This is a genomic window from Hymenobacter sp. UV11 (assembly GCF_004684095.1).
GTDB lineage: Bacteria > Bacteroidota > Bacteroidia > Cytophagales > Hymenobacteraceae > Hymenobacter.
This window is the reverse complement of the sequence record NZ_SRII01000001.1, coordinates 115,343-230,685: the sequence shown is the minus strand read 5'-3', so window position 1 is coordinate 230,685 and position 115,343 is coordinate 115,343. Positions and strand designations below refer to the sequence as shown.

84 protein-coding genes, 1 tRNA gene and 1 pseudogene (2 of these 86 running past the window's edge) are annotated in these 115,343 nt (G+C 61.5%); 36 read left to right on the top strand and 50 right to left on the bottom strand.

Annotated features, from left to right (window positions below):
• Positions 1 to 303: the 3' end of a class I SAM-dependent methyltransferase gene (locus E4631_RS00880; RefSeq protein WP_240734575.1), read on the top strand. Its footprint begins 489 nt before the window's first position; only the last 303 of its 792 coding nucleotides appear in the window; its start codon lies beyond the left edge, outside the window; it ends in the stop codon at positions 301 to 303.
• 140 nt (positions 304 to 443) lie between these two features.
• On the opposite strand, the gene E4631_RS00875 is transcribed toward E4631_RS00880, so the two are convergent.
• Positions 444 to 1,733, bottom strand: a complete 1,290-nt coding sequence (locus E4631_RS00875; protein ID WP_133658216.1) for an aminopeptidase P N-terminal domain-containing protein — start codon at positions 1,731 to 1,733, stop codon at positions 444 to 446.
• A gap of 123 nt (positions 1,734 to 1,856) precedes the next feature.
• Here E4631_RS00875 and E4631_RS00870 point away from each other — a divergent pair, with 123 nt between their 5' ends.
• A complete protein-coding gene (locus E4631_RS00870; protein ID WP_133658215.1) occupies positions 1,857 to 2,546 on the top strand; it encodes a phosphatase PAP2 family protein in 690 nt (229 codons plus the stop codon).
• A 53-nt stretch (positions 2,547 to 2,599) separates the two neighbouring features.
• Here the strand turns inward: E4631_RS00870 and E4631_RS00865 are convergent, their stop codons facing one another.
• Together E4631_RS00865 and E4631_RS00860 are read right to left on the bottom strand one after the other, a co-directional pair.
• Complete coding sequence (locus E4631_RS00865; RefSeq protein WP_133658214.1) at positions 2,600 to 3,667, bottom strand: fatty acid desaturase; 1,068 nt, start codon at positions 3,665 to 3,667, stop codon at positions 2,600 to 2,602.
• 315 nt (positions 3,668 to 3,982) lie between these two features.
• Positions 3,983 to 7,423, bottom strand: coding sequence for an Ig-like domain-containing protein (locus tag E4631_RS00860; protein WP_166648133.1), 3,441 nt, complete (start codon positions 7,421 to 7,423; stop codon positions 3,983 to 3,985).
• 638 nt (positions 7,424 to 8,061) lie between these two features.
• On the opposite strand from E4631_RS00860, the gene dnaE reads away from it, so the two are divergent.
• From dnaE to E4631_RS00845, 3 genes are all read left to right on the top strand, one after another.
• Positions 8,062 to 11,748: a DNA polymerase III subunit alpha gene (gene dnaE / locus E4631_RS00855; protein WP_133658212.1), complete on the top strand. Its 3,687-nt coding sequence runs from the start codon at positions 8,062 to 8,064 to the stop codon at positions 11,746 to 11,748.
• Between the two features lie 175 nt (positions 11,749 to 11,923).
• Positions 11,924 to 12,253, top strand: coding sequence for a thioredoxin (trxA, locus tag E4631_RS00850; RefSeq protein ID WP_068341183.1), 330 nt, complete (start codon positions 11,924 to 11,926; stop codon positions 12,251 to 12,253).
• 566 nt (positions 12,254 to 12,819) lie between these two features.
• Complete coding sequence (locus E4631_RS00845) at positions 12,820 to 13,137, top strand: hypothetical protein (protein ID WP_133658211.1); 318 nt, start codon at positions 12,820 to 12,822, stop codon at positions 13,135 to 13,137.
• Positions 13,138 to 13,240: 103 nt separating this feature from the next.
• Here E4631_RS00845 and E4631_RS00840 read toward each other — a convergent pair whose 3' ends face one another.
• Positions 13,241 to 13,735: an Lrp/AsnC family transcriptional regulator gene (locus E4631_RS00840; RefSeq protein WP_133658210.1), complete on the bottom strand. Its 495-nt coding sequence runs from the start codon at positions 13,733 to 13,735 to the stop codon at positions 13,241 to 13,243.
• A gap of 466 nt (positions 13,736 to 14,201) precedes the next feature.
• Between E4631_RS00840 and E4631_RS00835 the strand changes: the two genes are divergently transcribed.
• Positions 14,202 to 15,527, top strand: coding sequence for a hemolysin family protein (locus tag E4631_RS00835; RefSeq protein ID WP_133658209.1), 1,326 nt, complete (start codon positions 14,202 to 14,204; stop codon positions 15,525 to 15,527).
• A gap of 78 nt (positions 15,528 to 15,605) precedes the next feature.
• On the opposite strand, the gene E4631_RS26195 is transcribed toward E4631_RS00835, so the two are convergent.
• The 8 genes from E4631_RS26195 to accD all read right to left on the bottom strand — a co-directional run bounded on the left by E4631_RS26195 (position 15,606) and on the right by accD (position 22,102).
• Positions 15,606 to 16,205, bottom strand: a complete 600-nt coding sequence (locus E4631_RS26195) for a TM2 domain-containing protein (protein WP_205704183.1) — start codon at positions 16,203 to 16,205, stop codon at positions 15,606 to 15,608.
• Positions 16,206 to 16,355: 150 nt separating this feature from the next.
• Positions 16,356 to 16,865, bottom strand: coding sequence for a gamma carbonic anhydrase family protein (locus E4631_RS00825; RefSeq protein WP_133658208.1), 510 nt, complete (start codon positions 16,863 to 16,865; stop codon positions 16,356 to 16,358).
• Positions 16,866 to 16,931: 66 nt separating this feature from the next.
• A complete protein-coding gene (locus E4631_RS00820; protein ID WP_133658207.1) occupies positions 16,932 to 17,915 on the bottom strand; it encodes a radical SAM protein in 984 nt (327 codons plus the stop codon).
• Between the two features lie 124 nt (positions 17,916 to 18,039).
• A complete protein-coding gene (gene nth, locus E4631_RS00815) occupies positions 18,040 to 18,804 on the bottom strand; it encodes an endonuclease III (protein ID WP_133658206.1) in 765 nt (254 codons plus the stop codon).
• Between the two features lie 206 nt (positions 18,805 to 19,010).
• A complete protein-coding gene (locus E4631_RS00810; RefSeq protein ID WP_133658205.1) occupies positions 19,011 to 19,727 on the bottom strand; it encodes an OmpA family protein in 717 nt (238 codons plus the stop codon).
• Between the two features lie 208 nt (positions 19,728 to 19,935).
• Positions 19,936 to 20,211, bottom strand: coding sequence for a YMGG-like glycine zipper-containing protein (locus E4631_RS00805; RefSeq protein ID WP_133658204.1), 276 nt, complete (start codon positions 20,209 to 20,211; stop codon positions 19,936 to 19,938).
• Between the two features lie 149 nt (positions 20,212 to 20,360).
• The gene (locus E4631_RS00800; RefSeq protein WP_240734573.1) at positions 20,361 to 21,098 is read right to left on the bottom strand and encodes an OmpA family protein; all 738 of its coding nucleotides are present in this window, start codon (positions 21,096 to 21,098) and stop codon (positions 20,361 to 20,363) included.
• Positions 21,099 to 21,253: 155 nt separating this feature from the next.
• Positions 21,254 to 22,102, bottom strand: coding sequence for an acetyl-CoA carboxylase, carboxyltransferase subunit beta (accD, locus tag E4631_RS00795; protein WP_133658203.1), 849 nt, complete (start codon positions 22,100 to 22,102; stop codon positions 21,254 to 21,256).
• Positions 22,103 to 22,369: 267 nt separating this feature from the next.
• Between accD and E4631_RS00790 the strand changes: the two genes are divergently transcribed.
• Positions 22,370 to 23,377: an OmpA family protein gene (locus E4631_RS00790; RefSeq protein WP_240734571.1), complete on the top strand. Its 1,008-nt coding sequence runs from the start codon at positions 22,370 to 22,372 to the stop codon at positions 23,375 to 23,377.
• An 89-nt stretch (positions 23,378 to 23,466) separates the two neighbouring features.
• A complete protein-coding gene (locus E4631_RS00785; RefSeq protein ID WP_133658202.1) occupies positions 23,467 to 24,915 on the top strand; it encodes a hypothetical protein in 1,449 nt (482 codons plus the stop codon).
• A 69-nt stretch (positions 24,916 to 24,984) separates the two neighbouring features.
• Here the strand turns inward: E4631_RS00785 and E4631_RS00780 are convergent, their stop codons facing one another.
• A complete protein-coding gene (locus tag E4631_RS00780) occupies positions 24,985 to 27,801 on the bottom strand; it encodes a TonB-dependent receptor (protein WP_166648132.1) in 2,817 nt (938 codons plus the stop codon).
• A 1,009-nt stretch (positions 27,802 to 28,810) separates the two neighbouring features.
• Between E4631_RS00780 and E4631_RS00775 the strand changes: the two genes are divergently transcribed.
• From E4631_RS00775 to E4631_RS00765, 3 genes are read left to right on the top strand one after another with little or no spacing between them, the layout of a single operon-like run.
• The gene (locus E4631_RS00775) at positions 28,811 to 29,893 is read left to right on the top strand and encodes an efflux RND transporter periplasmic adaptor subunit (protein WP_133658200.1); all 1,083 of its coding nucleotides are present in this window, start codon (positions 28,811 to 28,813) and stop codon (positions 29,891 to 29,893) included.
• 42 nt (positions 29,894 to 29,935) lie between these two features.
• Positions 29,936 to 33,130, top strand: coding sequence for an efflux RND transporter permease subunit (locus tag E4631_RS00770; RefSeq protein ID WP_133658199.1), 3,195 nt, complete (start codon positions 29,936 to 29,938; stop codon positions 33,128 to 33,130).
• Complete coding sequence (locus tag E4631_RS00765) at positions 33,123 to 34,559, top strand: TolC family protein (protein WP_133658198.1); 1,437 nt, start codon at positions 33,123 to 33,125, stop codon at positions 34,557 to 34,559. The genes E4631_RS00770 and E4631_RS00765 overlap by 8 nt, the downstream gene beginning before the upstream one ends.
• 68 nt (positions 34,560 to 34,627) lie before the next feature.
• Here E4631_RS00765 and E4631_RS00760 read toward each other — a convergent pair whose 3' ends face one another.
• From E4631_RS00760 to E4631_RS00750, 3 genes and pseudogenes are all read right to left on the bottom strand, one after another.
• Positions 34,628 to 35,620, bottom strand: a complete 993-nt coding sequence (locus E4631_RS00760) for an MBL fold metallo-hydrolase (RefSeq protein ID WP_133658197.1) — start codon at positions 35,618 to 35,620, stop codon at positions 34,628 to 34,630.
• Between the two features lie 43 nt (positions 35,621 to 35,663).
• A complete protein-coding gene (locus E4631_RS00755) occupies positions 35,664 to 36,293 on the bottom strand; it encodes an SGNH/GDSL hydrolase family protein (protein WP_240734569.1) in 630 nt (209 codons plus the stop codon).
• Between the two features lie 154 nt (positions 36,294 to 36,447).
• A pseudogene (locus tag E4631_RS00750) lies at positions 36,448 to 37,590 on the bottom strand (cystathionine gamma-synthase); the annotation flags it as partial.
• Positions 37,591 to 37,740: 150 nt separating this feature from the next.
• On the opposite strand from E4631_RS00750, the gene E4631_RS00745 reads away from it, so the two are divergent.
• From E4631_RS00745 to E4631_RS00735, 3 genes are all read left to right on the top strand, one after another.
• Complete coding sequence (locus E4631_RS00745; protein WP_240734567.1) at positions 37,741 to 38,463, top strand: TVP38/TMEM64 family protein; 723 nt, start codon at positions 37,741 to 37,743, stop codon at positions 38,461 to 38,463.
• 122 nt (positions 38,464 to 38,585) lie between these two features.
• A tRNA-Arg gene (locus E4631_RS00740) sits at positions 38,586 to 38,659 on the top strand.
• 217 nt (positions 38,660 to 38,876) lie between these two features.
• Entirely contained in the window at positions 38,877 to 39,596 is a 720-nt protein-coding gene (locus tag E4631_RS00735) for a GAF domain-containing protein (RefSeq protein WP_133658194.1), read from the top strand.
• Positions 39,597 to 39,679: 83 nt separating this feature from the next.
• Here E4631_RS00735 and E4631_RS00730 read toward each other — a convergent pair whose 3' ends face one another.
• The gene (locus tag E4631_RS00730; protein ID WP_133658193.1) at positions 39,680 to 40,567 is read right to left on the bottom strand and encodes a DNA/RNA non-specific endonuclease; all 888 of its coding nucleotides are present in this window, start codon (positions 40,565 to 40,567) and stop codon (positions 39,680 to 39,682) included.
• Positions 40,568 to 40,780: 213 nt separating this feature from the next.
• Between E4631_RS00730 and E4631_RS00725 the strand changes: the two genes are divergently transcribed.
• The 3 genes from E4631_RS00725 to E4631_RS00715 all read left to right on the top strand — a co-directional run bounded on the left by E4631_RS00725 (position 40,781) and on the right by E4631_RS00715 (position 43,948).
• Positions 40,781 to 41,797 carry an NAD(P)/FAD-dependent oxidoreductase gene (locus tag E4631_RS00725; protein ID WP_133658192.1) on the top strand — a complete coding sequence of 339 codons (1,017 nt, stop codon included), beginning with the start codon at positions 40,781 to 40,783 and terminating at the stop codon, positions 41,795 to 41,797.
• Positions 41,798 to 41,873: 76 nt separating this feature from the next.
• On the top strand, positions 41,874 to 42,194 hold the full coding sequence (locus tag E4631_RS00720; protein WP_133658191.1) for a 2Fe-2S iron-sulfur cluster-binding protein: 321 nt from the start codon (positions 41,874 to 41,876) through the stop codon (positions 42,192 to 42,194).
• Positions 42,195 to 42,466: 272 nt separating this feature from the next.
• Positions 42,467 to 43,948 carry a glycoside hydrolase family 28 protein gene (locus E4631_RS00715; protein ID WP_133658190.1) on the top strand — a complete coding sequence of 494 codons (1,482 nt, stop codon included), beginning with the start codon at positions 42,467 to 42,469 and terminating at the stop codon, positions 43,946 to 43,948.
• Between the two features lie 236 nt (positions 43,949 to 44,184).
• On the opposite strand, the gene E4631_RS00710 is transcribed toward E4631_RS00715, so the two are convergent.
• Together E4631_RS00710 and E4631_RS00705 are read right to left on the bottom strand one after the other, a co-directional pair.
• Positions 44,185 to 44,850, bottom strand: a complete 666-nt coding sequence (locus E4631_RS00710) for a hypothetical protein (RefSeq protein WP_133658189.1) — start codon at positions 44,848 to 44,850, stop codon at positions 44,185 to 44,187.
• A gap of 184 nt (positions 44,851 to 45,034) precedes the next feature.
• The gene (locus E4631_RS00705) at positions 45,035 to 51,229 is read right to left on the bottom strand and encodes an alpha-2-macroglobulin (RefSeq protein WP_166648131.1); all 6,195 of its coding nucleotides are present in this window, start codon (positions 51,227 to 51,229) and stop codon (positions 45,035 to 45,037) included.
• Between the two features lie 232 nt (positions 51,230 to 51,461).
• Between E4631_RS00705 and E4631_RS00700 the strand changes: the two genes are divergently transcribed.
• A complete protein-coding gene (locus tag E4631_RS00700) occupies positions 51,462 to 51,968 on the top strand; it encodes a GNAT family N-acetyltransferase (protein WP_133658187.1) in 507 nt (168 codons plus the stop codon).
• 95 nt (positions 51,969 to 52,063) lie between these two features.
• Here the strand turns inward: E4631_RS00700 and E4631_RS00695 are convergent, their stop codons facing one another.
• From E4631_RS00695 to purH, 5 genes are all read right to left on the bottom strand, one after another.
• Entirely contained in the window at positions 52,064 to 52,591 is a 528-nt protein-coding gene (locus E4631_RS00695; RefSeq protein WP_240734565.1) for a hypothetical protein, read from the bottom strand.
• A complete protein-coding gene (gene mreC, locus E4631_RS00690) occupies positions 52,588 to 53,625 on the bottom strand; it encodes a rod shape-determining protein MreC (protein ID WP_240734563.1) in 1,038 nt (345 codons plus the stop codon). The genes E4631_RS00695 and mreC overlap by 4 nt, the downstream gene beginning before the upstream one ends.
• Before the next feature lie 108 nt (positions 53,626 to 53,733).
• Positions 53,734 to 54,759, bottom strand: coding sequence for a rod shape-determining protein (locus E4631_RS00685; protein WP_133658186.1), 1,026 nt, complete (start codon positions 54,757 to 54,759; stop codon positions 53,734 to 53,736).
• A gap of 136 nt (positions 54,760 to 54,895) precedes the next feature.
• A complete protein-coding gene (locus E4631_RS00680; RefSeq protein WP_133658185.1) occupies positions 54,896 to 56,491 on the bottom strand; it encodes a Na+/H+ antiporter in 1,596 nt (531 codons plus the stop codon).
• A 167-nt stretch (positions 56,492 to 56,658) separates the two neighbouring features.
• A complete protein-coding gene (gene purH / locus E4631_RS00675) occupies positions 56,659 to 58,224 on the bottom strand; it encodes a bifunctional phosphoribosylaminoimidazolecarboxamide formyltransferase/IMP cyclohydrolase (protein ID WP_133658184.1) in 1,566 nt (521 codons plus the stop codon).
• Positions 58,225 to 58,458: 234 nt separating this feature from the next.
• Between purH and E4631_RS00670 the strand changes: the two genes are divergently transcribed.
• The 3 genes from E4631_RS00670 to E4631_RS00660 all read left to right on the top strand — a co-directional run bounded on the left by E4631_RS00670 (position 58,459) and on the right by E4631_RS00660 (position 61,141).
• Entirely contained in the window at positions 58,459 to 59,748 is a 1,290-nt protein-coding gene (locus E4631_RS00670) for an acyl-CoA dehydrogenase family protein (RefSeq protein WP_133658183.1), read from the top strand.
• 62 nt (positions 59,749 to 59,810) lie between these two features.
• Positions 59,811 to 60,554, top strand: a complete 744-nt coding sequence (locus E4631_RS00665; protein WP_133658182.1) for a PIG-L deacetylase family protein — start codon at positions 59,811 to 59,813, stop codon at positions 60,552 to 60,554.
• Positions 60,551 to 61,141 (top strand): class I SAM-dependent methyltransferase, encoded by a 591-nt coding sequence (locus tag E4631_RS00660; protein ID WP_133658181.1) that lies wholly within the window; start codon positions 60,551 to 60,553, stop codon positions 61,139 to 61,141. The genes E4631_RS00665 and E4631_RS00660 overlap by 4 nt, the downstream gene beginning before the upstream one ends.
• Positions 61,142 to 61,239: 98 nt before the next feature.
• On the opposite strand, the gene E4631_RS00655 is transcribed toward E4631_RS00660, so the two are convergent.
• The 8 genes from E4631_RS00655 to E4631_RS00620 form a co-directional block, all read right to left on the bottom strand.
• Positions 61,240 to 62,478 (bottom strand): glycosyltransferase family 2 protein, encoded by a 1,239-nt coding sequence (locus E4631_RS00655; protein WP_133658180.1) that lies wholly within the window; start codon positions 62,476 to 62,478, stop codon positions 61,240 to 61,242.
• A 228-nt stretch (positions 62,479 to 62,706) separates the two neighbouring features.
• Positions 62,707 to 63,912 carry a BamA/TamA family outer membrane protein gene (locus E4631_RS00650; RefSeq protein WP_166648130.1) on the bottom strand — a complete coding sequence of 402 codons (1,206 nt, stop codon included), beginning with the start codon at positions 63,910 to 63,912 and terminating at the stop codon, positions 62,707 to 62,709.
• Between the two features lie 127 nt (positions 63,913 to 64,039).
• Complete coding sequence (locus E4631_RS00645; RefSeq protein WP_133658178.1) at positions 64,040 to 66,505, bottom strand: outer membrane beta-barrel family protein; 2,466 nt, start codon at positions 66,503 to 66,505, stop codon at positions 64,040 to 64,042.
• 229 nt (positions 66,506 to 66,734) lie between these two features.
• A complete protein-coding gene (locus E4631_RS00640) occupies positions 66,735 to 67,676 on the bottom strand; it encodes a geranylgeranylglycerol-phosphate geranylgeranyltransferase (RefSeq protein WP_166648129.1) in 942 nt (313 codons plus the stop codon).
• 136 nt (positions 67,677 to 67,812) lie between these two features.
• The gene (locus E4631_RS00635; RefSeq protein WP_068341057.1) at positions 67,813 to 68,007 is read right to left on the bottom strand and encodes a cold-shock protein; all 195 of its coding nucleotides are present in this window, start codon (positions 68,005 to 68,007) and stop codon (positions 67,813 to 67,815) included.
• Positions 68,008 to 68,114: 107 nt separating this feature from the next.
• Positions 68,115 to 68,351, bottom strand: coding sequence for a Fe-S cluster assembly protein IscX (gene iscX / locus E4631_RS00630; protein WP_133658176.1), 237 nt, complete (start codon positions 68,349 to 68,351; stop codon positions 68,115 to 68,117).
• Between the two features lie 108 nt (positions 68,352 to 68,459).
• Complete coding sequence (locus tag E4631_RS00625; protein ID WP_240734561.1) at positions 68,460 to 68,792, bottom strand: 2Fe-2S iron-sulfur cluster-binding protein; 333 nt, start codon at positions 68,790 to 68,792, stop codon at positions 68,460 to 68,462.
• A gap of 58 nt (positions 68,793 to 68,850) precedes the next feature.
• Positions 68,851 to 69,669, bottom strand: coding sequence for a DUF2520 domain-containing protein (locus tag E4631_RS00620; protein ID WP_133658174.1), 819 nt, complete (start codon positions 69,667 to 69,669; stop codon positions 68,851 to 68,853).
• Positions 69,670 to 69,888: 219 nt separating this feature from the next.
• Here E4631_RS00620 and E4631_RS00615 point away from each other — a divergent pair, with 219 nt between their 5' ends.
• Entirely contained in the window at positions 69,889 to 72,648 is a 2,760-nt protein-coding gene (locus E4631_RS00615) for a T9SS type A sorting domain-containing protein (protein WP_133658173.1), read from the top strand.
• Positions 72,649 to 72,773: 125 nt separating this feature from the next.
• Here E4631_RS00615 and ccsA read toward each other — a convergent pair whose 3' ends face one another.
• Positions 72,774 to 75,368, bottom strand: a complete 2,595-nt coding sequence (gene ccsA, locus E4631_RS00610; protein WP_133658172.1) for a cytochrome c biogenesis protein CcsA — start codon at positions 75,366 to 75,368, stop codon at positions 72,774 to 72,776.
• Positions 75,369 to 75,493: 125 nt separating this feature from the next.
• Between ccsA and E4631_RS00605 the strand changes: the two genes are divergently transcribed.
• Positions 75,494 to 78,271 (top strand): ATP-binding protein, encoded by a 2,778-nt coding sequence (locus E4631_RS00605; RefSeq protein ID WP_133658171.1) that lies wholly within the window; start codon positions 75,494 to 75,496, stop codon positions 78,269 to 78,271.
• Positions 78,272 to 78,294: 23 nt separating this feature from the next.
• On the opposite strand, the gene E4631_RS00600 is transcribed toward E4631_RS00605, so the two are convergent.
• The 9 genes from E4631_RS00600 to E4631_RS00560 all read right to left on the bottom strand — a co-directional run bounded on the left by E4631_RS00600 (position 78,295) and on the right by E4631_RS00560 (position 88,030).
• Positions 78,295 to 79,059 (bottom strand): LytTR family DNA-binding domain-containing protein, encoded by a 765-nt coding sequence (locus E4631_RS00600; RefSeq protein WP_133658170.1) that lies wholly within the window; start codon positions 79,057 to 79,059, stop codon positions 78,295 to 78,297.
• A gap of 206 nt (positions 79,060 to 79,265) precedes the next feature.
• Complete coding sequence (locus E4631_RS00595) at positions 79,266 to 80,318, bottom strand: hypothetical protein (RefSeq protein ID WP_133658169.1); 1,053 nt, start codon at positions 80,316 to 80,318, stop codon at positions 79,266 to 79,268.
• 134 nt (positions 80,319 to 80,452) lie between these two features.
• A complete protein-coding gene (locus E4631_RS00590) occupies positions 80,453 to 80,893 on the bottom strand; it encodes a cytochrome c maturation protein CcmE (protein WP_133658168.1) in 441 nt (146 codons plus the stop codon).
• 19 nt (positions 80,894 to 80,912) lie between these two features.
• Entirely contained in the window at positions 80,913 to 81,149 is a 237-nt protein-coding gene (locus E4631_RS00585; protein WP_240734559.1) for a CcmD family protein, read from the bottom strand.
• Positions 81,130 to 81,819 (bottom strand): cytochrome c biogenesis protein, encoded by a 690-nt coding sequence (locus E4631_RS00580; RefSeq protein ID WP_133658167.1) that lies wholly within the window; start codon positions 81,817 to 81,819, stop codon positions 81,130 to 81,132. The genes E4631_RS00585 and E4631_RS00580 overlap by 20 nt, the downstream gene beginning before the upstream one ends.
• A 20-nt stretch (positions 81,820 to 81,839) precedes the next feature.
• Positions 81,840 to 82,463, bottom strand: a complete 624-nt coding sequence (locus E4631_RS00575) for a methyltransferase domain-containing protein (RefSeq protein ID WP_133658166.1) — start codon at positions 82,461 to 82,463, stop codon at positions 81,840 to 81,842.
• Between the two features lie 105 nt (positions 82,464 to 82,568).
• A complete protein-coding gene (locus E4631_RS00570) occupies positions 82,569 to 83,246 on the bottom strand; it encodes a heme exporter protein CcmB (RefSeq protein WP_240734557.1) in 678 nt (225 codons plus the stop codon).
• 177 nt (positions 83,247 to 83,423) lie between these two features.
• The gene (locus E4631_RS00565) at positions 83,424 to 86,819 is read right to left on the bottom strand and encodes a PD40 domain-containing protein (RefSeq protein WP_133658164.1); all 3,396 of its coding nucleotides are present in this window, start codon (positions 86,817 to 86,819) and stop codon (positions 83,424 to 83,426) included.
• Between the two features lie 134 nt (positions 86,820 to 86,953).
• Entirely contained in the window at positions 86,954 to 88,030 is a 1,077-nt protein-coding gene (locus E4631_RS00560; protein ID WP_133658163.1) for an FAD-binding oxidoreductase, read from the bottom strand.
• 171 nt (positions 88,031 to 88,201) lie between these two features.
• Between E4631_RS00560 and E4631_RS00555 the strand changes: the two genes are divergently transcribed.
• From E4631_RS00555 to E4631_RS00530, 6 genes are all read left to right on the top strand, one after another.
• The gene (locus tag E4631_RS00555; protein WP_133658162.1) at positions 88,202 to 88,846 is read left to right on the top strand and encodes an MBL fold metallo-hydrolase; all 645 of its coding nucleotides are present in this window, start codon (positions 88,202 to 88,204) and stop codon (positions 88,844 to 88,846) included.
• A gap of 21 nt (positions 88,847 to 88,867) precedes the next feature.
• A complete protein-coding gene (locus tag E4631_RS00550) occupies positions 88,868 to 90,061 on the top strand; it encodes a carboxypeptidase-like regulatory domain-containing protein (RefSeq protein WP_133658161.1) in 1,194 nt (397 codons plus the stop codon).
• Between the two features lie 19 nt (positions 90,062 to 90,080).
• A complete protein-coding gene (locus E4631_RS00545; protein WP_133658160.1) occupies positions 90,081 to 90,845 on the top strand; it encodes a phosphatidylcholine/phosphatidylserine synthase in 765 nt (254 codons plus the stop codon).
• 80 nt (positions 90,846 to 90,925) lie between these two features.
• Positions 90,926 to 95,026, top strand: a complete 4,101-nt coding sequence (gene porU / locus E4631_RS00540) for a type IX secretion system sortase PorU (protein ID WP_133658159.1) — start codon at positions 90,926 to 90,928, stop codon at positions 95,024 to 95,026.
• Positions 95,027 to 95,146: 120 nt separating this feature from the next.
• The gene (gene porV / locus E4631_RS00535) at positions 95,147 to 96,364 is read left to right on the top strand and encodes a type IX secretion system outer membrane channel protein PorV (protein WP_133658158.1); all 1,218 of its coding nucleotides are present in this window, start codon (positions 95,147 to 95,149) and stop codon (positions 96,362 to 96,364) included.
• Between the two features lie 368 nt (positions 96,365 to 96,732).
• Positions 96,733 to 98,025 carry a pitrilysin family protein gene (locus E4631_RS00530; protein ID WP_133658157.1) on the top strand — a complete coding sequence of 431 codons (1,293 nt, stop codon included), beginning with the start codon at positions 96,733 to 96,735 and terminating at the stop codon, positions 98,023 to 98,025.
• 167 nt (positions 98,026 to 98,192) lie between these two features.
• Here the strand turns inward: E4631_RS00530 and E4631_RS00525 are convergent, their stop codons facing one another.
• Complete coding sequence (locus tag E4631_RS00525; protein ID WP_133658156.1) at positions 98,193 to 99,116, bottom strand: hypothetical protein; 924 nt, start codon at positions 99,114 to 99,116, stop codon at positions 98,193 to 98,195.
• Positions 99,117 to 99,478: 362 nt separating this feature from the next.
• On the opposite strand from E4631_RS00525, the gene E4631_RS00520 reads away from it, so the two are divergent.
• From E4631_RS00520 to E4631_RS00500, 5 genes are all read left to right on the top strand, one after another.
• Positions 99,479 to 100,543 (top strand): glycosyltransferase family protein, encoded by a 1,065-nt coding sequence (locus E4631_RS00520; protein ID WP_133658155.1) that lies wholly within the window; start codon positions 99,479 to 99,481, stop codon positions 100,541 to 100,543.
• Between the two features lie 90 nt (positions 100,544 to 100,633).
• On the top strand, positions 100,634 to 101,905 hold the full coding sequence (gene eno / locus E4631_RS00515) for a phosphopyruvate hydratase (RefSeq protein WP_133658154.1): 1,272 nt from the start codon (positions 100,634 to 100,636) through the stop codon (positions 101,903 to 101,905).
• A 73-nt stretch (positions 101,906 to 101,978) separates the two neighbouring features.
• On the top strand, positions 101,979 to 102,284 hold the full coding sequence (locus E4631_RS00510) for a septum formation initiator family protein (RefSeq protein WP_133658153.1): 306 nt from the start codon (positions 101,979 to 101,981) through the stop codon (positions 102,282 to 102,284).
• Positions 102,285 to 102,412: 128 nt separating this feature from the next.
• Positions 102,413 to 103,282: a CARDB domain-containing protein gene (locus E4631_RS00505; protein WP_166648127.1), complete on the top strand. Its 870-nt coding sequence runs from the start codon at positions 102,413 to 102,415 to the stop codon at positions 103,280 to 103,282.
• A gap of 70 nt (positions 103,283 to 103,352) precedes the next feature.
• Entirely contained in the window at positions 103,353 to 103,808 is a 456-nt protein-coding gene (locus E4631_RS00500) for a hypothetical protein (RefSeq protein ID WP_133658151.1), read from the top strand.
• Between the two features lie 6 nt (positions 103,809 to 103,814).
• Here the strand turns inward: E4631_RS00500 and E4631_RS00495 are convergent, their stop codons facing one another.
• The 7 genes from E4631_RS00495 to E4631_RS00465 form a co-directional block, all read right to left on the bottom strand.
• Positions 103,815 to 104,618, bottom strand: a complete 804-nt coding sequence (locus tag E4631_RS00495; RefSeq protein ID WP_133658150.1) for a DUF2490 domain-containing protein — start codon at positions 104,616 to 104,618, stop codon at positions 103,815 to 103,817.
• Between the two features lie 30 nt (positions 104,619 to 104,648).
• Entirely contained in the window at positions 104,649 to 105,809 is a 1,161-nt protein-coding gene (locus E4631_RS00490) for an anhydro-N-acetylmuramic acid kinase (protein ID WP_240734555.1), read from the bottom strand.
• Between the two features lie 49 nt (positions 105,810 to 105,858).
• Positions 105,859 to 106,200: a nucleotide pyrophosphohydrolase gene (locus E4631_RS00485; protein WP_133658149.1), complete on the bottom strand. Its 342-nt coding sequence runs from the start codon at positions 106,198 to 106,200 to the stop codon at positions 105,859 to 105,861.
• Positions 106,201 to 106,207: 7 nt separating this feature from the next.
• Positions 106,208 to 106,660: a D-aminoacyl-tRNA deacylase gene (gene dtd / locus E4631_RS00480; RefSeq protein WP_133658148.1), complete on the bottom strand. Its 453-nt coding sequence runs from the start codon at positions 106,658 to 106,660 to the stop codon at positions 106,208 to 106,210.
• A gap of 196 nt (positions 106,661 to 106,856) precedes the next feature.
• Positions 106,857 to 107,960, bottom strand: a complete 1,104-nt coding sequence (mltG, locus tag E4631_RS00475; RefSeq protein ID WP_133658147.1) for an endolytic transglycosylase MltG — start codon at positions 107,958 to 107,960, stop codon at positions 106,857 to 106,859.
• 63 nt (positions 107,961 to 108,023) lie between these two features.
• Positions 108,024 to 110,093: a carboxypeptidase-like regulatory domain-containing protein gene (locus tag E4631_RS00470; protein WP_133658146.1), complete on the bottom strand. Its 2,070-nt coding sequence runs from the start codon at positions 110,091 to 110,093 to the stop codon at positions 108,024 to 108,026.
• 30 nt (positions 110,094 to 110,123) lie between these two features.
• Positions 110,124 to 111,305 carry an HRDC domain-containing protein gene (locus E4631_RS00465; protein ID WP_166648126.1) on the bottom strand — a complete coding sequence of 394 codons (1,182 nt, stop codon included), beginning with the start codon at positions 111,303 to 111,305 and terminating at the stop codon, positions 110,124 to 110,126.
• Between the two features lie 290 nt (positions 111,306 to 111,595).
• On the opposite strand from E4631_RS00465, the gene E4631_RS00460 reads away from it, so the two are divergent.
• Together E4631_RS00460 and E4631_RS00455 are read left to right on the top strand one after the other, a co-directional pair.
• Positions 111,596 to 114,664 (top strand): TonB-dependent receptor, encoded by a 3,069-nt coding sequence (locus E4631_RS00460; protein ID WP_133658144.1) that lies wholly within the window; start codon positions 111,596 to 111,598, stop codon positions 114,662 to 114,664.
• A gap of 41 nt (positions 114,665 to 114,705) precedes the next feature.
• Positions 114,706 to 115,343: the 5' end (the start) of a RagB/SusD family nutrient uptake outer membrane protein gene (locus E4631_RS00455; RefSeq protein ID WP_133658143.1), read on the top strand. Its footprint extends 778 nt past the window's final position; only the first 638 of its 1,416 coding nucleotides appear in the window; it begins with the start codon at positions 114,706 to 114,708; its stop codon lies beyond the right edge, outside the window.

The following is a 115,343-nucleotide window of genomic DNA, read 5'->3' as shown; positions in this document are numbered from 1 at the left end:
ACCACCAGCAACCCGCACCTGCCCGACGGGGTCGTTGATGTTGTGCTCATCGTGGATGCTTACCACGAGTTTGATAAGCCCCGCGAGATGGGCCTGGCCATTCGCAAGGCGCTGCGGCCCGGCACCGGCCGCCTGGCCCTGGTAGAATACCGCGCCGAGGACCCTAACGTACCCATTAAGGCGATTCATAAAATGACGGTGGCGCAGGCCCGCAAGGAAATGTCCGCCATCGGGCTGGAGTTTGTGGAGGTACGCGAAACCCTACCCCAGCAGCATTTGCTATTGTTTCGCCGGGCAAAGTAACAGGCCCATTTGTCATTGCGAGCGCAACGAAGTGGAGCGCGGCAATCTTTCTTGGTTGTTCGCATCATTAGGTTAGTAATCCTAATGGCAAGGAAAGATTGCCGCGCTCCACTTCGTTGCGCTCGCAATGACAAACGGCCCTACCCCTTCATTAAGCGCTCAATGTCAGCCAGCTCCAGCGGGATATTGGCCATCAGGTCCTCGTTGCCGGTGGGCGTGAGGAGGATGTCGTTTTCGAGGCGGATGCCCAGCTTTTCCTCGCGGATATAGATGCCCGGCTCGTTGGTGTACACCATGCCGGCCTCGAACTTGCGGTACTTGTAGCCCACGTCGTGCACGTCGAGGCCCAGGTAGTGGCTGGTGCCGTGCGGGAAATACTGCTTGTAGAGCGGCGCGTCGGGGTCCTGGTTCTTCACGTCATCAGCTTTCAGCAGGTCCAGCTTAATCAGCTCCTGCTCCATCGTGGCGCCCACGGCTTTGTGGTACGCCTCAATTTCATTGCCAACTACGAGCTGGGTTTTGGCAAATTTGAAAACCCGCAGCACGGCCTCGTACACCTGGCGCTGGCGCGGCGAGAAGGTGCCGTTGACCGGAATGCTGCGCGAAAGGTCGGCGGCGTAATTAGCGTACTCAGCGCCGAAGTCCATTAGCAGCACGTCGCCGTCCTGGCACTGGCGGTCGTTGCTGATGTAGTGCAGAATGGTGGCGCTTTCGCCGCTGCCGATAATGCTAGTATAGGCCGGCCCGCGCGAGCCACTTTTCACGAACTCGTGCAGAATCTCGGCCTCAATCTCGTATTCCCACACGCCGGGCTTCACGAAGCCCAGCAGGCGCCGGAAGGCGTTGCCGGTAATCTCGCAGGCGCGGCGCATCAGCCGGATTTCCTCGGGGCTCTTGATGGCGCGCAGCTGGTGCGTGAGCTTGGCGGCGCGGCGGTACTGGTGCAGGGGGTAGCGCCGCTGCAAGTCCTTGATAAAGCGGGCGTCGCGGGTTTCGACTTCCACCACCGAGCGAATGTGCTCGTTCGAGTTGAGGTACACGTACTCGGCCTCGTTCATGAGCGCCGCCAGCACGGCCGGAAACTGCTCCAGCCACATGATGGTGGGCACGCCCGACACGGCCTTGGCCTCGTCCTTGGTCAGCTTATAGCCTTCCCACACCAAGATGTGCTCGGAAGTCTCCTTGAGAAATAATATCTCGCGGTGCTTTTCGAGCGCCGCGTCGGGGCAGATGACGAGGATGCTTTCCTCCTGGTCTACCCCGCTCAGGTAGAATATATCGGTATTCTGCTTGAGGGCCAGCGTGCCGTCGGCGTTGGTGGGCAGAATGTCGTTGGCGTTGAAAATGGCCAGCGACTGCGGCGGCAGCAGCTGGCGGAAGCGGCGGCGATTTTCGATAAACAGCTCGGGGGCGATGGGACCGTAGCGCATACTGAGGCGGGAAAAAACGGGTTAGATGATGCAAGTTACGGCCCTCTCCAAACGCCGCCCGGCCAGACGGCGGTAATTTTGCCCCGCCCCTACCCCCTCCGGCGCGGCCAGCCCGTCCTTCTTATGCTCCACCTGCTCCGGCAAACCCGCACCTTCCTTATTCCCTACGCCGTGTTGCTGCTGCTGCTCGGCACCGTGCTACTATCTACGCCCAAGCACCTAGCATTTTTCTTCGTCAACGGCCACAACACGCCGTTTTTTGACCAGTTTTTCCGGCCTTTTACCAACGTGGGCGACGGGCTGTTTTACGTCCTCGTCATACTCGGGCTGCTGTTTGTGCGCTTCCGCTGGGCCTTCGTGAGCCTCGTGTGTTTTGCCGTGACCTCGCTGGCCGCCCAAATTGGCAAGCAGCTCATTTTCACGGGTCACCCGCGGCCGTTCCGCTACTTCAGCGAAAACCCCGGCTTCCCGCATTTGCACGTAGTGGAGGGGGTAGTGATGGGCACGCTCAAGAGTTTCCCGTCGGGGCATTCCACGTCGGCCTTTTCGGTGTTTCTGCTGCTCACGCTGCTGGTGAAAGACAAGCGCTGGGGCTACGCTTTTGTGACGCTGGCGGCCCTCACGGCCTACTCGCGGGTGTACCTGACCCAGCACTTCGTGGAGGATGTGTACGCCGGCTCGGTGCTAGGTACCGGGCTTACCCTGGCAACGCTGCACTGGCTCCTACCCTACCTCGACGGCCACCCTCAGCCCTGGCACAGCTGGCGCCTGCGCCGGCCGGGCACCAAAGCAAGAAGGAGGAAGGAGGACTGAAGAATCTGGCACCAGATGCTTTAGTCCTCCTTCCTCCTTCTTATTTCCTATCCTTATGCCAGCTGCGGCACAAGCACCGAGCGGCTGATGCGCTGGGTGCGGCTGCGCAGCAAGTCCGTTACCTGGGTTTCGGTGCGCTGCGTGCCGTCGAGCAGCACAAAGTGGCGGGCCAGCAGGTCGTAGCGCTTGGCCATGAGGTAGAAGAAGATGTGCAGGAAGTGGATACCATCGAACACAATGGCCTCATTTTCGGCGTATTGCGCCAGGTTCTGGCGAAAGTGGTGCGGGTGGTCGGTCCAGTGCAGGGCCGGCTTGAGGTGGTGGCTGATGTGGTAGCCATCGTTCCAGCACTTGTGGTTGTAGTTGGTATTGATGCACGTCACGCTGTTGCGGTAGCAATTTTCGGGCGTTTCGGCATCAATAAACGCGTGCTGAGCCCAGTTGCCGAGCATCATAATGACCCGCGAGAGCAAAAGCGGCACCACGAACACAGCCAGCGTAGCCGGCAGGTTCACGAAGGCCAGCGCCACCGTCAGGCCCAGGTACAGGATTTCGCCGCGTAGCAGGCGGTAGCGCAGGGTAGGCTTGTTGCGAGCCTTGAAGTAGCCCGCCAGGTTAGCCACGCCCATAACCAAAAAGTCGCCGAGGTAGCGCAGAAACCCGCCCAGCGAATCGCGCTGGTAAAACATGGTGGAGCTTTGGTCGTCGGGCAGGTTGTTTTCGGGGTGGTGCATGCCCATGTGGTGCACGAAGTATGACTCCGGCGTTTGGCCAAACAGCGGCCCCAACACCCACGGAATATAGTTGTTCAGCCAGCCGTACTTCTTCTTAAACAGCATGCGATGGCTGGTGCAGTGCAGCATCAGCCCAAATGGCCCCTTGAAGCGGGCATTGCTGAAGAAGAACAACAACCCGAACGTAGCCCACCACCACGCCCCGCGCAACGCCGGCACAAACAGCAGCACCGCCAACGGCAGCATAGTGGCCGTTATTTTCAGCATGAGATACACGAAGGGGAGGTCGCGCTCGTCTTGCAGGTAGCGGCCCAGCCACTTAGCCAAGCTAGAGGGGGTAGCCGGCCGGCTGTATACCGGGTCGGTAGTGGCAGTCAGTACTTTCATAGAGGGGGGAAAAGGGGTGCAACATCCTCCCGACTGGTGGCTGCCACATCTGCCGGGGCAAACCAGGTACGCACGAGTAAATGAGGCCGGTTAGCTAAAAAAGCCAGGCACAAATGATTTTATACTGTTGAGTTATTTTTAAAACGCAGCCGTTCGCAAGAGGTTCCTATCTACCGCAAAATATGTAATAATCAACCACAAGCTAGCTGGTAAAGGTAGGGGGTTTGCTACCCTTCTCCCCGCAAGCTCGCCCAAGTAAAACGCCCCCGGCCGCAAGCAGCCGGGGGCGTTAATTAGAGCGCTGCCATGGGCTGCTTAGTGGCTCAGCACCAGGCGTTGCACCAGTACCGTGCTATCGGTGCGCAGCTTCACCAGGTAAATGCCGTTGGCCAGCCCGGCCGTGGGCACAGCCAGCGTAAGAGCCTGGCCGGCGGCGGCGCGGCCGGTGCCCAGGGTAGCCACGCGGGCACCCCGCAGGTCATAGAGCGCGGCCTCGTAGCCCGTGGCCTGCGCTGGGGTAAAGGCGAGTACCGCCTCGCCGACCAGCAGCGGGTTGGGGTAGAGGCTGGCGGCAGCGGCCGCCGCCGGGGCCACCGTGGCCGTTGTTATGCCGCCGCAGCTCGTGCCCACGGTGTAGGTATGCGGGGCATCGGCCGAATTTCTTTCGGGGCCACCCGCGCCTACCTGGTAGGTGAAGTACACGCTCGTGACGATGCCGCTGGCAATGGCCTTGGTGAAGGTGAAGTCACCGGCCGCGTTCTTCACCATCGGGTAGCCGGGGTAGGCGCCCGCATTTCCTTCGCGAATAAAAATGAGCGCCAGGTTGCCGCCCGCCGTGGCTCCCAGGGGGTGGAAGGTGAAGGTCACGTCGGTGCCTGTAGTCACGGCCCGGAAGCTATAGTCGGCCGTAACGGCGCACGAGCCGTCGGTGCTGCGCACCAGCACCGTTACGGAGGCCGAGGTAGTGGTGGCGCCGCTGTTGTCGGTGGCCACGGCCGTGAGGACGTAGGAGCCGGTCACAACGCCCGTCCAGGCGTAGGTGTAGGGCGCGGTGGTATCCTCGCCCAGCTTGGTGGTGCCCTGGTAAAACTCCACTTTCGTTACCGTGCCATCCGCATCGGCGGCCGTGGCGGCCAGGTTGATGGTAGCAGGCGTGGTAAACGTAGCCGACGCCAGCGGCGCCGTGAGGCTGACGGTAGGCGGCGTGTTGTTGGTGCTGCTGCCGGTGCACACGGTGCCCACGGTATAGCTGTGTGGGGCGTCGGCCGTGTTGTGCTCGGCCCCGCCCGACCCCACCTGGTAGGTAAAGTAGAAGCTCGTGACGGTACCGCTGGCAATGGCCTTGGTAAAGGTGAAATCACCGGCCGCGTTCTTTACCATCGGGTAGCCGGGGTAGGCGCCGGCGCTACCCTCCCTGATAAAAATGAGCGCCAGGTTGCCGCCCGCCGTGGCTCCCAGCGGGTGGAAGGTGAACGACACGTCGGTGCCGCTGGTGTACACCTCGTAGCGGTACTCTCCGTTCGGGGCCGTGTTGGAGCAGGCGGGGGCTTTCACTTCCAGCGTTACCGGGTCCGAAATGGTAGTGTTGCCGTCGTTGTCGGTGGCTTTGGCCGTGAGCGAATACGAGCCGGCGGCCACGTTGGCCCAGGCGTAGGTGTAGGGCGCGGTGAGGTCCTCGCCCAACTTGGTAGCGCCTTGGTAAAATTCCACCTTCGTAATCGTGCCGTTGGCATCGGCCGCCGTGGCCGCGATGGTGAGCGTGGCCGGGGCCGGCAGGCTGGTGCCGCTAACCGGCGCCGTAATGCTGACGGTAGGCACGATAGGGTCAGCCACGGTAATGTTGACCACGGCCGAGGTCGTAACGAGGCCGCCCGTATCGGTCGCCTTGGCCGTAAGCGCGTAGCTGCCGGCTTTGGCGCCTACCCAGGCGTAGGTATAAGGGCTAGTGGTGCTGGTGCCCAGCAGGGTAGTGCCCTGGTAAAAGTCAACCTTATAAATGCCGCCATTGGCATCGGCCGCGTTGGCCGTGAGCGTGATAGTGGCCGGCGTGAGGAAGCTGGCACTAGCGGCGGGCGCGGTGAGGCTTACCGTGGGCGCCGTATTGCCGGCGGCCGATACAAATACCGTCACCGGGCTGGAAATTGTGGTAGCGCCCTCGTTATCAGTGGCCTTGGCCGTGAGTGTGTACACGCCGGCCGGGGCGGCCCAGATGTAGCTGTAAGGGCTGGCGGTGCTGGTGCCCAACAGCGTGGCACCTTGATAAAACTCCACTTTGGCTACTGTGCCATTGTCGTCGGTGGCCGTGGCTGTGAGGGTTACGCTGGCCGGCAGCGTCACAATGGCGTTGTTGGCCGGAGCCGTGAGAGCCACCGTGGGCGGCGGGTTGGCCGCTACCCCCCCGGTCAGGCGGATGTCATCGAAATAGAAATCGGCCGCGCCGCTGGCCGGGTCGCCGGCAAACATAAACAGGCTGGTCATCGACACCAGGTCGATGTGCATGCCCAGGTTGGGCTGGTCGAAAGTGCTGAGCGGAATGGTCACCTCGTGCCAATTGCCGTCGCGCACCAGGCCGTACTGCGCCGCGCCGCCCGCCGGAAAGTTTATCCAGCTCTCGCCGTGGCCGCTTTTTACGCCCACCTTAAACTGGCCGGCGTAAGTGGTTTTAAACTGAAACTTCAGCGAGCCATTGGCAAAATTGCCCATGTTTTTGGCCACGTTATCCACGCCCATCCCAAACCAGTTGCCGCCGTTGGCGTGCACCGCCAGCACCTGCTGGCCTTCAAAGGGCACTGGCACAGGGGTAGTGATATTGGTGAGGTTGTTCCAATAGTAGAGGTTAGCATCCTGCCCATCATACACAAGCTTGTTGACGATGGTGGTGCGCTCGGAATACACCCCGAAGTCGCCGGCAAAGGCATGGTCCTTACCCAGATACAGCTCGTCGCCAGGGTTTTGGTAGAGCTTCAGGTAGTCTACCAGCATGGCGGCAGGCAGCGGGGCCGTAATGTCGGCCGGGTTGGGCTTGCCCGTGTAGTTGCCGCCCACGGCCAGGTTCAGCAGCACATACTGTGGCTTGTGAAACTCCTCCATGTCGCTATCCGCTTTCGAGATATCGATGCTGAAAAACTGCACGTTATCGATAAACACCTTAATGACGCTGGCATCCCATTGCAGCTTGTACACGTGGTAGTCGTCGGTGAGCGGCGTAGCGCTCTTAAACACCTGGTCGAAGTCGGCCTGGCTGCCTTTATAATCCCAATGCACGGCGGCGCCCACCCATTTGTTGGCATTGTCGGGGTAAGACGCCTTGGAGCCCATCTCCATCAGGTCGATTTCGCCACTGGCGGGCCAGTTGCCGGTGGTGCCCAGCATCCAGAAGGCCGGCCACAGGCCATTTTGCAGGTTGGGCACTTTGATGCGCGCCTCCAGCGTGCCGTACTTAAAGTGCATCCGGCCAAAGGTTTTGAGACGGGCTGAGGTAAATTCTTTACCCAGAAAAGACTCTTTGCGGGCCTCAATGCGCAGGTTGCCGTTTTCGATGCGGGCGTTTTCGGGGCGGCTGGTATAATACTCCAACTCCTGGTTGCCCCAGCCGCAGATGCCGCGCTCGCAGCCGTCGCCAAAGTCAAACGTCCAGGTATCGGGGTTGATGGTGGTACCATCGAAGTTCTCCTGCCAGACCAGCGTTTGGGCCGAAGCCGCGAACACACTCAGGCACAGCAGAATCAGTAGTAGCCAGCTTGCACGTGGCAGCAAGCCTAAGGGGTAGCGAAATTTTCTCATCTGAAAATGGGGTGGGAAAAGGATTGGAAAAAAAGTTGGGGTAACCGTTAAAAAAGCTCGTCTTTAGTCAGAAAACACTGGTCGGGCCAGGTACTTGAAGGCAGGATTCAGCCAGTTGGTCGCTTTATAATTATTTCCATTCGTTGCGTCTATACCGTACAGAATGGGTTGTCATAATCGGTTTCAAACGTCACCAAATCTTCGAGGTGATAACTGCATAAAGCAGGTTTCTCACCTTGTTTTCATGTGTGTAGTAAGCGTAAAGCAATCTAGCTTTTTGTATTATTCCACTCGAAACTCTCTTCCTAAGATAGACTGCCGGGTGCTAAAAACCAGTTACTTAACTCCGCAAAACCGGCGTTGGGTGCGGTGATACCCTACCACGGAGCCAGCTGCCGGGAAGTCAACGCACGCGCTTCGGCTGCCGGCGCCGGCCGTTCCCTACCCCCAGCTTTTTTGTCGGGCTGACCCTCAGCACCCTACCTGATTGCCCTTGCCCTACCCCGGTGCCTGGCGTAACTTTAGGCAACGAACCCGTGCTGGGCAGGCAGCCATTTGGCGGCTCCGTCCGGCACGGGAGATTTTTGCCTGCCCGCCAACTCCTTGTCTTTATGCCCGTTTTCTCGCACCTGCACTCCCACACGCAATACTCGCTGCTCGATGGCCAGTCGAGCATCGCGGGCCTCATGAAGAAGGCGCAGGCCGATGGCATGCCCGCCGTGGCCCTCACCGACCACGGCAACATGTTTGGGGCGTTCAACTTCGTGGCCGAGGCTAATAAGTACAATGTCAAGCCGATAATCGGCTCCGAGTTTTACATGGTGGCCGACCGCCACAAGAAAACCTTTCTGCGCGAAAAGGGCGAAAAGGACAACCGCTACCATCAGCTGCTGCTGGCCAAAGACCAGGCCGGCTACCACAACTTGGCCAAGCTCAGCTCGATGAGCTTTATCGAGGGCGTGTACTCCAAGTTTCCGCGCATCGATAAGGAGTTGATTCTTAAATACCACGAGGGCCTGATTGCCACCAGCTGCTGCATCGGGGCCGAGATTCCGCAGGCTATTCTGTTTGAGGGCGAGAAGAAGGCCGAGGAGCTGCTGAAATGGTGGCTCGACGTATTTGGCGACGACTACTACATCGAGATTCAGCGGCACGGGCTGATGAACTTCGACGGCACCGGCAAAAGCCAGGAAGACGTGAACCAGGTGCTGTTTGGCCTAGCTAAGAAGCACAACGTCAAGGTTATCTGCACCAACGACTCGCACTACGTAAACCAGGACGACTACGCGCCCCACGACCTGCTACTGTGCGTGAACACGGCCGAAGAGCGCGCCATCCCGGTCGGCGATTTTGAGACGAACTACTACACGATTCTCACCGCCGACCAGCGCGTGCACTACGGCCTGCTGGAGGATTTGCGCAAGGAGCACAGCTACGACGACAATGCCCGCCGCATGCTTTCGCGCATTGATGAGGAGCTGCAAAAGCCGCCCAAGCAGCGCCGCCGCCGCTTCGGCTTCGCCAACGACCAGTTCTTTTTCAAGACCCAGGCGCAGATGAACGAGTTGTTCAGCGACGTGCCGGAAAGTGTGGATAACACCAACGAAATTGTGGATAAAGTGACGCCGCCCAAGCTGGCGCGCGATATCCTGCTTCCTAACTTCCCCCTACCCCCCCAGTTTGCCACGGCCGACGATTTCCTGCGCGACCTCACGTTTAAGGGAGCTTTTGGGGGTGACCGGCCGCGCTACTCCGAGCGCACACCCGAGGTAGAGGAGCGCCTGAACTACGAGCTGCGCATTATCCAGACGATGGGTTTTGCAGGCTATTTTCTTATCACCCAGGATTTTATCAACCACGGGCGCTCGGTGGGCGTGGCCGTGGGGCCGGGCCGGGGCTCGGCGGCGGGCTCGGCGGTGGCCTACTGCGTGGGCATCACCAACATCGACCCCATCAAGTACTCGCTGCTGTTTGAGCGCTTTCTGAACCCCGAGCGCGTGTCGATGCCCGATATAGACATCGACTTTGACGACGTGAACCGCCAGAAAGTCATCGACTACGTGGTGCAGAAGTACGGCAAAACGCAGGTGGCCCAGATTATCACCTTCGGCACGATGGCCGCCAAGTCGAGCATCAAGGACGTGGCGCGGGCCATGGAGCTACCCCTACCCGCCGCCAACGAGATAGCCAAGCTCGTGCCCGAAAAGCCCGGCACCACCCTGGCCGGCGCCTTCCGCGACGTGCCCGAGCTGCAAGCCCTGCGCGCTGACAAAACCGACCTAAAAGGCCAGATTTTGGCTCTGGCCGAGCTGCTCGAAGGTTCGGTACGCAACACCGGCATCCACGCGGCGGGCGTCATTATCGCGCCCGACGACATCACGAAGTACATCCCGGTGTCGACTTCCAAGGACTCGGACCTGCTCGTGACGCAGTTCGACGGCAAGGTGATTGAGAGCGCGGGCATGCTCAAGATGGACTTTCTGGGCCTCAAAACCCTGACCATCATCGTAGATGCCATGAACCTGATTGAGCGCAACCACGGCGTGAAAATCGACATCGACAACATTCCGCTCGACGACCCCAAGACCTACGCCCTCTACCAGCGCGGCGACACTATCGGCACGTTCCAGTTCGAGTCGGAGGGTATGCGCATGTACCTCAAGGACTTGAAGCCCACCAACATTGAGGACCTGATTGCGATGAACGCCCTGTACCGGCCCGGCCCGATGCAGTTTATTCCCGACTTTATCAATCGCAAGCACGGCCGCGAGCCCGTGGAGTATCCGCACGAGCTGCTCAAGCCCATCCTGGAGTACAGCCAGGGCATCATGGTGTACCAGGAGCAGATTATGCAAACGGCCCAGATTCTGGCCGGCTACTCGCTCGGTGGGGCCGACCTGCTGCGCCGCGCCATGGGTAAGAAGGACATGAAAAAGATGGCCCTGGAGCGCGAGAAGTTCATCAAGGGCGCGGCCGAGCTGCACAAGATTCCGGCAAAGAAAGCCAACGAAGTCTTCGACGTGATGGAGAAGTTTGCCGAGTACGGCTTCAACCGCTCGCACTCGGCCGCTTATTCGGTGGTGGCGTATCAGACTGGCTACCTGAAGGCTAACTACCCCGCCGAGTACATGGCCGCCGTGCTTACCAACAACATGGGCGACATCAAGAAGGTGACCTTCTTTATCGAAGAAGCCCGCAAACAGGGGGTAGCCGTGCTTGGCCCCGACGTGAACGAATCGGAGCAAAAATTCAACGTGCCCCGCGAAAACCAGATTCGCTTTGGGCTAGCCGCCGTGAAGGGCGCTGGCGAAGCCGCCGTGCTCGAACTAGTGGAAGAGCGCCAGAAAAACGGCCATTTTTCTGACGTATTTGACTTTGCCAAGCGCGTAAACCTGCGCTCGGTGAACAAGAAAACCTGGGAAAGCCTGGCCCAGGCCGGCGCTTTTGATGGCTTCGAGCGCTACAACCGCCGGCAGTTTATGGACGCCCCGGCCGGCGACCAGAGCCTCATCGAGAAGGCCATGAAGCTGGGCCAGCAGCACCAGGCCGCCAAAGAATCGGCGCAGCACAGCCTTTTCGGGGCCGGGGCTTTTGGCGCGGTGTCGGCGCCCCTACCCAAGATAAACGACTTGGAGGAGTGGAGCGCCCCCGAAAAGCTGCGCCGCGAAAAGGAGGTAGTGGGCTTCTACCTGTCGGGCCACCCGCTCGACACTTACCGCATGGAAATTGACGCCTATTGCACCTGCCCGCTCGAAAAGCTGGAGCTGCAAAAAGGCAAGGATGTGAACATTGCGGGCCTGCTGTCGGGGGTAGTATTTCGCACCACCAAAAGCGGCCAGCCCATGGCCTCGTTTAACGTGGAAGACTACGATTCAAGCATCAACCTGGCGTTGTTCCGCGACGACTACACGCGCTTCAGCGCGCTCATCAACCCCAAAAACTATCCGCAGGAGCAGGTGCCGCCCATGTTCATCCGGGGCAAGATGGAGCTGCGCTATGGCACCCAGGACCAGTGGGAGCTGAAAATTAAAACAATGGAGCCGCTGGCGCAGGTAGCCGAAAAGCTCAGCAAAGGCGTGCGCGTGAAGCTCGACCTACGCACCGTGACGGGCCCCATGATTGACCGCTTGCAAGAAGCTATTGAGCACGCTAAGGGCTCGAAGCGGCTCGAAATTCAGTTTGTGGAGCCCCACGAGCGGCTGGCGGTAGATATGTTTTCGCGCCGCTTTCAAATTGAGCCCAAGACCTTTATCGATAAGATGAAGGAGTTTGAGCTGGACGTGTGCTCATTGCTATAATTTTAACTATCACGCTCATCTGACGTTCGCCGGCGAAGCATAGCACATTCACAGCAGGGGTAGGCCAGCCACTGAACTTTCCCCTACCCCAGTTGTTTTACTCCAACTCCGCTACCTTGCAGCCGCGTTGGCCGTACACGCCGGACGTTTTTTCACCTACAAAATCCTTAGCGTCATGGCGCATAAAGCAATTGAAATAACCGATGCCAACTTCGAGGAAATCATCAACTCGGATAAGCCAGTACTAGTAGACTTCTGGGCCGAATGGTGTGGCCCCTGCCGCATGGTAGGCCCGGTAGTAGAAGAGCTGGCCGGCGAATACGAAGGCAAAGTCATCGTAGGCAAGGTAGATGTTGACGCTAACCCGCAGACTTCCATGAAGTTCGGTATTCGCAGCATTCCTACCCTGCTGGTTTTTAAAAACGGCCAGATTGTAGACAAGCAAGTGGGTGCCGTGCCCAAGCACGTGCTAGCCCAGAAGCTGGAAGCCCAAGTAACTGCCTAGCGAACAGCTAGTTCTTTTTTATTGAAAAAAGCCCCGCATCTTAATTGGTGCGGGGCTTTTTGTTGGCCAATCTGCAGTTGGCTTCTTACCGGTTGCGATTTTTACGGGCGCGTGTCTGAGCTTGGCGATGCAGTCGGCGCATGGTACGTTGCAGGCGGTTGGGGTTGGCTCTGGTGACCGTAGCCGGCAGTAGGGAGGGAGCGGCCTGAAGCTCGGCGGTGCCGCATAGGCTCAGGAAAAATAAACTTAGGAGTAGGTGTTTCTTCATAGCGCTGGAGAAAAGTTGTGTGGCAAAGAAAGGACTGATTCTCTTGCGTTTGTATGATGTCTTATATTTTTCCCACTAATACTTCTACTTAGTGCGCGCTGTAGCTGGCTAAATACGCATGATACCTGAATTAGTGAACAGCTGCCGGTGCACACTATAGTATTCATAATGAATTAGTTACTTTACTCTTGGTCACCTCGGCTGACCAGGATGTTTATGTGGGTAAACCCCCTATATTTCGGCACATTTTCTGCCTACTACGGCAGAGCTTTCTTCCACCCTTTCCCCCTCTAGTTCCATGAAACGTTTTCTCGGTTTTTTTACTGCGCTGCTGGTAGCAGGCAGCTTTGCGGCCCAGGCTCAAACGGCGCCCGCCACCACCACCATGAGTAGCAGCTCAACCAGGATGACGACGACCAAAACGTCGCCCGCGCCAGCTACCCGCACCACGACCACTACCTCGACCAAAATGAAGGCCGATGGCACGCCCGATATGCGTTATAAGGCCAATAAAACGACGACTGTTCATACTGGTCCTATGAAGGCCGATGGCACACTCGACAAGCGCTATAAGACCAATAAGGTAAAAACTACCACGACCAGGTCCGTTATGTAGCGGGCACCAGGAGGCCAGCAAAAAGCCCTTCTCAGTTAGTCTGAGAGGGGCTTTTTGCTGGCCTCCTGGTGCGTTGATTTGCGCTGTCACCTAACTCTTATTGCTAACCCTGCTTCGTTACATCTGGCGAGACTTCCTCAAATTGTACCGAACGGCTGAATACCTCTTCGAGCGAGATAAGTGTTTCGGTGCGTTCTACCCCCTCTATCTGCTGCACCAGGTCGTGCAGCACATTGCGCAGGTGCTGGGTATCGCGGCAGGCCAACCGGGCAAACAAGTTGTAGCTGCCTGTAGTGAAATGCACATTTATCACTTCCGGAATGCCACGTAGCTGTGCAATCACGGCATCGCAATAAGAGCTTTTTAGCAGAAATATTCCTAGGAAGGCCTGAATTCCAAAACCTACTTTCGGCAGGTCGAGGTCGAGCGTGGCACCACGCACAATGCCCTGCTCCTCCAGGCGCGTCATGCGGCTATGAATAGTGCCTCCCGATACTCCTAGCTGGCGCGCTATCTCGGAATAGGGTAGCTTGGCATCCTGCACTAATAGGCTAAGGATGCGACGGTCAATATCATCGAGTTCGTAGGAACGAGACATGTAAAAGGATTTTTGAAAAAGTGAAATTACCCCAGATTAGTGAATATTGCCAAAATTCAGGTCGTTTTCTGAATTTTGAATAATAATTCGTTATTTTTTTGATAAAATTTGCAATTATGTTTTTTCGTTCCTTACCTTTGACATATCAAAACGCAAACGGCGTGGCGACACAAACCTTGTAGTGTGGTGAAACTGGCAGACACACCCTCCTATCTCGGGGGTGAAGATTCGGGGATAAAGCAGGTGCTTTTCGGAGCCACTGCCTAACTTCTTCATGGAGGTTCAAGTCCTTCCGCTACAGCTTTTTTGAAAGAGGCGCTTTCCTGGGCAGGAAAGCGCCTCTATTCATTTACGCGCTACCAAATGGCTGAATTATAGTGCCCGGCGCCAACCCACCCTTGTAACGTGCGTACTTTTGTGGTATGAAGGCTGCCCCGACCGTGTGTGTTGCTGGCAAGCCGAGCACATGGGCTTAAAAATACTCCTTACTCTCTTCCTGGTTTTAATAAACGGCTTTTTCGTCGCGGCAGAGTTTTCCCTCATTCGGGTCCGGTTCTCGCAGCTCGAAATCAAAGCGAAAGAAGGCAGCCGCCTGGCTGGGCAGGCGCTGAGCGTGGTGCGGCGGCTCTACGATTACCTGTCGGCCACGCAGCTGGGCGTTACCATTGCCTCGCTGCTGCTGGGTGCCGTGGGCGAAGAGCTGTTCACCGAGCTGATTCTGGGGCTCCTACCCCACCTCGGCCTGGCCATCAACCCAATTACGGCTCACAGCATTTCGGTAGCGGTAGGCCTGATTATCCTGACGTTTCTGCACGTACTCTTCGGCGAGCTGTTTCCGAAGGCACTGGCCATTCAGCGGCCCGAGGCCGTGAGCCTGGCGCTGGTGCTGCCATTGCGCGCCTTTTACCTGGCCACCATCCCGCTAACCTGGTTTTTGTCGAAGGCCAGCAACCTGCTGCTCGGCGCTTTTGGCATTAGCAACGTGCACGGCAACGAGGCGCACACCTCCGACGAGCTGCGCCTGCTCATTGACCAGAGCAAAGAGAGCGGCGAAATCCAGGACTCGGAGCACGAGCTGATTGAGAATGTCTTTCAGTTCAACGACCGGATGGTGAAGCAAATCATGGTGCCCCGCACCAAGCTGGCCGCGCTGGAAGTGAATATGTCGGAAGAGCAGCTGCTCGAAACGGTGTTTAGCGAGGGCTACTCGCGCCTGCCGGTATACGAAGGCAATATTGACAATATTGTGGGCGTGCTCTATGTCAAGGACTTGCTACCCCTCATTCGGCAGCAGCAGCCGGTAGAGCTGGCCCGCATTATGCGCCCGGCCTACTTTGTGCCCGAGACCAAAAAAATTAACCGGCTGCTGCGCCAGTTTCAGCGCAAGCATTTGGTGATGGCCATCGTGAGCGACGAGTTTGGCGGCGTGTCGGGCATTGTCACTATTGAGGATATTATGGAAGAGCTGGTGGGCGAAATCCAGGATGAGTATGACAACGAGGTGCCGGTAGTGGAGAAAATATCCGAAACCGAGTACCGGGTGAATACCTCCACGGCCATTTCCGACGCCAACGAATACCTGCCCTACCCCCTCCCCGAGGGCGATGACTACGAAACCGTGGGTGGCTTGCTCAACGTGCTCTACGGCAACATTCCCGAAGTAGGCGACGTAGCCGTGCTCGAGCCCTACGAGTTTCGGGTGTTGAGCCGCGCCCGCCGCGTGGTAGAACTGGTGCAGCTGCGGGTAATCAGTACGGATACGTCAGCTGGTACTGACCCGCTTGAAAGCTAGTAAGAACTAGCAGCAATCCATAAAAAAACGCCTTCCTGCCACAGGAAGGCGTTTTTTATTTGCTTTATCGAAGGCTTCTTAAAGCTTAGTGCCCCAGTCACCATCCTTCGGCTTCAGGCTGCCCGTTAGCAGGCGGATAAAGTCGATGATTACGAGAATGAAACCAACGATAAGGAGAGTCAGAATAATCTGAATTATACCTTTACCTACATATCCCATGTAAAAGTCGTGGATACCAAGCCCACCCAAGAAAAAGCATAGTAACACAGCTACTAGCTGGCTTTTTCCTTCGGCCGATATGTCTTTAGGAGCCGCAGCCAATTGGCGCTTCAACTCGTGCTTGAAAGCTTTGCGGTCAAACTTAGCTACTGCAGACGGTTGGCTGGTAACGCTGGCCGTAGCGGCCGTAGCATGAGCTAGCGGAGCCATAGCTGCTCGATGAGCGCGGGCAACATGAACTACTGGAGTTGCCAAAGTGGCAGGTAGTTGGGCTTCGGTTGCCAAGGCAGCAACTTCCTTTTCAACACTTTTTGGAGCAGCCGACGCTACTACATGCGCCGGCTCTGAGCCCAGATAGGCCGGGGCACCATTATTGAAAGAATAAGTAGAGCGGCTGCACGAAGACAGCGAGGTAGCTGCAACCAATAGGGCTAGCAGCAAACGGTAAGTTTTTCTCATAGTGAGAAGCAGTAAGAAAAAAGGTGAAAAGAAGTAAACTCAGCGGCAAAGCTATTGCCAGACATTCGTTATTTCCTACACCAAAGTATCACAACATGCATCTATTTTTTTAAAAAACATTTTATACATTAACTATCCTATTTGTTTCGGCTAAAACCAGCTGGCGTAGCGCTGGTAGTTAGCTGCCGTGCGGCGCAAGCCCTCGGCCTGCGCTTCGCTCACGGGCTTAATTTTTTTGGCGGGCACGCCGGCGTAGAGGTAACCGGGCTCGCAGACGGTGTTTTCGAGGACCACGGCCCCGGCCGCGATGAGGCAGCCCGCGCCCACTACGGCATGGTCCATCACGATGGCGCCCATGCCGATGAGCACGTCATCGTGCACGGTGCAGCCATGCACCAGCGCGCGGTGGCCGATGCTCACGCGTGAGCCGATGGTAAGCGCCGCTTTTTCGAAGGTGCAGTGCAGCACGGCGCCATCCTGCACGTTGGTTTCGTCGCCGATGCGGATGCTGTTCACATCACCCCGAATCACGGCCGTAAACCACACGGTGCAGGCCCTACCCAGCACCACATCGCCCACGATGGTAGCATTGTCGGCAATAAAACAATCGGGGCCAATGGCAGGCATAATACCGTGCACGGGGAGGATGAGAGCGGGCATAGAAGTAGGGTAAGCTTTAGCGTGCCGCATCACCGATTGATGCGGTATTTCACGGCAAGCTAAAGATTACCGCACGAGCAGGCGCTTCCAGGTGCCTTTTTCCCAGTTGTATTTCAGCGTACTGGGCAAAGCCTGCCAGAAATACTTGCTGGTTTCGACCGCGAAGCTGGGCTGCATGTAGCAGTTGATGGTGCAGCCTTCGCAGGGGGGTAGGCGGCCTTCGAGGGCGGCAAGGCGCTGCGTTTCGGGAGCCTGATACAGGTCGAACAGCCGGCCGTTGATGGGAAATTTTTGCTGGCCGAGGTGGTAACAGGGCAGCACCAGTTCGTTGCTGGGCGAGATGACGAGCGTGGTGCTGGCGGCCCGGCACACGGGCGTGGCCACGTGGTTGCCGCCGTCGCGGCGTAGCGCAATAAACCCTTCGTTGAGGTACACGCCCTTACGCTTGCCAAAGGCCGAGAGAAAGTCCAGTTCGGCTTCAGTCAGCTGCTCACCGGTTTCAACCTCGCCGTACTCGAAAGCAGGGTTCAGGATGAGCACCAGGCCGTTGGGCTGGGTTATTTCTCGGTACACTGCCTCCAGGTCGGCCAGGTTGTGGCGAAATACGGTGAAGAGGATATCGGGCCGCTCGCCCAGCTCTTTGGCCACCCGAATGCTTTCGAGCACGAAATCGTAGCACGCTACCCCCCGGCCGCGGTCGTGAGTAGCGCGGTCGATGCTATCGAGTGAAAAATGCAGCATATCGACCAGCCCGCGCAGCTTTTCGGCATTTTTGGGGTAGAGCAGGCCGTTGGTGGTGACGGTAGTGATAAACCCCAGCTGCCGGGCCAAGGCCAGAAACTCGGGTAGCTGGCGGTGCAGCAGCGGCTCGCCACCGGTGAAGTCAATGACGTTGACGCCCAGCCGCTTGAGGTCACGTAGGTTGGCTTCTACGTCGGCCAGCGTGATGTAGGGCGATGGTTTTTCCCAGATATCACAGAATGAGCACTTTGCATTGCAGCGGTACGTGACGTAGTAGTTGCAGAGGACGGGGTGCTTAACTAAGCGCATGGATAAAGGTAACCCGCATGTAGGGTAAGCTTTAGCTTGCCTTTGCCACGCCCAGTGAGTTGCGGGGTAAACGTTAGCTCGCCAGGTGTGGCAAAAGGCAAGCTAAAGCTTACCCTACACTGAGCTAATGCGGCAGCTTGCCCCAGGCGGCGGCATCCCAGTGCGCGGGCGTTTCGGCCAGCGCGGCGGGGGTAGGCGCGCCCACATGTTCCTGGTAGTAGTCACAAAAGCCCTTGAGCGGGCAACGTGAGCAGTTCGGCTTCTGAAAAAAGCAGATTTGCTGCCCGTGCCAGTAGTTGTGCTTGTGAAAGTTGAACAGTCCTTCGGGGTCGAGGCGAGGCTTTAGTAGGTCGAGCAGCACGCTGTGCGCCTTTTCTACCGACACCTTGGGGCCGAGTACGCCCAAGCGCTGCATCACGCGGTGCACGTGAGCATCGACGGGCAGCACGGGCTTGCGAAAGTTGAAGAGCAGCACCAGTGAGGCCGTTTTCAGCCCGATGCCGGGCATATCGGTGAGCCACTGCATGGCGCGTTCGGTGGGCCAGTCGGCCAAGAAATCGAGGGAGAAGCTACCACCCGTTTCGGCTTTGATGCGCCCCAGAATATCCTGGATGCGCGGAGCCTGCGTAGCTGGCCAGCGCGTAGTACGAATGGCGTGAATGAGGCCATCGAGCGGCGCGTGCAGCACGCCCTCCCAGTCACCAAAGGCTTCGAGCATGCGGTCGTAGGCCAGCTCTTCGTCGGCGTGAGTAGTGCGGTGCGAGAGCAGGGTAGAAATTAGCTCGCGCATGGGCGTGCGGCGCGGGGCGGGTGGCACCCGGCCGTAAAACTCATCCAGGATGGTATGGTCGGCCAGGGCTTTCTCGACCGAAGATTCTAACTGATTCATCGGATATAACGGATACATAGCTGCGCTACTGGCTACGCGGTGGAAGGATGACTACTTGCTCGCGACTAGTTTTTTGGAAGCAACCAGGCTGCGGAAATCCTGCTACGAAAAAAGGCCGCCCAAGGGCGGCCTTCCAACTCTCCAACAACAGCCAGGGGCGCAGCCCCGTATCCGCCTAATCAGTTAAATCCGTTGAATCTGCGGTCTTATAGTTGGCCACGCTTGGCGGCTTTCTGCATCTTCTCGTTGGCGAAGATGGCTACTTCTACGCGGCGGTTGGCGGCTTTGCCGGCGGCGGTAGCGTTGTCGCCCACGGGCTGCGACGAGCCATAGCCGGTAGCCGTGATACGGCTGGTTTCTACGCCCTTGCTCGTCAGCTCGTTGGCCACGGCCTGCGCGCGGCGCTGGCTCAGGGGCTGGTTGATGGCATCGCTGCCCGACGAGTCGGTGTGGCCGTCAATGGTTACATTGGTATCGGCGTATTTCTGGAGGGTAGTAGCCAGTTCGTCGATGTTGCCGGCGGCGGCCGAAGTCAGGCTCGAAGAGTTGCTGCCAAACAGGATGCCCGAAGCAAACGTGATTTTGATGCCTTCGCCCACGCGCTCAACAGTAGCGCCGTCGAGGTCGCGACGCAGTTCGGCGGCCTGCTTATCCATGCGGCGGCCGATGAGGGCCCCGCCCGCGCCGCCCACGGCCGCGCCCAGAATAGCACCTTTAGCCGTGCCCGACTTACCGCCAATTACGCGGCCCAGAATGGCGCCGCCCGCCGCGCCGCCCAGGCCGCCAATAATGCCGCCCTTCAGCGTTTTGCTCATGCCCGCGGGCTTGGCAGTGGTAACGGTAGTTGACTGTGCCTGCGCAAAATGGCCGAGCAGGAGCAGCACAGCCAGCATGTAGGAAAACGAGAGTTTGAGGGATTTCATGAACTGAAAAAAATAAAAATAGATAAACGACTGCGCCAGGCGCTAGGGCAACGCGGCGGCAAGTTCGGTATTTACAACCACCTTGCCAAACTCCCGCTCTTGCTATCCCTACCCCCTTTTGCGGGCTCGATGGCCGCAAAAAAGCCCGGCGTGCGGCCGGGCTCTTGCTAAGCTGCCTGGGGCGGCTAAAGGCCTCCCCCCGGTTTTACTACTTATTGCGGTACCGGTTGTAGCGGGCCGGGTCCTTCTTTTTATCCTGGTTGCGACCAACGAGGCCGCCACCTACTACGCCAGCTGCGGCGCCCACTAGGGCACCTTTACCGCCGCCCAGCAGGCCGCCCACTACAGCACCGCCGCCACCGCCGATGGCGGCACCTTTGGCCTTACGGCTCCAGCCTTTGGGTTTGTCCTGGGCCTGGGTAACTGTGCCAATCAGCACGAATAAGGCCAGGGTTATCGCGAAAAATTTTGGGAAGAGTTTCATATAAATGCGCTTGTTAAAACAATGGAAAGCGGCGGCTGGGCCGCGCCGATTTTTACGCAAAAGCTCTTGCTCAGGTTATTTCTAATGTGCAAAAAAAGCCCGAAGCAATTACGCTTCGGGCTTGCAATAACACACGCTAACCCCTTGGCTTAGAGGGAGCCGTTTTCGGCAGCCTTCTTCATCTTCTCGTTGGCGAAGATGGCAATTTCTACCCGGCGGTTGGCCTGCTTGCCGGCCTCAGTCGAGTTGTCGGCCACGGGCTGCGACGAGCCATACCCTTTGGTGTTAATGCGAGTGCCCGCCACGCCGTTTGCGGTAAGGGCGCTGGATACCGACTGCGCGCGATTTTCGCTCAGCGGCTGGTTGATAGCGTCGGTACCCGTGTTGTCGGTGTGGCCTTCAACCAGAATATTGGTATCGGGATACTCCTTGAGGGTAGTGGCGAGCTTGCTGATATCGGTGGTAGAAGCGGCGCGTAGCGCTGCTGAGTTGGTATCGAACAGAATACCCGAGTCGAAGGTGATTTTGATGCCTTCGCCCACGCGCTCTACTTTGGCACCAGCCATATTACGCTGCAATTCAGCAGCTTGCTTGTCCATCTTGCGGCCAATGAGCGCGCCGGTAGTGCCGCCCGCAGCTGCCCCCAGAATAGCGCCAATGGCCGTGCCCTTGCCCCCACCCAGGATGCCGCCCAGCAGCGCACCGGCGGCGGCGCCGCCACCAGCGCCCAGCAGGCCACCTTTGGTGGTCTTGTTCATACCGTCTTTGCGCACGCCGGTACCGTTGTTATCAGATAGGGAACCGTTGGCCGGCTTCGAGGTAGCGCAGGAGCCAAGCAGCATAACAAATGCCAGCAGCACAGCTAAGAAAGACTTAGTAGTAGTCATGATTCTGAGTTTTAAATGAAAGTTTGGTGATAACACCTAGGGTCTATACGCAAAAACCCGCACTTGTTATCGGTGCGGGTTTGTTTATTTTTCGTATCGGCGCGGTAACAGTAGCAGCGGCTCGGCGCCCATGGCTGCCGAGCTTAGCCCCTACCCTACGCTTTTCCGACCATGCCCAGCAGGTCGGCCAGGCGTTGCTTGAGCTCGCGGCGGTCCACAATAAAGTCCAGAAAGCCATGCTCTAGCACGAATTCGGCGCTCTGGAAGCCCTTAGGCAAATCTTTGCCAATGGTTTCCTTGATAACGCGCGGGCCGGCAAAGCCGATGAGCGCGCCTGGCTCAGCAATGTTAAAATCGCCGAGCATGGCAAACGAAGCCGTGACGCCGCCCGTGGTGGGGTCGGTGAGCAGGCTGATGTAGGGCACTTTGGCCTCTGACAGCAACGCCAGCTTGGCCGAGGTTTTGGCCATTTGCATGAGCGAGTAGCCGGCCTCCATCATGCGGGCGCCGCCCGAGCGCGAAATCATGAGAAACGGCACCCGATTTTGGCGGGCGTAGTCGATGGCGCGGGCAATTTTTTCGCCCACCACCGAGCCCATCGAGCCGCCAATAAAGCGGAAGTCCATGGCTGCAATCACCAGTGGCTGGCCGGCGCTGAGGCCGTGGGCCGTGCGCACGGCGTCTTTGAGGCCGGTATTTTTTTCGGTTGCCTGCACCCGCTGGGGGTAGGCTTTGGTATCGACGAAGTTGAGCGGGTCACCGGAGGTCAGGTTGGCATCCAGCTCCGTGAACTCGCCGCCGTCGAAGAGCAGCTCAAAATAGGCGCTCGCGTCGATGCGGTCGTGGTAGCTGCAGTTGGCGCACACGTAGTGCAGGCGCTTGTGCTCGGCCATCGAGGCCACGGTTTTGCACTCGGGGCACTTATACCACAAGCCGTCGGGCGTTTCTTTTTTTTGCTCGGTAGGGGTGATAATGCCCTTTTCCTGGCGCTTGAACCAAGCCATACTGGTGGGTACTAGAGAGATGACAAATAAGAGGGGCGGCAGATGCTACTGACCAGCAACTACGCTAATCTTTTCCTTAAGCCTGCTGCGGACGGGCAAAATTAAGCGATAGTTACCATCGGGCCCCGCCTGGCAGGGTAGGGCGGCGCTGGCGCTGCTCATCGGGCCGGCCCTACCCCCTGCCAATGGCCCCACGCCGGGCAAGGGCAGCGCGGCCGTAACTTAGCCCATCCATCACTCAGCCGGCCTCTTGCGGCTTTTTTCTGCTTGAAAAATTTTCTTTCCTACCCCCTCTTCAGCCTGGCCTTGCTGGCGGGCGGCGCTACTTCGCTCAGCAGCTGCGTCACGGCCAAGCGCTACCAGGACCTCGAAGCCCGCCAGCAGAGCGATGCCCAGTCGCTGACCACCACCCAGGGCCAGCTGCGCCAAACCAAGGCCGACCTGCAAAAAGCCACCGACGCCATTGCCGAGCTACGCCTCGACCAGAAGCGCCTGGTGGCCGACTCGACCCAGACCGGCAACGCCCTGCGCCGCACCCGCACGCTCTACTCTCAGCTTACCGATAGCTACGACAAGCTGCTCAAAAACAGCGACCGCGCCCTGGCCGACCGCAACGCCGACTACGGCAAGCTGGCTAAAGACCTCGCTACCCGCGAAAACGAGCTGGGCCAGCTCGACGTGAGCCTGCAAAAAGCCAAGGCCGACCTTGCCGCCCGCGAAGCCAAGCTGGCCGACCTCACCCAAAAGCTGGCCGATAAGGACAAGGCCGTGAACGACCTGAAGGCCCGCGTGAGCAACGCCCTGCTCAGCTTCAACTCCAAGGACCTGGCCGTGAATGTTAAAAACGGCAAGGTGTACGTGTCGCTGTCCGAGCAATTGCTCTTCAAATCGGGCGCTACCAAGGTAGACCCCAAGGGCCAGGAAGCGTTAAAACAGCTGGCCACCGTGCTGCAAGAGCAAAAAGACGTGAACGTGGTGGTGGAAGGCCACACCGACGACGTGCCCGTGCGCGGCGTAGTAAACGGCGCCAAGGACAACTGGGACCTGAGCGCCCTGCGCGCTACCGACATTGCGCGCTTGCTCACGGCGGCCGGCGTCGAGCCCAGCCGCATCACGGCCTCGGGCCGCTCGCAGTACGTGCCCGTGGCCGCCAATGACACGCCGCAGGACAAGGCCCTGAACCGCCGCACCGAAATTATTCTCACCCCCAAGCTCGACGCCCTGTTTCAAATTCTGGACGGCAATAGTGCGGCCGGCGCGCCGGCGGGCAAATAACTGAGCCCTACCCCCTTTGCAACTTGGTGATTAGTAGCCGATATTTGGGTAATTCGGTTTACTGATTTTCATCCTTTAACGGCTTGGGTATGTTCACTTGGTTTCGCTTACGCTGGCTACTGGCGTTGCTGATGGGGGTAGGCGGGCTGCGGGCCGCGCACGCCACACACATTTTGGGCGGGGATATTGCCTACGCGCCGGTGGCCAGCACCACGGCCGGCGTGCCGCGCTACCACGTCACGGTGCGCTTGTTTAAGGACGCCACGAATGCCGTGCAGCAAGATATGGTAGACCTCACGTGCAACCGTGGCGGCTGCAACGCGGCCGCAGCCGACTATTTCACCGTGACGATACCCCGCAACCAGTCGGCGCCGCTCATAACCCTCGGCTGCGCGCCGGCTACCCCCATTCGGACATACAGTATCCTTCTTTTCGAAACGGACGTGAATTTACCCCGCGGCCAGTGGACATTGAGCGTGCGTATCGATAACCGCGCGGCTAATATTGTGAATATAGTTAATTCTATTAACCAAGCAGTGCACATCAGTTCGTTTCTAGATAATGCGGTGGTGGTGCAAAACAACTCGCCCCGGTTCGAAAGCAACCTGCTGCCCTACATCTGCGGCAACGCGGCGCAGCGTTACAGCTTCACCACATTTGATATCGACGGTGATTCGCTGGTGTATAGCCTAGCCACGCCACAGTCGTCGATGCAGCCGCTCAGCTTGTGCAGCACGGATGTGGTAGCTTTCATACCAGGACAATTTCAGCTGAATGCAGCCACCGGGGCCCTCACGGCACCCGCTGGGTCGGTGCGGCAAGGCGTTTACGCCATGGCGGCCCGCGTGGATGAGTACCGGCGCATCAATGGCACTTGGCAGCCCATTGGCTACGTCACACGCGATATCTCGTACTTAGTCTACAGCACCACCAATATCCCGCCGATGTTCACGGGTTTCACGCTGGCCACTGGCGCGGCTCAGTTACCCAGCCAAGTTATCTCGGTGCGGGCGGGCCAAGCGGTGAGCCTCATGCTCAGTGCCGCCGACCCGGACGCGGGCCAGTCGTTGCGTTTCAGCAGCGACGCGACTGGCGTAGTGCCGGGCCTCAGCCTTACTACATTGGGAGCTACGCAGGCGCGTCTTACTTGGCAGGTACCGGCCACGCTGCCGCCGGGCCGCTACACGGCCACCGTGGCCGTGCTCGACGATGGCTGCCCGCTCAATGCCAGCGAGGAGCAGACGTTCTCGTTCCTGGTGTCGGCCCCAAATACCCCGCTGGCCGACCGCCCGGCCCTACCCCCCATCAGTGGGGCGGCCTTCCCCATGCCGTTTCGCGAGCAGGTGCAGTTTCAGGCGGCGGCCGGGGGCCAGGCCGTTACTGTGGTCGATGAGCTGGGGCGCGTGGTGGCGCGGCTTCAGGCCGGGGCCGATGGCCGCGTGCAGTGGCAGCCTACCCCTACCCTACCGGCCGGCCTCTACGTGGCGCGCGGCGCCGATGGCCGGCCGATGGCCCGCCTGCTACGCGCTGGCAATTAAGCCTTACCGAACGCAAAAAGAGCCCGCGCTGCATAGGCAGCGCGGGCTCTTTTGTGTCTGGAGCTATCCTTACAGCGAGATGTTCACGCGGGCGAAGTAGTAGGCGCCGTTGAAGCCAAACTGGTTGGCGTTGTAGAGGAAGCGGCCGCGGTTGGAGTTGTCCAGCGATGAGTTATAGCTCAGGTTGGGGTCGGCCGAGAAGTTGTTAGGGTCGTTGCGGGGGTTCACATAAATCTTGTCGGGATACACGTTGAACAGGTTGTTGACGCCGATTATGAGGCCAACTTGCTTGGTCACCTGGGCGCTGAGCGTGAGGTCGGTAATCCACTTGGCCGAGTAGGTCTGGTCGAGGTTGGCGCGGGCCGGGTCAGCATCGGCCGTTTTTACTTCGCCAAAGCGCACCGAGCGGGCCTCAATGCCAAATTTGCCCACGGTGTAGGCTGCCGACAAATTGATTTTGCTGCGCGGGTTGCCACTTTCGAGGCGCGTACGCTGGGCGCGGTCGAAGAGCGTGTTTTGCAGGTTGCTGGTGCCGGCAGTCTGGTCGCTGTTGATGGTCGACGAGGAGCTGTTGAAGCTGGTCACCTCCGTTTTGTTGAAGTTGGCGGCGGCCGTTAGCAGCAGGCGGCTGTTGTCGCCGATGGGCAGGCGCTCATTGGCCACAATATCAATACCTTGCGTGCGGGTGTTCACGGCGTTGGCGAAGAACTGCACCCGGCTCACGGGCAATGTACCCAGAATGGCCGCCACCGTGGGGTTGGTGCGCGTGAACTGCGACGAGAGCACGATACGGTCCTTAATATCAATCTGGTACGCATCTACCGTCAGGGTAAAGCCGTGGCCATCGCGGGCGGTGAGACCCACGCTGTAGTTGGTCGATTTTTCCTGCTTCAGCGACTCTACCCCGAAGCCCTGCTGGCCGGTGCCGCCGGCCGTGTAGCCGTTGCGCACAATGGGGTTATCGTTGTTCACGGTGAGCACCTGGTTGGCTACCCCGCTCACAAACTGCGTGCTGGTGTTGGTGAAATAGCGCTGCTGCAGCGACGGCGCCCGAAAGCCGTTGCCGATGGAGCCACGCAGGGCAATGGCGTCAATCAGGCTGTAGCGCACGGCGGCCTGGCCGCTCACGTTGCCGCCAAAATCGCTGTAGTTTTCGGCGCGGCCGGCCAGGTGCACCAGCAGCTTTTCGGTGATGTCACTTTCGAGGTCCACGTAGCCGGCCAGATTGGTGCGCGATTTATTCACCTCATCCTGCGGCTGGTAGCCCGGAAACACCTGCGAGCCCGACGCCGCCGGGCCGCCATTCACAAGGCGGCCGCCGTTGATGTAGGAAGCATATTCGCCCCGGCCAATCTGAAAATTATCAATCCGAAACTCGCCGCCAAAGGCCAGGTTGAGAGTAGCCAGCGGCCCCACTTCGGTGTAGCGGCGCGAGAAGCCCAGGTTGGTGGTGTTTTGCAGAAACGCTAGCTTGCCGGCGTAGAAGCTGGTTGGATTCAGACCTACCAGAGTCGGGCTCTGGGGTAGGGAGGCGTTCACGGAGCCATCCACGTTGTAGTCCAGCTCGTTGCGCCCGAAGGTATTGCTCAGGTCGGCCGCGAAGCCACCGAAGTCCTTGCGCAGGCCCAGAATGGCCGACTGGTCGTAGATGGTGGTGTTAATGAAGGGTAGGAAGCCGTTGGGGAAGAGGTTGAGGTCGCTCTGCGTGGGCTGGCTGGGCAGGCGGTTGAAGCCCGGCCCGCGGCCCGTGCGGTACGACGCGCCGCCCGACAGGTACACCGTGTAGCCGCCACCCAGGCGATACTCGCCGTTGAGAAAGCCGCCAAAGTTGCGCGACGACGACTGCCCCACGCGCAAATCGACGCGGTTGAAACCGTTGGAGGCAACCAAGGCATCGTCCTGCGCCTTTAGGTCGCGGCGCGACTGCTCGGTGGTGGCCGAGGCGGGGTAGTTGCCGCCGTTGTTGCCGAGGTACACGAGGGGGGTAGTGTCGCTGAACGCGCGGTTGGTATAGCCTCGGTTCAGAAACTGCCCGCTCACGTCCAGAAAGCCATGCCCGCGCAGCCCAATGCCCACGTTGAAGTCGGCCTGCTCAGTCTTACCATCGCTCTGGGTGGTTTGGCCGTAGAGGCCGCTGGCCTGCACACCGGTCGAGTCGTCCTTGAGCTGAATGTTGATAACGCCCGCAATAGCGTCGGAGCCGTAGAGCGCCGCCGCGCCATCGCGCAGCACCTCAATGCGCTTGATGCTGGCCGTCGGAATCACGTTCAGGTCGGTACCCACCGAGCCCCTACCCACCGTGCCGTTGATGTTGACCAGGGCCGAGTTGTGGCGGCGCTTGCCGTTCACCAGCACCAGCACCTGGTCGGGGCCGAGGCCGCGCAGGCTGGCCGGGTCTACGAAGTCGGTACCATCCGAAATGGACTGGCGCGACGACTGGAACGACGGCGCTGCGTAGGTCAGCACCTGGCTCACATCGGTCTGGGCGAAGGCCTTGATTTCGCGGGCCGAAATCACGTCTACCGGCGCGGTAGTCAGCACATTGGAGCGGCCTTCGCTAGCGCGCGAACCCGTAATTACCACATCGCCCAGGTCGGTGGCCGAGGCCACCAAGCGCACATCCAGGCTGGTGCGACCATTCACGGCCACCTGCTGCGTAGCAAAGCCAATGGCCGAAACAGTGAGGGTAGCGGCAGGCGAAACCGACAGCGAAAACTCGCCGCTGGCATTGGCCGCCGTGCCGTTGGTGGTGCCGCGCTCCAGCACCGTGGCGCCCGGCTGGGCCTCGCCAGAGGCACTGAGGACGCGGCCCGTTACGGTTATTTTTTGGGCGTGGGCGGCCAGTGCGGCCACCACAAACAAGGGAGTAAGTAGGCGTTTTCTCATGCAAAAAGCAGTAATAAAGATTGCTTGTTTAAAATTTATCGTAGGCAAATTACACAAGCTTTTCATCCAGGCAACTTTTATACAAAATATTCTAGCTGTTGTTATACTCGCTTTTGTGTACAGGCTCAGCAGCAAGCAGCCGGATTAGCTACTGGGGGCAGCTACTGCGTGCCCGGCAAGGCTGGGGCAGTATCAGGCTGTTCAGCTACAGGCCTATGCAGGCCGCACTTTCGTGCGGATTGGGTGTGCAACTGTGCCCGGCCACCCGTCCGCATTGCCCAACCCAGGCGGCGCGGCGCTCCCCTACCGGGGCGACACTAAGGGGGTAGGGACCTGAGAGACTCGCTACTTCTGCCGAGGCTCAGGCAAACTCGGCAACCTGGACTGTTGCGTGACGCCGGGTCACCATCCGAAATATAGCCTCATTGTGGATGGCGGCTTGAAGCGCTGGATTAGAAAATTCTAATTTCTTTCCAATACCATGTTAATACCGCCGCCGCAATTTTGCTTCATCAATTCTTGGCTAGTGGGCTGGCGCGCCTACCCTACCGATTGCCAGCCCTGGAGCCAGCCCAGCCACTTAGTGCGCAATTTCTTCATGTGTTCTTCCTTGTTTCTTCATGTCTTCTTAATAGCTACCTGCTGACTTTTGTACTACCCAGCACTCGGCACTAGCAACGCAGCGTCGGCGTATTCCCACCATTCTACTCTCAACAATTGAATTGGGGCCAGCATGCTGCTGGCGTTCAGTGGCCTTTTGCTTTCTGAACATAGCTGATGGAGAACTATGTAAATCACCTATTTGACAGGACCATCTACCAGATGGATTCCTTTTTGGCCACGATGTCTTTCGGACTCCTGATGAGCCAAGCCAACATGAAGACGGGCTGACTTTAGAGCGCCGGCTACCAACGCACTGTTGGGGCTGGCAGCTGGCATTTACCGCGCTTTCTCACAACACTATTTTTTCTGGATAACCAATCGCTTAGTTATGATTTCTGATGCTTTTATGAAAAGAATGTCCCTGTTCCTTAGCCTGTTTGCTGTGTGTTGCGTTGCTAGCTGCACCGAGAAAAAAGAGGAAAAGGAAGAGCAAATCAAGCTTCTGGTTAGCACCCCTTTGCTCACGGACACTACCGTTACCAAAGAGTATGTGGCCCAGATTCACGCCTACCAGCACATCGAGTTGCGAGCGCTGGAAAAAGGCTACCTGCAAAAGATATTCGTGGACGAAGGCCAGACGGTGAAAAAGGGTCAGCCCATGTTCCAGATTATGCCGCCTATCTACCAGGCCGACCTGCAAAAATCGCAGGCCGAAGCCAATTACGTAGGCATGGAATACAAGAACACGAAGAGCCTGGCCGACAGCAACATCGTATCGAAGAATGAGTTAGCTCTGTCGCGGGCCAAGTTCGACAAGGCCAACGCCGATGTATCGCTGGCTAGAACCCACCTCCAGTTCACGTCCATTAAAGCGCCGTTTGCGGGCATTATGGACCACTTCCAGGGCCGGCTGGGCAGCCTGGTTAATGAAGGCGACCTGCTGACAACGCTCTCCGACAACAGCAAAATGTGGGTGTATTACAATGTACCGGAAGCTGAGTACCTGGCCTACAAGGAGCACCTAAAAGGCGACAGCACGATGAAAGTAAAGCTAATGATGGCCAATAATGAGGTGTTTAAATACCCCGGCATTGTACAAACCATTGAGGCAGACTTCAACAACGAAACCGGCAACATTGCCTTCCGGGCCACTTTCCCGAACCCCGACCGGCTGCTGCGCAACGGCGAAACCGGTAGCGTGCTGATGACGGTGCCCCTCAACCACGTGCTGCTCATCCCGCAAAAGGCGACATTGGAAGTGTTGGAAAAGAAGTACGTCTACGTGGTGGACAAAAACAACGTGGTGCACCAGCGGGAAGTCACTATTGGGGCCGAAATGCCTGACTTGTTCATCATTACGGGTGGCCTGACCAGCAAGGACAAATTTCTGCTGGAAGGCATTCGCAAAGTGAAGGATGGCGATAAGATAAGCTATACCTACGAAACTCCGCAAAAGGCCATCTCCCAATTGAAGGTGCATTCGGAATAGCTTTCGCCTCAGGCTTTTAAAAACATATTATTATAGTGTATTATGTTCAGTAAATTCATTCGGAGGCCAGTATTTGCCATCGTTATCTCGGTGGTAATTGTGTTCATGGGCGTGCTGGCCATCAAAACCCTACCCACCTCGCAGTTTCCCGAGATTTCGCCGCCCCAGGTAATGGTAGCCGTGGCGTATCCGGGTGCCAGTGCCAAAGTGCTCACCGAGTCGGTGCTGATTCCGCTGGAACAGGCCGTGAACGGGGTGCCAGGCATGAAGTACATGACCTCCGACGCAGTAAGCGCCGGCGAGGCCAACATTCAGATTATCTTCAACCTCGGCACCGACCCCGACCAGGCGGTGGTAAACGTGAATACCCGCATTGCGCAGGTAATCAACCGCTTGCCAGTGCTGGTGCAGCGCGAGGGCGTTATCGTGAACCGGGTAGTGCCGAACATGCTGATGTACGTGAACTTGTACAGCAAGGACAAGAACACGGACATGAAGTACCTGTTCAACTACGCCGGGGTGAACATGATACCGGAGATTCAGCGTATTACCGGCATTGGGCGGGCTTCCATCCTGGGTAGCCGGCAGTACGCCATGCGCATCTGGCTGAAGCCTGACCGCATGCGTGCCTACAACATCTCAGCCGACGACGTGATGAAATCGCTGGGCGACCAGAGTGTGATTGGTTCGCCGGGTCGTATTGGCCGGAGCGACGGCGGCCAGGCCCAGGCATTGGAGTACGTACTCACGTACCAAGGCCGCTTCAGCGACGTGGAGCAGTACAAGAACGTTATCCTTAAGGCCAACGCCAACGGGGAGATTCTGCACCTGAAGGACGTGGCCGACGTGTCGCTGGGTAGTGAGTTTTACGACATCTACTCCAACCTCGACGGCTACCCCTCGGCGGCTATCGTGCTGAAACAGACCTATGGCAGCAATGCCAGCGAAGTAATTGAGAACGTGAAAGCCAAGCTGGAGGAGTTGAAAAAAACCTTCCCGCCGGGCATGGACTACAAAATCAGCTACGACGTGTCGAGCTTCCTCGACGCCTCGACCGAGAACGTAATCCACACCCTGCGCGACGCCTTTATTCTGGTGGCCATCGTGGTGTTCATCTTCCTCGGCGACTGGCGCTCGACCCTCATTCCAATTCTGGCCGTGCCGGTGTCGCTGATTGGGGCGTTCACGGCCATGCAGGCATTCGGGTTGACTATCAACATGATTACGCTCTTTGCCCTGGTACTGGCTATCGGTATCGTGGTCGACGATGCCATTGTGGTGGTGGAAGCCGTGCACGCCAAGATGGAGGAAAAACACCTCTCGCCCTTCGGCGCGGTGAAGGAAGTAATCGGGGAAATCAGTGGGGCCATCATTGCCATCACTATCCTGATGACGGCCGTGTTTGTGCCGGTAGCTTTCATGAGCGGCCCGGTAGGCATTTTCTACCGGCAGTTCTCCATTACCATGGCCACAGCTATTGTGATTTCGGGGGTAGTGGCCCTGACGCTGACGCCGGTGCTGTGCGCCATGATATTGAAAAACACCCACGGCCAGCCCAAGAAGAAAACGCCGATTACCTGGTTTATCGACTGGTTTAACCGCGGGTTTGAGAAGCTGACCGGCCGCTATACCAACCTCCTGGAAAAGGTCGTGGACCGGCGCGTGTTCACCTTCGGCGTCCTCATAATCTTCGCGCTGGGCATTGCCGGTATTTCGGCCAAGCTGCCTACCGGCTTCATCCCGAGCGAAGACCAGGGTATGCTCTACGCCATTATTCAGACGCCGCCCGGCTCGACGCTGGAGCGTACTTACGCTATCTCGGAGCGCCTGCAGGAGTTGGCCAAAGACGTGCCCGGCATCCAAAGCATTTCGACACTGGCGGGCTACGAAGTGCTGACCGAAGGCCGCGGCTCGAACGCCGGCACCTGTTTGATTAACCTCAAGCCGTGGTCGGACCGCAAAGAATCTATCCACGACGTGATAGAATCGCTGGAGAAGAAGGCCAAGGAGATTCCGGGTGCGACGATTGAATTCTTCGAGCCACCGGCAGTACCGGGCTACGGTGCGGCGGGCGGCTTCCAGCTGCAGCTGCTGGACAAAACCAACACCGGCGACTACAAGGCGCTGGAGCAGGTAAATAACGACTTTATGACGGCACTGCGCAAGCGCCCGGAGCTGGCTGGCTTGTTCACGTTCTACAGCGCTAACTACCCGCAGTACGAAATTCAGATAGACAACCAGCTGGCGATGCAGAAAGGCGTGAGCATTGGCAACGCCATGAACACGCTCTCCATTATGGTAGGTAGTACCTACGAGTTGGGCTTTATCAAATATCAGCGCTTCTTCAAGGTGTACGTGCAGGCCGAGCCGCAGTATCGGCGGCTGCCCCAGGACATCATGAATATGTGGGTGAAGAACGACAAGGGCGATATGGTGCCGTTTTCGGCCTTCATGAAGCTGGTGAAAACCCAGGGGGCCAACGAAATCAACCGCTACAACATGTATACCACCGCCTCCATCCGGGGCGATGCGGCCCAGGGCTATAGTAGCGGCGAGGCCATTAAGGCCGTGCAGGAAGTGGCGGCCCAATCCCTACCTCGCGGCTACGGCATCGACTGGGGCGGCTTGTCGAAAGACGAGGTAGGCCGCGGCAACGAGGCCGTTATCATCTTCTGCATCGTGCTGGCCTTCGTGTACTTGGTATTGGCCGCGCAGTACGAAAGCTTCCTGCTGCCCCTAGCAGTGGTGCTGTCGCTGCCGGCGGGCATCTTCGGAGCCTTCCTATTTATTAAGGTGCTAGGCCTGGCCAACAACATTTATGCCCAGGTGGGCCTCGTGATGCTGGTGGGCCTGCTGGGTAAGAACGCGGTGCTGATTGTGGAGTTTGCCGTGCAGGAGCACGAGCACGGCTCGTCGGTGCGCGCCTCGGCCATCGCGGGAGCGAAGGCCCGTTTCCGCCCGATTCTGATGACCTCCTTCGCCTTCATCGCCGGCCTGATTCCGCTGGTGCTGGCCACCGGCGCGGGGGCCATCGGCAACCGTACCATTGGCACGGCGGCGCTGGGCGGCATGCTGTTCGGTACGGTGTTCGGGGTAATTCTCGTGCCGGGCTTGTACTACATTTTCGGCACTATGGCCGAAGGCCGCCAGCTGATTCAGGATGAGAACGAGTATCCGATTAGCGAAGGATTTGAGCCTCGGGTTTTAGTGTCAGAAGAAATTGAAACTCATGTTTAAGAGACGCATTTATCAGGGCCTGAGCGCGGCCGTACTGGCGCTGGCCGTGGCCGGCTGCAAACTACCCACGCTGGTGCAGCGCAACGTGAGCCGCAGCGTGCCAGCCACTTACAACAACAGCACCCAGGATACGCTGAGCACGGCCAAGGTGCGGTGGAAAGAATTTTTCACCGACCCCAACCTGGCCGCCCTCATCGACACGGCCCTGCAGCATAACCAGGAGCTGAACATTACGCTCCAGGAAATCCAGATTGCTCGCAACGAAATTCAGGTTCGCAAGGGCGATTACCTGCCTTTCCTGTCGCTGGGGGCGCGGGCGGAAGGCGAAAAGCCGGGCCGCTACACGCTGCAAGGCGCCACGGAAGAGGCTATCAATATTCAGCCCGACCGCCGCACGCCTACCCCCCTGGCCAACTACCAGTTGGGCGCGTTTGCGAGCTGGGAGGTCGATATCTGGCACAAGCTGCGCAATGCGCGCAAGTCGGCGGCTACCCGCTACCTGGCTTCCGTGGAGGGCAAAAACTTTATGGTGACCAACCTGATTTCCGAGATTGCCAACTCGTACTACGAGCTGCTGGCCCTCGATAATCAGCTGCTTATTCTGAAGCAGGGCATTGGGATTCAGGAGAATGCCCTGCGCATTGTGCGGCAGGAAATGGATGCAGCCCGCACAACGGAGCTGGCAGTGAAACGCTTTGAGGCCCAGGTTCAGAACTCTATAAGCCTGCAATACAAGACGCAGCAGCGCATTGTGGAGACCGAGAACAAGATTAATTTCCTGCTGGGTCGGTTTCCGCAGCCGATTACCCGCGACGACCAGGCATTTGCTGGCTTAGTACCAACGAGTATTCAGGCCGGCGTGCCCGCGCAGCTGCTCAGCAACCGCCCCGATATCCGGCAGGCCGAGCAGCAGCTGGTAGCCGCCAAGCTGGACGTGCAGATAGCCCGCGCCAACTTCTATCCGTCGTTGGGCATTTCTGGGGGGGTAGGGTTTGAGGCCTTCAAGCCCGGCCTGCTGTTCACTACGCCCGAGTCGATGCTGTATAACCTGGCTGGTGATTTATCAGCGCCCTTGATTAACCGTAATGGCATTAAAGCCCTGTATGTCACGGCTAATGCCTTGCAGCTACAGGCAGTGTACAACTACGAGCGCATCGTGCTGAATGCCTACATCGAGGTAGCCAATCAGCTGTCGAACATCAACAACCTACAGGGCAGCTACGATGCCAAGCTGAAGGAAGTGCAGGCCCTCAACCAGTCCATCCGCATCTCCAACAGCCTCTTCAAAGCCGTACGGGCCGACTATACTGAGGTGCTCTTTACGCAGCGCGACGCGCTAACCTCGAAGTTTGACCTGACCGAAACCAAGATGCAGCAGCTCAATGCCACGGTGAACATCTACCGGGCTTTAGGCGGCGGCTGGAACTAGCGCCGGGCGCTGAAGCACGAAAAGGGGGGTAGGCGCCGGGTGGCGCCTACCCCCCTTTTCGTGCTTTGTCAAGCCAGCCACCAAAACGAGCTGACGGCCCCGCCGGCCACGTCTACGCGCTGGCCCGGCGCGGGCAGCAGCAGCGGCACTGCCAGGTCGGCGGCCGCAATGAGGCGCTGCATGGGCTGCCGCCAGGCATGCAACGCCAGGTTGAATGTGCCCCAGTGCAGCGGCAGCAGCGGCCCACCGCCCAGCAGCCGGTGCGCGGCCAGGGCATTGTCGGGGCCCAGGTGAATGTCGGCCCACTCGGGGTCGGAGGCGCCAATCTCCAGCATCACTAAATCAAACGGCCCGTACGCCGCCCCAATCTGTTGAAACGCCTCATCGAACGGCCCCGAGTCGCCGCCAAAAAACACGCGATGCTGCGGTCCTTTCAGCACCCACGAAGCCCAGAGGGTGCTGTCGCGGTTGAGCAGCCCGCGACCCGAGAAATGGCGGGCCGGCGTGGCAATCAACTCAAAACCAATGGGTAGGGCAACAACATCCCACCAGGTAGCTTCCGTAATGCGGTCGGCGGCCACGCCCCAGCGGCGCAGGTGCGCCCCTACCCCCCTTGGGCAGTAGAAGTGCTCGCCGCGCGGCGCCAGCGCCCGAATGGCCGCTTCGTCAAGGTGGTCGTAGTGGTCGTGCGAGAGAATGATGCCATCGAGCGGCGGCAGCTGGGCCAGCGGCAGCGGCGGCGCAAAAAACCGCTTGGGCCCCACCAGCTGCGAGGGCGAGGCGCGCGCAGCCCATACCGGGTCGGTGAGGAAGCGACGGCCATCGACTTCAATAAGTACCGTGCTGTGGCCCAGCCAGGTTACGCGCAGCGCATCGGCGGGCACGGGCGCGGCCAGTGCCGCCGCATCGGCCCGAAAGGGCCCGAGCGGCTGGCGCGGCTCGCGGTCGTTTTTCTCGAATAAAAAGCGCCGCAGCAGGTGGCCGTAGCCCGAGGGCGGGCTCACGCTGGTGGGCAGCACGTTGAGGTATTTGTTGCCGAGGTGGCGGGGCTGAAGCTGCATACTAAAAAGGGGCTATGGCCCCGCAGACGCAGCCGGTTGCCTTTTATTGCAACAAGCCCCGCACTACGGGCAGCGCCCGCATGGCCCAGCGCGCCATGTGCGGGCCAGAATAGTGCAGGCCATCCAGGACAAACTGGCTGGCATCGCCGACGGCGGAGCGTGTGAGGTCGGTGATGGGCACGAAAGCCACGCCCAGGCGCTGGCACTCGGCCTGGGCCACAGAATTATACGCGTCGATTTCAAGGCCAATCTGGTTCTGGTCGCGGCCGTTGGCGAAGGGCGTCTGGCCCCAATCGGGGATGCTGAGCATGACTACCCGCCCGCTGGACCCGCCCGCGTAGGCAATGGCCGTGGCCAGCAATTGCCGCAGTTCGGTGCGGTAGGTTTCGAGGGGCTGGCCACGGTACTGGTTGTTAACCCCGATGAGCAGCGACACCAGGCCGTAGTCGGTGCGGTGGTTGCCGCTGGCGGCAATGGCGCCTTGCAGCTCGGCGGTGGTCCAGCCGGTGCGGGCAATAATGTCGGGGTCAGTCAGCCTACCCCCCCCCAGCCGGTCGAGGGCGGCCAGCTGCATCGGCCAGCGGTCGGTGGGCTGGGCACCCTCGCCAATGGTGTAGGAGTCGCCGAGGGCAAGGTACGGAACGGGGGTACTGACAGGGGGAGCAGCAGGCATTGGCAACACGGCAGCGGGAGAAACAGCCTGCGGCGGGGCACAGGCAGCTAAGAATAGCATTAATAGAAACAGCAGGCGCATAGTGGCTGAACAGATGGCGCATGGGGCCACCAGTTCAGCCACCTACGCACCCGGCAGGCCCATTGGGTTGCCCCTACCCTATTGCCTGGGCCAGGTCGTCAATCAGGTCCTCGGCGTCCTCGATGCCCACGCTCAGGCGGATGAGCGAGTCTGAGAGGCCGGCCTTGCGGCGCTGCTCGGCCGGGATGCTGGCGTGGGTCATGGTGGCGGGGTGGCCGCTCAGGCTTTCGACGCCGCCCAGGCTTTCGGCCAGCGTGAAAAGCTGGAATTTTTCGAGCACCGCGATAGCGTCTTCCTTTTTATCGCCTTTCAGCACGAAGGAAATCATGCCCCCAAAATCGCGCATCTGGCGGGCGGCCACGGCGTGGTTGGGGTGGTTCTCGAAGCCCGGCCAGTACACTTTTTCTACTTTGGGGTGCTGGCGCAGGTACTCGGCAATGGCGCGGCCGTTTTCGCAGTGGCGCTGCATGCGCAGGTGCAGCGTTTTGAGGCCGCGCAGCACCAGGAAGCAGTCTTGCGGGCCAGGCGTACCGCCGCAGGCATTCTGGTAAAAGCTCAGCCGTTCCAGCAGCTCATCGCCGTTGAACACCAGCGCGCCCATCACCACATCGGAGTGGCCACCCATGTACTTGGTGAGCGAATACACCACAATGTCGGCGCCCAGCGCCAGCGGCTCCTGCAAGTAGGGGGTAGAGAACGTGTTATCGACGGCCAGCAGCGCGCCGGCCTCCTTGGCGATGGCCGCCACGCCCGCAATGTCGATGATGTTGAGCAGCGGGTTGGTGGGCGTTTCAACCCAAATCAGCTTAGTATTGGCCGAGATTTTGGCCTGCACCGCGGCCAGGTCACCCATGGGCACGAAGTGGCACTTAATGCCCAGCGGCTCGTACACCTTAGTCATGATGCGGTAGCTACCGCCGTAGAGGTCGTCGGTCGAAATCACCTCATCGCCGGGCTTCAGCAGGCGCAGCACGCAGTCGATGGCCGCCATACCTGAGGCAAACGCCAGGCCGTGCTGGCCATTATCGAGCGCCGCCAGCGCGTCTTGCAGCTGGGTGCGGGTGGGGTTGTGGGTGCGCGAGTACTCGTAACCCTTGTTGTCGCCCGGCGAGCGCTGGGCATAGGTCGAGGTCTGGTAAATGGGCGTCATGATGGCCCCGGTGGTGGGGTCGGGGTGCACGCCGGCGTGGATGGCTTTGGTGGCAAACTTCATCGCGGATTCAACGGATTTAACGGATTTCGTGGATACGCCCGCTGCGCGGGCTGGCTAGTTGGGGGTGGGAAAGTGGGGTAAAAATACAGGCTGGGCCGTGGGTAATTGGTGGGGCATAAGCCGCTGAGTCGGCCGTGCCCTTCCCGCCGCCGTATGTTTACTCAGCTTATGAACTTTCTGCGCGAGCTTTTTCAAAAGAATTTTTCGACCCTGCTCACCATGGGCTTGCTGCTGGCGGTGCCCCTGCTGGGCTCGGCGATTGTGCTGGGCGTGCTCTACGAGAGCCCTACCCTGCTCCAGCACCTGAGCCTGGGTCAGAGCCTGCTGTACTTTGCGGTGGCGGGCCTCACGATGGCGCTGGCCCTCACGCCCACCACGTTCGTGGCCATTATTTCAGGCTATTATTTTGGCTGGATGGGGCTGCCGGGCATGGTGGCGGCCTACGCGCTGGCCGCCGCGCTGGGCTATGAGCTGGCCCGCCGCCTCGACCACGGCAAGCTGCGCACGATGCTACATCACTTCCCTAAGGCCGATGCCGTACTGGCCGAGCTGCAAACCCAGAGTTGGCCGCTCATCATTCTCACGCGGCTGTCGCCGGTGCTGCCATTCGCACTCATGACGTTTGTGCTGGCGATAGTGGGCGTGCTACGCCGCCGCTTTCTGGCCGCCTCGGTGCTGGGAATGCTGCCCCGTAGCCTGTTTTTTTACTGGCTGGGCACCAAGGCGCAGGATGTGCTGGCCCTGCTGCGCGACCCCGACGAGGGCGCCCTCAGCAAGCTGGTGCTGGTAGGCCTGGTCGCAGCGTCGCTGTTTGGGCTGTACTGGGTATTCAACCGGGCCTTGCAAAAGGTACTGCGGCGCGGGGTGACCGACTAAATTTTCCCCTGATTATTACCAACTTGCATTTTTAAATCGCTTGTATCAGCAAAAAAAAGCGGCCACATCTTGCAGGTTTGCGGAATATTTTTCTACCTTTGCACTCCCAACACGGGAAAATCGGTTGTATAGCTCAATTGGATAGAGCATCTGACTACGAATCAGAAGGTTTAAGGTTCGACTCCTTATACGACCACGAAAAGGCCCTTAGCATTCTGCTGAGGGCCTTTTTTCGTTTCTACCCCGGCCGAACTGAGTCTTTCCCCTACGCGCAGTGGACGTAGTACTGCATAGGATAGCGAGCTACCAAGCTATCGGCTTAGCGCTTAGCCATTGTATATTTACACCATTATTTGGGATTAATCCGTTGCGCTACCGCATTCTTCTTGCCACTATCGTTGGCGCTACATCTTATGGAAAACCTTAATCCTAAGCTCGTTCCCCTAACAGAAGGACTGCGCCTGCAAGCCCTAAGGCCCTACCAGCTTTTCAATACCATGCGCGATGAGACGTTTACGGAGCTTGTGCGCCTGGCCGCCAAGCTTTTTAACGTGCCCATCGGCATCATTGCGTTTGTGGAGGATGAGGACGTGCGCTTCGGCCTCAACTATGGCCTCGACCCTACGATGGACCGCGTGAACCGCTGGGAAACCCTGTGCTCGATGGCCATGCTGCACGAAGAAACCAGCGTGTTTGAAAACCTGAAGGAGCAGCCCTGCGACCTCATTAACCCCGGCCTGGTGCAGCGCCTCAACCTGGGCTTTTATGCCGGCAGCGCCCTGCGCACTCAGGAAGGCTATCCGGTGGGCGTACTCTGCGTAATTGACCACAAGCCCCGCACGTTCAGCCCCGCCGAGGCCGACCTGCTGGAACGCCTGGCCGTAGTGGTGATGAGCCTGCTTGACCTGCGCCTGCAGCTGCTGCAAGAGCCTACCTGGAACCAACAGCTGTGGGCCAGTATCTACGACCGCATCGAGTCGTCGGTGACGCGCCTCGAAACCCTGGCCAGCTTGGCCAGCTGGGAAGAAACCACCGACAGCGAGGCAGCCATGGCCTACAGCCAATCGACGCAGGAAGAGATTTTGCGGGTCATTGCCGTGCTCACCGAGCAGATTCAGGCGCTGCAAGCGTAGCCCTACCCCTCGATTTTGGGCCTATGCACAAGCGCCTCCGGCCAGCTTGGCCGGGGGCGCTTGTGCGTAGCGAGGCGCCGGCTTTAATTGGTGGGGCCGGTATCGGTTTTCCCCTCGATAGAAGCCTGAATAGTGGTTGAAACGGCCGACAGCAGGTCGTAGCCCGTGGCCGCCTCAATGGCGTTGACGGTAGTGCGGTAGCTGCCCCAGGTCGTGCTTATCGAGTTGCTATTGGGCATATTGACGGCGATAACGCGGGTGCTGGCCGTGATGCGGCTCGCATCGGTGGCGCCCACGGGCAGCACCACTACCACCTTCCAGCAGTTGCTGGGCACCGTGATGCGGCCCTGGTCGATGGTGGTGGCGGTGCCGTTGCTGCCGGTGCCACCCTTGCCGTAGCTACCCGCGATGACGTAGAGCTCATTGCCGGCGCTCACGAGGGTGCGGCAGTAGTTTTCGAGGCCGGCCCAGGTTTGCTGGTTATTGGTGGGGGCTTGGGGCATCATGTTGCTCATCAGGAAGGTAGCCGTGTTGTCGGCCACCGAGCCGGTGCGGTCGGCGCTGGGGCAGTTGTGGCCCCGGTCAAAGCCCGAGCCGCTGTAGCTGGTGCTGCCCACGTGGTACCAGCTGCTGGGCAGGCTGGCGTCGGCGGCAAAATTGTCTTGGCGGGCGGCGCTGCCCAGCCAGGCGCTGCTCAGGTGCCAGCTCACCCAGTTGGGCTTGCCCTGGTCGCGGTTGTACGACAGGGTGTACTGCGACTTGACCAGCAGGTAGTTATTAGGGTAATTGGTGGCGTCGGTGGCGGCGCCGCTGGGGTTACCCAGGGCCAGGTTGGCATCGCGGGTGGCCGTAGCGTCGGCGTAGCTGCTGGTACTGGGGGTAGGGGCAGTTTGCTGGCCTAGCGGCGAGCAGGCCGCCGCCAGGGCCAGCAGCAAGGTGCTGCTTCCGAGGCGGAAGTAGTTGACTTTCATCGGTACGCGAAGTGGAAAAGGGGAAATTGAGCAGAAAAGTAGTGAACAACCAACTTGCAAATATCTTTTCTTTCAGAATCTTATCAGTTACCCAAATGTTAATTCTTTGTGCGGCGGTCCTTACCCCCACCGCGGGCCCGGCCCGGCGCAGCCACCCCGGCGAGCCTGCCGTATCTTTGTACTCATTCTAAATATTAACGCTTACCCTCCTGAATGTCTGCTGTAATTTCCACTGATATCTGCATCATCGGGGCTGGCCCGGTGGGGCTGTTCGCTGTTTTTGAAGCCGGTTTGCTCAAGCTGCGCTGCCACGTGGTCGATGCCCTGCCCCAGCCGGGCGGGCAGCTGTCCGAGATTTATCCGAAAAAGCCGATTTACGACATCCCCGGCTATCCCGAAATTTTGGCCGGCGACCTCATCACGAATCTGATGAAGCAAATTGAGCCCTTCCACCCCACCTTCACGCTGGGCGAGCGCGTGGAGCGCTTTGCTAAGCTCGACGACGGCTCGTTTCAGCTCTACACCACCGACGGCACCGAGGTGCAGTGCAAGGCCGTGGCCATTGCCGGCGGCCTGGGCTCGTTTGAGCCGCGCAAGCCGGCCGTCGAGAATCTGGAGCGCTTTGAGGGGGGTAAGGGCGTGCACTACATGGTACGCGACCCCGAGCACTTCCGCGACAAGAAAATCGTGATTGCCGGCGGCGGCGACTCGGCCCTCGACTGGACCAACTTTCTGGCCAACGTGGCTTCGGAGGTGACGCTCGTGCACCGCGGCACCACCTTCCGCGGCGCCGCCGACTCGGCCGAAAAAGTCAAGAACCTGCACGAAGCCGGCAAAATCAAGCTCGTGCTCAGCTCCAACGTGACGCACCTGCACGGCAACGGCCACTTGCAGGAAGTGACCATTACGGGCAATAACGGCGAGGCCGAAACCGTGCCGCTCGATGCCTTTGTGCCCCTCTTCGGCCTCACGCCCAAGCTCGGCCCCATCGGCGACTGGAACCTCGACCTCACCGACGACGCCATCGTGGTGAACACCGAGGACTACAGCACCTCGCTGCCCGGCGTGTACGCCATCGGCGACATCAACACGTATCCCGGCAAGCTCAAGCTCATCCTCTGCGGCTTCCACGAGGCCGCGCTTATGTGCCAGGGCGCGTTCAAGTACATCTACCCCGACAAAAAATACACGCTCAAGTACACCACCGTCAACGGGGCACCATCTATGTAGGTGAGTTGGTGAACTGGTGAGTGGTGAGTTTTTATTCGCCCGCACTCACCAGTTCACCAACTCACCAGTTCACCTTATGGAAGATATCCGCATCTACGTGGAAGAGGCGCCCGGCCAGCGGCGCGAAATCGTGGGCCCCACCGATATGGGCCTAAGCCTGATGGAGCTGCTCAAGGCCAGCGACTACCCCATTCAGGCTACTTGTGGCGGCATGGCGCTGTGTGCTACCTGCCACGTCGAGATTTTGGCCGGCCCGCCCCTGCCCGAGCCCAGCGACGACGAGTGGGCCATGCTCGACACGCTGCCCGTGCTGCACGAAACCAGCCGCCTGAGCTGCCAGATTCGCCTCGCCCCCAACCTCGACGGACTGGTAGTGCGCGTGGCCGACCCGGCGTAGCTTGCAAGTGTAGTAAGAACGTCATGCAGAGCGCAGCGAAGCATCTCGCCCGCGTCGTTGTGGTAGTAACCTAACGGCACGGGCGAGATGCTTCGTTGCGCTCTGCATTACATTATTTTTTGTTTATTGCCAGCACGAGTACTCAAACGTCTTAACTGACACAAAAACCCAGCACCCTGCGCGCTGTCATAGTCCGCAATCGTTGCCAGCAGAATGGCCCAGCAATTGTACCGTGCTTAGTAGCTGACATTGTTGCTTTTGCTGGTTTTTTTATGAAATTACTCCCTCTGCTGCTGCTGGCTACTGCCCCGGCCCTGGCCCAGACGCCGGCCCACGACGTAGCCTGGTACACCCAGCACGCGCCGTTTGCCATGCCGGCCGTGCCCGACCCGGTTATTCCGGCGCATTCGGTGTCGTTGAAGGACTTAGGGGGGGTAGGCGACGGCAAAACGCTGAACACGGCGGCCTTTGCCCAGGCCATCGCGGCGTGCGCGGCGGCGGGCGGCGGCCACGTAGTAGTGCCGGCCGGCAAGTGGCTGACGGGTCCGATTGAGCTGAAAAGCAACATTGACCTGCACACCGAGGCCGGTGCCATCGTCATTTTCACCCCCGACCACACCCAGTATCCGCTGCAAGCGGCCGGCAAGGGCCAGTATGAGGTAACGCCACCCATCTGGGGCAATAAGCTGCACGATGTGGCCATTACCGGGCCGGGCATATTCGACGGCTCGGGCGAGACGTGGCGGCCCCTGAAGAAGTCGAAAGTACCGGCCGCCGAGTGGGACCGCGTGGTGCGCTCGGGCGGCGTGCTCAGCGCCGACGGCAAAATCTGGTGGCCCAGCCGTGAGGCGCTGGGCGGCGAGGCGCTGGTCAAAAAGCTCAAGAACAAGCCCGACGCCACCGAGGCCGACTACCTGCCCGCCCGCGACTACCTGCGGCCCAAGATGGTCGTCATCACCAATACCAAGAACCTATTGCTCGACGGCCCGACGTTCCGCAACTCGCCCATGTTCGTGGTGAACCCCAAGGGCATTACGAACCTGGTTATTCGCAACGTGCAGGTGCACAACGACTACTCGGCCCAGAATGGCGATGGCATCGACATCAGCGCCAGCCACAACGTGGTCATTTACCACTGCACCGTGAGCGCTGGCGACGACGGCATCTGCATGAAATCGAGCGGCGACCGCGCCCCCGACGACCCGGCCCTCACCAACGTGCTCATCGCCGACTGCACCGTGCTACAGGGCCACGGCGGCTTCGTGATTGGCAGCAACACCGACGGCGGCATGCGCAACATTTGGGTCACCGACTGCCGCTTCGTGGGCACCGACATTGGGGTGCGCGTGAAGAGCAACGCCGGCCGCGGTGGCCTGGTGCGCGACATCTACGTCGATAACATCGTCATGAATAACATTCTGCACGAGGCGGTGCTCTTCGACACGTCCTACGAAGACGTGCCCGCTGGCAAGGCAAAAGGCAGCGGCCTGCCCACGGCCGCCACCAAGGTGCCCGATTTTCAGCAGTTTTACCTCAAGAATATCACCTGCAAAGGCGCCGAAACGGCCATGTACTTCCAGGGCTTGCCCGAGCAGCCGGTGCACGACATTCACTTCGACAACGTGACGATAACCGCCACCAAAGGGGTAGTGGCCGGCGACATTCGCAACATCGAGTTCAAGAACGTGCAGCTGAATACCCAGCAGCAGCCCGCCATCCCGCCGGCCGCCGCCAAGGATATTAAGGTGCTGTAAGGGTTGACTTAGCATCGTTTGTCCTTGCGAGCGCAGCGCGGCAATCGCATTAGAACAGAGTCGTTCGGGTGTCGTTGATGGTGCGATTGCCGCGCTGCGCTCGCAAGGACAACCGACTTCCATAACTCATACAACTCCTTACACGCTGCTCGCTTCTACCAATTCTTACCCCCCCTATAAAACGCAAAGAGGCCCGGCAGTGCTGCCGGGCCTCTTCTGCTTTTGCGCTACTTGCCTTAGCGGCGGCTTTTGTGCTTGGTAGTTGCCGACTTAGTCTTGGCTTTGGTTTTGACTTTCTTTTCGGCCGTGTGGTGCACCGATTTTTTGGAGTTGGCCTTGCTGATTTTGTGCGAAGCGGTTTTCTTGGTGCTGTGGTGGCTGCTGGCCTTTTCAGCGGTGTGGTGCGTGGCTTTGCTGCTGTGCGAAGAGGCTTTGGCATGGCTGGCTTTGCTCGACTTACTGGTCTTGCTCGACTTGCTGCTGTGCTTGGCGGCGCGGCGGGCTTCGGCGCGGCGCTCGGCACGGGCTTCGGCGGCGCGCTCATCGGCCCGCTCGATGGCCCGCAGGCGGGCGTGGCGGACGGCACGGCGGCTGGCGGCGCTGGCCTCGGCCGTGGCGGTAGCTACTTCCTCGGTGCGGGGGTCGGCGGCGGCTTCGCTGTAGCGCGAGAGGCCATCGGTTTCGGGGGAAGCCGTGGCCATCTGCTCGGCCGAGGCAGTAGGCTTCGACAGTTCGGCGGCTTTTTTGCGGCGCACCGGCATCAGGAAATCGCGTTCGGCGCGCTCGCGGGTACTCAGTTTTTCTTCGCCCGGCAGCTTGGTTACAACTTGTGGCTTTTCGGTTTGGGCCCAGGCCGCCGTAGTGCTCAGCGAGAGCGCGAATAGAACAACTAGCTTCCTCATCAATAATTTACCTAATAAGATTAGAGAAACAAAAATAGGTTATATACCCCGTCTGCACAAGCGGCACCGGTGGCCCGATTGGGTCTTTCGCGACGGCTACCCCCCTGTTAAGAAGGGGAAAGCCACCCGCAAACGTTCCCGTAGTTTTTCGTCTGCCGCCAGCTCATTTACCTATTCGGCCCCCTTACTGCGGCGCTATCACCAGCCGCTGCCCCGCCGAATTGGCCCCAAACTCGGGCGCGTACAGGCACTGCACCTGGCTTAGCCCACTCGAAAAATTACCGGCCTGGCTCGCCCGCAGCCGGTACTCAAACACGTGGGTGCCGCGCGGCACTTCGCTCAAAAAGAAGTGGGTAGCCGCGTCGCGCGGGCTCTCATAATAGCCCAGCCCGTTCTGATATTGATAGCCGCTCACCTGGTTAATCGGCTCCAGGCCGGCGGCGCGCTGGTCCTTGAGGTGCACGTATTCGAGGGCACGGTCGGTGCGCAGCACCAGGCGCACCACCAGCGCGTCGCCCACTTTCAGGGGGGTAGCGGGGCTGATTTTTTCGAGCTGCGGGCCGGCGGCGGTGCGGGTTTCGCGGTACAGCTGGCGCTCCAGGCTGAGGGGCGTGGCGGCGGGCGTCACCTGGTCGAGGTCTTCGAAGTACTGCCAATAGAGCGCGCCCCAGGCCGGGCCGGCGCTGGTTTTGGTGACGCTAACGCGTCCCTGGGCGGGCTGCACCGCGGCGGCGGGCCAGGTCTGCTTGTAGTAGCCGGTGCCGGCCTGGGTGGCTTCGGGCTGAATGCGCTGCCCGCCCACTTCCACCTGCAATGAGGGGGTAGGGCTTAGCCAGTCGGTGCCGCGCAGCAGCAGGGCGTAGCAGGCATCGGCGGTGGCGCGGGTGCTTTCCCAGCTGTGGGTTTGCTTCTGAGTGAGCAGCCAGAGCTTCATCTCATCCACCGATTTTTGGTCGTTTTTGATTTCGTCGAAGGCCTCGATGAGAGTGGCCTGGGTTTCGGTGGGCGCCTCGCGCCAGTAGTAGCCAGGGCGTACGTCTTTCCAATACATGCCCAAATCGGGCGAATGCAGGGCGTTTTCGGCCAGCGCCCGCACGATGGCCTGGGCAGCAGTCGCCTTGGCATTTTCGCGAAACAGGCTGAGGGCAATTTGCGCCTGCAAGTAGCGCGTGCGGCCGGCCCAGTACTGCGCGGCCTGGCCGCGGTAGTAGGCGGCGGCCGTTTTGGTGGCGGCCGCCACCGGCTGCTGCGGCCAGAAGCTGCGGGCGTACAGCGCCTGAATCTGCAGGTCGCCGAGGTGGTCGGCGGCCAGCTTCACGTTTTTTTGGCGGCGCAGGTCGGCGTAGTCGCGGGCCTGGGCAGCGTCGAGGTAGCGCAGGGCATTTTGCAGCAGGTCGCGGGCCGCATCGTCCTGGCCCGCGTCGAAGGCACCGAGCTTTTTGAGCTTGCCGAAACCAGCCACGATGAGCTGGGTGATGTAGCGGTCGGCGGGCATTTTCTCGAACCACGGGAAGGCGCCGTCGGGCAGCTGCATGCGTTGCAGCTTGGCCAGCGCAGCGGCGGTTTCGGCCGTCAGCCGCGCCTCGTCAAACAACGTGCTGAGGCGGGCCAGACGCTCGGCTTCGCCCTGGGCATCGCGCACCCAGGGCGTTTCCTGCAGCAGCAGGTTTTTGAGCTCCTGGTTTTGGGCCAGCTTGCTTGCGAGGGCATTTTGCTGGGCGGCAGTGCCGCTCGGGGCCTGGCGCGTCCACTCGGCCAGCACGGTTTTGAAGCGTGGGTTCGACCGTAAAATCTGGGCGGCCAGCAGGTTGGCGTAGAGTCGGCTGAAGGTTTGCTCGGCGCACTCGTAGGGGTACTCCATCAGGTAAGGCAGGCTCTGCACGGCGTACCAGGCGGGGTTGGCGGTCATTTCCAGCGTGAGCGAGTAGTTGCGCCGGGTGGGCGAGCTGGTGCTGGTCAGCTTCTTCAGCTCAAACTCGCGCGTGCCGGCCCCGGCGAGGGGTAGGGGCAGGCTTTCGGTAATCAGAATTTTATTGGGCAGCACGGGCAGGGTGTTTTCCTCGCCGTCGGAGTAGGCTACTGGGGCTTGGTTACCGGCTCCTGGCTCCTGGTTTTTGGGCACCTTATGCTTGCTCTTTTTACCTGATAACTGCTCACTGTCACCTACTAACTGACTTTGCGCTACTACCCGGTAGGTCACGGCCACTGGCGTAAAATCGGGGGGTAGGGCCAGCGCCCAGCCCAGGGCCTGGCTCTGGTGGGCGGCGGCGCTCACGGGCAGCTGGGCCGGGCCTTGGAGGAGCTGGGCCGTAATATCCTGGCCGGTAGCGGCGTCGAGCAGGAAGAGCTGGGCGGTGCCGCTGGTGGCGTGGTCGGTGAGGTTGGAGAACTTGGCGGGGAAGGTGAACGCGTCGCCCGGCCGCAGAAAGCGCGGGGCGTTGGGCGTTATCTGGATTTCTTTTTGGGTGACGAGCTGGCGGGCGAGTTGGCCGCTGTGCAGGCTGCGGTCGTGGGCCAGGGCCAGCAGCTGCCAGCGCGTCACGGCCTCGGGCATCTGAAATTCGAGCACCACGTCGCCGTTCTTGTCGGTGCGCAGGGCCGGCTGCCAGAAAGCCGTTTCGCGGAAATCGGTGCGGGTAGGGACGAGGGTGAGGTCGGGAGCCGGGGCATTCGGCTTGGCAATCGTGCTTACTGCCCCGGTTATGTCGGAGCGCCTTTGAGTGCCGTAGCCGACCGTTACTACTTCGTTCAAAGCCTTTGAATCAGCCATTCCCATTGGGGCAGGTGCTGCGGCAGAACTAATCCCTCGAATTCTTATTACCGGGCCGTTGCCCGGAGCATTGCGCTGCACCTGCACACCCGCAATTCGCCCTCTCAGCCTGTCTTCCACTGAAATGCCCCATGTATTCAACCACGGATAGTCTAGTGCTGTATTCGCGGCGGCGTTAGCTAGCTGGTCAACTTCATTGGAGCGCACCACCCCAAACGGCGCCTGCCACGCAAACCGCATTGCGTAATAGTTATAGCCAACATTAAGTCGTTGAAAACTATGCGGCCGAAACACGTCCAAACTCTGGTCATAGAGCGTGGCCAGCAACTCGGCATCGGCGGTTTTTCCATTGGCCTGGCGGATGGTGACGCGCCAGGTTTCCTTTTGGCCGGGCGCTAGCTTGTCGCGGAAAGTGGCGAGGGACAGCGTCAGCGGCTGGGGCTTCTCGGCCACTTGCACGGTAGCGTCGTGGCGGTAGAGGTGGCCGGCGCGCACCTGCGTGGTGTGCACGTAAAGCGGGCCGCGGGCGTCGGCGGGGCCGCTGGCCAGGGTAAGGCGGCGCTGCTCGCCGGCCCTCAGGGTCAGCCACTCGTGGCGCAATAGCTGGCCGCCGCGCTCCGTTTCGAGCAGGATGCGGGCATCGGCCTCGCTGCTGCCCAGCAGCACGGTGGCGGGCTGGCCGGGGGCCACGCTGTCGGCCAGCGCCACGAACCAGTCGGGCGTGGCGTAGGGCACGGTGGCGGCCTTAGAGTCGTAGAGCGTGAAATCGAGCTGCGCCCGCGCCGAGTCGGCCCCGGCAGCCAGGGCTTCGAGGCGGTAGCGGCCGGTGGGCAGGGCGGCCAGCGCGGCGCCCAGGTCGAGCACAGGGCTGGCGTGCGTGTCGAAGGCGAGCGTTTGGAGCAGCTCGGCCGGGGCCTCGTTGTCGTCGGTTTGGGGGGTAGGGCCGGGCACGCCGGGCGGGTTGGGGCGGTAGCGACGGGCCAGCAGGCGCAGCGTGCCGGTGGCGGGCAGCGGCTCGCCGGTGGCGTTGGTGCTTAGCAGCCGGAAGGGGGGTAGGGCCTGCTTATCTACTTGGGCGGGGCCGGTGAGCTGGAGGCTAAGCGGGTTGCGGCCGATGGGCACGTTGCGGGTACCGGTGCGGGTTTCGCCGGCCGCGTCGGTCACGTCGGCAGTTATTTCGAATAAAAAGCCGGGCTCCCAGCGGCCCCGGCCCGGCTGCTTCGGCGCCAGCGGCGGCGTGAAGGTGATAGCGAAGCGACCCTCGGCATCGGTGGTGGTGGTGCCGTGGGCAATTTCCTGGCTGCCGCCGCGCGGGCCGGGCCGGAAGCGGCCACCCCTCCCCCCCCCCGCATAGTCAAACAACGGCCACAGCTCACGGCGCGTAATGTGGTAGCGCACGCGGGCCCCGTCGGTGGCCTGGCCGGCGTAGGCGCGGGCGCGGCCGGTGAGGGTTAACAGCTGGCCTAGCTGCGGCCGGCCGGGCACCGAATCGAGCGTCACCAGGAAGGTCGGCCGCTTGTAGTCTTCCACCGCGAAGCTCAGGCTGCCGTCGTCGGTTTGCAGCTGCATCTCGCCGTTGAGCAGGCCGGTAGGCAGCACCAGCGAACCGTGAAACGAGCCAAAGTCTGAGGTGGTGAAGGGCAGCGTTTGCACGGTCTGACCGTTCACGTCGAGCAGGCGCACGCTCACCGGCTGGCCAGTAAGCAGACTGGCCTTTTCGCCCAGGCTTTGGGTCAGAATGCCTTTGAAATACACCGTCTGCCCCGGCCGGTAAATGGCGCGGTCAGTGAACAGAAACGTGCGTCGCTGGGGTTGCTCGGCTTGGTTATTACGGCCGGGAAAGTAGTAGTTGTTGATGGTTGTCAGCAGCGTATCCCTACCCTGCCACGAGCGCACGCTTTGCAGTCGCTCATTCCCAAGTGCCTCAGTAGCTTGGTTTGGGCCAGGAATTTCGACCTCGCCCGTTGCGCCAGTGGGCAATACCTCACCCAGGCGGCGGTCGTCGCGCTGCTTAGTGCGGTTATACACGTTGAACGTGGCCTGGTTCTGCACCCCGGCCAGCGGCGCGCCCGTTTGGTGGTCGAGCAGCAGCAGCGAGGTAGTGCCGTTGGCCGGGTTGGTACGGTGTACGGCGCTTAGCTGGCTGGCACCCACCATAGCGTAGGCCGTCACCGTGCCCGCCGCCGTATCGGTCGAGAGTTGGGCCTTATTGCTGACCAAAACCAGGTAGTAGCCCACCGGTAGCGCGGCCCCGGCGGCGGCCAGCTTTTGCTCTTGGTAATCGAGCGGATGTGCGGGCACCGGCACCAGCCAGGTGGCGGCCGGCGCAGCCTTCAGGGCGCGGGCGAAGCGCTTGGCCAGCGGCCGATTTTGGGGGTCGTAACCCGCGCCCTGCTCCCACTCACGCAGCGTGATGCGGTAGGCCCAGGCGTGCAATTCGGTCACGTTGCGCGCCGTCAGGTCGAGGCGCCAGGGCTGGCCGGGCACCACCACATCGGCGGCGGTAAAGGCCACTTCGGGCCGCTCGATTTCGGCGCGCAGCTGCCGCGCCCGCGCCGCGCCGCGCGACTTCGGGAACCGGGCTTCGGCCTCGTGGGTGAGGGCCACGGCGGCCACGTTGTCGCCAGCGTCGCGCCGGGCCTGCGCCCGCTGGGCGATGAACTCGGTGCTGAGGGGTAGGGCCTGGTAAGTGACGGCCATCCGGGCCAGGGCCGGCTCCACCAGCGCAGCTAGGTCGGTATTCTGGACGAGGCCGCGCAGGTAGTCGAGGCGCTGCAAGTCCACGTCGGCCAGGGCGGTGGGGTTGCCGGCGGCCAGGCGGCCGGCCGTGAGGCGCTGCAACAGCCGCAGCCCCAGCAGCAGGCCGTTGAGCGAGTCGGCGGCCGGGGCTGTCAGCTTGAGCGCGGCAAATTCCTGTGCGCTGCCCAAAAGATTAGGGTCGGTGGGCTGCCACTGCTGCTCGGGCTTGGTGATGTACAGCTCCTGGTTTTGCAGGCCCGCGATGGCGCGCTGGGCCAGCAGGTCATACAGCGTGGGGCGCCGGGCGCGGCCCTCGGCATCGCCGCCGGTGGCCAGTTCGTCGAGCTGGGCCAGGGTGGTTTTGAGCTGGCGCTGGGGGTCGTCGGTTACCGAGGCTTGGTAGTGCCGCACGATGGCTGTAGCCAGCCGGCCGGCATCCCAGGTGGCGAGGCCGGTGCCCGCGTCGGCCCCGGCCGAGGGGGTAGGGCCGGTAGTGGGCGCGGCGCCGTTGGTGCGCTGGTAGAGCTGGTAGCGGTGCTGGTTGTAATACTCGGCATACAGCCCGCCCAGCAGCGAGTGCAGAATGGGCCGGGCCGGGAAACCGGCTATTTTCAGGTCGTTTTCGAGTAGCGCAATGCCTTTTTCGTCGGCGTCATTTTCCTTGTTTTCGAGCAGCCTAATTTTGTAGAGCAGCGCCCGCACGTAGGCCGGGGCGTTGTTCTCGCGCCGGGCCTGCTGATATATTTTCTCCACCAACGGCGCGGCAGTGGCGGTTTGCTCCTTGGCCAGCAGGGCGTCAATCTTCTTCCACTGCGCCGCGAAGGGGGTAGGCGACCCCGGCGCGGCCGAATCGGCGAGAAAAGTGGTCATTAAAAAGCAGCAGAAAAGGAGGAAGTAGCGCATGAGCAGGGGGCCAAACGGCCGGGGTTACTACCCCAAAGATGCCAGAACTACGCCAAGTGCACAGGCCGGCCGGCAAAAACCACTACCACCCAAGCCCAATTCCTTGATAAGCAACAAGCTGAGCAATCTTCCCCGGCCCGTATGCGCCCGACCCAAACGCGCCGCGGTGCGTTGCTGCTCAACCTGATACTTTTGCTTCATGCCTACCCCCACTTTCACCCTTGAGCCGCTGCTACCCGCCCACTGGCCAGCGGTGCGCGCCATCTACGAGGCCGGCATGGCTACCGGCCAGGCCACCTTCACCACCGAAGCCCCGAGCTGGGAGGCCTGGGACGCCGGCCACCTGGCGCACTGCCGCCTGGTGGCCATGGCGCCCGACGGAGCGGTGCTGGGCTGGGCGGCGCTCTCGCCCGTGTCTGGCCGCTGCGTGTACGCGGGCGTGGCCGAGGTGAGCATTTACATCGCGGCCGAGGCGCGCGGGCGGGGCGTGGGCCGGCAGCTGCTGGCGGCGCTGGTAGCCGCGTCGGAACAGCACGGGCTGTGGATGCTGCAAGCCGGCATTTTCCCCGAAAACGCGGCCAGCCTGGCGCTGCACGCAGGCCAGGGCTTTCGCACGGTGGGCCGGCGCGAACGTATCGGGCAGCTGCGCGGCCAGTGGCACGATACGCTGCTGCTGGAGCGCCGCAGCGCAGTAGTGGGCGCGTAGCAGGCAGCAGCGCGAACTTTGTAGTTCGCGTCCTGGCGCCGTTCAAACGGTTTTAACGGCGCCAAGACGCGAACTACAAGGTCCGCGCTACTGCGTTAGCTGCGCTTGCGCCGCACCGGAAAGAACAGGAGCTGCACAATCAGCAGCGCTATGGTCGTGAAGAGAATACTCACCCCTACCCTGCCCAGCGTGAGCAACGGGTGCTGAAACGAGCCCAGCTCCAAGAAGAAATATAGCACGTGGTGCAGGCTCACTAAGATGAGCATGTAGACCATAAACCATTGCCAGCCCATCTGATGCACGTTCACGGTATCCTGGGCATCGTAGCCGTCGCGCGGGGTGAGCAGGCGCAGCACCCAGGGGCGCAGGTAGGCCAGCAGCACGGCCGCCGCCGCGTGCAGCCCGCCGGTATCGTAGCTGATGTCCATGGCCAGGCCAATGGCGAAGCCCAGCAGCAGCTGCACCGCAATGGGCGTGCGCAGCGGCAAAAACAGCACGAAGCCCAGGTACAAAAAGCACCAGCCCAGCCCAAACAGCGACAATTGCCCCACAATAAGCACCTGCACGCCCGCATACAGCCCGAAGCGCAGCAGCTGGCGCAGTAGTTCGCCCAGTATACTCATCGGGTGGGGCGGGTGATTTTAAGCGGTTTAGCCGGGGTAGGCTCGGGGGCCGTAATCGCGGTTTCGAGCGAGTCACGCTCGGTGCGGGGGCGGTTGTGCACCACGTACACGTAGGTGAGGCGGCTAAAGTCGACGGCCAGCCGCAGCTTCACGGTCCAGAAATTCTTATCCGGCTCCTTCACAAACGACTCCACGGTGCCCACCAGCACGCCCTCCGGAAACACGGCGTTGTAGCCCGACGTCACCACCGAGTCGCCCACCACCAGGCGGTTCTGGCGCGGAATGTAGTCGAGCAGCGCGTGGCTGTAGTCGTCGCCGGGCCATTTCACGCTGCCAAAGGTACCGTCGCGCTTTATTTTGGCCGCCACCGCCATCTTCGAGTGCAGCAGCGAAAACACCGTGGCGTAGTGCGCGCTCACCGATTTTACCTGGCCCACCACGCCGGTGGCGCTCATCACACCCAGGCCGGGCTGCACGCCATCGGCCTCGCCTACGTTCAGGGTCAAGTAGTTATCTACGGCTCGTAGCGAGTTGTTGAGCACCCGAGCCGGCACCAGGGGGTAGGCGGCATCGCGGGTGGCCAGCCGCGCACCCGCCAGCAGCAGCGTATCGGGGCGGGCCAGGGCGCTAGGCAGCTTGCCCTTGGCGGCGGGGGTAGGGGCAGCCAGGCCGGGCCCGACCGCCAGCGCCACGCTGGGGTCAGGCCGCAGGTGGCGGTAAATGACGTGGCCCAGCGTGTCGCGGCCCACGGGCAGCGAGTCGGCCTCGCGCCGGGTAAAATCGGGGGGGTAGAGCTGCTGGCGTAGCTTGGCATTGTCGGCCAGCAATTGCCGGTTCAGCTCATCGAGCTTGAAATAATCGGTCACCTGGGTGCGCCGCGCCAGCACCGTACCCGCGTAGGCATTGGCCGAGTTGAAAAACGCCGCCCGCTGGTACGAGCTATTGGTAATGAATAGGAACAGGCTCACCACCTCCAGCAGCACAAAGAGCATCACCCCTTGGTAGCGCAGCAGAAACGCAATGAGATTACGCACGGTGTTGAGTTATGAGTTAAAAGTTATGAGTTATGAGTTAAAAGCAAGCGCTAGCCGGCGACGCCTGACTAGCTCATAACTCTTAACTCATAACTCATAACTTCTTGACTACGTCAAGAGTACGCCCCGGTAGGCCTGAATGTCCTTAATGGCCTTGCCGGTGCCGCGCACCACGGCGCGTAGCGGGTCTTCGGCAATGTGGATGGGCAGCTTGGTTTTGGCGGCCAGGCGCTTGTCGAGGCCGCGCAGCAGCGCGCCGCCGCCGGTGAGGTGAATGCCGTTCTCGTAGATGTCGGCCGACAGCTCGGGCGGGCTGATTTCCAGCGCCTTGAGCACGGCTTCCTCAATCTTGGCAACCGATTTATCGAGGGCAATGGCGATTTCCGACGACGTAACTTTTATCACTTTCGGGATACCCGTCATCAGGTCGCGGCCGCGCACCTCGTAGTCGGGCGGCGTCACGTCGAGCTCGGTGAGGGCTGCGCCCACCTCGATTTTAATGCGCTCGGCCGAGCGCTCGCCGATGAGCAGGTTGTGCTGCCGGCGCATGTAGTCCAGGATATCCTGGTTGAACACGTCGCCCGCCGTCTTAATCGACTGGTCGCACACGATGCCCGAAAGGGCGATAACCGCAATCTCGGTAGTGCCGCCCCCGATATCGATAATCATTGAGCCCACGGGCTGCTCCACATCAATGCCGATACCAATGGCGGCGGCCATCGGCTCCTGAATCATCCACACTTCCTTGGCGCCGGCGTGCTCGGCCGAGTCACGCACGGCGCGCTTCTCCACCTCCGTAATGCCGCTCGGAATGCAGATTACCATGCGGTGCGAGGGCTGAAACAGCCGCTTGCGCGTGTCGATGAGCCGGATGAGGCCCTTTATCATTTCCTCGGCGGCGTGGAAATCGGCAATAACCCCGTCCTTCAGCGGCCGGATAGTCTTGATGTTATCGTGCGTCTTCTCGTGCATCTGCTGGGCCTTTGTGCCCACCGCGATGACTTTATTGGTAGTCCGGTCCTTGGCAATAATGCTCGGCTCGTCCACCACAATCTTATCATTGTGAATGATTAACGTATTGGCAGTGCCCAGGTCAATGGCAATGTCGCTGGTCAAAAAATTGAAGAACCCCATTTAAATAGCTCCGCGCGGAATAAGTAGCGTTAGCAAGAAACAAAGGTACGATAGAACCCAGTGGAGAAAAGTAGTGATAGTAATGAGCGTAGTTGAAGTGATGAGCGGCTTATCACGCCAACTACGCTCATTGCTATCACTGCGCCTTGTCCAGGGCCAGGCGACCTTCTTCCAAGTCCAACTCGTTTTCGAGCTTGCGTAGTACTTCTTCGCTGGTGCTTTGCTCGCGCCGCAGCTGGTCGAGCACGCCGCGCTCGTAGTGAATAATGACCTCTTGCAGCTTTTGGAAGGGGGTAAGGGCCAACTCAGGCAGGGCCTCGCCGGGCGAGTTTTCGCGGTAGCGCAGGCGCTCCAGGCGCTTGCTGTAGCGGTGCTGCATTCGGGTCAGAATTTCGGCCGGGGCCTGGTCGGCGGCGGCGGGGCTGGCCAGGTAGTCAATGGTTTGGCTGGTCAGGCGCAGGCGCAACTCCAGCTCTTCGTGCTCGGCCTGGTCGTCGGCCTCAATCCCCAGCCAGCCAATAAGTGGCCGCAAGGTGAGGCCCTGCACCAGTATTGAAATCAGAATAACAATAAAAGTGAGCAGCAAAATGGGGTTGCGCTGCGGAAAGCCTGCGCCCGTGGGCATGGCCAGCGGTATGGCCAGCGCGGCGGCCAGCGACAGCACCCCCCGCATGCCGCCCCAGCCAATAAGCGTGACTTCGCGCGCCGAAAGCTGCTGCTGCCTGGAGTGGCCAACGGCCGCCAGCTTGCGCAGCAACGAGGAAGTGGGGTACACCCACAGCATGCGCGCTCCCAGCACCGCCAGGCTGATGAGCACGCCGTAGCCCAGCAGCGGCCAGCGCAGGTCGGGCGCTACCCCCGCCACAATGGCCGGCAACTGCAAGCCTATCAATATAAATACCAGGCCATTGAGCAGAAACGACAGCGTATCCCAGACGGCGGCCGACTGCAAGCGGCCCTCGTGGGTGAAGATGCGGGCCGAGAATTGGCTCATGAGTAGGGCCGCCGCCACCACGGCCAGCACGCCCGAGCCGCCCGCCGTTTCGGCCAGCAGGTAGGCCGCGTAGGGCGTGAGCAGGCCCAGGCTGGTATCGACGGTGACGCTAGTGCGCGAGAGGCGGTGCACCAGGTAAAATATGCCGCCCACCGCCAGCCCTACCCCCACGCCCGTGGCCGCCACCAGCACCAGCTGCCCGGCCGCCACGCCCAGCGCAAACTGCCCCGTGATTATCGCCGCCACCGCGTAGCGGTAGGCAATGAGGCCAGTGGCATCGTTCACCAGGCTTTCGCCTTCCAGAATGGCAATGATGCGCCGCGAGATGGGTAGACCCTTGGTGGCCACCGCGGCCGATACGGCATCGGTGGGCGCAATAATGGCCGCCAGCACAAAGGACGGCCCCCAGCCAAAACCAGGCAAAATGTAGTGCGCCACGGCCGCCACCAGCACCAGCGAAAACAATACGCAGCCTATAGCCAGCAGCCCAATCGGCCGAATCTCGCTCTTAAAAGCCGACCACGACAGCTGCCAGGCCGACGAGTACAGCAGCGGCGGCAGAAACACGAAAAACACCAGCTCTGGCGCCAGTGACACCGGCGGCAGGCCCGGCAACAGGCTCAGCGCCAGGCCCGCCAGCACCAGCAGCACGGGGTATGGAATGCGCAGCCGGTTGGCCACCTCGGCCAGCGCCGTGGTCACGGCCAGGAGGATAACGAGTAGTTCGATTTCGTGCATAGAACGGGGGGTAGGGATGGGCTAACGAAACCATTTATCATTGCGAGCGCAACGAAGTGGCGCGCGGCAATCGCACCGGAACGACTCGTTTGGGTATCGTTCCGGTGCAATTGCCGCGCGCCACTTCGTTGCGCTCGCAAGGACAAATGGGCACTCCTTATACGGCGCTAGTGCTTAAAGTGGCGCACGCCGGTCAGCACCATCGCCATACCCAGGCGGTCGCAGGCATCAATCGAGTCCTGGTCTTTGATGGAGCCGCCGGGCTGCACCACGGCGCGCACGCCGGCCGCGGCCGCAATTTCGACGCAGTCGGGAAAGGGGAAAAACGCGTCGGAAGCCATCACGGCGCCGTGCAGGTCGAAGCCGAAGCTAGCGGCCTTTTCGATGGCTTGGCGCAGGGCGTCTACGCGCGAGGTCTGGCCTACGCCCGAGGCCAGCAGCTGGCCGGCGCGAGCCAGTACAATGGTGTTGCTCTTGGTATGCTTGCAAATTTTGCCAGCAAACTCCAGGGCGGCCGTTTCGTCGGGGGTAGGGGCCGACTTGGTCACGGTGCGGAAGTCCGCGGCCGTCTCGGTAGTCAGGTCGGCATCCTGCTCAATTACGCCGTTGAGCAGGGTTTTGAAGAGTTTGGCAGGGAAGTTAACTGGCTTCTGCTTCAGCAAAATGCGGTTTTTCTTGCTCTGCAAAACGGGCAGCGCATCGGCCGCGAAGCTGGGCGCGATGAGCACTTCAAAGAACAGCTTGCTCAGCTCCTGCGCGGTGGCCAGGTCCACTTCCTGGTTCACGATAATAACGCCGCCGAAGGCCGAAACCGGGTCGCAGGCCAGGGCATTAACGTAGGCCGCGTGCAGGTCGGCGGCCTGGGCCACGCCGCAAGCGTTGGTGTGCTTGAGGATGGCCACGGCCGGCGGCCCGCCCGCAAACTCGCGCATGAGCTGCACGGCCGCGTCCACGTCTACCAAATTATTATAGCTCAGCTGCTTGCCGTGCAGCTGGTCAAACAGCGCCGCGAGGTCGCCAATAAAGGCACCCGCCTGGTGCGGGTTTTCACCATAGCGGAGCGGAGTTCTAACGGAAGTGCCAGCGCTATTCTCCACATTAACGCTAAAGGAAGTTTTCGTCCACGAAGCCGTTTCGGTGCCTTGGCGCACGTATTTCTGAATCTCGGTATCGTAGTGGCTGGTGGTGGCGAAGGCGGCAGCGGCGTAGCGGCGGCGGTCATCGTAGCTGGGGCTGCCATTCGTTTCTTCGAGTAGCTGAGTCACGGCCTCGTACTGGTCGCGCGAGCTGACCACGAGCACGTCGCGGTAGTTTTTGGCGGCGGCACGCAGCAGCGCAATGCCGCCGATGTCGATTTTCTCAATCACCTCTTCTTCGGGGGCGCCGCTGGCCACGGTTTCCTCAAACGGGTACAAATCGACCACTACCAAATCAATGGGCGGAATACCGTGCTGCTCGGCTTGGGCCAGGTCGGCAGCCTCGTGGCGGCGGTGCAGAATACCGCCGAATACCTTAGGGTGCAGCGTTTTCACGCGGCCACCAAATACTTCGGGGAAGCCGGTGAGGTCTTCTACGGCAATTACCTCAGCACCTTGCTCTTCGAGAAATTTCTGGGTGCCACCCGTGGAGTAGAGCGTGACGCCCAGACGGCGCAGGGTGGCAACCAGCGGGGCCAGCCGGTCTTTGTGGTACACGGAAAGCAGGGCGGCGCGAATGGGGCGAGCGGCGGACATTGGCAGGGAAAGTTTGGGGGGTAAAATGCTGTGCGGAGCGCAAATACTGCCTCCCCCCTACCCGGCCAACCGCGGTAAGGGCTTGGCGCCGCAAAGGTAGTCCCGCTAACCGGGGCAGCCGGACCCGAAAACCAGAAAAACTGAAAACAGCCGCCCGGCCCCCGGCCGGCAACTACCAGGCCTGGTTTGGAGTTATGGTATCTTAATCGTCTGCTCACGCACGCGCCCTTTTAAATGACTGAATTCACGCCCGCCACCGCCCCGCCTATCCCCCCACCGCTGCCCGACGCCGCCGCGCCTACCCCCGCCACGCCCGCCAGCGTGGTAGTGGCGGCGGCGCAGCTGGCTCCGCGCCTGCTGGCCCAGGCCGCGGCCACCGACACCATCGGCGGCTTTCCGGCCCAGGAGATGACGTGGCTGCGCGAGGCGGGCCTGCTCACGGCTGCCCTATCCCCCAGCATGGGCGGCGCGGGCCTGGGCGAGCCGGCCGCCGCGCTGGCGCTGCTGCAGGCACTCTACCATATCGGGCGCGGCAACCTGGCGGTGGGCCGGCTCTGGGAAGGCCACGTGAATGCTTTACTGTTAGTACGTTGCTTCGGTACCGCAGCCCAGATAGCCCGCGCCGCCGCCGACGCCCGCGCCGGCCACGTCTTCGGCGTTTGGAACACCGAAAACCCAGCCGAGGGCGTGCACCTAGAGCCACTGCCGGCCGCGCCGGGCCACTACCGCCTGCGCGGGGCCAAGACGTTTGCTTCGGGCTCGGGCCACATCACGCGGCCGGTGCTGACCGGCATGCTGGTCGCGCCGCCCGCGCCCGCCGTGCGCCGCGACCAGGGACCTAGCCCGCTACCCGTGCCCGCCCCTACCCCCCTGCTCACCGGCTGGCAGCTGGTGCTGCTGCGCGCCGACGAGCAGCCGCCGGTGCTGGACCGCAGCTTTTGGCGCCCCTTGGGCATGCGGGCCACGGCCAGCTTCCGGGCCGATTTCACGGGCCTTGAAATTGGGACGGAGGACCTCATTGGCCAGCCTAACGACTACTACCGCGCCCCGTGGTTTGGGGGCGGGGCGGCGCGCTTCGCGGCCGTGCAGCTGGGCGGGGCTGCGGCTGTGCTTGACGAAACCCGCCGCTTCCTGCGCCGCCTGGGCCGCACCGACGACCCCTACCAGCGCCAGCGCCTGGGCGAAATGCTGCTGCTGCACGAAGCCGGCCAGCGCTGGCTGCGCGGCGCCGCCGAGCACGCCGCCCTACCCCCCACCCCAGCCGAGATGCCGCCGCCCGCCCGCCTCGAAGCCCTGGCGGCCTACGTTAACGCGCTGCGCACCACCACCGAAGACATTTGCCTGCAAACCCTGCGCCTGGCCGAGCGTAGTGTAGGCGCGCGCGGCCTGCTCCAGCCCGAGCCCTTCGAGCGCCTGCACCGCGACCTCACCCACTACCTACGCCAGCCCGCCCCCGACGCTGCCCAGGCCGACATCGGCCGCTTCGCCCTGGCCTCGGACAAGCCAACTTACCAGCTGTGGTAGGGGTAGGGGTTTTTAGAATTAATAATTTTTCAAGGACTGTTTTAGCTGACTGATTACCCGGCATGTCCGATTTACTTTTCGCCTCTTACCCCCTGCGGCCGGCCAGCTACGCGGCCACGCTGGGGCGCACCGTTATCGTTATTCCGCACCCCGACGATGAGGCCCTGGGCTGCGGCGGCTTAGTGGCCCTGCTGCGCCAGGCGGGCCAGCCAGTAGCCGCCGCGCTGGTGAGCGATGGCACCATGTCGCACCCGCACTCGCAGGAGTTTTCGCCCGCCGCCCGCCGCGAGCTGCGCTACGCCGAGCTGCGCCACGCGCTGGCCGTGCTGGATGCCGACGAAACCGACGTGCTCTACCTGGGCCTGCCCGATAGCCAGGTGCCCAGCAACGGCCCCGCCTTTGAAGCCGCTGCCGACCAGCTGTCAGCCTTCATCACGGTGCAACAAGCCGACACCGTGCTGGTGCCCTGGCGGCGCGACCCGCACCCCGACCACCGCGCCAGCAGCCTGCTCACGGCCGCCGCCCTGGGCCGGCTCCCTACCCCCCCGCGCCGCCTCGAATACGTGGTGTGGGCCTGGGAGCGCGCCGCGCCCGCCGACCTGCCCCAGCCTGGTGAAGGCACCGGTTTTCGGCTCGATATAAGCAGCGTGCTGGCTCAAAAGCAGCGCGCCATTGCGGCCCACCGCTCGCAGCTGGCGCCCGGCACCATCACCGACGACCCGAGCGGCTTTTTGCTATCGGAAGCTATGCTGGCGCATTTTGCTCAACCCACCGAAGTGTTCATCGAAGCCTCCCTACCCCTATGAACTCCAACCAACCTAACACGCTTGACCCCAACTACTTCGACGACGTATACCGGGCCAATGAAGACCCCTGGGCCTTCGCCAGTAGCCCCTACGAACGCACGAAATACGCCGACACGCTAGCCGCCTTGCCCAAATCGCGCTACGAGCGGGCCTTCGAGATTGGCTGCTCCATTGGCGTGCTCACGGCGCAATTAGCCACGCGCTGCGGCCAACTGCTGAGCGTGGATGTGAGCGAGGCCGCCCTGTCGCAGGCGCGGCAGCGCTGCGCTCAATTGCCGCAGGTTACGCTGCAAAAACTGCACGTGCCCAACGAGTTTCCAGAAGGTCAATTCGACCTGATACTGCTCTCGGAAGTGGGTTACTACTGGTCGCCCGCCGACCTGGCCCGCGCCGCCGACCTTATGCTGGCCGCCCTACCCCCCGGCGCGCAGCTGCTGCTGGTGCACTGGACGCCCGTAGTGCCCGACTACCCCCAGACCGGCGACGAAGTGCACGATTTTTTCCTGCAAAAGACTGACGTGCTCAAGCACCTGCACGGCCACCGCGCCGACAAGTACCGGCTCGATTTATTTGAGAAGGTAACTTAAGCAGGTGGCGCTGAGCGAATCAAGCGCGGAATGACGTGCTAAAATCTCCTACCCCCACCATGCGCCGTGGCAGCGACGTGCGGGCTCACAAATTTATTCTAGGCTCCCGCAACGCCCTCGCGCAGGTAGGTGCGCAGGTCGCGCAAGGCGCCGCTGAGCGGCACGGGCAGCACGGCGCCGCGCGTGGCCTCCACCCATTGCCAAAGCTGGCCGAAGGTGCGGGCCTGGCGCGCTTGCATTAGCAGGTCGCCGGTAGGCACTTCTACGGCGCGGGCTAGTCGTGCCAGCTCGGGGCCAGCAGCGTGGGCGCCTTGCTGCCACCAGGCGCGCAGGCGGTGGCGCGCGCGCCACACCCGCACCAACTCGTGTGGGCAGGGCACGTGCGGCTCGCGCTGTTGCGCGGTCAGGTTGGCCCACTCGCGCAACTGCCACGACAGGCCCACCTCCACGCGGCCACAGCGGCGGGCCGAGGTATACACCTGCACGTGCGGGCTGTGGCGCACCGGCAGGTCTTGCTGCAATAGTAATTGCCACAGCGCCTCATCTTCCAGAAAAGGAACCACCGGCAGCCCGCCTACCCGCCGATAGGCCCGCACTGTGAGGGCCAGGCTGGCGCCGTAATGCTGGTGGTGGCTGGGCCAGCGGTCGGCCGTGCAGGGGTCAATCTGGTCTTCGAGCTGGCGGAGCAGCACCCGGTAGGCCGCATCGCTCAGCTGGGTGCGCCGCACGGGGCAGCGCTCGGTAGTGGCAGCAGTTTGGGTAAGAATGCGGCCGCCCACGGCCTCGGCGCCCAACTCTATTTCGTGTAGGGTAGCGGCCAGCCAGGTGGAGGCCACCAGCGTGTCAGCATCGGTGCTCAGCAATACGCCCGTAGGCCCGATGGTGGCTTCGAGGCGCTGGGCGGCTTCGTCGAGCAGCAGGCGGCGCGCCCGGCCCACGTGGGCCTGGGGGTGGGGTAGCTGCACTTCGGCCACGTGCAACACTAGGTTGGGGTGTCGGCGAGCGGCCTGGCGCACGGTAGCCGCCGTGCGGTCGAGGCAATTATTAGCCAGCACCAGTACTTCTATCATGCCAGTTGGCAGGGCCTGCCCGCTGAGGGTAGTCTGAGCGGCCAATGCTGCCAGCGTGGCCGGCAGGTTGGTGGCCTCATCCTTGGCCGGAATAATGACGCAGGCTTGCAGCGCCGCGCACGGGGCAGGCAGCTGGCGGTGCAGCGTCCGTTCAAGTTGGCGTAAGAGCTGCTCTTCGGTTGGAGGGTGAGGCAGCAGGGCCGGCGGAGCGGTGGCCATCGCTTCACGCGTGGCGTGAAAGCGGGCTGGCGTGGCAAGTTGGTCCATAGTGAAACCAGTGTACGCCCGAGTGCGCGCAAGGATGAGGCTTCGCACACTTTTTTTTTGCTATTGCCTAGCTAAACCAACAGACAATGCTGCTATCCTTCAATTTAAGTTACTGATTAATAAATTTTTATTTTCAGCAAATGTTTAGCTAATATTATTAGTCAAAAAGCAGAAAGCCGCGCCATCCGGTTGGATGGCGCGGCTTTCTGCCAACAGCGGCGAGCGGGCTTAGAAAGCCTCGCCGATGGCGAAGTAAAAGCCAGGGTCGGTGCCGAATGCGTAGTCGAAGCGCAGGTTCACCCGGTCGCGGCGGATAAAGTTGAAGCGCACGCCAGCGCCGCCGGCTGCGTGCAGGCCATCGAGCGTGTAGTCTTTGAGGTTGTAGCCTACCTGGCCCGCGCCAATGAAAGCCGCCCCATCGAGGCGCCAAAACAAGTGCTGGCGTAGCTCGGCCTGGGCACTCACCAGCTGCCGGTCGCGGAAGCGCTGCTCGTAAATGCCGCGCATAATATTCGCGTTGTCGTAGAGCGTGCCGCCCAGGTTGGCCCCGATGCCGGCCAGCCCGTACCACGGCACATTGCCCGAGTGAAACTGCCCCAGAAACTGCAGCGCTAGGATAGTCTTATCGCTGAAGATGCGCTGGTAGTGGCGGGCGTCAACCTGATAGCGCACGAAGTTGTAGTCGGAGCCCACAAAGCCGCCGTTGAACATCACCTGCAAATCGAGCAGGTTGCCTTTGGAGGCAGCCAGAGCCACGTCGCGGCTGTCTAGGGTATACACCGGGCCAATGCCCGAGAGGCTGAAATTGAGGCGCTGGCGCTGGTCGAGGCGCGGGTCTTGGTAGAAGTAGTTTTGCGTGGCCGTATTCGTTGGCGGAATTGCATCGCCGTCGTCATTTATGCGGCCCTGCGCCTGGCTCAGGTTATAGACCCTCGACAGGCGGTATTGCAGGCCCAGAAACTGATTGCGGGCAATGCTTTTCTGAACGCGCTGGTTGATGATAAACAGCTGAAAATCCAGGAACGAGCGATGGTCGTTTGTTACCGCCGGCGCGTCGTTGCCGATGCCGAAGTAGTAGAGCCGGTTCTTATACGAGCTGATTTCGCCGTTCAGGTAGTACTTCTCGCCGGGCGAGTAGATGGTGTGCACAAACTGTATGAGCGACTGGCTTTTCTGGGTGGTCCAGAACTGCACGCGGGCGTTGGAGGCACGCGTGAGCGTGTCGGTGCCCAACCGGCCACTCAGCAAGCCGCCCAGGCCGTAGCCAGCGCCGGTTTCCTGCTGATAAAACAGCACGGGCACGGGCAAAATGGTAATGCGCTTGGGTGTCTTGGGAGGCTTTACCGCCAAAGGCGGGTCGCCGGGCGGGGTTTGGGCCGAAGCGCCAAGGGCAATGGTAAGTAACCCAGCTAATAGTAGCGGAAAAATGCGCATAAAAACAATAAAGTGGAGGCGTATGGGCCCCTCAACGGAAAACAGGGGTAGGCGGTTGACTGAGCAGCGCCCCATTATCCGCAAGCTACTATCTAACAGTAAGATACTCGCTACACGCAGCATTCATCTACTGGCCGGCGGCGGCGCGGCGCAGCTCCTCATCGGCCCCGGCAGCGCGCTTGCGGGCAGCGGCCACCTTGGTATTGCCAAAGCGGTAGGTGAAAGCGATGGTGCCCACCCGCGAGTCGGTGCGCGCCAGGAAGTACTCACTAAAATTGATGTAGTTGGACGTGACGCGCTGGGGTGTGGTATAAAATATATCGCTCACGTTCAGACGTAGGGTGCCTTGCTTGTTCCAAAGGCTTTTCTGGATGCCCGCCGCTACCTGCCCCTGCGCCCGCAACAGCTGAAAGCCGCCCACCTGCCGCGAATCATACCCGCCATTTACGTCGGCCGACCAGCCGTAGGGTAGGATAAAGGTATTGTTGAGCGTGAGGCTGCCGGCAAACTGGCCCCGGTCGAGGAAGGTATTTTCCAGGCTGCCCACGTAGCGGTTGTAATAAAATAACCCATTGGCGTACAGCGTCCACCACTTGGCTATTTGCACTGGGGCGGTGAGGGTGAGGGTGTAGAAATGGCGGGTGGTTAGGTTTACATCCTGGTTTACCACTACCCGGTTGCCATCGGGCGAAAGCAACACGGCATGCTCGATAGGCTGGTCGGTGCGCGAATACGCCAGCGCCGTGCTGAATTTTTGCTTGTACGTGTGCGTCAACTCAAAATTGTAGCTGGTGCTGGCTACCAGATTGGGGTTGCCGGCGATGTACGACGTCGCATCGAGGTAGGCGCGCAAGGGGTTGAGCTGCCCATAGCTGGGCCGGTCGATGCGGCGCGCCACGGCCAGGGCCAGCGCGTGCTGCGGCCCCAGCGGGCGCTGCACCAATACACTGGGAAACAACTGAATATAATGTCGCTCACGGCTGCTACCCCCCAGCGTTTCGGCCAAGGTGTTGGTTTGCTCAGCGCGCAGGCCAGCTTGCAGTGTGGTGCCGGCCCGCGCCCCCGACAGCGTAGCGTAGGCGGCACTCACGTTTTCGTGGTACTGGAACTGGCTGGAAATGTCGGGGTTAACGGTACTCACGCCGTTTTCCGTGTTTACGAATACCACATTGTTGTCCGACACGATGCGCGTTACCTTCACCCCGGCATCGAGCCGCGTGCGGTGGGGTAGCGGCTGGCTGTAATCAGCTTTCAACGCCCCGATATCGAGATTGCTGCGCTGGTCGCCGCTTAGCAGCATAACGGGTGCGACAGGAGTATCGGCATAGACGTACAGCTGCAGCAGGCGGGTGGTGTTGTAGCGGGCGTAGTCGGCGTCGAAGGTCAGCGAGCTGGCCCCGGCCGAGTCAGCAAAGGTGTGGCGCAGGTTCAGGTTGGCGCTGCCGTTGGGCCGCTTGATGTCTTGGTCGGCCAGGGAAGTGTAGTGGCTGGCAGGCTGGCGGCTGGCGTCAAGGAATTGAATATCTGCGTTGGTAGCAGAGGTAGTCTGGCTGGCCAGCGCACTCACCGACACGCCCAGGAGCGTGCGCTTGCTGAGGGTGAGGTCGAAGCCCGTTTTGCCACTGTGCGAGCGCAGCTGGGTAATGCGCTCGTTGGCCACCTGGCTGCTGCTGGCGGGCTGTTGCCCCATGGCTCCATACTGCCGGTCAAAGTCAATCCGCAAAAAATTCCAGCGGTCGATGTAGGCGTAGTTGCCGTAGATATTGAGGTTTTTGCGGCGATAATTCAGCGCCAGGCCACCCAGAAACTTGCCGTATTCGCCGCGGCCATAGCTGGCATTAACGCTGCCGTTGGTGCCGAGACGCTGGTCTTTCTTAAGGAAAATAGCGATGACGCCAGCCCCGCCCTGGGCATCATAGCTGGCGGGGGGGTTGGTAATCAGCTCCATACGCTCCACCTGCTCGGCGGGCAGTGCGCGCAGGTAGTCGGCCAGCTCCGTCCCGGTCAGCGGCACCCGCTTGCCATCAATAACTACTAGCAGGCCCTGGCGGCCCCGTAGGCCCAGGCTGCCAGACCCATCGGTGGAGATACCCGGTGCGCGGCCCAGCACGTCGAAGGTAGTGGCCCCGGCCGAGAGCGGGCTGTCGGCCACGTTCACCACCGTGCGGTCTACCTGGTGCTCAAACAGTGGCTTGCGGCCGGTCACGGTTACATTTTTGAGCGTAGTAGCCTGGTTGGTCACCAGCGGCACTGTGCCCAGCGCCAGCCCGGCCACCGGCAGCACAAAAGCCGGGCTCCAGTACCGCTTATAGCCCACCTGCGCCACCGACACGAGGTAGCGCTGCCCGGCCAGTGCCTCCAGCCGAAAGCTGCCTGCCGCGTCGCTAAACTCTGTTTTAACCACTACTGAGTCGGTAGCGTGGTGCAGCGTTACGGTGGCCAGCTCCAGGACTGTGCCGGCCGCGTCCGCCACGCGGCCGCTCACGGGCGCGCGCTGGGCCAGGCTGGCAAGCGGCGCGCCCAGCAACCACATGCTCAACAATAACAGCCAGCTAACCCTTCTATTCAACTGCACCGGGACAAAACCAGGCATATATAGCAACCAAAAATTAACTTGTAGCGAGGAACACTATCAAAGGGAGTCTATGACTTTTACCTAAGTAATTGGTATAATCCTTTTATTATAACGTAAAGGTGCGGAATGCGTGCCGATAAACCAAACATCGTCAAGCACTACCCCCGCTTTTTCGCGGGCCGATAAGTCATGCCAATAGTATTTTGCGTAGCCTAAAGCCCCAGCCCCCAGCGGACGGCGAGGGGCGCTACACCAGCAGCATGCTCAGTACCCCAGCCAGCATAATGCCCTTGCACCACGCGCTGAGCTGGCGAAAGTGGCGGCGGCGGTCGGCGCGCAGCAGCAGGCCAGCCAGCCAGCCCATTGGCAGTAACACCAGCCCCAGCAGCCAGGCGGCCAGCGGCCAGCGGCCCCAGGCCAGCAATTGCCCGGCCACGCCCAGCACCAGCACGCCCAGGCACAGCAGAAAGAACCCGGCCACCCACTTGCTGCGCACTACCCCCCACACCAGCGGCAGGGTGTAGCAGCCGTGCTGGGCATCGCCGCGCATGTCCTCCAGGTCCTTCACTATTTCGCGCACCGCCGTGAGCAGGAAAGCCGCTAAGGCGTAGAGCCACACGGCCTTGAGCCGGCCCTCGGGGGTAGCAAGCGGCAGCAGGGCGGGCAGCAGAATGAGGGCACCCGTGAGGGTAGCAATGCTGACGTTGCCCACCAGCGGCAGGCGCTTGAAGCGCGCCGAGTAGCCCCACAGCAGCAGGGCCGCACCCACCGTAACGGCCCCCAGGCGCCACGACAGGGCTGTGGCCAGCACCACCCCTACCCCACTCAGCACCACGTGGGCCAGCATGGCGTGGCGGCGGCGCAGCAGCCGCCCCACCACCAGCCGGGCGGGCCGGTTGATGGCGTCAATCTTGACGTCGTAATAGTCGTTGATAATGTAGCCGGCCGCTGCTACCAGCAGCGCCGCCAGCACCAGCAGCCCAAACCGCGGGGCCAGCAGCACCGTGCTCAGCGGCTGCCCCGGCATCAGCAGCACCCGCACCAGCACCAGGCTCAGTAGCATAATGGCCAGATTGGGCCAGCGCACCAGCCCCGGCAAAGCCCGCGCCAGCCGGCTGGCCTGGCCAGCGCCGGCGGGCAGCAGCTCATCGGCGTCGCCGGCAGGCGGCCCGGTAGTAGGCACAGGCATAGGGGCAACAGGCATAGTGGGAGCACGAAAAGCCGAAGATACGGCCCGCCCGCCCGCCCTACCCCCCAACGAAAAGCCCCCACCGGCAACCGAAGGGGGCTCTTGAACAAAAGCAGTGTTTAGCTGCTCAGTTGGCTCATACGCGCCTTACGTTCACGGCATTTACGCCCTTGCGGCCTTCCTGCGTTTCGAACTCTACGCGGTCGTTCTGCTGAATCTGGCCGCCGTTGAGGCCCGTGATGTGTACGAAGAAATCCTCTTTCGTATTGTCGTCAGTGATGAAACCAAAACCTTTGGCTTCATTGAAAAATTTTACTGTCCCAGTTTTCATGGTGGTTGGCAAAGAAAAAAAAAGAGGCTGCCACTCACGTGGCAAAAAGAACTGGTGCCTTTAATGCCAGTGAGTTGGTTGTACGTAAACTGGACAAGCGGGGTTGGCTACTGGTGGTCGCGCCACTCGTATACCCACTTGGCTTGAATCTGCTCGAGGTGACCTTCGTTGGCTTGCTCGCGAGTGCCCTCAAAGTTAGGCAGCTCCAGCACCCATTCAATCAATTCGGTGAAGCGAATGCGGTAAATTTTAGCTTCCGCGAAATCATCGCCAAATTTTTCGTACAGCGCGATGGCTACGTCTTCGTGGTCGGCCCACTGAATGGGCGGCTCGTAGTGAGTCATGGTAGTGAGTTAGGAGTTAAAAGTTATGAGTTATGAGTTGGTAGCTATGAAGATGAATGTGGCAACTTTGCCGACTCCTAACTCCTAGCTTTTCACTCATAACTTCCTCTAGTGGCCTAGGAAGTTCTGGGGCGGCAAGGTGACTACTACCTTCAGCGCCTCGTTGGGCAGCACGCACTGGCAGGCCAGGCGCGAGCTGATGCGCGGGTTAATAGCCCGGTCAATGAAGTCCTCTTCCTTTTCGGAAATGTCGGGTAGCTCGTCGCCTCCCTGGTCAATGTATATGTGGCAAGTGCTGCACCCGCACACACCACCGCAGTTGTGCTGCAGCTGAATGCCGTTGTTGAGCGCTACGTCAAGCACCGACTCACCACTGGCGGCCACGTGCGTTTGGTCGGGCTGGCCGTCCTGAAACTGAAAAATTATAGTGGAGGGAGTCAAAATAGAAATGCCCGGTGGGCTTGATGCAAAGTACAAAGTTAAGGCCCACGCCGCGGCATTACTCACCCGCCGCCGCCGCTGCCTGAATGCTGGCCGTGAGCCCGGCGTAGAGGGCCTGCCAGGCCGGGTGCGCCGCCAGGGCCGCCGCGTGGGCCGCCAGCGTGGGCGCATCGTGGCGCACGGCCGGCCCCGTTTGCACCCCAAATGCCGAGGGCTGGGCGGCCAGGGCTTTGGCCACGGTTTCGTGCACCAGCGGGTGCAGCAGCTCGAAGGGCAGGCCGGCTTCGGCCAGCACGGCCTGGGCCACGCCCAGCAGGTGATTGGTGAAGTTGCTGGCCCACACGGCCCCCAGGTGCAGCCGCAGCCGCTGGGCCGAGTCGAGCAAGGCCACGCGCTGGCTGAGGCAGTGGGCCAGCGCCAGTAGCCGGGCCTCCGCAGCCGGGGTGGTGGCCTCCACAAACAGCGGCACCGCGGCCCAGTCGATGGCGCGGCCGGGGCTGAAGGTCTGGAGGGGATACAGCACCCCGCCCCCTACCCCCCCCGGCAGGCCCAGGCTGGCCAGCGGCAGCGCCCCGGCCACGTGCGCCACCACGGCCCCGGCTGGCCAGGCACCGGCGGCGGCCAGGGCCGGCACCGCCGCATCGGGCACGGCCAGCAGGTAAATATCGGCGGGTGGCGGGTCGGCCAAGGCCTCGGCGAGGGGTAGGGCCGAGCAGCCGGGCAGCGTGGCAGCCAGCGCCTGGGCCGGGCCGGCGGCCCGGCTGGCTACAAACACCACCGGGCAGCCCGCCGCCGACAGCGCCGGAGCCAGCGCGGCGGCTACCCGCCCAGCCCCAAACAAGCCGATGCGTACCGTTGAGTTGCTACTTTCTTTCATAAAACACTGTAAAGTAGGGCCCAGCGCCGCCACTGGCGCCTTTTTGGTCCGCACCGGGCCTTAGTAGGCAGGAAGTTGAGCTGGATATGCCGAAAAGGTGGCATATTGTAGACAGAACCAAGACCAATCAGTTTTTTTCATAGAAAAGCCACTGCGCACGGGTAATATTCGCTTTTCCTATTTTCAGCCTATTTGTTTCATCTTTTCTCTTTTTCGATAATGAACAACACTTACTCTCGGGCGCGCGCCTGGAGCCAGCGGCTGCGACGGCTGGGCTTGGTGGCGCTGCTGCTGGGCGGCACTGCGGTGGCGCGGGCACAGGTCTTGAACTACACGACGCCCTCGGCCACCACCGCAGCGGGCATCTACACCGACCTGGGCACTGCGGGCACGGCCATTGCCACGGCCAATACGGACGATGCCAACTCGGCGGCGCAGAATATTGGCTTCACGTTCTCGTTTAATGGCAGCAGCTTCACGCAGTTTGTCTTCAACACCAATGGCCTGATTCGCCTGGGCAGCGCGCCGCCCTCGTCGGCGGCGATGTACTATGACAACTCGGGCCAGGTTGGGGTAGACCCGCTGGCCAGCACCAATGCGGCCAATGTGAACCTGCTGATGCCTTTCAACCTCGATTTGGTGCCGGGCACCGGAGCCGTTGACTACCGCCTATTGACCAGCGGCACGGCGCCAAACCGGGTATGTACCATTCAGTGGCGCAACGTGGCCGACAAGGCAGGGGTAGGGAAGGATATTGCTAACCCCACGCAGTACGCCAATTTCAGCTTTCAGCTGAAGCTGTATGAAACGACTAACACCATTGAGTTTGTGTATGGCAAGGCCACGGCCGGTAGCGGGGCGGCGGGCATCCGCTTTGCGAACGTGGGCCTGAAAGGTTCGGGGCTGGCTAATGGGCAGCTGCTGCTGGGCCTGAAAAATTATGCTTCTGCCTGGAACGCCACTACTTTTCAGAATACCAACTACACCACCAACGCGCACGACATTACTAAAGGCGTGTTGCCCGATGCCGGGCGCACCTACCGCTTCGTGCCGGCGCTGCCCACCGACGTGGCCCTCACAGCCATTTATACGCTGGGCGAGCTTGCTACCCCCACGGCCCTACCCCACGCGGTGCAGGCGGTAGTGACCAATACCGGCTACCAGGCGCTCACCGGCGTGGCGGTGGCCCTGCGCGTAACCGGCGTCAATACCTTTACCGACAACCAGACCGTGGCCTCGCTGGCGCCGGGCGCTTCGACCACGGTGACCTTTGCGGCCTACCCCGCCACGCTGAACACGGGCACAAACAGCCTCACCGCCACGGCCACCGTAGCCGGCGACGGCAACGCGGCCAACAACACGGCCACCTACGGCCAGCTGGTGACGACCAATCGGCTGTCGTACATCGACCCAAGCAACAACCAGTTTTACTACTCCGACGTGGACAGCGCGGCGGCGGGCGGCGTGCAGGCCGTCAAGTTCACCTTGCCGAAGCCTACTACCCTCACCAACGCCGTAGTATCGCTGGCGGGCCTGGCCAGCAATGTGACGCAACCCATTACGTATAAAATACTCGTGTACGATGCCAGCGGCACCAACGGCACGCCGGGCAACGTGCTCTATACCTCGCCCAACCAGACGCGGCCCGCTACGCAGGGGGGAGTTTCGGTAAGCTTGGGCGGCTTGCAGCTACCGGCGGGCTCCTTCTACGTGGGCATGCAGGAAACCAGCACCGGCGGGGCGGGCCTGCTGTTGCAGATAGAAGAGCCGCCGCGCACCAAAACCTTCTACCTTTCTCTTGCCGGGGGCGCCCCCTGGTACGATTTGAGCGACTACGACATCCCTTACCGCTACGCCATTGAGGTGCAGCTGGGGGCGGCCCCGGCCTGCGACCCGCCCACGGCCGTGGCGGCCACCGGCATCACTACGACCACGGCTACCGTCAGCTTTACGGCGGCGGCCGGCAACAGTGGCTACCAGGTAGTGTATGGCCCGGCGGGCTTCAACCCCAGCGCGAGCGGCACTACCGTCACGGCCACTACCTCGCCCGTGACACTGACGGGCCTCAGCCCGGCCACTACCTACAACGTATATGTGCGCAGCAACTGCACCGGCGGGGGCAACAGCCTGTTTACGGCGGTGGCCACTTTCATCACGGCCTGCGATGCCACGGCGCCCATCACGGCCTTTCCCTACAGCCAGAATTTTGATACGGTACCGGCCGGCCAGGCGCTGCCCTGCGGCATTACCATTCTTGATGCAAACACGGATGGCGCTACTTGGGCCATCACGAAGGCTACCTCCAGCTCCAGCCCCAACGCTCTGCGCTACACCAGCGCCCTGGCCAACAGCCAGGCGGCCAACGACTGGTTTTTCACGCCAGCATTGGTTACCTTGGCCACTATGCGCTACCAGGTGGCCTTCCGCTACCGGGGCGAGGGCATCGCGGGCAGCGCCTCCAGCTACACCGAAAAGCTGGAAGTGAAGGCGGGCGCCTCGGCCACTCCGGCCGGCCAGACTACTACGCTCTATACCAACAACAACATTACCAATACGGGCTACGTGCTGGCCGACGGGGCCGCTACCCCCGCCGTAGCGGTGCTAACCGGCGGCGGTACCCAGTACGTGGGATTCCACGTCATCAGCGCGGCGGGCCAGGGCAACTTGTATATCGACGACCTGACCATCACGGCCGCCACCGTGACGGCCACTACCTCGGCGGCGCTGCTCCAAGCCGTGACGGTATTTCCCAACCCTTCGACCACGGGTTTATTTGACCTCGAAATTCACGGCGCAAACGCCAAGGGCGTGCTGGGCGTGCAGGTAACCAATCTGCTGGGCCAAGTGGTGTACACGGGCACGGCACGCGACAACTTCACCAATCCGCTTAACCTGAGCGGCTTGGCCCCCGGCCTCTATCACCTGCAAGTGCGCAACGGCGAGGAAACCATGACCCGTCAGCTGGCCATTGTAAAGTAGGCTCCGCATAATTCACTAAAAAAGGCCGCCCAATTGGGCGGCCTTTTTTAGTAACGCAAACTTTTCAGTTTGTGCGCGAGCGTAGCGAGTAGGGTCGTTCCCATCGCCCGGTACTGCTCGTTGCACTAAGCCACGGCCTGCGGGCGTACTGCACCGGCGCGGCCGGTGTTGCGGGGGGTAGGCGCGGGTGCTTCAGCACGAGTAGCGCGGCGCTGGCGCATACTCAGCACCAGGCCAAAGCCCATGAGCAGCGTGCCACCCCAGAGCAGGTTGATAAAGGGCTTTTCGGTGGCTTTGAGGATAATATAGTCCTTGCCGGTGGTGGCGATGGCGAAAGTAAACTTGCCCTTCACCGGGTCAATCTGGTCGAGGGTGAGCTTGAGGCCCAGGTCTTCAATGATTTCGGGTACGTGGCCCACCTCGCGGTCGCGCAGCAAAAACACGGGGTGCGCGTGGTACTGGCGGCCCTTCTCGCCGGTGATAATCATGTCGGCTTGCAGGGCAATGTCGCCGGGCAGCAGCTTAATGCCCGGTACCTCGTGCGCCTGCTCAATGGCCCGGAACACGGCGAAGTAGTCGTTCAGAAACAGCGTATCGCCCACGCTCAGCTCGTGCGGGATGGCGGCGCTCCACGGAATCTCCTTGCGCGGGTCGGGCACTGAGGAGATGTGCGAGTAGATGTCATGGTCCCAGAAACGCTGCAAGGCCGGTGAAGCCAGTAGGCCGCCCATCTCCTCATTGACCTGGGCGCGGGGATAGAGCGTGAATTGCTGGCCCGTCTTTTTGTCCTTGTACTCCACGCGATAATACGTGTTTTCGGGCCGGATGGTGAGCGTATCGCCGGTATGGTAATACGTCTGGTCCTCACCCTTGATTTCGGCGCGGGCCACGGCCTTATACTCGTCGTCGGTGCGGTAGAGCAGGGTGGTATTGATATAGTCGGGCACGCCGGGCACTTCGAGGTACTGGCCGGTGTAGGTCACGTCGTAGCCGTTCATAGCACCGGTTTCGTTGCGCCACAGCAGCACGTTCTCCTCGTTGTCTTTGTCGTTCATATCGCGCGAGATGAGCTTGCCGCTCACGTTGCGCGAGATGGTATTGGAATAACCCGCCGAGCCCAGAATGCCAAGCAGCATGAGGGCAATGCCCAAGTGAGCCACCGCCCCGCCCGAGAGCGCCACCTTGCGCCGCCACAGCCCAAACAGGGTGCTGGCGTTGGTCAGAATGCCGAACAAGCCCGCCAGCAGCAGCGCCACGTAGGGCCCCGACATAGCATGGCCGAAGTAGCGCGTGAGCAGCACCACTAGCGCCGTGCCCAGCAGGGCTAGCATGGTGGGGGTTGCAAGCGCCTCCACCACGGTGTGCTTATCGTTGCGCTGCCACCACATCACCTGCCCAATGCCTGACAGGAAGCCGATGAGCACGCCCGTCCACAGCTGAATGCGGGTGTAGTGCTGAATCTGGTCGGCGGGCAAGGCCAGGTTCGACTTGATGCCGATGAAGCCTAGGAAGGCATTATACACCGGAATGCTGGTGGTAGCCACCACTTGGAACGCCGCCAGGCACAGCACCGTGGCGCCCACAAAAACCCATAGCTCGGGGCTGTAGGCCGTCAATTCTTTTTCCGAAATCGGAATGGATTTCCAGCGGTAGGCCAGCAGCGCGATGGCGCCCACGGCGAAGAACGCCAGGTAAATAATGAGTTGGCCCGACAGGCCCAGGTCCGTAAACGAGTGCACCGAGGCGTTGCCCAGCACGCCGCTGCGGGTGAGAAACGTGGCGTAGAGGATGAGCACAAACGTGGCCACTACCAGCGCGTAGGCCGTGCGCAGGCCGGTGCGCCGCCGCTGCCACAGCACCATGCCGTGCAGGGCCGCAATGAGCACCAGCCAAGGAATAAATACGGCATTTTCCACCGGGTCCCAGTTCCAGAAGCCGCCGAAGTTCAGGGTTTCGTAGGCCCAGTAGGCGCCCATCATGATGCCCACGCCCAGCACCGCGCCGCCCAGGGCGGTCCAGGGGAGGGCGGGCTTTACCCAGGTCGTCAACTCCTTTTTCCAGAGGCCCGCCATGGCAAATGCAAACGGCACCAGCGTGAGGGCAAAGCCCAGGAAGAGGGTAGGCGGGTGAATCACCATCCAGTAGTTCTGGAGCAGCGCGTTGAGGCCCATGCCGTCCTTGGGCACGAAGTCGGGCTGGGTTTTCCACACCGGCAGGTCCACCAGGAAGTCGCGCAGCAGCATGAAGGGCGACGAGCCAATCTTCACGCCAGCCACTACCACGCCCAGAATCATGCTCACCAGGAAGGTTTGCACCGTGGCAAATATGGCCAGCACGGGCGCTTCCCATTGCTTATTAAACTTCATGATACCCAGGCCGATAACCACGTGCCAGAATATCCAGAGCAGAAAGCTGCCCTCCTGAGCCTCCCAGAAGCAGGAAATCATGTACTGCACCGGCAGGTGGTTGCTGGAGTGCGACCAAGCGTAGTAGTACTCGTAGCGGTGCAGGTAGATGATGTTGAACAAACAGCCCACTACCAGCAGCACCGCCGCGCCGTGCGCGAAAAACGCGCCCCGCGCCAGCCGCAGCCAGCTGGCATCAGCCTGGCCCAGCGCCCGGCCGCGGGCCGCCTGAAAGTAGCCGTAAGCAGCCACCGCCGCCGCCACGAAGGCCACGATAACGCTGGCCTGACCGAGGTTTCCGATAAATAAATTCACGAGCTAACTGTTTTTTTGGCAAAGGTACCGCCTAGCGGGCGGGTAGGGGTAGCAAACAAGCAACCGTTTACGACCAAGTGGCCGGCTTTTTGTTTACCTTCAAGGCCGGTTAGTTTCTACACTCCATGCCCACTTCCGGTTCCCTATCCTTTGCAGCTACCGAGCCTTCGCTGGCTTCTACTCCCGGCCGCCTGGCTGCGCTGGAGCAGGAGCTACGCCAGGCCCGCGCCGAAGCGGCCCAGGCGCGCCAGCATCTTACGGCGCTCACAGGTAACCTGAACGAGGGCATGATACTGGTTGGGGCCAACCACCAAGTGGTGCTGATTAACGACCAGGCCGGCCAGCTCTTCAACCTGCCGCAGCCAGCCAGCCAGTGGGTAGGCCGCTCGCTCATAGAGCTGATAGCGCGGGCCCGCGAGTGCATGGCCGACCCCGCTGCCTATGATGCCGAAAACACGCAGGCTATGACGTGCGACGCTGGCAAGGGCCTGCTGCGGCTGGCCGACGGCCGCCTGCTGGAGCGCGACGTGCGCGCCGTGCAGCTAGGCACAGAAGCCGGCTGGCTGCTAAGCTACCGCGACCTGACGGCCCAGCACCGGGCCCTGGCCCAGCTCGACGCCCAGCGCACCTTCTACGAAACGCTACTCGACGAGGTGCCGGTAGAGATTGTGGTGCTTGATGAGCAGCGCCACTATCTGTATGCCAACCCCCAGGCCGTGCCCGACCCAGCCCACCGCGCCTGGCTGCTGGGCCGCACCCTGGAGGAGTACTGCCAGCGCTTCGGCTTTCCGATGGAGCTGGCCCAGCAGCGCGACCGCATGTTTGAGCTGGCGAAGGTGAGCACCGAGCCCGTTTTTTGGGATGACTGCACGCCCACAGCCGACGGGCCAGTGTATCATCAGCGCCACTTCACCTTGCTTTCGGGGGCGGCGCCGGGGCAACCCTACATGCTGGGCTGCGGCCTCGACGTGACGGCCCGCGTGCAGGCTGAGGAGCGCAGCCAGCGCAGCGAGCTGGCCCGGCGCGAGCACCAGGAGTTTATGCAGCACATGCTCAACACCGGCCCCAACCCGGTGTATGTGCGCGATGCAGATGGCGCCCTCATCTTTGGCAACCAGGCGCAGCTACAGCTGGAAGAAGAAGCTAGGCAGTTGCCCGCCAGTGAGGCCGTGCGACTGCGCAAAAAGTGCGAGGCCGCCAAGCAAGCCGCCGTGAATGCCCAGGTGCTGACGACAAACGAGGAAGTGCAGGCCGAAGAAGCATGCACCCTGCCCACGGGGGAGCAGCGCTGGTTTTATAGCGTGAAGCGCCCCCTGGTGCGGCCCGATGGCGCGGTGCAGGTGCTGAGCGTGAGCACCGACATCACGGCCCTGAAGGCGGCCAAGCTAGCGGCCGAAGAGGCCGTGCAGGCCCGCGAAAACTTCCTGGCCATTATGAGCCACGAGATTCGCACGCCCATGAGCGGCGTGCTGGGCATGGCGGCCTTGCTGGCCAAAACTGCCCTCAGTACGCAGCAGCAGGAGTTTGTGCGCTCCATTCGCAGCTCGGGCACCCACTTGCTGGGCGTGCTGAACGACGTGCTCGACGTGTCGAAGATTCAGGCCGGTAAGCTAGCCCTGGAGCGCACCATGTTTCACCTGCACGAGGCGGTGCAGCAGGCCGTGGCGCCGCTGGCCCTGGAGGCGCAGGACAAAGGCCTGGGCTTCGTTATCGAGCCCTTCACCAGCCCCGATGAGCCGTGGGTGCTCAGCGACCCGTTTCGGCTCAACCAGGTGCTGCTCAACCTGCTCAGCAACGCTATTAAGTTTACCACCAGCGGGCGCATCTGCCTGCGCAGCTACCTGGTGGCCGATACCGAGGCCGAATTGCACGTGCGCTTCGAGGTAGAGGACTCGGGAGTGGGCATCGAAGCCGACGCGCTGGGTCGCATCTTCGAAAGCTTTACCCAGGCCCATGCCGACACCAGCCGGCGCTACGGCGGCACGGGCCTGGGCCTGAGCATCAGCCGGGCGCTGGTGACGCAGCTGGGCGGCGAGCTGGCCGTCACCAGCACTCTGGGCAAGGGCAGCACGTTCTCGTTTTCGCTGCCGCTTACGCGCACTACGGCGCCCCCCCCTACCCCCCTGCTGGCCACCGATAGCGGGCTGCTGGCGGACTGCCGGGCACTACTGGCCGAGGACAACCCCGTGAACCGCACCGTGGCGCGCCTGCACTTGCTGCAGTGGGGCATGCTGGTAGATGAAGCTGAGGATGGCCCCACGGCCTGGCACCTACTCGAACAGCATGCTTACGACATCGTGCTCATGGACATTCAGATGCCCGGCATGAGTGGGCTGGACGTGACCCGGCACCTGCGCCAGCACCCCGACCCCGTGCGAGCTGCCACGCCCGTTCTGGCCCTCACGGCCAACGCATTCCGCCAGGAGAATGAGCAGTACCTGGCCGCTGGCCTCGACGACTACCTGGCCAAGCCTTTTGCCGAAGAGCAGCTGTATGCCAAGCTGGTGGCGCTGCTGCGCCGGCCGGCCGCGCCGGCTCTTACCCCCCTTTACAACCTCAGCCACCTGCGGCAGGAGGCGCGTGGCAACCGGGCCTTCGTGGCGGGCATGGTGCAGTCATTCTTAAAGCACACGCCGCCCAACCTGGAGCGCCTGCGCGCCGCCGCCGCCGCTCACGACTGGGCTACCGTGGCCGAGCTGGTGCACCACATCAAGCCCAATCTTATTACCCTGAACATAGCGGGCGCCCTGGCCCCGGTGCATACCCTGGAAAAGGCCCCCGTGCAGCTACCCGCCCCCGACGCCCCCCTGCGCCAGACGGCCGTGGCCCAGCTGCTGGCCGCCGTGGAGGCCACCCTGCGCGAGCTGCCCGCCGAGCTGGCCAAGCAGCAAGCGGCTAAGTAAACCAAGCGGCAAGTAGCGCGGCGCTAGATGCCCCGCAACCGGCGAAAAAAGGATTCCTGATAAGCTTTGGCTACCGGAATGGTATGGCCACCAGGTAGTTGCAGCTGGTTATCTTCTACGGCCTCAATGCACTGGGTGTTCACCATGTAGGAGCGGTGCACCCGCATGAAGTGCGCAAAGGGCAGCTTCTCTTCCAGGGTTTTGAGCGTGGCGTAGAGGATATGCTTGTGCTTGGGCGTTACTAGCACCGAGTACATGGACATGGCCTCGATGTAGAGCACCTCATCGAAGTTGACGCGGGTGAGGCGGTTATTTATTTTCAGAAACAGGCTGTTGCCATCGGCGTTGAACATGGGCGCGGCGTCGGGGGCCGCGGGGGGGGGTAGGGCCACGCGCTTGCTTCGAATGCGGTCAACGGTACGAATGAAGCGGGCGTAGTCGAGCGGCTTCACCAAGTAGTCAGCCACTTGCAGCTCGAAGGCATCAACGGCGTAGTCGCGGTGCGACGTCACGAGCACTACCTCGGGCAGCGGCTCGGGCAGAATGCGTACCAGGTCCAGGCCCGTGAGCTTGGGCATATTGATATCGAGCAGCAGAATGTCGGCGGTGCCGCCGGTGCGGAAGTAGTTCAGGCAGGCTACCCCATCGGCAAACGCCCCAGCCAGCTCCAGCCCTTCGGTGATGTCAACGTAGTGTTCCAGCATCAGTCGGCTCATCTCATTATCGTCCACCACCACGCAGGCCAGCGGAGATAAGGGAGTTTCAGGAGTAGGAGTAGCAGTAATCATAGAAGAATAGAGAAAAGAAACCCAATAGCATTCAAAACAGCCTGAAAGATAGTCGCTAAACTCATAGCGCTACCGCGCCTAGCCTGAAGTCTGCAAGCTATCAGCAAGCCGCCGAGCGAACTTTATTTTCCGCTTAACCCCCTTACTACCAACTCCAACTACCCAAAGTTATAAGCCAGGAAAATTCGTAGTCCCTACCCGGCTACTTACTGCCCGGCGGCCAGGGGTAGCAGCAGGTGCTCGGTATAGGCGGCCCCGCGCGGCGGGTAGCAGGTAATAGCCACCGCCACTTGCCGCAGGCCCGCGTTGAGCCAGGGCTGGGCATACAGGCGCCCTTGGCTGGGGGTAGTCACGGTTAGCGGCAGCCGGCGCAGCACCTGCCCGGTTTCGGGGTTGCTGATAACGATGGCCAGCTGCGCCCGGCGGGGGTAGCGCGCCAGCGGCAAGGTCAGGAAGACCTCGCCCACGGCCACCGCCCCCGGCATGAGGGGCCGCAGCTGGCTATACGCCAGCCACTGCTGCCGCAGCAGCGTGGGCGGGCCGTCGGTGGGCTCGCCCACGGCCACTATCTGGTAGAGGTACTGGCCAGGGCCGGGCAGGGTATCGGTGAGGGTGTAGGCGGCGCGGCGCTGGCCGTAGGTATTGATAGCCAGCGGCTCGCGCCGGATCTCGCGGGCCCGAAACTCGTGCACCTCACGGCGCAGCACCCGGCAGGAGCGGGCGGCGGCCAGCGAATCGGGCACCTGCCAGCTCAGGGTTACTACCCGGCTCCTGGCAGGCAGGCTTTGCGGCACGGCGGGCGCGGGCACCACCGGCAGCCCACGCGCCTGCCCACTCACTTGCAGTGTAAAAGTGCAGTAGTCCTTGAGGTAACCATCCACATCAAGCAGGTAGGACTGACCGGCTCGCAGGCTGGGCAGCGGCACAAACAGGTCGTCTTGCGTGCCGAGCGAGGTGCATGATAGAATGCGGTACGTGGCCGGCTGGCAGGGCGTGCCCGTGAGCACTACTAGCTGCACGCCGCGCACGTCGCGGCAGCGCTGCCCGCCAATATTCACGTAGTACGTGCCTGCCACCGCCGGCCGAAACTCAAACCACTGGTCGTTGTGGTACTCGATGCACTTGCCGGTGAGGCGCTCATCTACGCAGCTGCGCTGCACCGTGCAGCCCACGGTGCTGGAGGTGATGGTTTCGTCGGTGCGCAGCACCCGGCGGTTTTCGATGTTGTCGTTGGGTGCCTGGGCGTGGGCTATTGTCACACTTAGAATAAAAAAGAACGTCATGCTGAGCTTGCCGAAGCATCTCGCTCGAATCGTTAGGTCATTAAATCCAACGATGCGGCAGAGATGCTTCGGCAAGCTCAGCATGACGTTCTTTTTTACCTTATAACCAATTAATTATTCATGGCCGTAGCGGGCGGGCCGGTTTTGCCCAGGTCTTTCTCCACATACTTGCTGGGGCACTTGGTCAGAATCTGGTCGGCTTCAAACACGCCGTTGTGCATGGCGCCCACGATTACTACCTGCTCCGACTTGTCGAGGTCCTGGGGCTTGGGGTTGCGGTATACTACGCGCTGGGCCACGTGCAGGGTATCCATCATCGTGAAGGCGAAGTAGTTGGGGTTCACCATCGGGTCGTATTCCAGGCCCACGGGGCGCTTTTCGGCGTCGCGGGGCAGGGTGCCCACTACGTGCACTTTGGCCGGGTTGCCGGAGGCAGCCTGCTGCCGGGCAATGGCAAAGGTCGAATACGTGCTGGCATCCGACATGGTGCTGATGATGATACCGACCGCAGCCGCAATAATCACCAGGATAAAAATGTGTGACTTTTTCATAACGCTCCTATAAAGTTACCTACCGTTCCTCCAACTCGCGCTCCAGGCGGCTCACCTTGCCGTCGAGGCGCACCAGGTAGGCCAGCAAGCCACTGAGAATGATGACAATGACGAGCACTACCACGTAGATTTTACCGCTGGCGCGCAGGGCGTCGGCCATCTCGGGCTGGTCGGTGGCTACGGCGTTGGTTTGGGCCAGGGCCGCGCCGGCCAGTAGCAGCAGGGCGCAGGTGCGGCTAAGCAAGTTGTTTTTCATTGGGCTGATTTTCATAAAGCTTTTCTTTCACAAAGGCCAGGCGGCAGGCCACTTCCGTAATCCAGACACCGAGTAGCGTCCAGCCAATAACGGCGGGGTAGAACACCATCCGCATGGCGCTGTCGAGGTCGTACTTGCTGAAGCCAGGGTTGCCGCCCATGCCGGGGTGCAGCGATGCCGACGCCAGCCGCGGCATGATAAACAAGAGCGGAATGAGCGCCGCAAACGCAAAAATATTGTAGATGGCCGAAAGCCGTGCCCGCTGCTGCTCGTCATTCACCGCGCCGCGCAGCACCAGGTAGGCCGCGTAGATGAGCATGGTTACGGCCGCGCCGTTGAGCTTCACGTCGGTCGTCCACCAGGTGCCCCAGGTGTAGCGCGCCCACAGGCTGCCGGTCATCAGGCCCAGCACGCCCAGCAGAATACCCGTTTTGGCCGACTCGTGGGCCAGGATGTCGAGGCGCGGACTCGGGTTACGCAGGTAGCGAATCGAGTTTATCACCGAGGCCAGCAGAATGATGGTCATCCCGAACCACATCGGCACGTGGAAGTACAGGTTGCGCTCCGTTTCGTTGAGGATGGCCAGGCGCGGCACGTGGCCCAGCAAGCCCATCACAGCAGTGTAGAGCAGCAGCCCAATGGTCAGGTATTTCCACCACTTCATACTAATTGTGAGTTATGAGTTATGAATTAGGAGTTGTCCGGCACTTTGCCGACCAACCCAAACAGCGGGTCGCCGCCTTTGGGCTGGTGCGCAAAAACTTCCACGGGGCCAAAGCCGGCCGCCTCGAAGTAATGCTGCACCAGGCGCACGTGGCCCATGTCGTCGAGCGCTTGCCAGGCAAAAATGGCTTTGTCGGGAAAGCAGCGGTTGGAGAACGTAACTACCAGCGGCGCGCCTGGCCGCAACACCGCATATACTGATTGAAATACCTGCACCGGCTGGGTGAGATATTGCACTGAAACGCAGATAACAGCAGCGTCAAAAAAATCGTCAGGATAAGGTAGTTCCGGTTGCTCGTTGAGGTCTTGCACCAAGCGCTCAGTGAGGCGCGGGTTGTGGGCCAGCTCGGTCTTATTCAGGCCCAGGCCGGCTACGCGGGGGTAGGCAACCTCGGCGGGCAGGTGGCTAACCCAGCTGCTCATCAAATCCAGAATGGCCCCGCCAGCGGGCAAAAACTGCCGGTAGAGCTGCGTCACGGCCGCCACCGCGCCAGGGTCGATGTGCGTCACCAGCCGCTCGAAGCGGTAGAAATCGCCATCAGGCGTTTCGTCGTGGCGGGCAAACGCCTGGGGCGGAAGGTCAATTAACATTTAACAGTTACCAATTATCATTTAACAACTTACTAATCAGCAGTTATACAATCAGCAACCTTTGAAAAGCTGCTAACTGACAATTGCTCACTGCTAATTGAAAAACTAGCTGCGCCACAGGAAAGGGAACAACAGATAAGACACCGCGCCCACGATAAAGTTCAGTGCCACCAGCGTAATCACGGCACTCTGGCTGGCATCCCAGGGCAGGCCGTCGAGGGCATTTTTGCTCACCTTCACCAGCAGCAGCAGCACGGGCACCAGCACCGGCAGGCCCAGCACGGCCAGCAGCGTGCCGCCCCCACCCTGCCCCGCCCGTGCCGCAATGCCCGCCACCAACGTCAAGGACGAGGCCAGGCTTACGGCGCCCAGCCCGATGCTCAGGGCATAGGTAGGCCAGTCCTGCACCGGGTTGCCGAGCAGCAAGGTATATAGCAGCAGCCCCGGAATGGCCAAGGCCAACAGCAGCAGCGCATTATAGATAATCTTGGCCAGCACCACGGCCTCGGGACGCGCCACGGTGTAGTAGTACAGCCGCAGGCCGGCCGACTCCTGGGCCAGCCCGCGCCCGGCTGCGCCCAGCGCCGCAAACAGCAAAATCACCCAAAACAAGGCGTTCCAGGCCGGGGCCGGCGGCGCGCCCCCGCGGAAGCTGAAGCTGAGGTAGCTTACGTACACCGTGCCGCCCATGTAGAGTAGCAGCCCGCCCAGCGCGCTACGCTGCCGCCACTCCAGGCGCAGGTCTTTTAATAGCAACAGCCAGATTTCAGCGGGTAGCGACACGGCTGCAAAGGTACGATGGGCAACGGAAGGGCCCGTAAACGAAAGAACGTCATGCTGAGCTTGTCGAAGCATCTCTGCCACGCCGTTAGGATTAGTAATCCAACTAAGCGGCAGAGATGCTTCGACAAGCTCAGCATGACGTTCTTTTATTTCTTACCTACTGCCTTCCTACCCCCTTTAAAAGTCGTGGCCGAGGGTGAAGTAGGGCTTGGGCTTGGAGGTGACGTAGTTTTCGCGGGCCCAGGCCAGGTCAAACTTGGTGTAGAAGCCCAGCACCGTGCTGCGCACGCCCACGCCGTAGCCCATCAGGAAGGGGTTGTTGAAGTTGGTGACCGTGCCGGAGAAGATGTTGCCATTGCCCCCAAAGTTGATGGTGTTGTTGGAGTTGTCTTCGCCGAAGGGGTTGGTGCCGTTGTAAGCCGTGCCCGCGTCGAAAAAGCCGATGAACTGCAAATTGCGGAAGAAGCCCGAGTAGATGGGCCGGTTGGCCAAATACTGCACAATCGGAATACGCAACTCACTGTTGAACAGCACGTAGCGCGAACCCCGGCGCTTGCTCAAGTCAAAGCCCCGCAGGTTGGTCACAAACTGCTGGTAGAACATGGTGGTAGGGTCGGACACGCTCTGGCCGGCCGGCGTGATGAGCTGCTGGTCGGCGTAGCTCTGGTTCACCCAGTTGTCCATGCCGCCGAGGCGGAAAAACTGCGGGTTGGTGCCCGACTGCGCATTGCCGAAAAACTGCCCGTAGCTGGCACGGTTGGCCCAGATTATCTGGCGGTGCACCTTCTGGTAGTGGCGCAGGTCGATGTAAAACTTGCCGAAGTTGTTGGCCTTGCTGCTCACGTCGTTCATCTGGAGCACGCCCGCCTTCAGGCGCGTGCCCACCAGCATGTTCACACCTGTCACCCGCGAGTTATCAAATACCAGCTCCGCATTGTAGCCCGCGTAGTTGCGCGTCAGGTCGTACTCCGTCGAGGCTGTGCCCGTGAGCGAACGCGAGATATTGTCGTAGCGAGGGCCGCCGCGCAGGCTTAGGTTGTGGGTGAGGGGGTAGGCAATAGTAGGCGCAATGGAGTGGCGGCCGTAGCGCAGCTGCTGCCCCAGGCCGGCAGGGTCAAAAAAGTACGCCTGCTTCTGGTAAGCAATAGTCCAGTCGAAGCGCCGCGTCACGTTGGTGTACGACACGTTGATGTTGCTGGTGCGCAAGTCGAGCTTGCCAAAAATACCCGCCTGAAAGCGGTGATTTTCAAACGCATCCGACAGGTTGGCTTGCAGTGACACCCCAAAACCCAGCAGCGGGTCGATGGCGATACCCGTCAGCAGGTTATCGGCCATGAAGCGCGTATCGTAGTGATACGGCCCCGTGATGGTGGGCGTGGCAATGCGCGGGGCATTCACAACGGGCGCCTTGGCATTGCGCCGGGGCCGGATGGGCGCCACGTCCTCATCTTCCTCAAACTGGTAGTTGTTGGGGTTGAGCGGGGCCGTGCTGCGCGCGCCGGGCGTTGGCGCAGCCGGGGTAGCCGCCGTAGTAGGCGTGGCGGTGGTAGGCGCAGTGACCACGGGCGCAGCAGTGCCAGCGGGAGCAGTAGCGGCGGCGGCGGTCGGCGTAGTATCGGTAGCAGCCGCAACGGCCGGCACGGGGGGGGTAGGGACCGGGGCGGCGGGCCGCACCGGGGCGGGGGCCGGCCGCGAACGCGACTCCAGAATCTGCTGGCGGGCGGTTTTGCCCAGCGTCAGGCTGGCGGGCAGCTCAAAGTGGGGGTAGAGGTAGAGCAGGTCGCGGGCCTGCACCTGCGCCGCGAAGGCCAGCGTGCCCTGCGGCAGACTGTAGTCAAAGTCCTGAATATTCGTAGCAAAATTGCTCACCGGCTGGTGCTGGCCGGTTTTGCGCGAGTAGCGGTACAGGCCCCGGATACCGTTTTCCTCACCCAGGTACAGAATCTCGTCGTCGGAAAGCGGTCGGGGCCGGGTTTCGTTCGAGATGGTACTCACGAGCGACTCAATCGGGATGGCGCGGCCGTCGAGGTGGCAGATAAACAGGTCGTAGTTATTGACCACATTCGGGAACGTGGCCGGCCGGGCGCGCCCCGTCGAGTCGAGATAGCGGTTTGAGCTGAAGGCGATTTCCTGGCCGCTAGGCAGAAATACCGCCTGCTGGTCGTCGAACAGGTCGTCGGTGAGCTTTTCGGGCTGCCGGCTGCCGGCGCGCAGCAGGTAAATATCGTTCTGACCATTCTTCACCGCCGTGAATACCAGCGCCTTGCCGTCGGCCGAGTAGTTCATGTCGAGCACCTGGTCATAGGGCGCGAAGATGGTAGCCGGCTGGCGCAGATTAATGGCCCCACGCAGGCGGTCGAGCACAGCCAGGCCGGTGGTGTTGTGCACGTGCAGGGCCATGCGGCCGTGCTTCATCTCGGCCACGGCCAGCTGCGAGTTGCCGCGCCAGGCTAGCACCGGCAGGCGGGTTTCTACCTGCTGGTCGGGGGTGCGGTAGCCACCCTGCAAGATGATGCGGCGGTGGCTGCCGTTGCGGTCGGTCACTACCACGCGGTAGCGGCCCTGCTCGTTGGCGGCGTAGGCCAGGTGCTGGCCATCGGGGCTGAACACGGGCTGCGAGAACACGTCGAAGCCGCGCTTGTTGCGGGTGCTGAGGCGGTTGGCCTCGGTGGGCACCACCAGCGCCGACAAAGTTTCGCCCCGGTTGATGTCGCGGTAATAATTGACCCAGTTGCGCAGAAATACCTTGTACGGCACGTTCAGCGACGACGAGATACCCACTTCCACGTCGCGGGTAATGCGCGTGAGGTTCAGCACGTTCTGCACCGTGCCATAGCCGTAGCGCTCGGCAATGTAGTTCCAGATGCTGTGGCCGGCCAGGCGCTGGTTGCGCACGAAGAATGGCGCCGTGCGGTTGCCGGTCGGGTACTGGCGCGCCATGTCGCGCATGTAGGCGTCCATGTCCACGCTCCAGCCCTCCGCCGCGTACGACGATGCGCCGCTGATAAACCAGTCGGGCAGTTGCAGCAGGTAGTTGCTTTGCAGCACCTCGCGTAGCGAGCCACCGTACATCATGTCGTTGAGCAGCACCTGGGTTATCTGGTAGCTCAGTTCGCGCTTGAAGTCGGTTTGGCGGCCCGTGAAGGCAACTTCCACCTTGGTTTGGCGCGTGAGCTGGGCCTCGCCGCCGTTCACGGCATTGGGCACGGGGAGGCCGATGTTGCTCTGCCGCAGGTCGCCCACCGAGTTGTAGACCATGAGCGTGGTCTTGCTGTAAGGAAAGTAGCCCACCAGCGCCGTGATGCGCTGCAGCTCCTGCTCGGCATACTCGGCCGTGCGGCGGGCGCTGGCCTCACCGCCTTCGTAAAAAAAGACGTTGAAATTCTGGGTCGAATATTCTTGCCAATTGAATTTCTTATACTGAATGCGCACCCGGCCGAAGGGCTCCTGAGCAGTTTGGGCCTGGGCGGGCACAGCCCCTACCCCTGCCAACACCAGCAACGGCACTACCACGGCCCCCCGGCCCTGGGCTAGGCCGGCAGCACCCCGGCGGAAAAGATGGAAAAAGTTCACAGCAAACGGGGTCAGAATTACGAGCGGGAAGAACGAAGCAGGCAGGTAGTAACCCGCCAGACGAGCCAGCGGGGCAGTTTTTTAGGCTAACGCCGCGCGGGGCGGGTCTGGTGCCCGGGCGGGCATACTTTAACTCACGCCCCCTTATAAAGCGCGTAGTAGCGGGCTAAGTTAACGTCGGGCCACAGCTCACCACTACCAGCGAGGTAATCGGCAAGCTGCGCGGCCAGGCGCGGGGCCAGGCTCACGCCCTTCGAGCCAAAGCCCCCGAAGAGGCTCAGCCACGGCAGCGTGGGGTGGCGGCCCAGCAGCGGGCGGCGGTCGCGCACGGCGGGTCGCACCCCGCGCCGCTCGCCCACTACCTCGAAAGGCAGGTCGGTGAGCCCCGCCAGGCGTCCGGCCAGCTCACGCTGGTCCACATCGCCGAGTACCTCGGCAAAGGGCGGCCAGCGGTAGGTAGCACCCACCCGAAACTGCCCTGCTGCTACCCCCGGCACCACGTAGGCTCCCCGATTGAGAACCTGCGCCGCGTTGAGGCCGGGCACCGCCACGTCGAGCACCGCGCCCTGATTGGGGGTGAGCGGCAGCCAGCCAAAGTGCGGACCCGCCAGCGCGCCCGCGCCCTGGCAGCACACTACGTGCCGGGCGCGCACCTGCCCCGGCGCGTAGCTCACGCCTGTGCCGTCGCTAACGAGGTGCTCCCAACTAAAAGTTTCTTCGCGCAGCCAGCCTGCAGCCCTACCCCCCTCGGCCAGCGCCGCCAGCAGCGCTTCGACCCGCAGGTGGCCGCCGCCGCGCAGCCACGCGCCGCCGTGCGGGGCCAGCAGCCCCGGCCGCGCTATAGGGGCAGTTTCTATCTTTTCGACGAAGCCCTGCCAGGGGTCGTCGGCGGCGCGGGCCAGCATTTGCTGCTGCTCCTGCGCCGAGCCGAAGACCTTGAGGATGGGCGCATTCTGGAAAAATTCTTCGCCCAGTTCCTGGCTCAAGGCCTGGTAGTAGGCTACGGCGGGGGGTAGGGTTTCGAGGGCGCGCCAAGTGAGGGCAAAGCGCTTGCCGGCCACGGGGTTCATGAGGCCGGCGGCCACGCGGGAGGCGGTGTCGGGCCGCGGCTCGTCGTAGACGAGCACGCGGTGGCCGCGCCCGCGCAGCTCGCGGGCCAGCACCGCCCCGGCAATGCCGTGGCCGATGAGCAGGTAATCGTAGTCGGTCATTCTTTCACTGGATAATGAGTATAAAGAACGTCATGCTGACGCCAGGAAGCATCTCGCGCACCTCGTTGAACGATTGACTTACTGCCGGGCGTGAGATGCTTCCTGGCGTCGGCATGACGTTCTTTATACCCACCAACTAGTACTCGTTATCCTCAAACCTACCTTTGCCGGATGCTTCGGATTGTCTGCTTCACCTTCAACGCGTTCAGCGAAAATACCTACCTGCTCATTGATGAGGCCACGCGCGCCACGGCCATCGTGGACCCCGGCGCCTACTCGAAGGAGGAGCAGCAGACCCTGCGCGACTACATCGAGGCCGAAAAGCTGGATGTGCAGTTTTTGCTCAACACCCACGCCCACATCGACCACGTGCTGGGCAATGCGTTTGTGCTGCGGCAGTACCCCGGCATCCCGTTTTTGCTGCACACCGACGACCTACCCACGCTACGCGCTGTACCTACCTACGCCGGGCCCTACGGCTTCGCGGCCTACGAGCCGGCCGAGCCCACCGGCGAGCTGGCGGCCGGCCAGGTAGTGGAGTTGGGCGAGAGCGAGCTGCAAGTGCGCTTTGCGCCCGGCCACGCGCCCGGCCACGTGGTGCTGTATGACGAGGCGGGCGGCCAGCTCATCGGGGGCGATGTGCTGTTTAAGGGCAGCATCGGGCGCACCGACCTGCCGGGCGGCCACCACGCTACCCTACTGCAAAGCATTGAGAGCGAACTACTGACCTTGCCTGATGAAACGGTGGTGCACCCCGGCCACGGGCCCACTACGACCATCGGCGCGGAGCGGCGCAGCAATCCGTTTCTGACCTAGCTGCTTCCCTACCCCCCTCCTATGACCGCAATCCGCTACCTCCTGCTGGCAGCCGCCGCGCTGCTGAGCCACCAAGCTGCCGCGCAGGGTTTGGTAACCGGCAAGGTGCTGGACCGCCAGACGCGCCAGCCCGTACCCTACGCTAGCGTGGTGGTGGCCGGCACCACCCAGGGCACGACCACCAACGCGGAGGGCGAGTTTGGCTTGCGCGTGGCCCGGTTGCCGGCCAAGGTGCTGGCCTTCAGCCTGGGCTACGGGCGCGACTCGGTGACGGTGGCGGCGGCGGGGCCTACCCCCCCGCTGGCCTTGCAAGCCGCGCCCGTGGCGCTGCCAGCTGTGGAACCGACCAGCTACGCGGCTAACCTATTAGCGCACGCCTATCGCGTGTTGCAGCGCACGAATGCTCGCAAGCTGTACGGCCAGGCTTTTTACCGCCAGGTGACTTACCTCGACCAGCAGCCCACGCAATTGCTTGAAATGCTTTGGCAAACCAAGGCCAGCAGCGCCGGGCTAGAAGGCACCGCGCTGAGCCAGGGCCGCTTTGCAGAGAAAAAAGGCATGTTAATCAGCTTCAACAACCTATCAAATTTTACGAAGAGCCTGACGCTTTACTCGCCGGCAAACGACACCACTAAGCTGGGTAGCGTGCTTAGTCCCGAGCCGACCAAGATGTACACCCTGCGCCTGCTGGGCGTGAGCCAGAGCGGAGGGCAAAGTCTGGCCAGCATTGAGTTCGTGGGCAAGCCTAAGTTCAATCCCCAGCACGTGCGAGGCATTATTACGGTGGATGTGGACACTTACCAGCTGCTGCGCTTCCAGGTCGGCATCGACATCGCGGTTAAGTCTAACAACCCCACGTTCAAGTTCAAAGACGAGCGGATGAATTATGACTTGGTATTCGCGGCCCGGCCCGATGGCGCGGCACCCGACCACATGCTCGTGACGCTGACCCAGAATATTGGTCGAATGCTGAAACCTGACCTCCAGATGCACGCTGTGGGCTTCACATACTTCTACGACTGGCAGCCCACGGCCGCGGCCGTTACTTACGAGCCAGCCGGTAGCAAGCAGAAAGACCTCGACGCTATCAAGCAAAAGCCCTACGACGCCGACTTTTGGCGCAATAATCCCGTGGTGAAACGCACGCCGCTCGAAGAAGAAACCATCAGGTCTTTTGAGCAGAGCAAGTCTTTCGGCACTATTCTTACCAAGTAATAAGCAGCTTCTTCCTACTTTGAAACGACACATACCCAACGCCGTTACCTGCCTCAACCTGCTGTGCGGGTGCTTGGCGCTCACGTTCATCTTCCGGGGCGAGCTGGTGCTGGGCGCCTACCTGGTGGGCGCGGCGGCCGTGGCCGACTTCTTCGATGGGCTGCTGGCGCGGGCGCTGCGCGTGTCGTCGCCCATCGGCAAAGACCTGGACTCGCTGGCCGATATGGTGTCGTTTGGGGTGGTGCCGGGGGCGATAATGTACAAGCTAGTGGGAACGATAAGCGGCGTATCGGCCGTGACGGTAACCGGCAACGCGGACTATTCTTCCGCCCTCAGCTTACTGCCTTTCTGCGCTTTCCTCATCCCCATTTTTTCAGCCCTGCGCCTCGCCAAGTTCAACAACGACACGCGGCAGACGACCTCCTTCATCGGGCTCCCTACCCCCGCCTGCACGCTGGTAGTGGCGTCGCTGCCGCTCATTCTGGCCACCAATGAGTTTGGGCTGGACCGTATTATTCTGAACCCCTGGCTGCTGCTGGGACTCACGGTATTACTGTCGGGCTTGCTGGTGGCCGAATTGCCGCTGTTTGCCCTGAAATTCAAGAATCTGCGGTGGCTGGGAAACCGGCGACGGTTTATTTTTGTAAGTCTCGCTTTGGTACTGGTAGCCACGCTGAAGGCGGCGGGTATCCCGGTGGCGGTGCTGCTCTACGTGCTGCTGTCGGTGCCCGGCCGGGTGCGCAGCCGCGACGCCGCCGAAGCCAGCGCTACCGGCCCGCAATAAGTTGGCGGGCATCGGTGTTAGCCTGTATATAGCTACCGACGGTTTTTCTTGAGTAGTGTAGTGCCTTAGCAGGTTTGTTTATGCGAAACTTCTTCTCGATGCTGTTGCTTGGGCTGCTGGCGGGCTTGGTATTGCCAGTGCGCGCCCAAGTCGGCGGCAACGCCCAAACCGTGCCCGTGACGCTGAGCTGGACCGTGTATGCGGGCCTGCGCAGCCCCAGTGCCAGCCCCGACACGGAGCCCCGCCAGGTACCCAGCTTCGTGGGCGCCTACCACGGGCCTACTGATGTGGTGGGCACCTATACCCTGCGCGTGCCCGGCACCGTGAGCGCCGGCGAGCTGCGCGATGCCGTGTACGAGGCCTTCCCGGCCGCCGATGCAAAGCTGCTCGGCAGCACCGCCCTACCCCCCTCGCCCACCCTCACGCTGCGCACGGGCACCGAGGCCCGCCGGACCTACACCTACGTGCTGCTAAAGCCGGTGCGCCGCAACCCCCAGACCGGCCAGGCCGAGCGCCTGCTCTCGTTCACCTACGCTTACCAGGCGGCGGACGGCGGCGCAGCTACCAGCCGCACCACGGCTACGCACAGCTTTGCGAAGATTTCGGTGCTGAGCAGCGGCGATTGGTACAAGATTGGGGTGCCGCGCAATGGCGTGTATAAGCTCGACTTGGCGGCGTTGCAGAAGCTGGGCCTGCCCGCGTCGGTAGACCCCAATAAGGTGCAGCTGTATGGCAACGCCACGGGCCTCTTGCCGCAGGCTAATGCTACCCCGCGCCCCGACGACCTGGTGGAGAACAACCTGTACTTTAAGGGGAACACTGACAACGTATTTGGCAGCGACGAGTACCTTTTGTTTTATGCAAAGGGGCCGCACACCTGGCGGGCCAGCCAGCCGGCTCGGGCGGCGCAGCTGTCGCAGCCGGGCCTGTATGGGCTGCTGGGCGAGGGCGGGCGCTTCAAGCACGTCAACAATATTTTTTCGGATACGGCTTACTACTTTATTCGGGTGGGGAGCAGCGATGGGCGGCGCATTCCGACGGTGGCAGCCCCGGCCAGGGCGCCGCAGGGCGCGGCCATCACCACCTTTCTGGAGCGCCGCTACTACGAGCACGACTTGGTGAACATACTGCATTCGGGCCGGCGCTGGCTGGGCGAGTCGTTTAAAGTGGGCACGGCCAGGGACTTCGTTTTCAGCGGCGATGGCAACCTGGCGCTGGCCGACCTCGTGGCCGGCGATACGTTGCGCCTGACGGTGGCCACTGCCTCTACGGCCGGGCAAAGCAGCAGCTTCGCGGTGGCACTGGGGGGTAGCGCGCTGGGCACAGTGCCGCTGAGCGGCATTCCGAACGGCGCGTTTACGACGGTAGCGAACAACGACTTCCGCACCTTTACGACCCTCACGCCAGCCGGCCTCACCGACCCCAAGGTGACGCTGACCTTCAGTTCGGTTGATGGAAACAGCACCGGCTACCTCGACTACCTGGAGCTGGTAGTGAAGCGCCAGCTGCGCCTGAGCGCTTCTTATCTAGAGTTTAACTCCCTGAACTACAAGCGTGGGGCAGGCACGGTGGGCACCTTTACGGTGGCCAACGCCGGCGGCGCGCAGGTGTGGGAAGTGACCAACCCGCGCCGGCCCCAGGCCCAGACGCTCGACGCCAGCGGTAGCTTCGCGGCCTACACCGACTCGCTACGGGAGTTTGTGGCCGTGCAGCCCACGGGCTCGTTCGACACGCCCCGGCTCTTTGGCAAAATCGCGAACCAGAACCTGCACGCGCTCAACGCCGATGGCAAGCTGGATATGGTGATTGTGGCCTACCCCCCCTTCCGGGCGCAGGCGCAGCGGCTGGCCGACCACCGGCGCGACTACAACGGCCTGAACGTGGCCGTGGTCACGACCAAGGAAGTATTCAACGAGTACAGCTCGGGCGCGCAGGATGCCACGGCCATCCGCGACCTGATGAAGCAGGTGTATGACCGCAACCCCGACCCCAGCAACCGGCGCAATTACCTGCTCTTGTTCGGTGATGCGTCGTTCGACTACAAGTCGTCGCCCTACAACGACAAGAGCCAGGAGCCGGCCTGGTGGCTGAACCGGGTGCCTTTTACTACTACCACCGATTTTGACCGGGCCAACCAGAACCTGGTGCCCACCTACGAATCGCGCGAGTCGTTTTTGCCGGTGAGCGGCAGCCGCGCCAACGTGGAGGGCGAAAACAGCTACTCGTCGGAGGACTACTACGGCCTGCTCGACGACAGCGAGGGCGAGTGGGTGGAGTCGTCGGGCGCCACGTTTGAGGCTACCGACATTGGCATTGGCCGGCTACCGGTGCGCCCGCCGGTGGGCCAGCCCGCCAATGCGACCCAGGCTCAGCAAGTAGTTGATAAAATCATTGACTACGACACGCCGGCCAGCTTTGGCAAGTGGCGCAACCGCATTACGCTCACCGCCGACGACGGCGACAGTAACTTGTTCGTCAACGATTCGGAGCAGACCTTCGCCCCTACCATCAGCCGGGATGAGCCGGCTTATAACCTGCGCAAAGACTACCTCGACCTCTTTCCGCAAGTCAGTGTAGCGGCCGGTCAGCGCTCGCCGGCCATGATGGCGGCCATTGACGAGGCGCTGGAGCAGGGCTCGCTGCTGATTGGCTACACTGGCCACGGCGGCCCGCAGGGCCTGGCCGACGAGCACATCGTAACCAACGCCTCGCTGCTGGCACTGCAAAACCAGCACCGCCTCACGTTCTTCGTGACGGGCACCTGCGACCTGAGCACCTACGACAACCCCGACTTTACCTCGGCCGGCGAGCAGGTGCTGACGGATAATGTGACGGGCGGCGCGGTGGGCCTGTTTACCACCACGCGGGTAGTTTATTCCAATTTTAACACCCAGCTGGTGGATGGGTTTTACAACCAGATATTGCGGCGCAGCGCGGCCGGCACGCTGCCCTACCTGGGCTTCGCCGCCAGCACGGCCAAGAACCAGGCGGTGGGCGGCGACCTCAACAACCGCAACTACACGCTGCTAGCCGACCCTACCACCCGCCTCGCCTACCCCAACCAGCGCGTGGTGCTCGACTCCATCAACGGGCGGCGCGTGCAGTCGGTGGCAGCCAGCCTCGACACCTTGCAGGCGCTGGGCCAGATGCGCCTGAGCGGCCACATCGAGAAAGGCGGCGTGCTGAACGCCACCTTCGGCGGCACGGCCGACATCACGATTTTTGACAAGCCCGTGACCGTGCAAACCCTTGGTGACCAAAGCTTGCCGGTACCGGTTCAGACCCAGGAAAACATCATTTACGGCGGGCAGGCTACGGTGCGCGCCGGGCGCTTCACGGTGCGGTTTGTGGTGCCCAAGGACATTGCCTACAACGTGGGGCAGGGCAAAATCAGCCTCTACGCCCAGGATATGGTGAACAAGGTGGATGCCCAGGGCTACCAGCTGGCGCTGGTGGGCGGCGTTTCGAGCAAGGCTGCCAGCGACACCAAGCCGCCGCTGGTGCACCTGTGGCTGAACACCACCGAAACGCCCAACGACAGCTCCTTTGTGTCGGGCGGCAGCACCAGCCCTACCCCCTACCTACTGGCGCGCCTCAAGGATGAGTCGGGTATTAATACTTCCAGCGCCGGTATTGGGCACGACATCACGGCCACGCTCGACAACGACCCCAGCAAGCTGGTGGTGGTGAACAGCGGCTACACCACCGACGTGGATAACTTTCGCACGGGCCTGGTGCGCTACCTCTACAAAGACCTCACGCCCGGCCCCCACACCATTCGCCTTAAAGCCTGGGACACGCACAATAATTCGGCCGAGGGCACGGTTGATTTCCTCGTGGAGCAGTCGGCGGAGCTGGCGCTCACGCACGTGCTTAATTACCCCAACCCGTTCAGCAATATTACCACCTTCCACTTCGACCAGACGCGCGCCGGCCAGGAGCTCGATGTGCAGGTACAGATTTTTACCATTGCCGGCCGCCTCGTGAAAACGCTGCGCGCCAACTACCCCGCCAGTACTGCCCACATGCCCAGCACGTTGCAAGACCCCGCGCTGACCTGGAACGGCCGCGACGACTACAATGACCAGCTGGCGCGGGGCGTGTATGTATACCGGGTGAGCGTGCGCATTCCCGGCGGCCAGACCGCCACTAAGTTTGAGAAGCTAGTTTTGTTGAATTAACCACCGCCCTACCCCCCTGCCGGCTGCCCAATCGGCGCGCCGGGGAATAGTCCGATTTTTGTTGCAACGTTTTACCCCTCACCCGCTATCCTAGTAGTATCTAGTTCTTTACTTCATTTTATGACCTTTTTTCGTACGCTAGGCTTCGCGCCGGCGCTGTTGCTGCTCGCCGCGCCGGCCGCCCTGGCCCAAGTAGCCAACGCCGACCTGCACACCATTACCACGGCGGTGCCCATCCTGACGCTGAGTCCCGATGCGCGGGGCGCGGCCCTCGGCGACGCGGGCGTGGCGACCTCGCCCGACGCCAACGCGGCCTTCTACAACCCCGGCAAGCTGGGCTTCGTGGATTACAAGTACGCCTTCTCGCCGTCGTACTCACCCTGGCTGCGCCAGATTACCGACGACATGAGCCTGAGCTATCTCTCGGGCTACGGCAAGGTGGGCACGCGCGGCGCGTTTGCGGCCTCGCTGCTGTACTTCAACCTGGGCCAGATTGACTACCGCACCGGCACCAACCTGCCCAACGGCTCTTTCAACCCCAAGGAATACGCCGTTACGGTATCGTATGGCCAGAAGCTGGGCGAGAATTTCGGCGTGGGCATCTCGGCCCGCTACGTGCGCTCAAACCTTATCGGCAACTACTCGGGCAATGATGCGCAGGCCGGTAACTCCTTCGCCGCCGACCTGGGCGCCTACTACAGCAAGGACGCGACCATTGGCGCGGGCATCTACAACTTTGCCTACGGGCTCTCGATTACGAACCTGGGCAACAAGATGGTGTACCAGGATGTGACTACGTCGAGCTTCCTACCCACCACGCTGCGCCTGGGCACGGCCATCACCCGCGAAATCGATTCGTATAACAAGATTACGCTGGCCGTTGACGCTACCAAGCTGCTGGTGCCTTCGCCCTATTACGAGGACCCTACCAACCCCGCGAATGCGGCGGCGGTAAAACAAATCAACGACGAGCGCCAGCAGCAGGGGCCGATTGGGGCCATCTTCAGCTCATTCACCGACGCGCCGGGCGGCTTCAAGGGGGAGCTGCAAGAGATTAACCTGCACGCCGGCGCCGAGTACTGGTACAACAACACCATCGCGGCCCGCGTGGGCTACTTCTACGAGAACCAGCACGTGGGCGCCCGCCAGTACCTGAGCTTTGGCCTGGGTGCGCGGCTGTCGGTGTTTGGCGTCGATGGCACCTACCTGGTGCCCAACTCGCAGGCCAACCCGCTAGCCCAGACCATCCGGGTATCGCTGCACTTCAACCTGAACAAGTTGTCCGATGCCTTCGACGAGAAGGGCGCGGGCGGCACCCAGGGCACGCTGCCAAATTAAGGCGGCCTACCGGTTTCCACAGCTGAGGGGCTGGCTTCCGAGAGGAGGTCAGCCCCTCAGCTGTTTGGCGGGGGGTAGGACTTTTTTAGCACCCGCAGCTGTTTAGCAAGTCACCTGCTCGTCATTGCAAGATTATTGAAAAATCTCCCGTGCCTCGTTGACGGAAGCGTAAAAGGCTCACACGCCATGCTTTTACTGCGCACGACATGGCGAACGAGCATTTTTTTGCTTCCTAAACCAGTCATGGGCAAGAATTCAGGAGAATCAATCTAGCTCTTGCAGACTTTACGTACTTGTACCATGTTATTTTGTGAGGAGGCGCCGGCCGTAGCCGCGCTACCCTGCCTAAGTTCATCCCCATTCACCTCGTGCTCGACCGCCTTCAGCCCCCGCCCACCTTTCCGCTCACCCAAATCATTTTGCCCACCCCGCAGGTGAGCACGCTGCCCAACGGCGCGCGCCTGCACCTGCTGGCCAATGCGGCCCAGCCCGTGCTGCGCCTGCAAGTGGTGCTGCCCGCTGGTAAATGCCAGGAATCCCTACCCGGCATGGCCCAGCTCGCGGCCCGAATGCTGACCGAAGGCACGGCCACGCGCTCGGCCCGCCAAATTGCCGATGAAGTAGCTTTTTATGGCGCTTCGCTCGATTGCGAGGCCGGGCCCGACCGCGTTACGCTCACGCTCTATTGCCTGGCGCGCTACCTGCCTACCTTGCTGCCGCTGGTGCTGGAGATATTAACCGCGCCCACCTTTCCGGCCGACGAGTTGCGCCAGATGCAAACCCGCATCAGCCAGAATATGCGCGTGGAGCGCCAGAAAACCAGCTTCTGCGCCAGCGAAGAGTTTAACCGCCAGCTGTTTGGGGAAGAATCGGCCTATGGCCGGCCCTTTGATGAGGCTTCCTTCAACGCGCTCACCAGTGAGCAGCTACGCAACTTTCACGCGGCAGCCTACGCCCCGGCCGACGCCGATATTTTCCTGAGCGGCGACGTGGACGCCTACGCCGAGGAAGTGGCCGCGCAGCTGGGCCAGTGGCAGCCGGCCGCCGCCGCGCCCGTAGTGCCCGGCCTACCCCCCTGCGCCAACCCCACCTCCCCCACCGGCCTGGTTGCGGTGCCGGTTGAGGGCAGCATTCAGGCTTCGCTGCGGGTGGGGCGGCGCTGGCCGGCCCTCACCGAGGAGCAAACGCCCCAGCTGTTGCTGCTGGTGAAGGTGCTGGGCGGCTATTTCGGCTCGCGCCTGATGCGCAACATTCGGGAGGACAAAGGCTTTACCTACGGCATTCATGCCAGCGTAACGGCCCGCCAGCAGGCCGCCTCGCTGGTCATCGGCACCGATGTGAACGGCGAAAGCGCCGAGGCCACGCGCGTCGAGATTGCCGCCGAGCTAACCCGCCTGCAAACCGAGCTGCTGGACGATGACGAGCTGGAAACCGTGAAAAACTACACCCTCGGCAAGCTGCTGGGCGAGTCGGCCACGGTGTTTGAACAGGCCGACCGCCACCGCTACGTGGTGCTGCAAGGCCTGCGCCCCGATTACTACCCCCAGCTCGTGCACCAAACCCAGGCCACCACCGCTATTGAGCTGCGCGAGCTGGCCCGCACCTACCTCAGCCCCGCCGATATGCTGACGGTGGTGGCCGGCGGTGCAGTAGGTGAGTAAGTAAATAAAACAGCCCGTCATGCTGAGCTTGTCGAAGCATCTTGCTCGTGCAAGTAAACCTAACGTTTGTAGTTAGTTACGTGGTAGAGATGCTTCGGCAAGCGGACGACAGATGAGCATGACGGGCTGTTTTACTCATCTACTCCCTACCCATTTACTCCTTACCCCTACCGCATATTCGGGATGCGAAACTGCAGGCCCAGCGATGGAATAACGGTAACGCCGCTGAGTGAGGTGGTGCTGCCGTCGAGCAGGGTGTAGTTGCCGTAGTTCTGGTAGTAGAGGCTCACGGCGGGCACTACGTACACGTATTTGTAGCCCAGCTTGAGGTTCAGGAAGGCGCCGTAGGACGAGAAGTTGCGGCTTTGGCGGTCGAGGGCAGGCAGCACGCCGGTACCGGCGCGGTTGTATAAGTTACTGGGTGTGAAGCCATAGCTCACCCACGAGTGCGCATACACCGCGCCGTAGCTGATGGCCCCGATGCTTTCTTCAGGCCCAAACGACTGGCTGACGGTGAGCGGAATGAGAATATCGTGGCGCGAAGCCGAGAGTCCCAACAGGCTATTGATGTCGCTGAGGAATGGCAGGCTGGGCAGCGCCGCCCGCTGAATAGCGTATTGCAGCCCAATGCTGGCGTAGGTAGTGCCGCTGGCCGCGCCCCGCTCGGGGTTTTCGACCGAGCCGGTGGGGCCCAGCAATTGGTACTGCGTATCAAATACGTGCGAGCCGAAGGCATACTTATAGCCTACGTCGAGGCGCGGCACCACGCCGTAGCGAATGCTGAGGTCGGCGGTAGTTTGCACCGGGTCGAGGAGGTAGGCGAGGGCGGCGGCTTGCACGTTGCTCACAGTGCCCGAGTAGCGCACCGTGTCGCCGCGGGCGGCCTGGCTGCCGAGCTGGCTGGCCGCATCGCGCACGGCCGTGCCGGCCTTGCTAAGTGGCGCCGAGCCCACGTTGAAGCCCTGGTTATAAGCGAGTCGGAATTCGCCCTGAGGCGTTACCTTACCCGAAGTAGTGATGCCGCGCGGCGCGGTACAGGCCGAGGCCACCACGGCCAAACCCAGCCCAACAAAAGCAGCAGAAATACGCATATGTGCAAAAATAAAAGACGAAGCTAGGACCAAGCAACACGAAAACCGGGCCAAGCCCCGCAACCCCGGTGCGGCCCGCCATGGCGGGCCTGACTACCGACTTAAACTAACGGGCTACCAGCCAGCGTATGCGACGCGGCATTTTTTCCCGGCTACAATTTTACTGCTAGCCTTGCTTGAGGCTGGCTTGGTAGCCAGCCGCACTGGTAAACTACTGGTGTGGTGAGCAGATGAACGTCATGCTGAACAAAGTGAAGCATCTCTACCGCCTCGTTAAATGGACCGGTAGAGATGCTTTACTTTGTTCAGCATGACGTTCTTTGCCATTGTTCGTTGTTCACTGTTCATTGCTCTCTGTTTAAATGACCATTCTCTACGGAGTGCCGGGCGAGGGCCTGGGCCACGCCACCCGCAGCAAAGTCCTCATTGCCTGGCTACTAGAGCAGGGCCACGATGTGCGCGTGGTGAGCAGCTCGCGGGCCTTTACGCTGCTCGACAAGACGTTTCCGGGCCGGGTGCTCGAAATAAAGGGCTTCCACATTGCCTACAAGAAGCTGGCGGTGTCGAAGTCGCGCACCATTGGCCTCACCTTGCGCAGCGCGCCGGAGGCGCTGCAAGTCAACTTCCGGCAGTACCGGCAGCTGCTGCATGGCTTCCGGCCCGAGGTGGTGATTTCCGATTTTGAGTCATTCAGCTACTTCTTTGCCAAGCTCTTGCGCGTGCCGGTTATCAGCATCGATAATATGCAGATTATCAGCCGGGCGCACCTCGACGTGACGATTCCAAGCGCCGAGCGCGAGTCGTACGACGTGGCGCGCTACCTGGTGCGGGCCAAGCTGCCCCGCGCCCGGCATTATCTTATCACTACCTTTTTTGAGCTACCGCTGCGCCTGCGCTACGCCGAGCGCACCACGCTGGTGCCCAGCATTATCCGGCCCGAGATTCAGGCTGCTACCCCCTCGGCCGGCAGCTACGTGCTGGTGTACCAAACGGCCACCAACCAGACCGACCTGGTCGAGATTTTGCAGCAAATGCCGGAGCAGGAGTTTCGCGTGTACGGCTTCAACAAGGACGAAAACCACGGCAACGTGCTGCTGCGGCCCTTCTCCGAGGCCGGCTTTATTGCCGAGCTGGCGGGCAGCAGGGCGGTGCTCACCAACGGCGGCTTTTCGCTGATTTCGGAGGCCGTGTACCTGCACAAGCCGGTGTGCGCGGTGCCCATTCCGGCCCAGTTTGAGCAGTGGCTGAACGCGGCCGAGATTGAGAAGCGCGGCTACGGCCGGCGCTTCGAGGCCATCACGGCGGCCAATGTGGCGGCGTTTTTGGCCGAGCTGCCGCAGTATGAGGCGGCGCTGAGCAGCTACCAGCAGGCCGGCAACGAGGTGCTGTTTGCGCGCCTAGCCGAGCTACTGGAAGATGTGCGGTAAGCTTTAGCTTGCCGTGGCACCTGGAAGCCGGCAAGCTAAAGCTTACCGCACAGCCCTACATTTGCAATTCTCATCTTCCTTTCCAATAACATGAGCTACATCGCAGCCATTCATGCCCGCCAGATTTTTGATTCGCGCGGCAATCCAACCGTAGAAGTTGACGTCACCACCGATTCGGGCACCGTGGGCCGCGCCGCCGTGCCGAGCGGCGCCAGCACCGGCGTGCACGAAGCCGTGGAGCTGCGCGACGGCGACAAGAGCATGTACCAGGGCAAAGGCGTGCTGAAAGCCGTCGAAAACGTGAATACCAAGATTGCCGAAGAGCTGATTGGCTTCTCGGTATACGAGCAAGGGCTGATTGACAAAATCATGCGCGAGCTCGACGGCACCGCCAATAAGGGCAACCTTGGCGCCAACGCCATCCTGGGCGTGAGCCTGGCCGCCGCCCGCGCCGCCGCCCAGGAGCTGGGCCAGCCGCTCTACCGCTACGTAGGGGGGGTAGGCGCCACCACGCTGCCCGTGCCGATGATGAACATCCTGAACGGCGGCTCGCACGCCGACAACAAGATTGACTTCCAGGAATTCATGGTAATGCCCGTGGGCGCCAGCTCGTTCAGCGAGGCGCTGCGCTGGGGCACCGACATCTTCCACACCCTCAAAGGCGTGCTGAAGAAGAAAGGCTACAGCACCAACGTGGGCGACGAAGGCGGCTTTGCCCCCGATATTCAGTCGAATGAAGAAGCCATCCAGATTGTGCTGCAAGCCATCGAGCAGGCCGGCTATAAGCCCGGCGAGCAGGTGATGATTGCGCTCGACCCCGCCGCCTCGGAGTTCTTCGAAGATGGCCACTACCACTTCAAAAAGAGCAGCGGCGAGAAGCTGACGCCCGAGCAAATGGTGAGCTACTGGGTCGACTGGACCAAGAAATACCCCATCATCAGCATCGAAGACGGCCTGGCCGAGGACGACTGGGCTGGCTGGAAAAGCATCACCGAGCAGGTGGGCAATAAAATCCAGTTGGTGGGCGACGACTTGTTCGTGACCAACGTGGAGCGCCTGCAACGCGGTATTGATGAGCACATTGCCAACGCCATCCTCATCAAGGTAAACCAGATTGGCACGCTCACCGAGACGATTGACGCCGTGAATTTGGGGCGCCGCAACGGCTACAAGTCCATCATGAGCCACCGCTCGGGCGAGACGGAAGACTCGACCATCGCCGACCTGGCCGTGGCCCTGAACACCGGCCAGATTAAGACCGGCTCGGCCTCACGCTCCGACCGCATGGCCAAGTACAACCAGCTGCTCCGCATCGAGGAAGAGCTGGGCGAAACCGCCTACTTCCCCGGCAAGAAGATGTAAGTAGTGTAGGGTAAGCTTTAGCTTGCCGTCGCTTGTATCAACTCTCCCAATGGCAAGCTAAAGCTTACCCTACATGACTTTCCTGGCCCCTACCCTGCGCGTGCTGCGCAACTTCTACTTCCTCACGGCCGTCGGCTTCGTGGTGTGGATGGTCGTGTTCGACTCCAACGACCTGGGCAAGCAGTACGATATGTATCACAAGTGGCGCGAGCTGCAGGCCGAGAAAGGCTACTACGAATCCAACATCAAGCTGGTGCAGCAAGACCGCGCCGAGCTACTCAGCTCGCCGGCGCTGCTCGAAAAGTTTGCCCGCGAGAAGTACCTCATGAAGCGACCCGGCGAGGATGTATTCGTGCTGGTACCCAAGGAGGCAGACTAAAGCCAGCGCAGGCGTTACCTACTATTTATACAAAAGGCCCACTATTTCAAAAATAGTGGGCCTTTTGTATTATGAATCATTATCTTCGCACTATAATCTCTAATGCTACCGAATGCTATAACTATTACATGAAAAAACTCGCTATTCCCTACAAGTCATCACGCTTGCTACTGGCTTCGGTCCTATTTGGACTTTCTACTGCTCCGCTATGCGCCCAGGAAACCAAGCTGCCTGTCACCAATAATCCCGGGCAGGTCGACAGCCCCGCTTCCTGGATTCAACCAGAGCCGGCGCCAGCGCCCGACCTCGTTATCGCGGCCAACCCGCAGCTAGCCCCTACCCTACTGACGGTGGGTAGCCCGGCCGTATTGCAGACGACCATTCAGAATATCGGGAACATGCGGGCGGGCTTCTCGGTGCTGGGCTACTACCTCTCCGCAGATGCCACACTCAGCAGCGACGATGTACTAGTAGGCGAAGCCATAACTGCGGCCATATCACCAGATAATCTGCTGGTTATACCTACTGATGTGGTTGTGCCCGCCGGCACCGCCGCCGGCTCCTACTACCTGCTGGGAGTAGCCGACTACCTCAACCTGGTGCGGGAGAGCAACAATGGCAACAACGTATGGGTGCACCGGCTAGCCGTGGCGCTGCCCAGCGTCAGCGCGGCTCAGCGCAGCAATTTGGCTACCAGTAACTTACCTAGCCAGGAGGCCGATGAAGAGCTGCTTGGCGCCGACCTCAGCATTGCCCCCAACCCCGTGGCCCACGCCACCCCAGTACGGGTGCGGCTCAGCACAGCCGGCCCGCAAAAGGCTATTACACTGGCCCTTTATACCAGTCAGGGCCAACGCATTGCTACCCAGAACCTAGCGCTGGTGCCCGACCTGCCTGCTCAGGCCGAGTTTTCAACCGCAAGCCTAGCCGCCGGGGTGTACGTGCTGTACCTGAGCGGCCCTGGCCTGCACGCCGTGCGCCGGGTGGTGGTGGAGTAAGGCACCTTTCGCCTACGGATTTTGGGCGGGGCGGCTACCATCGGGTAGCCGCCCCGTTCTATTTTTGGGCATGGCCAACTCTTTTTCGGGCGGCAGGGCGCGGGCCTGGTGCGGCTTTGCTTTGGTTTTGCTAGCAGGGTTGCTGGTGGGCGCGCGGCCCTACCCCCCCGCACCGACCCAGGCGCAGGTGGCCCGGCGGTTTTTGGGCGAAGTGCTGCGGGCCGACTACCCCACGGCCTATCGCCGCCTGGCGCCCGAGGTGCGGGCGGGCGTGCCGCTGGCGGCGTTTGGGGCAGCGGCACGCCCGCTGTGGCAGCAGGGGCAGGCGCGGGGGCCAGCCATTGAGCTGTACCAGGTGGGGGTGAGGCTGGGTACCGGGCGCACGGGCAGCCGGTGGTTTTGCCGCTTCACGTTTGCCAGCGACTCGGCGCACCGGCCGCCGCCGGTGCTGCTGGAGGTCACGTTTCGCGATACCACGGCGCGGGCGGTGCTGGGTTTTGGGCTGCGGCGGCGCGGCGGGGGGTAGGGCAGCTTAATCGCGGCGGCCGGCGTTGGTGAAGTCGAGGTTATAGACCACGTTGAGCCGGAAACCGTTGTTGTTCTCGAATACCGGCCGGCCGGTGGCGGCGTCGAGGTCGGCGTGCTGCGTCCACTGGTTGAGGTAGTTGAGCTCCAGCTGAAAATCTTTGGTAAACTGGTAGCCGAGGCCGCCCGAAATGCGGTTTTGGTTGAAGATATTCTGGGTCACATTGGGCCCGAAGCTGATAAAGAGCTCATCGAAGAAATTGACGTATAGCTCGTTGTCGTCCAGCGTAGCGCCTTGCACAGGTAGCTGGCCGGCCACTTGGTAACGAGCGCGGTTTTGGTACTGCCAGCTGGCCACCTCGGTGGGCTGGGTGGGGTCGAGCAGGGCCAGCCAACGCTGCTCCAGGCGCAGGCGATGCGTGAGGTGCAGCCGGCCGTAGTCGGCCCCGAAAGTAATGTCCTCATAGGCGCGGTGCTCGGGGTTGGGCTGACCCAGCTCGGCGGTGGGGTAGCGGCCGTAGGGGTAGGTGACGAGGTAGGTGTAGCCACCGCCCAGCTTCACGTCTTTGGCCAGTTTATACGTGCTTCCCAGGCGTAGCAACAGCTGCTGCGGGTGCGCCACCAGCTGCACGCGGCGCCACTGGGCTTCGGTATGTACGGCCCATTTGGCACTTACCTTATGGTCGCCGTTATAAGTAAACCAGGCCAGCGTATTGTGGTCGAGCAGGCGGGTGTTCTGGGCGTGGGCGGCGGGCGCGGCAAGGGCCAGCCCACCCGCAGCCAGCAGCAAGGAGCGAAGCGGAAAAGTCATCTGCGCTTCACTTACGGAAATGCGGCGGCTTTAGCCGGGCAGGGAAATTTTGCCCAGGCTCAGGCCGCTCCCCACCAGCGCCTCATTGGCCAGCACGGCGAAGAGCACAGCTTCCTTGGCATCGGGCGGCACGCCGGCTTCGGCGGTGCTACGCAGCGTGGTAGCCGGCAGGTGGCGGGCCAGGGCCGCCAGCAGCGTGGCGTTGTGGGCGCCGCCGCCGCTCACGAGCGCGTCGGCCGCCGGCGTGGGCCCCAGGTAGTGCCGCACGCCCTGCGCCACGGCCCCAGCGCCCAGCTCCACGAGCGTAGCCAACACGTCGGGCACGGACAAGCTTTCGGTGCCGGTAGCTCGTTGATTATCGGCTAGATAAGCCGGCGAGAAAAGCTCCGGCCCGGTGGTTTTGGGAAAGGGCTCGCGGAAAAACGAGTGGCTGCGCAACGCCGCCAGCAGCCCGGCGTGCGGCTGGCCCTGCGCAGCTAGGCGGCCGCCTTCGTCGTAGGCTTGGCCGGGGTAATGCCGGCGCACCACGGCATCGAGCAGGGTGTTGCCGGGGCCGGTGTCGGTGGCCAGGGCGGGGCCGCCGTCGGCGGGCAGCAGCGTAAAGTTGGCGATGCCGCCCAGGTTGAGCAGCAGGCGATTAACGCCCGGCTGGCGAAATAACAGCTCGTCGGCAAACGGCGCCAACGGCGCGCCTTCGTAGCCAGCGGCCACGTGCTTTTGCCGAAAATCGGAGAGCGTGATAATACCCGTGCCCACGGCCAGGTGGTCGCCGTCGCCGATTTGCAGCGTGGCGTGATGCGGAAAGTCGGCCCGGCCGTGCTGGTGGCGCGGCGCGTGCCAGATAGTCTGGCCGTGGCTGGCGAGCACGTCTACGTCGGCCGGCCCTACCCCCCACTCGGCCAGGCAAGCCAGCACGGTGGCCGCGTGGCGGCGCGCCACCTCCGCATTCAGTAGCACCACTTCTTCCAAGTCTACCCGCGGCTGACTAACGGCCCGCAGCCGCGCCTGAAAACCCGCCTCGTACGGCACCGTAACAAACTGCTCCATTGTTACTTGCAGGGTGGCGCCGTGGCCGGTGCAGCGGCACAGCGCCACGTCGAGGCCATCGAGCGAGGTGCCCGACATAAGGCCGATAATGCGGCGGCTGGGTTGCTGGGCCACGGCCAGCAGGCGGCTCAGGTACGGGTTCATTTTTTAATTGGGAAGGAGAAATTTAGAAGGAGGAATTGGGAATGAAGAATTATTCCTCCTTCTTCATTCCTAATTTCGGATTATCGCGGTGGCGCGTGGCGTCGCGCTGGGTTTTCTTAGCCAGGTTGCGGGCCATGGCGTCGGTGAGGTTTACGCCGGTTTGGTTGGCCAGGCAAATGACCACGAACAGCACGTCGGCCAGCTCGTCGGCCAGCTCCCTACCCCGGTCCGAGTCCTTGAACGACTGCTCGCCGTATTGCCGGGAGATGAGGCGCGCCACCTCGCCCACTTCCTCGGTGAGGATGGCCATATTGGTGAGCTCGCTGAAATAGCGCACGCCGGTAGTGGTTATCCACTCATCAACAGTGGCTTGGGCTTGTTCGATTGTCATAAGAAAGTCAGTTTGAGGTTGGTGAGTCGAGGATTATCGTCACCGGGCCGTCGTTGAGCAGGCGCACCTGCATATCGGCCCCAAAAATGCCGGTGGGCACCGGCTGGCCCAGCTCCTGCGCCGTGAGGGCCACGAAGCGCTCGTAGAACGGCTCGGCCACGGCGGGCGGCGCGGCGCCGATGTAGCTGGGGCGGTTGCCCTTGCGCGCATCGGCCAGCAGCGTAAACTGGCTCACTACCAAGACCTGGCCGCCCACGTCGCGCACGCTGCGGTTCATCTGGCCGTTGTCGTCGTTGAAGATGCGCAGGCCGACCAGCTTGCGGGCCATCCAGGCCAGGGCGGCCTCGTCGTCGGTGGGTGCGCAGCCGGCTAGCACCAGTAGGCCGGGGCCAATCTGGCCGGTAATGGTGCCTTCGACGGTAACGGAGGCTTCGCGGACGCGCTGAATTATGAGACGCATTTTTTCAGTGGTTAGTGATTAATGCTGGTTGTCATTGCGAGCGCAACGAAGTGAAGCGCGGCAATCTTTCCTTCACATTGGGGTAGTAATGCTCACATCTGGGTTAGTAAACTCAAAGTATGCAAACGACCAAGGAAAGATTGCCGCGCTCCACTTCGTTGCGCTCGCAATGACAAACGACAAGGACAATTAAAACCTACCGCTTGATTTTCAAGCTATCCAAATGGTGTTGAAAGCGGCGGGCGAAAGCCTTGTGCTGGGCAAAGGTTTCGCTGAAATCGGAGAAGCCGCTGCCATCGGGGCGGGCGCAGAAGAAGACGAAGCTGTGGTGGGCCGGGCGCAGCACCGCGTCCAGGGCCTGGGGGTAGGGCGTGGTGATGGGGCCGGGCGGCAGGCCCTTGTGGCGGTAGGTATTGTAGGGCGAATCGACTTTTTTGTCCACGTTGAGCACGCGCTTACGGGTGCCGAGGCCGTGCAGCGGCCAGAGCAGGGTAGGGTCGGCTTGCAGGGGCTGGCCGCGGCGCAGGCGGTTGAGATACACGCCCGCGATGAGGGGCTTATCGAGGGGCTGGGCCGTTTCGCGCTGCACGATGCTGGCCAGCACCGCCACCTGCACGGGGCTCATCTGCAAGGAGTCAGCCTCGGCCAGCCGCCGGGTATTCCAGAAGCGCCGATGCCGCGCCGCCACCGAATCGAGGAAAGCCGCCGCCGGTGTGGGCCAGAACATTCGCAGCGTGCCGGGGATGAAAAGCGTGCGTATGGTAGCCGTATCGAGGCCGTAGCGGCTGGTTAGGTACGCGTTGTCAGTCAGTAATTTGTGCAGTTGGGCGGTGTCGATACTGAGTTGGCGGCCGGCCTGGCGCGGCAGCTGCAGCAGGTAGTTAAAGGGCTTGAGGGTGAAAGCCAGCGTATCCTGGCGGCCGCTTTCGAGCAGGCGCAGCAGGTCGAGGTTGCCCGCGCCGGCCGGCAGCGTGTAGCGCCCCGGCTGCACCGGATGGGCCGCCGTGCCGAAGCCCCGCCAACGGGCCACCCGCGCAAAATCGGCGGGCCGGGCCAGCACGCCGGGCTGCCGCAGCGAGTCGAGCACCGCATTCAGCCCTACCCCCCTCCGAATGTACAAGTACGCCGCACCGTCTACGGCGGCGGGCACGTTGGGCGCGTACAGCAGGCGGTAGGTAAATAAACCCACTCCAGCTAACAAACTCAGCAGCAGCACCGCCAGCAGCCCGCCCCAGCGGCGCGGCCGGGGCGGGGCCAGCGGCGGGGGTGTAGAAGAAGGAGGTGCGGTGGGTTCAGTCATAGGGTCGTAAAAAGGGCGGGCCACGGGCCGCCCGACTCAAAATTACACCTTCCTACCCCTCCCCTAGTGGCCCAGCCGGTACAGCACGCCCACGCTCGGCAGCAGGCGGCCCAGCTGCCAGGGGCCGCTGGTGGCGGGCTGGCCATTCACCAGCACCTGCGCCTCGGTGGCGGGCAGGCTGAGGTCGGCCGCGTGCTGGTTGAAGCTGAAAAAGCCCTTGTCTTCTTCGATTAGCAACTGCCCGCGGGTGCGCAGCGGCAGCACGTAGCCGAGGTCGGCCACGGCCTCCCAGTGGTGGTTTAGCTCGACGCCCAGCCCCAGCTTGGGCAGCAGCGCGTCGGTTACGTTTTGGAGGGAAAGCATGAGCTCGTCGCCGGGCAGCGGGCTACCGCCTAGGCGCAGGTCGGCGTCGGCGTTGGGCACGGTACCCAGCTCGCGGCCCACGCTCTGGCGCAGGTAGCCTACCCCCGCCCGAACCAGCAGCGGCCGGCCACGCGGGTTCAGGTTGCGGGCATAGGTGAGGCCAGCCTCCCAGCCCTCGCCCCGCAGCTGGCGCAGCACGTGGCGCGCGGTGGCGTAGGCGCTCAGGCCGCCCACCAAATCGAGCTGCAACCCGAAGCTGTATTGGTAGGTGAGCGCCTGGGGCGTAGTACTGGCTCGCACATCGGCGCTGAAGGCCGAACTGCCGGGCGCCAGCACCGTGTGCAGGTCGGCGGCGGGCAGCTGCACCGGCAGCAGGCCACCAGCATACGAGTAGCGCAAGTGATTGAACAGCCGCCACTTCTTAGTGGCGGCCGCGGCCGGGCTGGCTGGCGCATCGGCTGCGGCGGGGGGGGTAGGGCGGCGCAGCAGCGTATCGGCCAGGCGCTGGCGGGTTTGGTCGAGCAGGGCGTCGGGGGGTAGCAGGGTGGTGTAGTGCTGCCAGAACACCGAGTCGTAAGGCACCGGGTTTTTCAGGAAAATATCGGCGTACTGGCTGCGCTCGAGGTAGCCGGGCGGCTGCGCCTGGGCCGTGTCGATGGCCGTGGTCACGTACTCGGCCAGGTGGTGGCGCACCCGCCCGCCCACCGGCCGACCCAGCGTATTGTACCAGATATTTTTCAAATAATACCGCCCGGCATAGCGCTGGTAATCGGCACGGTAGGCCCGCTCGGTGGCCTCAAACACCAGCATATTCTCGCGCCGGATGCCAGCCGGCGTGCGGTGCCAGGCGGCGCCCAAAAAGGCGTAGCTGCGCTCATCGATGTACACTTCGCCCGCAAAATCGGCGCGGCTGGTGCCCGGCCGCGGCGCGAAGGTGATGACGTACACCGCCCGCCCCTGAAAGGTGGTTTGGGGGCTGAACCGGTATTGGTAGTCCTTGAAATACGCCGGGTTGATGAACTCGGCGCGCTGGCGCACGAAGTCGAAGCGGTGCGGCACCAGCGCGCCCGCCATCCAGTTGATGCCGGGTAGGGCCATGCCGTCGGGCCGGGCGGGGCGCAGGTCAACCCGGCGCGATTCCAGCACCTGGGTCTGGCCGGCCTCGCGCGGGTGCTGGTAGCCCGGCTTATACACCCGCAGCTGGCCTTCCACGAGGTAGTCGTAGTGCTGGCCGGCCGCCTCATCGTCCGACTCGCGGTAGAAGCCCGTGAGCTGGGTAGGCCGCACCGGGTAGTTGCGCGGAATGCGCGCCACCGCCTCCCGGATTATTCCCTCGGCCGAGGACGTGATGCTCACTGTGCTCAGGTTGGCGGGGCTGATTCGCAGCTCAATTAGCAGCTCCGGCCCCGGCAGGGGGGGTAGGGCCCGACTGAACTTGCGGTAGCCCAGCAAAGCCACTTCCAGCGTGCTCGTCTGGTAGGCGGCGGGCACCCGCAGCGCAAAGCGCCCATCGAGGTTGGTACTGGTGCCCAAGCGGTTATCCCCAATACCGACCTGCGCATTCGGGATGGGCTGGTGAGTATCGATATCTAGTACCCGGCCGCGCAGTATGGGGCTTTCCTGCGCCAGGGCGGGCAGGGCTACTAGCGGGAGTAACAGGAATACAAACCAAAAAAGAACGTCATGCTGAGCCTGTCGAAGCATCTCTACCGCGCCGCTGGGAGTAGTACCCCCGATGGCGCGGTAAAGATGCTTCGACAGGCTCAGCATGACGTTCTTTTTTAGTGCATTACCTACTGCTTACGCCTGCAAGGGCTCCTCCAGCTCGCTGATTGCCAGGCCGTGCTGGCCGGCAGTTTCGCCCAGTAGCTGGCGCTGCCAGGGGCGCAGGGCGGCCAGGCTACCCTGCTCCACCACGTCGCCGATGAGGCGATTGCTGAGCACGGTGTTGGCCAGCACGGGGCTGTAGTCGGTGGCCAGGTGGTTTTTGAGGGCGTTGAGCAAGCCTTCGCGGGCTTCGGCCTTGGCGGCTACCGGGCCGCCAAAGCGGCGTTTGAAGGGGGTAGGGCGGCGCTGGTCGGCAGGCAGGGGGCCGTCGGGGGCTAGGTCGGCGGTGGCCAGGGCCACCAGCTCATCGGCGTAGGGCGCGCGCTTGAGCTCGGGGTGTAGGCCGCCGGCCGTGCGCAGGGCGCCGTGCGAGGCAATGGGCTGGTGCGTGATTTCGGCCAGCCTATCGTTGCTGAGCACCATGTAGCTGGGGCGGTCGAGCTGCCGGGCCACACGGTCGCGCAGCGCATACAACTCCCGAAACAGCGGCAGCTCCTGCGGGCCGATGCGGAATTTGCCGGCCAGGCGCAGGTGCGGGCGCAGCTCGCCGCGGCCGTAGCGCACGGCTTCGAGGGCGTGGTTTTCTTCGGCGGCCCACTGGGCTCTACCCTGCTCCTGGAGGCGCACCGTGAGGCGGTCGGTCAGCTCGAAAAGGTAGAGCACGTCGTTGGCCGCGTACTCCTTCTGGGCTTCGGTGAGGGGGCGCTTGAGCCAGTTCGACTTCTGCTCGCCCTTATCCACCTCAAAGCCCAACTCGCTCTGAATGAGACGACCCAGCGAGATATTATTATCCTCCAGGGCCAGGAGCGTGAACTGCACGCTGGTATCCACAATGGTGCGGCACGTGACGCTGAACAGCTCGTCGAGCAGCAGAATATCCGATTTGCAGGAGTGGAAGACCTTGGCCACGGCGGGGTCGCGCAGCACCGCAAACAGCGGCTCCAGGCCGGCGGCCATCTCGGGCTCCAGGGGTAGGGGGTCAATCAGGTAGACGGTAGTGCCGTCAAATACCTGAATCAGGGCCAGGTGACGACCGTAGCGGTAACGATTGTCATCAAATTCCAGGTCGATACCAATGCGGGGCAGGGTAGCAAAATGGGCGGCGGCATCAGCCACCTGAGCGGCCGTGGTGAGGTAGTGAATGGTTGGCTTCATGCGTGGCAACAAAGGTAGGGGGCGGGGCGGCTGCAGTGGTAGCCCAGCAGTGTAAGTGTAGGGCAACTGCTGATGCGCCAAAAAAAATATCATTTTCCATGAGCTACCCCCTCTAAGAATAAGGTTAATGTTAAATTTTATACTTAATAAATAAGATTTACCCCTTTAAATTTTGGACTATTTTTCAAATTTTTACATATTTTTCCCTTACCCCCCCTTTACTTTGCAAGCAGCCGTTTTGTTTACCTAACGCTCATTATTACTTAAACACTCTTTAATCAACATACCTTATGAGGAACATCTTTACTCCTTTACTGGTGATGGCGGCTTTGCCGGCGCTGGCCCAGACGCAGGTCGTAAATGGCCGCGTGACCGGCACCGACGGCAGCCCCGTGCCGGGTGCGACCATCGTGGAGCGCGGCACCACCAATGGCGTTACCAGCAATGCCGACGGCGGCTTTTCGCTCTCGGTGAAGCCAGGTTCTACGCTGGTTATCAGCTCGGTAGGCTTTGCGGCGCAGACTATTCCGGTGAGTGGCCGCAGCCGCTTCGACGTGGTGCTGCAAAACTCGACTACCGACCTGGCCGAGGCCGTAGTAGTGGGCTACGGCACCCAAACCAAGGCCGACCTTACGGGCTCGGTGGCCCAGCTCACGAGCAAGGATGTGGGCGACCAGCCCGTGCAGTCGTTCGAGCAGTCCATTCAGGGCAAGGCGGCCGGCGTGTTTATTGAAAACAGCAGCGGCAAGCTGGGCCAGGGCATCCGGGTGCGGGTGCGGGGCGTGTCGAGCATTAGCGGCAGCTCGCAGCCGCTGTATGTAGTGGATGGCGTGCCGGTAGTAGCCGATAACCTGTCTTCTACCACGGCGGCCACCAACCCTATTGCCGATATTAACCCTAATGACATCGAAAGTATTTCGGTGCTCAAGGATGCTTCGTCCTCGGCTATCTACGGTTCGCGGGCTACTAACGGGGTAGTGCTGATTACGACCAAGCGCGGCAAGGCCGGCGGCACGCGCTTCAACGTAGGCATCCAGGGTGGCTTTAATGAACCCACGCACAAGCGCGACTTCTTGAACAGCCAGGAATACGTGATGCTGCTGACGGAGGCGCTGGTAAATCGCGGCACCACCTTCGCGGTGCCAGCCAACATTGCAACTCGCCTCAGCGGCTACGCGGGCGGCGTTGCCGACCCGCTGACCTACGATACCAACTGGCAGGACCAGGTATTACAGCGTGCTGGTTTTCAACAGTATGACCTGAATGCCAGCGGCGGCACCGAAAAAACGCGCTTTTACTTCTCGGGGCAATACAGCAAGCAGAAGGGCATTATCGTCAGCAACCAATACGAGCGGATTGCCTCGCGCTTCAACCTCGACCACCAGGCTACAGACCGGCTCTCCTTTGGCCTAAACCTGACGGCGACGCGCTCAGTGAATAACCGCTTGCCCAATGACAATGCCTTCAGCACGCCCATGCAGATTGTGGCATTGGCACCAATTACGCCGCTCATCGACCCGCGTTCGGGGCAGGTAAGCGGGGCCTTAGACCCCACTACTGGGTTGCCCAATACCGGATTTCCCTTCTACTACAACCCGCTGCTAAGTATCCAGGGTGGGTCCTACGTGACCACGGTGTACCGGCTGCTGGGCAACGTGTATGCCCAATTGAAGCTAACTAAAGGCCTGATTTTCCGCTCGGAGCTGGGTACCGATGTGCTCAACCAGAACGAAGAGCAGTACCTGGGCCGCGTCACATCGCGCAACACGGGCAATACCAATGGCTACGGTTTCAACACCAACCAAACCAATGCCAAGGTTATCGTCAACAACTACTTTTCTTATAAGAATACCTTCGCCGAAAACCATTCGCTGGAACTGACGCTGGGCACGAGCTATGAAAGCGCCCGCATTAGTGGCAATAGCGTGACCGGCACCCAGTTTGCCTCCGACTCATACCGCACCCTCGACAACGCAGCCCAGATTACGGCTGGCAGCTCGTTCACGACGAGCTACGCGCTGGTATCGTACTTCGCCCGTGCCGCCTATGCCTTCCAGGGCAAGTATCTCGTTGGTGGCAGTGCGCGCCTTGATGGCTCGTCGCGCTTTGGCGCGGAGCGGCGCTACGGCATTTTCCCGGCGGGCTCAATAGGCTGGCTGATTTCGGAAGAAGATTTTTTGAAGGGCAATACCACGCTGAGCTTGCTGAAGGTGCGCGCTAGCCTGGGCAAAACGGGCAACCAGAACTTTGGCAACTTTGCCTCGCGTAATCTCTTCGCGGGCAATGCGGGCTACGCAGGTACGCCCGGCCAGCGCCCCTACCAACTGGGCAACGATGTGCTGGGTTGGGAATCAACCGTTCAGTATGATGCCGGCCTGGAATACGGTTTGTTCAACAACCGTATTAGCGGGGAAGTCGATATCTACCGCAAGAACACGACTGGGCTGCTCCTGTCGCAGCCGGTGCCGGGTACCTCGGGCTTCTCGGTGCGCAATGCCAACGTGGGTAGCCTGCGCAACCAAGGCTTGGAGCTGACGCTGACTACCCGCAATTTTGTGGGCGACTTCACCTGGACAACCAGCGTAAATGCCTCCGTTAACCAGAATAAGATACTGGACCTGGCGGGCCCCGACATCCTAGGTAGTTTCCTGAACCGGGCGCAGGCCGGCCAGCCGCTGGGCGAGTTTATCGGCCCCGAATATGCAGGAGTAGACCCCGCTAACGGCAATGCGCTCTATTATCTGAATAGCACCAATGCTGATGGTACGCTCAACCGGGGCACTACTACCAATATTAACTTGGCGACCAACGTACCCATTGGCAACCCCAACCCGCGCTGGACGGGTGGCATTACCAACACCTTTACGTACAAAGGCTTTGACCTGACGGCTACGCTCATAGGTGTATTTGGCAACCAGATTTACGATGGAGCTGCTCCTTTCTTCTCGGTAGGCTTCAACAATGGCTACGACAACCAGACGCGTGACCAGCTCAACCGCTGGCAGAAGCCGGGGGATATCACCAATGTACCTAAAGCTATTTACGGTGGCGGCAATGGCACCGGGCAGTCGTCGCGCTTCGTGCAAAATGGCGACTACGGCCGCCTGCGCTCAGTAGTATTAGGCTACAACCTGCCCAGCTCCTTAGCCAAGCGGGGATTCCTGCAGTCGGCGCGCCTCTTCGTGCAAGGCTATAACCTACTGACATTCACTAAGTATACCGGCTGGGACCCCGAAGTTAGCACCGACTACACTACGGGCACGAACAATACTACCTCCAACAATATCAGCCAGGGTATCAGCTTCTACACCGCGCCGCAGGCGCGCACCTATACTGTAGGCCTCAACTTGGGCTTCTAGGTGCTGGTAGCTACCTCCCTCCACATCTTGCCTTTTATCTTATGAAGAAAATAGTACCCGGACTGCTGACGGCAGTTCTGCTCCTGGGTGGCCTGGAGAGCTGCAATAACAAGCTCAACGTGCAACCCGTCAGCTATATCGATACAGCTCAAGCCTTCAACAATTCCAGCGATGTGCAAGCTGCGCTGGTCGGCTGCTACACAGGCCTACAAAGCGCGAACCTCTACGGTGGCTACCTGCAGTTCATGACTGACCTGCTGGCCGACAATGGCGACGAGAGTTTCGTGGGCACCTTTACGCAGCCCCAGGAGGCCCAGCGCAAAGCCTTGCTCATCACCAATAGCCAAATCAGTGCTACGTGGCTGAGTGCCTATGATGTCATCAACCGCACCAATAATGTATTGGCCAACATCAACAAGCTCGACACGCCGGCCCAACAGGCCAGCGGCGAGGGCGAGGCCAAGTTTATTCGCTCGCTGGTTTATTTTGATTTGGTGCGTGCCTATGGCAAAGCCTGGAACGATGGCACGCCTGCCAGCAACCCCGGTGTGCCGCTGGTATTAGCCCCTACCCTCACCGTAACGGCCGAAAGCAATGTAAGCCGCAACACGGTAGCTGAGGTATACACCCAGATTATCACCGACCTCACTACGGCCGAGGCCAAGCTAATTACGGGCGG

Coding starts and splice junctions, on each gene's coding strand:
- porU (WP_133658159.1), top strand. CDS start 90,926: ATGCGAAACTTCTTCTCGATGCTGTTGCTTGGGCTGCTGGCGGGCTTG.
- E4631_RS00520 (WP_133658155.1), top strand. CDS start 99,479: ATGACCATTCTCTACGGAGTGCCGGGCGAGGGCCTGGGCCACGCCACC.
- trxA (WP_068341183.1), top strand. CDS start 11,924: ATGGCGCATAAAGCAATTGAAATAACCGATGCCAACTTCGAGGAAATC.
- E4631_RS00590 (WP_133658168.1), bottom strand. CDS start 80,893: ATGAAAAAGTCACACATTTTTATCCTGGTGATTATTGCGGCTGCGGTC.
- E4631_RS00605 (WP_133658171.1), top strand. CDS start 75,494: ATGCCCACTTCCGGTTCCCTATCCTTTGCAGCTACCGAGCCTTCGCTG.
- E4631_RS00725 (WP_133658192.1), top strand. CDS start 40,781: ATGTCTGCTGTAATTTCCACTGATATCTGCATCATCGGGGCTGGCCCG.
- nth (WP_133658206.1), bottom strand. CDS start 18,804: ATGAATCAGTTAGAATCTTCGGTCGAGAAAGCCCTGGCCGACCATACC.
- E4631_RS00810 (WP_133658205.1), bottom strand. CDS start 19,727: ATGAAATCCCTCAAACTCTCGTTTTCCTACATGCTGGCTGTGCTGCTC.
- E4631_RS00650 (WP_166648130.1), bottom strand. CDS start 63,912: ATGCGCATTTTTCCGCTACTATTAGCTGGGTTACTTACCATTGCCCTT.
- iscX (WP_133658176.1), bottom strand. CDS start 68,351: ATGACTCACTACGAGCCGCCCATTCAGTGGGCCGACCACGAAGACGTA.
- E4631_RS00635 (WP_068341057.1), bottom strand. CDS start 68,007: ATGAAAACTGGGACAGTAAAATTTTTCAATGAAGCCAAAGGTTTTGGT.
- E4631_RS00660 (WP_133658181.1), top strand. CDS start 60,551: ATGAACTCCAACCAACCTAACACGCTTGACCCCAACTACTTCGACGAC.
- E4631_RS00760 (WP_133658197.1), bottom strand. CDS start 35,620: ATGCAGCTTCAGCCCCGCCACCTCGGCAACAAATACCTCAACGTGCTG.
- E4631_RS00620 (WP_133658174.1), bottom strand. CDS start 69,669: ATGAAAGAAAGTAGCAACTCAACGGTACGCATCGGCTTGTTTGGGGCT.
- E4631_RS00615 (WP_133658173.1), top strand. CDS start 69,889: ATGAACAACACTTACTCTCGGGCGCGCGCCTGGAGCCAGCGGCTGCGA.
- E4631_RS00755 (WP_240734569.1), bottom strand. CDS start 36,293: ATGCCTGCTGCTCCCCCTGTCAGTACCCCCGTTCCGTACCTTGCCCTC.
- E4631_RS00745 (WP_240734567.1), top strand. CDS start 37,741: ATGTTTACTCAGCTTATGAACTTTCTGCGCGAGCTTTTTCAAAAGAAT.
- E4631_RS00835 (WP_133658209.1), top strand. CDS start 14,202: ATGGGCTTAAAAATACTCCTTACTCTCTTCCTGGTTTTAATAAACGGC.
- E4631_RS00500 (WP_133658151.1), top strand. CDS start 103,353: ATGGCCAACTCTTTTTCGGGCGGCAGGGCGCGGGCCTGGTGCGGCTTT.
- E4631_RS00715 (WP_133658190.1), top strand. CDS start 42,467: ATGAAATTACTCCCTCTGCTGCTGCTGGCTACTGCCCCGGCCCTGGCC.
- E4631_RS00505 (WP_166648127.1), top strand. CDS start 102,413: ATGAAAAAACTCGCTATTCCCTACAAGTCATCACGCTTGCTACTGGCT.
- E4631_RS00825 (WP_133658208.1), bottom strand. CDS start 16,865: ATGCCCGCTCTCATCCTCCCCGTGCACGGTATTATGCCTGCCATTGGC.
- mltG (WP_133658147.1), bottom strand. CDS start 107,960: ATGACTGAACCCACCGCACCTCCTTCTTCTACACCCCCGCCGCTGGCC.
- porV (WP_133658158.1), top strand. CDS start 95,147: ATGACCTTTTTTCGTACGCTAGGCTTCGCGCCGGCGCTGTTGCTGCTC.
- E4631_RS00730 (WP_133658193.1), bottom strand. CDS start 40,567: ATGAAAGTCAACTACTTCCGCCTCGGAAGCAGCACCTTGCTGCTGGCC.
- E4631_RS00560 (WP_133658163.1), bottom strand. CDS start 88,030: ATGACCGACTACGATTACCTGCTCATCGGCCACGGCATTGCCGGGGCG.
- E4631_RS00645 (WP_133658178.1), bottom strand. CDS start 66,505: ATGCCTGGTTTTGTCCCGGTGCAGTTGAATAGAAGGGTTAGCTGGCTG.
- E4631_RS00670 (WP_133658183.1), top strand. CDS start 58,459: ATGACTGAATTCACGCCCGCCACCGCCCCGCCTATCCCCCCACCGCTG.
- E4631_RS00705 (WP_166648131.1), bottom strand. CDS start 51,229: ATGACCACTTTTCTCGCCGATTCGGCCGCGCCGGGGTCGCCTACCCCC.
- E4631_RS00555 (WP_133658162.1), top strand. CDS start 88,202: ATGCTTCGGATTGTCTGCTTCACCTTCAACGCGTTCAGCGAAAATACC.
- E4631_RS00465 (WP_166648126.1), bottom strand. CDS start 111,305: ATGAAGCCAACCATTCACTACCTCACCACGGCCGCTCAGGTGGCTGAT.
- E4631_RS00775 (WP_133658200.1), top strand. CDS start 28,811: ATGAAAAGAATGTCCCTGTTCCTTAGCCTGTTTGCTGTGTGTTGCGTT.
- E4631_RS00695 (WP_240734565.1), bottom strand. CDS start 52,591: ATGAGTATACTGGGCGAACTACTGCGCCAGCTGCTGCGCTTCGGGCTG.
- E4631_RS00665 (WP_133658182.1), top strand. CDS start 59,811: ATGTCCGATTTACTTTTCGCCTCTTACCCCCTGCGGCCGGCCAGCTAC.
- E4631_RS00485 (WP_133658149.1), bottom strand. CDS start 106,200: ATGACAATCGAACAAGCCCAAGCCACTGTTGATGAGTGGATAACCACT.
- E4631_RS00585 (WP_240734559.1), bottom strand. CDS start 81,149: ATGAAAAACAACTTGCTTAGCCGCACCTGCGCCCTGCTGCTACTGGCC.
- E4631_RS00490 (WP_240734555.1), bottom strand. CDS start 105,809: ATGAACCCGTACCTGAGCCGCCTGCTGGCCGTGGCCCAGCAACCCAGC.
- E4631_RS00735 (WP_133658194.1), top strand. CDS start 38,877: ATGGAAAACCTTAATCCTAAGCTCGTTCCCCTAACAGAAGGACTGCGC.
- E4631_RS00680 (WP_133658185.1), bottom strand. CDS start 56,491: ATGCACGAAATCGAACTACTCGTTATCCTCCTGGCCGTGACCACGGCG.
- eno (WP_133658154.1), top strand. CDS start 100,634: ATGAGCTACATCGCAGCCATTCATGCCCGCCAGATTTTTGATTCGCGC.
- E4631_RS00845 (WP_133658211.1), top strand. CDS start 12,820: ATGAAACGTTTTCTCGGTTTTTTTACTGCGCTGCTGGTAGCAGGCAGC.
- E4631_RS00805 (WP_133658204.1), bottom strand. CDS start 20,211: ATGAAACTCTTCCCAAAATTTTTCGCGATAACCCTGGCCTTATTCGTG.
- E4631_RS00655 (WP_133658180.1), bottom strand. CDS start 62,478: ATGGACCAACTTGCCACGCCAGCCCGCTTTCACGCCACGCGTGAAGCG.
- E4631_RS00700 (WP_133658187.1), top strand. CDS start 51,462: ATGCCTACCCCCACTTTCACCCTTGAGCCGCTGCTACCCGCCCACTGG.
- E4631_RS00600 (WP_133658170.1), bottom strand. CDS start 79,059: ATGATTACTGCTACTCCTACTCCTGAAACTCCCTTATCTCCGCTGGCC.
- E4631_RS00770 (WP_133658199.1), top strand. CDS start 29,936: ATGTTCAGTAAATTCATTCGGAGGCCAGTATTTGCCATCGTTATCTCG.
- E4631_RS00840 (WP_133658210.1), bottom strand. CDS start 13,735: ATGTCTCGTTCCTACGAACTCGATGATATTGACCGTCGCATCCTTAGC.
- E4631_RS00460 (WP_133658144.1), top strand. CDS start 111,596: ATGAGGAACATCTTTACTCCTTTACTGGTGATGGCGGCTTTGCCGGCG.
- E4631_RS00525 (WP_133658156.1), bottom strand. CDS start 99,116: ATGCGTATTTCTGCTGCTTTTGTTGGGCTGGGTTTGGCCGTGGTGGCC.
- E4631_RS00470 (WP_133658146.1), bottom strand. CDS start 110,093: ATGCTGAGCCTGTCGAAGCATCTTTACCGCGCCATCGGGGGTACTACT.
- E4631_RS00575 (WP_133658166.1), bottom strand. CDS start 82,463: ATGTTAATTGACCTTCCGCCCCAGGCGTTTGCCCGCCACGACGAAACG.
- E4631_RS26195 (WP_205704183.1), bottom strand. CDS start 16,205: ATGAGAAAAACTTACCGTTTGCTGCTAGCCCTATTGGTTGCAGCTACC.
- E4631_RS00870 (WP_133658215.1), top strand. CDS start 1,857: ATGCTCCACCTGCTCCGGCAAACCCGCACCTTCCTTATTCCCTACGCC.
- E4631_RS00685 (WP_133658186.1), bottom strand. CDS start 54,759: ATGGGGTTCTTCAATTTTTTGACCAGCGACATTGCCATTGACCTGGGC.
- E4631_RS00495 (WP_133658150.1), bottom strand. CDS start 104,618: ATGACTTTTCCGCTTCGCTCCTTGCTGCTGGCTGCGGGTGGGCTGGCC.
- E4631_RS00875 (WP_133658216.1), bottom strand. CDS start 1,733: ATGCGCTACGGTCCCATCGCCCCCGAGCTGTTTATCGAAAATCGCCGC.
- E4631_RS00865 (WP_133658214.1), bottom strand. CDS start 3,667: ATGAAAGTACTGACTGCCACTACCGACCCGGTATACAGCCGGCCGGCT.
- accD (WP_133658203.1), bottom strand. CDS start 22,102: ATGGCTTGGTTCAAGCGCCAGGAAAAGGGCATTATCACCCCTACCGAG.
- E4631_RS00785 (WP_133658202.1), top strand. CDS start 23,467: ATGTTCACTTGGTTTCGCTTACGCTGGCTACTGGCGTTGCTGATGGGG.
- E4631_RS00640 (WP_166648129.1), bottom strand. CDS start 67,676: ATGCCTGTGCCTACTACCGGGCCGCCTGCCGGCGACGCCGATGAGCTG.
- E4631_RS00780 (WP_166648132.1), bottom strand. CDS start 27,801: ATGAGAAAACGCCTACTTACTCCCTTGTTTGTGGTGGCCGCACTGGCC.
- E4631_RS00510 (WP_133658153.1), top strand. CDS start 101,979: ATGACTTTCCTGGCCCCTACCCTGCGCGTGCTGCGCAACTTCTACTTC.
- E4631_RS00710 (WP_133658189.1), bottom strand. CDS start 44,850: ATGAGGAAGCTAGTTGTTCTATTCGCGCTCTCGCTGAGCACTACGGCG.
- E4631_RS00800 (WP_240734573.1), bottom strand. CDS start 21,098: ATGACTACTACTAAGTCTTTCTTAGCTGTGCTGCTGGCATTTGTTATG.
- E4631_RS00550 (WP_133658161.1), top strand. CDS start 88,868: ATGACCGCAATCCGCTACCTCCTGCTGGCAGCCGCCGCGCTGCTGAGC.
- dtd (WP_133658148.1), bottom strand. CDS start 106,660: ATGCGTCTCATAATTCAGCGCGTCCGCGAAGCCTCCGTTACCGTCGAA.
- E4631_RS00765 (WP_133658198.1), top strand. CDS start 33,123: ATGTTTAAGAGACGCATTTATCAGGGCCTGAGCGCGGCCGTACTGGCG.
- dnaE (WP_133658212.1), top strand. CDS start 8,062: ATGCCCGTTTTCTCGCACCTGCACTCCCACACGCAATACTCGCTGCTC.
- purH (WP_133658184.1), bottom strand. CDS start 58,224: ATGTCCGCCGCTCGCCCCATTCGCGCCGCCCTGCTTTCCGTGTACCAC.
- E4631_RS00820 (WP_133658207.1), bottom strand. CDS start 17,915: ATGCGCTTAGTTAAGCACCCCGTCCTCTGCAACTACTACGTCACGTAC.
- E4631_RS00720 (WP_133658191.1), top strand. CDS start 41,874: ATGGAAGATATCCGCATCTACGTGGAAGAGGCGCCCGGCCAGCGGCGC.